The organism is Clavibacter sp. AC415 (assembly GCF_979252985.1).
Genome location: NZ_CEEDAR010000017.1, coordinates 167439 through 280865, shown reverse-complemented (window position 1 = coordinate 280865; position 113427 = coordinate 167439). Strand labels below are relative to the sequence as shown.

The window sequence follows — 113427 nt, the reverse complement described above, 5'->3', positions numbered from 1 at the left end:
CAACTGTTACACGGCGGTAACAAGCGGCCTATCTCAGGGCGAATACCCGGGGTATGTTGAGGATTCGTGCGCGTCTTCGGGGCGCGTGCGGGCCACTCATCCCCACTGAAGGACGTGTTCGTGATCCCACGCTTCTCCAGGCTCCGCACGGAGCCGAACCGCAGCATCCCTGCGCAGGGCGACGGCCTCCGCCGCCATCACCGCCCTCGTGGCAGCCGGCCTCGTGACCGTCGGAGCGGGAGGCGCCATGGCCGCCCCCGCCCCGACCGTCGCGAAGCAGGCCGTCGACCTGAAGGACGGCCGCTACATCGTGACCCTCGCCGACGAGGCCGCCGCGACCTACCAGGGCGGGGTCTCCGGGCTCGCCGCCACGCAGACCCGATCGGGCACGCAGCTCGACGCCGACGCCGCATCCGTCGTCGAGTACACCGACTACCTCGAGGGACAGCAGGAGGAGGTCGCCGCCAGCGTCGGCGCCGACATCGACTACTCCTACCTCCCTCACGGTCAACGGCTTCTCGGCCGACCTCACCGCCGAGCAGGCTGCGCGTCTCTCGTCCGACCGCAAGGTCGCGAGCGTCGAGCCCGACCGCATCTACCACCCCACCTCCACCCCGGCCGCCGACTTCCTGGGCCTCACGGGCCCGGACGGCGTGTGGGCGAAGACGGGCGGGCAGGACTCCGCGGGCGAGGGCGCCGTCATCGGCGTCATCGACACCGGCATCGCCCCCGAGAACCCCTCCTTCGCGGGCGAGGCGCTCGGCACGACGGCCGGCGACGCGCCCTACCTCGACGGGTCGACGATCCGCTTCGACAAGGGCGACGGGACCCAGTTCACGGGCCTGTGCCAGACCGGCGAGCAGTTCACCGCCGCGGACTGCAGCACGAAGGTGATCGGCGCGCGCTACTACGTCGACGGCTTCGGCAAGGCGAACATCGGCACCGCGAAGACGGGCGAGTACGTCTCCCCGCGCGACGGCGACGGGCACGGCTCGCACACCGCGTCGACCGCGGCGGGCGAGTCGGGCGTCGAGGCGACCATCGCGGCGCGCCGAGCTCGGCGAGATCTCCGGCGTGGCACCCGCGTCCAAGATCTCGGCCTACAAGGTCTGCTGGTCGGGTCCCGACCCCGCCGTGACCACCGACGACGGCTGCGCGGGCGCTGACCTCGTCGCCGCCATCGAGCAGGCGACCGCGGACGGCGTCGACGTCATCAACTACTCCATCGGCGGCGGATCGGCCGAGACCACGGTCTCCGCGACCGACGTCGCGTTCCTCGGCGCGGCGGCGGCCGGCATCTTCGTGTCCGCCTCGGCCGGCAACTCCGGCCCGGACTCCTCGACCCTCGACAACGCCTCGCCGTGGATCGCCACGGTCGGCGCCAGCACGGTGGCGGGCAACTTCCAGGCCACGGCGCAGCTCGGCGACGGCCAGGCCTTCGCGGGTGCGTCGATCACCGTCACCGAGCCCGTCACGGGCGCCTTCGTCACCGCGGCGTCCGTCGCCGCGGCCGGCGCCACGACGCCCGCCCTCTGCGGTCCCGGCGTCCTCGACCCGGCGAAGACCGCGGGGAAGATCGTCCTGTGCGAGCGCGGGACGTTCGACCGCGTCGCCAAGTCGGCCGAGGTCGCCCGCGCGGGCGGGATCGGCATGGTGCTCGCGAACCCGACGCCGAACTCGACCGACTCCGACACCCACTCGGTGCCGACCGTCCACCTCGACGCGGACGTGTACGCGGCCGTCACGGCCTACGCGTCCACGCCCGGCGCGACCGTCACGCTCGTCCCGGACAACACGACCGGCATCGAGGAGCCGACCCCCCAGGTCGCCGGCTTCAGCTCGCGCGGCCCGGTCCTCGCGGACGGCAGCGACATCCTCAAGCCCGACGTCACGGCGCCCGGCGTCGCGATCATCGCGGCGACCAACAACGCCGAGGGCGGCGAGCCGACCTACGGCCTCCTCTCCGGCACGTCGGATGGCGGCCCCGCACGTGGCCGGCCTCGCGCTGCTCTACCTGGGCGAGCGCCCGAACGCGCCCGTCTCGGAGATCAAGTCGGCCCTCGATGACCACCGCATACGACACGGCGGACGGGGACGGCCAGCCCGTCACCGATCCCTTCGTGCAGGGCGCGGGTCACGTCGACCCGACGGAGTACCTGGACGCCGGGCTGCTCTACCTGAACGGCCTCGACGACTGGCTCGCCTACATCGCGGGCGTGGGGATCGAGACGGGCTCCGACCCGATCGACCCATCGGAGCTCAACCTGGCGAGCATCGCGATCGGCACCCTGACCGGCGCCGAGACCGTCACCCGCGAGGTCACCTCGACGAGCGCCGGCACCTACGCCGCCACCGTCCAGGGCCTCGAGGGCGTCGACGCGATCGTCACGCCGAGCACGCTCGAGTTCACCGCCGCCGGCCAGACGAAGTCGTTCGAGGTGGCCTTCACGCGCACCACGGCGCCCGTCGACGAGTACGCCACCCGGGTCGCTGACCTGGACGAGCGCCGACCACGTCGTGCGCAGCCCCGTCGCCGTCAACCCCGTCTCCATCGCGGCCCCGGCCGAGGTGCAGGGCACCGGCATCGACGGAGTACCGTCGACGTCACCGTCACCCCGGGCACCACGGGCGAGATCGCGCTGACCGCCGAGGGCCTCGCCCCCGGCGTCGTGATCCCGAACCCGAAGGACAAGCGCTCGCCCTTCACCGGCTCCGGCAAGGCGAAGTCCTCCTTCACCTACCCGGTCACCGTGCCGGAGGGCCTGCTGGCCACGCGGATCGACGTCGACTCGGCGGACGACGCCGCGGACCTCGACCTCACGGTCACGCGCCTCGAGGACGGGGAGGCCGTGGAGCAGTTCGTCTCGGCGACCGCGTCGGCCGACGAGTCGGTCACCATCGAGGACCCGACCGCGGGCTCGTACGTGGTGCAGGTCGACGTGTTCTCGATCCCCAAGGGGACGCGCACGCAGGACTTCACGGTCACCACGTTCGACCTGTCCACGACGACGGACGAGGGCGCCTTCCAGGTGTCCCCGAACCCGCTCGACGCGGTGCAGAGCGCCCCGACCACGTACACGGCGTCCTCGACGGGCCTCGAGCCCGAGACCGCGTACCTCGGTCGCGTGGCCTACTCGGGCACCGGCGCCACCACCTACGTCCGCGTGGAGTCGGGCCCGATCCCGGCACCGGTCGCCACGGCGCCTCCCGTCATCTCGGGCACGCCCGTCGTCGGGCAGACGCTCACCGCGTCGACCGGCGAGTGGGAGGCCGAGGGCCTCGCGTTCTCGTACCAGTGGTACGCGGACGGGAAGCCGCTCGCCGGCCAGACGCGCGCGACCTACCGGGTCTCGCCCTCGGTGGCGGGCAAGTCGATCACCGTCGTCGTGACGGCGAAGCCGGCCGCAGGGGCTCTCGGGCGCCGCGACCAGCGAGGCCGTCGTGGTCAAGCTGGCCAGCACGGTCACGGTGGGACTCGAGCCGTCCGTGGTCACGAGCACGCAGAAGGCCGTCGTCACCGTGAAGGTCGACAGCGCCGCCAAGGCGGCGCCGACCGGCACGGTGGTCGTGGAGGTGGGCTCGGACTCGTACGAGGTCACGCTCGACGCGAACGGCACCGGCCGCGTGGAGCTGCCGGCGTACGCGAAGGGCCGCTACACGGTCACCGCCACGTACGCGGGCGACGCCGCCAACGCGGCGAGGACCAGCTCGCCGAAGTACCTCTCCGTCAGCCGCTGACCGGCTGATCCGAGGACGTCCCCGAGGGGCGGGTGCCGACCGGCACCCGCCCCTCGCGGCGTCCAGGATCCATTGCGCGGGGAAATCACCGGCGCTACCATGCGCCATGGCCGTCATCGAAGCCGAGGGGCTCGTCGAGACCTCACCGCCCCCGCGGTGCGCCGCCGGTGCACGCGCTCGCCGGCCTCGACCTGCAGGTCCCGGAGGGGACGGTCCTCGGCCTGCTCGGACCGAACGGCGCCGGCAAGACCACCGCCGTCAAGGTCCTCACCACGCTCATCCGGCCGGATGCGGGCACCGCGCGCGTGTCGACGGGGTCGACGTGCTCACGCGAGGGGCGGACGTCCGGGCGATGATCGGCGTGTCCGGCCAGTACGCCGCCGTCGACGAGAACCTCGCCGGCGTTCGAGAACCTGGACATGGTCGGGCGGCTGTACCACATGGGCCGACGCGCGTCGCGGGCGCGGGCCGACGAGCTCATCGCCACCTTCGGGCTCACGGAGGCGCGCGACCGCGCGGTGAAGGGCTTCTCGGGCGGCATGCGGCGTCGCATCGACCTCGCCGGCGCCCTCGTCGCCCCGGCCCCGCGTGCTGTTCCTCGACGAGCCGACCACCGGCCTCGACCCGCGCAGCCGGCTCGGGGCTCTGGGGCGTCATCACGCAGCTGGTGACGGAGGGCACCACGGTGCTGCTGACCACGCAGTACCTCGAGGAGGCGGACCGGCTCGCGGACGACATCGCCGTGATCGACGGCGGGACGGTCATCGCGCGGGGCACCGCCGACGAGCTGAAGAGCTCCATCGGCGGGCACCCGGGTGGAGGTCGCGCTCGTCCGCGACGCGGACGCGCCCGCGGTGCGGGGGATCCTCGAGCGGGTCGGCACGACGTCGCCCGCGGTCTCCTCGGACGGCCGGACCCTCTCCGTGCAGGTCGACGACGGACCGCGGGCGCTCGCCGCGGTCGTCGGCGAGCTGACCGCCGCCGAGGGCGTCGAGCTGCACGACGCCGGCATGCGCCGCCCGACCCTCGACCACGTCTTCCTGCGCCTCACCGGGCACGGGACGGACGACGGGGACCGGGACGAGGGGGAGCTGGCCGGCGGAGCCGGCGTCGGAGGCCGGGACGGATCACGCCCGCGCCGCGACCGCGGATCCGCCGCCGTCCGCGGATCCGCGGCCGTCCGACCACCCGCGCCGCGACGCCCGACGGGCCGCGTCATGACCGCCGTCGACGGCCGCCGCGCGGAGGCCGGGGGATGCCGGGCGCCCGCCCCCGCCCGGAGCAGCGCGCCACCCTCGCGACGTGGCTCACCGACGGCTGGATCGCCACGCGCCGCAACCTCATCAAGATCAAGCGGCTGCCGGACATCCTCGTGTTCACGCTGATCCAGCCGATCATGTTCGTGCTGCTGTTCAGCTTCGTCTACGCCGGTGCGATCGACATCCCGGGCAGCGACTACAAGGAGTTCATCATGGCGGGCATCTTCGCCCAGACCGTGGTGTTCGGCTCCACCTACTCGGGCTCCGCCATGGCGAACGACCTGAAGGACGGGATCATCGACCGGTTCCGCACCCTGCCGATGAGCCCGTCGGCGGTGCTCGTCGGGCGCACCAACGGCGACCTCCTCATCAACGTCTTCTCGATGGTCGTGATGCTCGCGACGGGCTTCGTCGTCGGCTGGCGCGTGCGGTCGAGCCTGCTGGAGGCGCTCGCGGGGGTCGCCCTCCTGCTGCTGTTCGCCTACGCGCTCTCCTGGGTGATGGCGTTCCTCGGCATGAGCGTGCGGAGCCCCGAGGTGATCAACAACGCATCGTTCCTCGTGCTGTTCCCGCTCACCTTCATCAGCAACGCGTTCGTGCCGAGCGACACGCTGCCCACGCCGCTGCGCGTGTTCGCCGAGTACAACCCGGTGTCCTCCGTGGTGCTGGCCGCGCGGCAGCTGTTCGGGAACGTGCCGCCGGGCACGCCGGTGCCCGATGCGGTGACGCTGCAGCACCCCATCCAGACGACGCTGATCTGGGCCGTGGTGCTCCTCGTGGTCGCCGTGCCGCTGGCCGTGCGGAAGTACCGGACGATCAGCACCCGCTGAGCGGGGCGGGGCCGGGGCGGCCGGGCAGCGGCGGGCGGCCGCGTCGGCGTCAGCGGAAGATGATGGTGCGCGCGCCGTCGAGCAGCACCCGGTGCTCCGCGAACCAGCGCACGGCCTGCGTGAGGGTGCGGGACTCCTCGTCCTGCCCGATCGCCATGAGCTCCCGCGCGCTCCGCGAGTGGTCGACCCGCACCACGTTCTGCTCCACGATCGGGCCCTCGTCGAGGTCGCTCGTGACGAAGTGGGCGGTCGCGCCGATGAGCTTGACGCCCCGCGCGTGCGCCTGCTTGTAGGGGTTCGCGCCCTTGAAGCCGGGCAGGAACGAGTGGTGGATGTTGATGATCCGGCCGCTGAGCGCCGCGCAGAGCCCGGGGGAGAGGATCTGCATGTAGCGGGCCAGCACCACCAGCTCGATGTCGTGCTCCTCCACGGCACGCATCACGCGGGCCTCGAACGCCGCCTTCGACCCCTCGTCCGTCACGGGGACGTGCTCGAACGGCACCCCGTAGAAGCCCGCGAGGTCGGCGAGCCGCCCGTGGTTGCTGAGGACGAGCGGGATCTCGACGGGCAGCTGCCCCGCGCGCTGCCGGAACAGCAGGTCGTTCACGCAGTGCTCGGCGGTGGAGCCCAGCACGAGCGTGCGCAGCGGACGCCCCACCTCGTCGAGGTGCCACGTGGCGTCGTACCGCTCGACCACCGCGGAGAGGGCGTCGGCCAGCCGGTCGTCGTCGTCCGCCGCCTGCACCTGCAGCCGCATGAAGAACCGGCCCGTGTCGGCGGAGGAGAACTGCTGCGACTCGGTGATGTCGCCGCCCGCCGCGACGATGGCACCGGCGATGGCGTGCACGATGCCCGGCCGGTCGTCGCAGGAGAAGCTGAGGACGCGGTGGGGCGCGCGGGCGCGGGTGGCCTGGTCGGTCATCCGTCTAGGCTATTGCCTGGCTGCGCGGATCCCGCCGGCCCCGGGAGCCCTCCCGCCGTGACGTCCCCGGGGTCCACATGACGAACACCTCCCCCATCTTCCTGCCCGATCCCGACCGGGCCGGTGGCCGCACCCGCCGCTCGCCGGCGCCGCACGACGCGTCGGATCCGGCGTTCCGCTTCCCCTGGGTCGGCATCCTCACGCTCGCGGCGTGCGTGTTCCTCAGCGTCACGAGCGAGATGCTGCCGACCGGCCTCCTCAGCGAGATGAGCGGCGACCTCGGGGTCGAGGAGTCGCGCGTCGGCCTCCTCGTCTCGGTCTTCGCGATCGCGGTGGTCGTGTCCAGCGTGCCGCTCGCGGCCCTCACCCGCCGCGTCCCGCGGCACGCGCTCCTCCTCGCGGTGCTCGCGGTCTTCGCGACGAGCAACCTCCTCACGGCGCTCGCGCCCACGTTCGAGCTCGTCACCGCGACCCGCGTGCTCGGCGGCCTCGCCCACGGCCTGTTCTGGGCCATCGTCGGCGCGTACTCGGCGCACCTCGTGCCGCCCGCGCTCATCGGCCGCGCGGTCGCGCTCACGGTCGGCGGCGGGAGCCTCGCGTTCGTGCTGGGCGTGCCCCTCGGGACGGCGGCCGGGCAGGCGTTCGGCTGGCGGGCGGCGTTCGCCGGCATCGGCGTGCTGACGCTGCTCGGGATGGTGCTCGTCTGGCGCTTCCTGCCCGCGGTCGGCCGGCCCGCACGCGACGCCCCGCCCGTCGTCGCCGAGGGGCGGCCGGGGATCCGGGAGCGCATGTCGGGGCAGGGCGTCGGCGGGGTGCTGTTCGTCTGCCTCACCGCGATGGTGATCATGATCGGCCAGTACGGCTTCTACACGTACGTCGACCCGTTCGTCACGCGCGTCATGGGCATCCCCGAGCAGCAGCTGAGCGCCATGCTCTTCGGCTACGGCATCGCGGGGGCGCTGGGGCTGCTCCTCGCGGGCACCCTGTTCCCGACCCGGCCGCAGCTGGGCGTGCTGCTGGGGCTCGCGGCGGCGGGGATCGGCGTCGGCTCCCTCGCGCTGGTGCCGGGCATGTGGGCGCTCGCGATCCCCGGCTTCCTCCTGTGGGGCCTGGCGTTCGGGGCGATCCCGACGCTGCTGCAGACCCGGATGCTGCACGCCGCGCATCCCGCGTTCCGCGACACGGCCAGCTCCTTCTACACGACGGCGTTCAACGTGGGCATCGGCGGCGGCGCGCTCGTGGGCGGGGCGCTGCTCGACGGGCTCGGCATCGCGTCGCTGCCGGGGGCGTACCTCCTGGTGCTCGCGGTCTCGGTCGTGCTCGTCGTCGGATCCGCGGGCCGTGCCGTCCGCGTCCGCGCGGCCGCCGCCCGCCCGACGCCCTAGCGCCGGCCGCGCCGCGCGCGTGCGGGAGGATGGGTGCCGTGACCACGACCCCCGCGCCCCTCGGCCTCCTCCTCGACGTCGACGGCCCCATCGCCAGCCCGATCACCCGCACGCTCGCCATCCCGAGCATCGCGGCCGACCTGGTGGAGCTCGCGGCCGCGGGCGTGCCGATCGTGTTCAACACCGGCCGGTCCGACGCCTTCATCCGCGCGCAGGTCGTCGGCCCGCTCGTCGACGCGGGGCTCCCCGCCGGCGCGCGCGTGCACGCCGTGTGCGAGAAGGGCGCGTCGTGGTTCTCGATCACGCCCGAGGGTGCCGGCCAGGTGCACGTCGACGGCTCGCTCGCGCTGCCGGAGGCGTTCATGCGCGACATGGAGCGCCTCGTCGCGGAGCGCTTCGCCGACTGGATGTTCTTCGACCGCACCAAGCTCGCGATGGTCTCCCTCGAGCAGCTCACGAGCGTCGCCTCCGCCGACTACCTCGCCGTCCAGCCCGACCTCGACGCGCGCGCGGTCGAGATGCTCACCGCGCACGGGCTCGGGTCCGTCCTCGAGGGCCGGGAGACGCCCGACGCGGACGGCCGGGTGCAGGTGCGCGTGGACCCGACCATCATCTCCACCGACGTGGAGTCGATCCGGCTCGGCAAGGACCTCGGCGCCGCGCGCGCCCTGGAGCTCCTCGCCGACAGCGGCCCGCTGCCGCTGCGGTGGCGCACGGTCGGCGACTCGCGCACCGACTACGCGATGGCCGACTGGCTGCACGCGAACGGGCACGAGGTCGCGCACGTCGACGTGCGGCCGGCGGACGGGATCCCGGCGACGCCGTACCCGGTGCTCACGGCCGGCGACCTGATCCACGACCACGCCGGCGCCGCGCTCCTCGCGCACTGGGTGCGCGTGGTCCGCGGCGAGGAGGCGGACGACTCCGCCTTCCTCGCGCCGGGTCGCGCGGCGAGCTGAGCGACGGGATCCGGATCCGCCCCTGTCCACCGCCCGCGACGGATGTTAGCCTCGGCTAACACTTCTTCGGAGAGGCTGTCATGACCCGCACCGCCCCCACCCGCCGGCGCGCGGGTCGGCCCGTCACCGGCCCGCGCCTGGTGCTCCTGCTGGGCCCCGCCTTCGTCGCCGCCATCGCGTACGTCGACCCCGGCAACGTCGCCGCCAACCTCACCGCGGGCGCCCGGTACGGCTACCTGCTGGTGTGGGTGCTCGTGGCGGCGAACCTCATCGCGGTGCTCGTGCAGTACCAGTCCGCGAAGCTCGGGCTCGTCACCGGTCGCAGCCTCCCCGAGCTCCTCGGGCAGCGCCTGCCCACCACGCGGCGCCGCGCCTTCTGGGTGCAGGCCGAGCTCATCGCCGCGGCGACCGACCTCGCCGAGGTCATCGGCGGGGCGATCGCCCTGCACCTGCTGTTCGGGATCCCGCTGCTGGCCGGCGGCGTGATCGTCGGCCTCGTCTCCATCGGCCTGCTCGCGGTGCAGTCGCGGCACGGGCAGCGGCCGTTCGAGCTCGTGATCGGCGCCCTGCTCCTCGTCATCACGGTCGGCTTCCTCACGGGGCTCGTCGTGAGCCCACTCTCCGCGTCCGGCATCGCGGGCGGCCTCGTGCCCCGGTTCGACGGGCCGGACAGCGTGCTGCTCGCCGCGAGCATGCTCGGCGCGACCGTCATGCCGCACGCGGTCTACCTGCACTCCTCCCTCAGCCGCGACCGGCACGGCGTGCAGCGGGACCCGGGCGTGCTGCGGCGGCTCCTGAAGGCGACGCGCTGGGACGTGATCGCGGCGCTCGCCGTGGCCGGCGCCGTCAACATCTCCATGCTCCTCATCGCGGCGGCGAGCCTCGGGGGCGTCCCCGGCACCGACTCCATCGAGGGCGCGCACGCGGCGATCACGGCGTCGCTCGGTCCCGTCGTGGGCGTCGTGTTCGCGGTCGGCCTGCTCGCGTCCGGGCTCGCGTCGACCTCGGTCGGGGCCTACGCCGGCGCCGCGATCATGGGCGGGCTGCTGCACGTGAAGGTGCCGCTCCTCGCCCGCCGCGTGGTGACGCTCATCCCCGCGCTCGCGATCCTCGCGGTGGGCGTCGACCCGACCACGGCGCTCGTCATCAGCCAGGTGGTGCTGAGCCTCGGGATCCCGTTCGCGCTCATCCCGCTCATCCGCCTCACGGGCGACCGCCGCGTGATGGGCGAGCACGTCGACCGGCCGCTGACGCGCATCGCGGCCTGGGTCGCGGTCGCGCTCGTGGTGGTGCTGAACGTGGCGCTGGTCGCGCTCACCTTCGGCGGGTGAGGGGCGGCGGCCGTTCGCGGACGGGGTCAGCCGACGTCGGACACCCACACCGCGGAAGGGGTCAGCCGACGTCGGACACCCACACCGCGGAAGGGGTCAGCCGACGTCGGACACCCACACCGCGGACGCCGCGGCGGGCGTGAGCGGCCGCCCCGCGGATCCGTCGACCGTGACGATCACGGCTCCCGGGTCGGCGTCGAGCGCGGCGGTGCGCACGAGCGTCGCGTCGAGCCCGATGCCGTGCTCGGCGAGCTCGCGCAGCAGCCGCGGGTCCTCGTCGGAGATGCGGCGCACGCGCAGGGGACGGTCGGCATGCGCCCGCGAGGCGCGTGGCGTCGGGCAGGTGCGGCTCGCCGTCGGCCGACGATGGGGTCGCCGTGCGGGTCCCGGGACGGGTGCCCCAGGTGGGCGTCGATGCGCGCCACGAAGTCGTCGGAGACCGCGTGCTCGAGCACCTCGGCCTCGTCGTGCACCTCGTCCCAGCCGTAGCCGAGCACCTCCACGAGGAACGTCTCGAGCAGCCGGTGGCGCCGCACCATCTGGATCGCGTGCCGCCGCCCGTCGTCGGTGAGCTCGATGCTCCCGTAGGGGCGGTGCTCCACGAGGCCGCGCGCGGCGAGGCGGCGGAGCCCGTCGGAGGCGGTGGCCGGCCGGACCCCGAGGCGCTCCGCGAGGCGGGTGACGGTGACGGGCTCGTCGGACCACTCGGTCGCGGTCCAGATGAGCTTGAGGTAGTCCTGGGCGGCGCTGGTGAGCTCGTCGACGGACATGCCGCCATGGTACCGAGCGTCCCGGACGCCCCTCGGGCGACCCGCGACGCCGGCGCGGTGCATGCTGGAGGGTGACTGCGGGCAGGGACGCCCGCGGCGGATCCGATGGAGGAACCACATGCAGTACCGCACTCTCGGCAACAGCGGCGCGATCGTGTCGACCTACGCGCTCGGCACGATGACCTTCGGCGCGGAGGCGGACGAGGAGACCTCGGGCCGCATCCTCGAGGCCTACGTCGCGGGCGGCGGCACGTTCATCGACACCGCGGACGTGTACAGCGCAGGCGTCTCGGAGGAGATCGTCGGCCGGTGGCTCGCGGCGCACCCCACCGAGGCGGACCAGCTGGTCATCGCGACCAAGGGCCGCTTCCCGATGGGGGAGGGGAACAACGACGTCGGCACCTCGCGCCGCCACCTCGTGCGCGCCCTCGACGACTCGCTCCGCCGCCTCGGCGTCGAGACCATCGACCTGTACCAGATGCACGCGTGGGACGCGGTGACCCCGCTCGAGGAGACCCTGCGCTTCCTCGACGATGCCGTGCGTGCCGGCAAGATCTCCTACTACGGCTTCTCGAACTACCTCGGCTGGCAGCTCACGAAGGCCGTGGGGCTCGCGAAGGCGCTCGGGTACACGCCGCCCGTCACCCTCCAGCCGCAGTACAGCCTGCTGGTGCGCGAGATCGAGTCGGAGATCGTGCCCGCCTCCCTGGACGCCGGCATCGGGCTCCTGCCCTGGTCGCCGCTCGCGGGCGGCTGGCTCACCGGGAAGTACCGCCGCGACGAGGCGCCGACGGGCGCGACGCGGCTCGGCGAGGACCCGGAGCGCGGCATGGAGGCGTTCGCGCCCCGGAACGGCCAGGAGCGCACGTGGGCGATCCTCGACGAGGTGCGCCGCATCGCCGACGCCCACGGGTCGAGCTCCGCGCGCGTCTCGCTCGCATGGCTCGAGGCGCAGCCCGCGGTCACCAGCGTGATCCTCGGCGCCCGCACCGTGGAGCAGCTCGAGGACAACATGGCGAGCGCCGACCTCGACCTCACCGAGGAGGACATCGCGTCGCTCAGCGCGGTGAGCGCGCCCGTGGTGTCCGACTACCCGTACGGCCCGGCCGGCGTGCAGCAGCGCCACCGCGCGATCGACGTGCGCGGCTGAGCCGGCCGCCGGCCGCCCCCTCGTCCGCTCCGGCGACGCGGGGGCGCCCAGGCGCCCGCCGTGCGCGGCGTGATCCGCACCCGCGGGACGTGCCGACGCACCACGACCTCGAGGGTCAGCTGGCCGCGGCGGGCGAGGATCACGGCCACGACGGCGGCGGCCAGCGCGGGCACGCCGCCCGAGACGACCATGCCGACGTGCACGCCGAAGGCCTCGACGATCCCGCCCATGAGCGGTCCGCCCACGGCCTGACCGCCGAGGAGCACGAGCACGTAGACGCTCATGACCCGCCCGCGGATGGCGATGTTGCTCGACAGCTGCACGAGCGAGTTCGCCGCGGTCTGGAACAGCAGCGCCGACATGCCGACCGTGACCAGCACGACGGCGAACGGCGCGATGCCGGGCATGAGGCCCGCCGTCGCCTGCAGGAGGCCGGTGATCCCGACGCCGATCACGATGGTGCGCAGCCGGACGCTCGCCCGCCGGGTCGAGAGCAGCGCGCCCGTGAGCGCGCCGACGGCGACCATGGAGTTGAAGAAGCCGTAGCCGCCCGCGCCCACGTCGTAGACGTCGCTCGCGAACGCCGCCAGCAGGACGGGCATCGTCAGCCCGAAGACGCTGAAGACCGCCACGAGGACGACGGGCCACAGGATGGTCGGCTTCGACCGGGCGTAGCGAAGCCCTCCGCGAGCTGGCCGCGACGCCTCGGCGCGGGCGGGATGCGGATGAGCTGCCGCGCGTCGAGGCTCCACAGGGTGAGCACCACGACGACGCAGGCGAGCGCGTTGATCGCGAACGACCAGCCGGCGCCGACGGCGAGCAGCAGGATGCCGCTCAGCGCCGGGCCCACCATGCCGCCGAGCTGGAACACGGAGGAGTTGACGCTGATCGCGTTGCGGAGGTGCTGCTGCCCGACGATCTCGGTGACGAACACCTGGCGCGCCGGGTTGTCGATCACCGTCGCGAGGCCCGTCGCGAAGGCGATGGCGAAGATGTGCCACGCCTCGACCCGGCCGGTGAGCGTGAGGACGGCCAGGAGCGCGCTCAGCACGGCGTAGGTGCCCTGCGTGATCATCATGAGCATGCGCTTCGAGCAGCGGTCGACGATGACGCCGCCGAGGAGGCCGAAGAGGAGCATGGGCGCGAACTGCATGGCCACCGTGACGCCGACCGCGGTGACGCTGCCGGTGAGCTCGAGGACGAGCCAGTCCTGGGCGATGCGCTGCATCCACCCGGAGGTCATGGCGATGACGTTGGAGGCGGTGAAACGCCGGAAGTTCGGCACGCTGAGGGCGATGAGGGTGTGGCGCCACGGCGGGCGGCGGGTCTGGATCGGGAGCGGGGCGGTCGGGGGGAAGGCGTTCGGCGGCGGGGTCACTTCATCCTGCGGTGTGCGTTGCGTATGGGCGGATCGGTTCCGTATGGGTCGGCCCTCGTGGAGCCGGGATCGACGCTACCGGCGGCGCTTCCCATTCGGATCCCGTCTCGACATGATGAGTGTCATCACCAGATCGAATGGAGCCCGAGTGCTGGATCCGACCCTGCTCGCCACGTTCCTCGCCGTGGCCGACACCCGCAGCTTCACGCAGGCGGCCGCGCGGCTCGGCGTCAGCCAGCCGACGGTGAGCCAGCAGGTGCGGCGGCTCGAGCGCTCCGTCGACCGCACCCTCATCGCCCGGGACACCCGGCGGATGAGCCTCACCGACGCGGGCGACGCCATGGCCGGGTTCGCCCGCACGATCATCGCGGCGCACCAGGCGGCGGAGAGCTACTTCGGCGGATCGGAGGTGAGCGGCCGCCTGCGCTTCGGCACCGCGGACGACCTGGCCATCACGCAGCTGCCGCGCATCCTCCGGCACTTCCGGCAGCTGCACCCGCAGATCGAGCTGGAGCTCACGGTCACGCAGAGCGGGCCGCTGCACCGTCGGCTCCTCGCGGGGCAGCTCGACCTCATCCTCACGAAGACCACCGTCGACGAGCACCCGTCCGCGCGGCTCGTCGGCCGCGACCGGATGGTGTGGGTCGGCCTCGACCGCACCCTGGTGGAGCCGGGCGCCACGGTGCCGCTCATCGCGTACCGGGCGCCGAGCATCAGCCGGCAGATGGCGATGGACGCGCTCGAGCGGGCCGGCCGCACCTGGCGGATCACCTGCAGCACCCGCGACGTGAACGGCGTGCTCGCGGCCGTGCGCGCCGGCATGGGCGTGGCGGTGCTGCCGCAGGCGCTCATCCCGACCGACCTGGTGAAGGTCACCTCGCGGCTCGGCCTGCCGGAGCTCGACGAGGTCGACTACGTGCTGATGGACAACCCGGCGGGGCCGCGCGCGTCGATCGAGGCGCTGACCTCCGCGATCATGTCGCGCGGGGTGACGCGCGCCAGCTGACCGCGGTGGCGGAGCGCGGCGGCTACCAGCGGGCGACGGGCGGCAGGCCGTCGTCGGCGAGGCCGGCGTCGCGCGCCCGGCCGCGGCGGCCGCGGGTGCGTCCGCCCGGGGCGTGCGGGGGCTCGGGGAGGTCGGGATCGGCGCCCGGGGTGCCGGGCTGCTCCAGCTGCATGGCGAGCGCCCGGAGCCGCGCGTCCCATCTCCGCGTGCGCGGCGGCCGCCTCGGCGATGCGCGCCCGGTCCTCGTCGACGTCCGCGGGCACGCGCGTGGCCTCCTCGAGCGGCAGCGCGTCGGCCTCCGCCTCGGCGAGCCGACGGGCCCGGCGGCGCGAGGCGAGGATGCCGAAGGCGCCCACCCCGATCTGGAACGCGCCGAGCCACCCCGACGCGTCGTTCACGGGCGCGAGCATGTGCCACGCGCCGAGCGCGATCCAGCCGATGTTGACCCACATGGGCCATGCCAACCCGGATGCGCCGCGCGCCCCCGAGCCCTCCCGCGGCTGATCCCCGCCGCGTCCCTCGTCGCTCATGCCGTTCCTCCGTGCCGTCCCGCCTGTGGATGCGAGTGTGTCACGCGAGGTCGTGAGCGGCCTGGAGCCAGACGAACGTGCGCGGGCTCAGCACGATGCCCTTCGTCAGGCGGAGCCGCTCGTCGCGCACCAGGTCGACGGCCTCCTCGGCGAAGCCGCCGAGCGTCTCCGCGGAGACCGTGGCGGCCTCGTCGCCCAGGTTGGCGAGCACGAGCACGGTGCCGTCCTCGTGCGGGCGCTGGTACCCGAGCACGTGCGGGTCGTTCGCGTCGAAGCCGACGATCCGCGTGCCGCCGAGCGCGGGGGTCGCCCGCCGGACGGCGACCAGGCGCCGGATCCCGGCGTGGATGACGCCCGTGCTGGTCGTGCGGTCGTCGCGCTGGTCGTAGCGCTCGAACGGGTAGAGCGGGCGGTTCACCCACCGGCTGTCGTCGGCGTGCGCGGGGACGTCGTCGTAGCCGTAGTCGTTGCAGCTGCCCGACCTCGTCGCCGAGCACGAGCAGCGGCAGGCCGCCGGTGCTGAGGGCGATGGAGTGGGCGAGGAGGATGCGCTCCGACGCGCGCCCGGGTCATCCTGCTCCAGGCCCGCGAGGGACGCCGTGGTGCCGGCGACCGCGCCGCCCGGGTGCTCGATCCCGCGCGCGTGGCTGCCGGGGAATCGGCCGACGTGGTACTCGGCGAGGAAGCGGCGGTGCTCCTCGGGGTCGATGCCGAGGGCGCGCGCGTCCTGGTCGTCGAAGGACCAGCGGAGGGCGTCGTGGCTCCGGACCCGCGCGATCCACGCGGATCCGGCCGGCGCGTCGGCTCGGCGGTCGAGGGCGCGGGAGAGCAGGGACGCGGACCGGGTGGCGAGCGCCTCCCACACGAGCGCGGTCAGGGCCGGGTCGTCGGCGAGGCGCACGGCGTCCCCGTCGAGGAGTCCGGCGGTCGCACGCGGGTCGGAGTCCGCGGCGACGGCCAGCGCGAGGGCGGGGGCCGTGCGGCGGGCGAGGCGGGCGATGAGGGCCAGGAGCGCGGCCCGGTCGGCGTCGGGGCGGTCGCCGAGGACGTCGGCGGGATCGACCCGGACGACGTCGGCCCCCGCGGCGGCGAGGGCGACGGCCTCGCGCACGGCTCCGCGGATCCGCCCGGGGAGGTCGGCGTCCGGGTCGGCCGGGGAGAGGTCGACGGCCAGCGTGAGGCCGGCGTCGTGCAGGGCCTCGGCGAGGCCGGACAGGTCGGCGGCGGATCCGAGGCCGGCGCGCACGCGGATGCCCGGTGCCAGTCGCGCGTCGTCGTCATCGTCGAGGTCGTCGGCGCGCTCGGCGACGGGCGTCACCTGGAGGTGGGTGAGGCCGAGGTCGCGGAGCGCGGGGATGCGGGCGGCGAGGCCGGCCAGGTCGTCGGCGTACCGGTCGACGTAGCAGACGCCGCCGGGGCGCCGGTCCAGGTCGAGGCCGGGCGCGTCGTCGGGGAGCGCGGCCGCGTCGGTGGCGGCGGGGCGGGACTCCGGCGTTCCGCCGAGGTCGTCGGCCAGCGCGGCGGCGAGGCCGTCGGCGGCGTCGCCCACGAGCGGGCGGAGGTCGGCGGCGAGGGCGTCGCGGGCGCCCACCGGGGCGCGGCGTCCGCGCCGTCGGGGACGCGGCCCTCGGCCGAGAGGAGGTCCGGGTGCGCCGGGTCGTGGTCGTGTCCGCCCGCCGCGGGATCGGTCGCTGAGCGCTGCGCTCCCCATGCTCGGTCCTCTCCCTTCCGCATCCGGCGGGCACCGATCCTGCCCGCCCGACCCCCTGCCATCCTACGGGCGGGCGGTCCTCTGTGACCGGCTGGATCGTTCGTGCCCATGGGATTCCTCGCTGTCCGGCCAGACGACCGTCGCGTCCGCGGTCGAGGGCTCCTGCCGCCGGCGCTCTGCCGGGGAGCGTCCGGGCCTGCGCGCCGCCCGTCCCCGCCTCGCGTCCGCGCCCCCGCCCGGGTAGGCTCGACGACGTCGCCGACCGGCGTTCGGATGGGTCACCATCGGGGAGCCACTCCACACGGTTGGTGGCCGTACGCCTGGGCCACGACGCATCCGCTCGTCCACCGTGCACAAGCAGTCCCATGCCCGTCGACCAGTCCTTCAACGCCCCCCTCTCCGAGGTCGACCCGGAGATCGCGGCCGTCCTCGAGCAGGAGCTCGGCCGCCAGCGCGGCACCCTCGAGATGATCGCCAGCGAGAACTTCGTCCCGCGCGCGGTGCTGCAGTCGCAGGGGTCCGTCCTCACCAACAAGTACGCGGAGGGCTACCCGGGCCGTCGCTACTACGGCGGCTGCGAGTTCGTCGACGTCGCCGAGCAGCTCGCCATCGACCGCGCCAAGAGCCTCTTCGGCGCCGAGTTCGCGAACGTCCAGCCGCACTCCGGCGCGACCGCCAACGCCGCCGTCCTCGCCGCCATCGCGCAGCCGGGCGACACGATCCTCGGCCTGGAGCTCGCGCACGGCGGCCACCTCACGCACGGCATGAAGCTCAACTTCTCGGGCAAGCTCTACGACGCCGCGGCCTACGGCGTCGATCCCGACACCTTCCTCATCGACATGGACGTCGTGCGCGAGAAGGCGCTCGAGCACCGCCCGCAGGTCATCATCGCCGGATGGTCGGCCTACCCCCGCCACCTCGACTTCGCCGCGTTCCGCGCCATCGCGGACGAGGTCGGCGCGAAGCTCTGGGTCGACATGGCGCACTTCGCCGGACTCGTCGCCGCGGGCGTGCACCCCTCTCCCGTCCCGTGCAGACGGTGGACGTCGTCTCCTCCACCGTGCACAAGACGCTCGCCGGCTCCCCGGTCCGGCGTGATCCTCAGCCGCGACACCGCGCTCGCCAAGAAGCTCAACTCGGCCGTGTTCCCGGGCCAGCAGGGCGGGCCGCTCATGCACATCGATCGCGGCCAAGGCCACCGCGTTCAAGATCGCCGCCACCGAGGAGTTCGCCGACCGCCAGCGCCGCACCATCCAGGGCGCGCAGATCCTCGCCGAGCGCCTCGTCGCCGCCGACTCCACCGAGGCCGGCGTCTCCGTGCTCACGGGCGGCACCGACGTCCACCTCGTCCTCGCCGACCTGCGGGACTCTCCGATCGACGGCAAGCAGGCCGAGGACGCGCTGCACGAGGTGGGCATCACGGTCAACCGCAACTCGGTGCCGTTCACCGCGCCGCCCATGGTCACCTCGGGCGTCCGCATCGGCACGTCCGCGCTCGCGACCCGCGGCTTCGGCGAGACCGAGTTCACCGAGGTGGCGGACATCATCGCCGAGACCCTGAAGCCCGGCAGCGACCTCGCCGCCCTCCGCGCGCGGGTGCTGACGCTCACCGACGGATTCCCGCTCTACGAGGGCCTCGAGCAGTAGGGCGCCGGACGATGACCGCAGTGAAGCTCGACGGCGTCGCCACCGCGTCGGCCGTCAAGTCCGAGCTCGCCGTGCGCATCCGCGCGCTCCTGCTGAGCAGGGCCTCGTCCCCGGCCTCGGCACGCTCCTCGTGGGCGACGACCCGGGATCCCGCTCCTACGTCGCCGGCAAGCACCGCGACTGCGCCGAGGTGGGCATCGAGTCCATCCGCGTCGACCTACCCGGCCGACGCCACCGAGGCGGACGTGCGGCAGGCCATCGAGCGCCTCAACTCCGACCCGGCCGTCACGGGCTACATCGTGCAGCTGCCGCTCCCCGCGGGGATCGACGAGAACGCGATGCGCTCGAGCTCATCGACCCGTCGAAGGACGCCGACGGGCTCCACCCGACGAACCTCGGGCGCCTGGTGCTCGGGTGCAGGGCGAGCTCACCTCGCCGCTGCCGTGCACGCCCGCGGGCATCGTGGAGATGCTCGAGCGCTACGCCGCGCCGATCGCCGGCCAGCACGTGGTCGTCGTCGGCCGCGGCCTTCACGGTCGGGCGCCCGCTCGGCCTGCTGCTGACGCGCAAGGGGCTCGACGCCACCGTCACGCTCACGCACTCGCGCACGCGCGACCTCGAGCAGGAGGTCCGCCGGGCGCACATCGTGGTCGCGGCCGTGGGGGTCGCGGGCCTCATCCAGCCGGACTGGGTGAAGCCGGGGGCCGCGGTGCTCGACGTCGGCATCACGCGCGTCGTGGATCCGGAGACCGGGGAAGGCGCGCCTCACCGGCGACGTCGACCCCGCCGTCGAGGAGGTCGCCGGCCACCTGTCGCCGAACCCGCGGGGCATCGGCCCGATGACCCGCGCGATGCTGCTCGTCAACGTGGTGCTGGCCGCCGAGCGCGACGCGCGCCTGGCCGAGGAGCTCCGCGGCTGACGGCGCTCGCCGCGACAGCGCTCGACTCGACCGTGCGGCGGCTGATGCGGGAGGGGACGGCCGGGTCGGGCCGTCCCCTCCTCGCGTCCCGGGTGTGCGGCGTCGGCCCGCTCGGCGCCCAGGAGCATCGCCGGCGTCGGGATCGCCCCCGCGTGGAGCCGCGCGTTCTCGACGTAGTGCCGGGCGTTCGCGCGGAGCCCCGCGACCTCGTCGTCCGTGAGCTCGCGCCGCACCTTGCCGGGCACGCCCGCGACGAGCGAGCGCGGCGGGATGCTCTGCCCTTCCAACACGACGGTGCCGCCGGCGAGGAGCGACTCGCGGCCGACGACCGCGCCGTTCATCACGGTGGCGGACATGCCGACGATGCAGTCGTCCTCGATCGTGCAGCCGTGCAGCACCGCGTTGTGCCCGACGCTCACGCCCTCGCCTATCGTGAGCGGGAAGCCCGCGTCGACGTGGCAGCTCACGTTGTCCTGCAGGTTGGAGCCCGCGCCGACCACGATGTCGGCGGCCTCCGCACGCAGCACGGCGTTGAACCACACGCTGGATCCGGCGCTCGAGCGCCACCCGCCCCACGATGCGGGCGCCCGCGGCCACGAGGGCGGCGGCGGCGACGTCTGGGGCGCGCGCGAGCCGGGGAGCGGGCGGACGGTGGCCTGGGGATCGACGGTCATGCGGCCAGGCTAGGCGCCGGGCGCATGCGCGTGCCGCGGTCCATGGGTGCGAAGCCCGCGGAGACGTACGCGTCCCAGGGCGCCCGGTAGTAGGGGAGCGGGGAGCTGTTGATGAGCACGTCCCTGACCGCCGAGCTCGCCGACGCGGCGGCAGACGTCGAGCGCGAGGACCTGCGCCAGGCCGAGCCGGCGATGCGCGGGCACGATGCCGAGCGGTTCGAGCTCCGCCCATGCGCTCGCCGGGTCGAGCCAGGCCGTGCACGTGCCGGCCAGCGAGCCGTCGGGCGCCTCGACCACGAGGTCGAGATCGGGGCGGTAGGGCGCCGAGGCCCGGACGGCCGCGTACGCCCGGGCGTCGAAGCGGCTCTCCGCGGCGGGGTCGATCCCGTCGCCGGACCCCGTCGGTGAAGGGCAGGTCGACGGGTCGCCATGCGCGGCGGTGCGCGTCGACGCGCAGCCGCTTCCCTCCCCGTCCGCGACCGGGTCGGATCGCGTATCCCGCGGGCAGGCCTCGCGCCGGCGTCCCGGGCAGGGTGGCGCGAGCCCGGCGAGCGGGACCTCCTCGTCGACGAACCCGCGGTCGGCGAGGATCCTGCGCAGGTGGTCCTGGCCGCGGTGGACGGCGACGCTGACGGGTCCGGTCTCCCGCCGCGTCGAGGACCCACGCGGCGAGCACGGCGGTGGTGGCGTCGTCACCGGCAGCGCACTCGACGCGCGCGTCGTCGGGGGCGCAGCCGAGCCCAGCCGACCACCGTGCCCCTTCGGCGTCGCGCACCACGGCGATCCGCGCGGGCAGCTGCCCCGTGGCGGCCTCCCACGCGAATCCGCCCGGGTGCGTGGACGCCGGGAACCACGCCGGGAGCGCGCCGCCGATGTCGCGGACGGCGTCGTCCCGGTCGTCGACGATCTCGGTGAGGCCGCGCGGGTGGTCGCATGCCGCCGAGCCTAGGGCGGCCCGACGCCGGGGCCTACCGCTCCGCCTTCGTCCCCTCGGAGGGGCGTCACCGTGAAGACGGTCGGCCCCGTGTAGCCGTGCTCCGCGAACGCGCCGTCGATGGCGACCTGGAGGCGGGAGAGGGAGTCGACGTCGATCAGCGCGATGGCCGAGCCGCCGAAGCCGCCGCCCGTCATGCGCGCGCCGACCGCGCCCTCGTCTCTGCGCCACCTCGACCGCGAGGTCGAGCTCCGGCACGCTGATCTCGAAGTCGTCCCGCATGGAGCGACGGCTCGGCGTCGAGCAGCTCGCCGATGGCGCGCGGGCCCTCCTCGCGGAGCGCGCGCACGGTGTCGAGCACCCGCTGGTTCTCCGTGACGATGTGCCGCACGCGGCGGAACGTCTCGTCGTCGAGCACCTCGCGGGCCCGGGCCAGGTCGTCGACGGACAGGTCGCGCAGGGACTCGACGCCCATCAGGCGGGCCCCCGTCTCGCACGACTCGCGCCGGGCGCGGTATCCCGCCGTCGGCGTGCGCGTGGGCGACGTGGGTGTCGATCACGGCGATGGTGAGGCCGGCGGCCTCCAGCCCGAGGGGGATGACCTCGGAGACGAGCGTGCGGCAGTCGAGGAAGACGCCCGGCGTCGGGCTCGCCGAGGAGGCTCGCGGACTGGTCCATGATGCCCGTGGGCGCTCCCACGATCTCGTTCTCGGCGAGCTGGCCGACGGCGGCGAGCGTCTGCCGGTCGAGGCCCAGGCGCCAGATGTCGTCGAGCGCGAGGGCGACGGCCCCCTCGAGCGCGGCCGAGGAGGACAGGCCCGCGCCGACCGGCACGTCGCTGTCGATGAACACGTCGAAGCCGGGGACGGCCGCGGAGGTCGGCGCCGCGCTGCCCGAGGGCCCAGGCGACACCCAGCGGGTAGGCCTGCCAGCCCTCAGACGCGGTCCCCCTGAGGTCGGCGAGGCGCGCCTCCACGACCTCCTGGGAGAACGAGCTGGCCAGGCGGACGCGGTCGTCGTCCCGCGGCGCGAGCGCGATGACCGTGCGGCGGTCGATCGCGAACGGGAACACGAAGCCCTCGTTGTAGTCGGTGTGCTCGCCGATGAGGTTCACGCGCCCGGGCGAGGACCACACGCCGTGCGGCTCGCGGTCGAAGCGGGCACGGAATCCCTCGCGCACGTCGTCTCGGATGTCGGTCATGCGTCCTCCACTGCCTTCCGGATCATCTCGGCCGCCCTCTCCGGCGGCACGTCGCCGATCCAGGCGCCCATGGCCGCCTCGGATCCGGCCAGGAACTTGAGCTTGTCGGCCGCGCGACGCGGCGAGGTGATCTGCAGCATCAGGCGGATCTCGTCCCGGTGCACGTCCACCGGCGCCTGGTGCCAGGCGGAGATGTACGGCGTCGGGGCGTCGTCGAGCCGGGTCGATGCCCTGCAGGAGCCGCAGGTACATCGTCGCGAGCTCGGCGCGCTCCTCCTCGGTGGTCTCCGCGAGGTCGGGCACGTGCCGGTGGGGGAGCATGTGCACCTCCACGGGCCAGCGTGCGGCGAACGGCACGAACGCCGTGAAGTGCTCGCCGCGGAGGACGACCCGGTCGGACGCCTGCTCGCTCTCGAGGATCCGCTGGAAGAGGCCCGGGCCGAAGCGCTCGATGGACTCCACGAGCCGGCGCGTGCGCGGGGTCACGTAGGGGTACGAGTAGATCTGGCCGTGCGGGTGGTGCAGCGTGACGCCGATGGCCTCGCCGCGGTTCTCGAACGGGAACACCTGGCGGACGACCGGGCATGGCGGAGAGGGCGCGGGTGCGCTCCGCCCAGGCCTCGACGACCGTGCCGGCACGCGAGGGCGCGAGGCCGCTGAACGAGCCGGCGCGCTCGGGGCTGAAGCAGACGACCTCGCAGCGGCCGACCGAGGTGCGGGTGCGCTCCAGCCCGATGGAGGTGAGGTCGTCGTCGTCGACGGGCGCGTCCACGCCCTCCGCGTCGGCGAGCGAGGGCCCGAAGGACGGCGACTTGTTCTCGAAGAACCGCGACGTCGTACATGCTCGGGATCTCGGACGGGGTTCTCGACGGGCTCGCGGGGGCGAGGGGATCCACAGCTCGCCGAGGAGGCAGGTGCGCGCGGTTCTGCCGCGCGGCCGCGATGGAAGACCCATTCGCCCGTGAGGACGTCCTGCCGCATCGTCGCGGTCGGGGGGCGGGGAGCGGCGGGGCGGGCGTCGGCGGCGCGCTCCGGCGGCAGCGCGGTGTCGGCGTCGTCGAAGTAGACGAGCTCGCGGCCGTCGGAGAGCAGCGTGCGGCGCTGTGTGATCCCGGACGGCGACGTCGCGACGGTCTGGTCGGCATGCATGATGCCCCCGATCCTACGGGCTCCGGGCAGTCGGATCTGCGTCCGCCGCGAAAGCGCCGCTTGCGCTTTGACAAGCGCGAGCGGGTGGATCAGGCTCGCCGCATGGCCGACGACACCGCCTCCGTCCCCGCGGCGCTCCGCCGCTCCCGCCTCCTCGAGCGGCTCGCCGACCGCGGGTTCGCCACGGTCGCGGAGCTCGCCGCCGACGCGGGCGTCTCCGCCGTCACGATCCGCGCCGACCTCGACGCGCTCGCCGACTCCGCCGCCGTGCAGCGCGTGCACGGCGGCGCGGTGCTGCGGTCGGGCCTCGCCGCGCGCGAGCAGAGCCTGGAGGTGTCGCTCGAGTCCGCCGCCGACGCCAAGCGGGCCATCGGCCGGGCCGCCGCCGACCTCGTCGAGAGCGGGCAGAGCGTGCTGCTCGACGTGGGCAGCACGACGCTCCAGGTGGCCCGCGCGCTCGTCGCCCGCGAGGACCTCGTCGACGTCACCGTCATCACGAACGGGCTCACCCTCGCGCTGGAGCTCGAGCGGGCGATGCCGCGCTTCACCGTGATCGTGACGGGCGGCACCCTCCGGTCGCTGCAGCACAGCCTGGTGGACCCGCTCGCCACCGTCGTGCTCGACCTGGCTGCACCCGGAGATCGCGTTCATCAGGCTGGCCAACGGGGTCGACGTCGATCGCGGCGTGACCAACGTGAACCTCCCCGAGGCGGAGGTGAAGCGGCGGATGGTCGCCGCGAGCGGCCGCACGGTCGTCGTGGCGGACGGGGCCAAGCTCGGCCGCACCCACCTCGGATCCGTCGCGCCGCTCGACCTCGTCGACACCCTGCTGACCGACGTCGGCGCCGATCCGGGCGAGGTCCGTCGGCTTCGCGACGCGGGCCTGCGCGTCGTCGAGGCCGGCGCGGCGTCCGGGGCCGGTCGGCCTGAAACGTGGATCCCATGGAGCACCCGTCACCGGAGAGCAGCACCACCTCGTCCACGCCGGCCCGTCGGGGGAGCTCCGCGCCACCGTCGTGCAGCTCGCCGCGGCTCTCCGCGGCCTGACCCTCGACGGCGTCGACCTGGTCGAGCCGTACGGGGAGGACGTCGTCGCCCCCATGGGCGCCGGCATGGTGCTCGTGCCGTGGCCGAACCGGATCCGCGGAGCCCGCTACGACCTCGACGGGAGGACGCAGGCCCTCGACGTGTCCGAGCCGTCGCTCGGCAACGCGTCCCACGGCCTCCTCCGGAACACCGGGTACACCGCGTCCGACCGGCAGGACGACCGCGTCACCCTCTCCCGCGAGGTTCCGTGTTCCCGCAGCACGGGTACCCGCTACCCTCCTCGACACGTCCGTCACCTACCGCCTCGGCGCCGACGGCCTCGTGGTCACGCACCGCATCCGCAACGACTCGGCGGCGCCCGCGCCGGTCGCGGTCGGCGCGCACCCGTACCTGGCGCTCGGCGGCGCCCCGTCCTCGGAGCTGACGCTGACCGTGCGGGCCGACACGTGGTCGGAGGTCGACGACGCCCTCATCCCCGTCGCCGACCATCCCGTCGAGGGCGCCGGCGAGGACCTCCGCGGGGGCCGCGTCGTGGGCGACCTCGACCTCAACACGGGCTACGGCGACGTGCACCTCGTCGACGGCACGAGCCGCCACGGCCTCACCGCGCCCGACGGACGCGGGGTCGAGCTCTGGGCGGACGCGTCCTTCCGGTTCCTGCAGGTCTACACGCCGCGCGAGTTCCCGACGCACGGGCGCCAGGCCGTCGCCGTCGAGCCGATGACCGCCCCGGCCGACGCGTTCAACTCCGGCGTCGGCCTCCGCCGCCTGGAGCCCGGCGAGGAGTGGACGCTCAGCTGGGGGATCCGCGCGACCGGCTCCTAGCGCATCCGGGCCCTACCGCGTCGGGCGCGTGCGGCCGGCACCCCCGAAGGGGGAGGCCCCGGGAGGCGGAGGGCACCCTACGGTGAGGGTAATTACCCAACCGAAGGAAATGATGCGTCGACTTCCCCTCGTGACGGCGGCCCTGCTCGCCGCCGCGCTGTTCCTCCCGGCCCAGGCGGCGACCGCCTCCGTGGATCCCGTTCCCGTTCCCGAGCCCGCCCCCACCTCCGAGCCGGCGCCGACGCCCGCTCCCGAGCTGCCCCGCGACCAGGGCCCGTACGAGATCTACCTCACGACGTTCGATCGCGTCATCTACGAGCTCGTCGACGGGGTCACCCCGCGGGCGCTCACGTTCGACCGCTACCGCGACGTGTATGACGAGCGCATCCCGTTCCTCGCACCCACGAGCTACGTCAAGTACCCGTGGTCACCCACCGTCTACGCAGCGGTGTTCTGGCCCGGCGGGGAGAACGCCTGGCAATGGGCGCGTCTCACGTACGCGCAGTACGAGCGGGCTGGCTTCCCTGCGGTGCGCAACGCCGGATACATCGTCAACAGCTACGTCTACAAGTGGGGCACCTCGGCGGAGATCCTCGTCGAGGGCGAGGACGGCGTGAACCACCGGCTCACCGGAGCCGAGTGGCGGGACATGGGCTATCGCCCCTTCGTCGACCGCGCCAACGAGGGCTTCATGAAGCTCTCCTGGACCGACGACATCGTGCGCATGTCAGATGTCCGCAACGGGCAGGGTCGAGCGATCGGCTACGGCGAGTGGCGAGATGAGGCGTTCCCGACCCCGCAGGTGGTCCAGCGCATCAACGGCGACCAGTTCTACCGCTACTCCAACAGCAATCAGGTCTGGTACGCCGGTCCCGGGATGAACCGCGTCGTGTCCCTCGCGGAGTTCCGCGCGGCCGGCTCGCCGTCCCCCCGCGTCATCCAGGTCGCCGGCCAGCCCACGCCGCCGCCGTCCAGCGGTGGAGGAGGCAGCGCTTACTACCCGAACTGCGCGGCGGTCCGCCGCGCCGGCAAGGCCCCGCTGTACGCGGGCCAGCCCGGCTACAGCTTCGATCTCGACAGGGATCGGGACGGCGTCGCCTGCGAGTGACGTCCTCCTAGGAATCGATGATGCCCCGTGACACCGAGAGGTGGCGCAGGGGCATCGCCCTCCCATCGACGGGAACCGGCTCCTCGCCCTCGTCCTCCTGCGCCCACTGCAGGGCCACGCGGCGCGTCCACCTGCTCCAGCGCGACCGCGGTTCTCCTCGGGCTCGCGCAGCCCGTCGATGTAGAGCGAGCGACGACGCCCGACGACGCCGGCGACCAGGTGCTGCACGCCCCGGTCGTCGTGCTCCTCGAGGGCGGACTTCAGCAGGTCGTACCGCTCGGAGGTCCCCTCGGCGGTCAGCATCGCGATCACCAGCTCGCTCGGCGTGCATGCTCATCGGTCCAGCATCGCACCGCGCATGGTCCGCGGTCCGAGTCCTCTGGGTCGATCGAGGCGATGGCGGGCCGTCCGCCGGCGTCCGTCCGCACCGGTGCGGCAACCGTGTGCCGCCCGCCCCCGATCTGGGCATTGCGCGAAGGCCCGCTGGACGCCACCCTTGCCCTGACAGCGTGGCAGGGCCGAGTCAGTGGGAGCGGACCGGCGCGAACCTCGTGCACCCGACAGCGCGTCCACCCGGAAGGCCCCCATGTCCTACCCCCGTGCCCAGTACCACCCCGCCCACCATCCCGACGGAGCCCGACGCCGCGCACGCCGCCGACGCCGGCGCGGTCGACGCCCCGGCGCCGCGGTCCTCGGCCTTCCTCCACCGCCGCGCCGTGATCCTCGCGGCCGTCGGCGCCGCCCGCCAGGTGCCGCGGCCGCCGCCGCACCGCTCGCCGCGACCCCGGCCTCGGCTGCCGTCGTCGGCGACCAGTCGCGCGTCTACTACCCCGAGCAGTTCGGCTTCGTGCCGTCCGCCGCGGAGGCCGGCGCGAAGGCCATGAACGCCTTCTTCGCCGCGCTGCCGAAGACCGGCGGCCGGGGGATCCTCCCGCCCGGCGAGATCCGCGTCACGTCCACCGGCATCGACTACTCCAGCGCCGTCTGGCCGACGCAGCCCCTCTCGGGTGCTCCCTACGGCTACCCGGCCATCTCCATCGAGGGCTACGGGCGCCGGGTCACGACCATCCGCCAGATCGCGGGGTCCACCGGCGACGTGTTCAAGGTGCAGGGCAAGATCGGCGCGGACTCCGGTCCGGCGGCGAACAACAAGGCCACGGTCACGCTGAGCGGCTTCAGCATCTCGGGCACGCGCACGGGTGCGCCACGGGCTGTACCTGCGCTCGCTGCTGCACTGCCGCATCACCGACATCGAGCTGAACGCGACCGGCGGCGCCGGCGTCTACTTCGCGCGCACGAACTTCACCGCGGCGAACGACGAGTACTCGTACGCCAACGTCATCGAGGGGTTGCGGGTCATCACCGCGGGCACCTGGGGCATCGACTGCGACGGCGTGAACGCCATCGACATCGTGATGCGCGACACCGAGATCGTGAACTGCGTGGCGGGCGGCATCCGCATCGCCCCCACGAACGCGCGCTTCGAGAACACCCGCATCATCGGCTGCGGCGCGGGCAACAAGGCCGCGCGCGGCTTCCTCGCGATCCCCACGAGCAACACCTCATCGATGGTCTCCGAGCTGGGCGTCAACGGGATCCGCCTCGAGGGCAACTCGGGCCCCGGCGGCTACCAGATGGAGATCGGCGCGGGCGTCGGGGCCACGGTCGTCGGCTACAACATCGTCACGGGCGGCGACCTCGGGGCCCACGGCATCGGCGTCGGGCTGGTCGACCAGGGCACGCGCCGGGCCGTCGACACGCTGATCGGCCGGGGCACGATGTTCATGACCCCCACGAAGTACCCGACGCAGAAGGTCGTGGTGGTGGGCGCCTACGCCAACGACACCCGCGTCGAACGCCCCTCCCTGCCGAACAACCCCGACACGCCCTTCGAGAAGGTCGTCTCCGACGCGGGCGTCCGCACCATCGACGCCTTCGGCCGCCTGCTGACCCCGCCGGTGGTGCCCACGCCGACCCCGACGCCCACTCCGACGCCGACGCCCACTCCGGCTCAGGCCGCGGAGGCAGCCCCGGTCGCCTGACCCGATCCGCCGGTGAAACGGCTTCCTCGGTCGAGATGGCAGTGCCACGCGGAGGATGTGGTGGGCCCCGTCGGGCTCGAACCGACGACCCAGGGATTAAAGCCCCTTGCTCTACCAACTGAGCTAGAGGCCCGTGGTCTCCGATGCTACGGGATGGGCGGGTGCCTCCTCAGAGCCGGTCGACGTCGCGGGACGAGCCGCGGCGCACCACGGCGCCCGCGACGATCGTGACCACCACCAGGAAGACGCCGACCCCCACGAGCCAGGCGAGCGCCTTCACGACGAAGCCGAGGATCACGAGGACGAGCCACAGGGCCACGAGGCCGTACACGAATCTCATGCCCCGAGCCTACGTCTGCGACCCGGGCGGGAGCCGGGGCGCGGTGGCCCGGGGCGGCGTACGCTTGCCGGGATGTCCGGCAACTACCACAAGCCCACCGAGTTCTCCGGGTCCAAGTTCGAGAGCATGCTCGGCGGCGAGGACCCGGCCACGATCAGCCGCGTGGCCCACGAGACCGCGTCGGCGCTGTTGGCGCGCGTCCGGGCGGATCCGGACCCCGCGGTGGTCGAGCGCCTCATCGCCTACACCGACGAGCACGGCATCGACGCGGTCGCGGAGCTGTGGTCGCGCGCGAGCCCCCGCAGCCTGCCGGGCGCGCTCTGGCGCCTCTACCTGATGCGCGCCCTCATCCGGCAGGATCCCGACGGCATCAGCCTGCTCTACCAGCGCGGCACCGAGGTCGCCGCCACGATCGACCCCGTGGTCGCGGGCGCCACCGCGCCGACCGGGCCCGCGGAGATCGTGGAGCTCGCCGACAGCATCCTCCGCGGCCTCTTCACGGGCGACTTCGCCGTGGCCCTCGACCGCGCGGGCGCGTTCAGCCGCCTCGCCGCGCTCGGCGCCACGAGCGTCGCGGACGACCTCGACGCCACGGCCTCCCCGGAGCGCGCCGGCGAGCTCACCACGCGCGCCCTGCGCCTCTCGCAGATGGCCGCCGACCTCGTCCAGTGCGCGCGCCTCTGGAGGAGCGAGCGGCTCGACTGAGGCCGACGCCGGACGGCGGCGTCCGGCCGTTCGCTGTGAGCGGGATCCCCGGGCTGACACTGCGCCCGCACTCCGTTACAGTGGACGAGGTCGGGCCGCAGTAACCCCGGGCTCCAATATTCGCCGCTCCGAGCGGCCTCGCGCCGAGAGGCGTTCTGCGGCCCGGCTCCTCACCCCCTTCCCCTCCACTCGGAGGGACGGCCCCCACGCGAGAGGCCGAGCATCCGATGGTCGCCGCGATCCCCGCGGCCTGTGACCAAACCGTGACGCGGTCCGCCCCGAAGAGTCATCGTGAGGCGTTCACCCGCCTCGCATGCGTCACCCGCGAGGGTGCGACCCGCATCGGTCGGGTCCTGCCCGCGTGGCAGGCCACCCGGCCATCCCAGATGTCCCGCAGCGCGGGATCCGGCCGATGCGGTGTCCTGCACCGCCCGCGCACCCGACTTGGCACCACCCGAACCCCGACCGGAAGAAGCACATGTCCTCCCCGCAGCACCACCTCAGCTCGCCGGGCCCCGCCCTGCCTGCATGCGGAACGCACGCGGGTCTGGGATGCTGGGGCTCGTGCCTTCATCGATCGAGCGTCCCGACCTGTCAGGGCCGGCGGACCCCGAGTCGAAGGAGTCCCTCCTCGGCCGCGTCGCCCTCGGCGACCGACGTGCCTTCTCGGAGCTCTACGACCAGCTCGCCCCCCGCGTCCTCGGACTCGTCCGACGCCTGCTCGTCCACCGCGCGCAGTCGGAGGAGGTCACGCAGGAGATCTTCCTCGAGATCTGGCAGTCCGCTTCCCAGCTTCGACCCGTCCAAGGGCGCAGCGACCACGTGGGTCCTCGACCATGGCCCACCGCCGCGCGGTCGACCGCGTGCGCGCCTCCCAGTCCAGCCGCGACCGTGATGTCCGCATCGGCATCCGCGACCACGAGAACGGCTGCGGCCAGGTGCTCCGAGACCGTCGAGATCAGCATCGAGCACGAGAGGGTGAAGAAGGCGATGACGAAGCTCACAGAGATCCAGCGCCAGGCCGTCTCCCTCGCGTACTACGGCGGCTACAGCCACAGCGAGGTCGCGTCCATGCTCGACGTGCCCATCGGCACCGTGAAGACCCGGCTGCGCGACGGCATGATCCGCCTGCGCGACGAGATGGGGGTGGCGTCATGACCGACGACGACCTCCGCACCCTGACGGCGGCGTACGCGCTCGGCGCGGTGGACGCCGACGAGGCGGTCCGGTTCGAGGCGCTCCTGGAGCGCGATCCCGCGCTGCGTGCCGAGGTGGACGAGCTGCGGGAGACCGCGGCCGACCACCTCGCCTGGACCGCCGAGCCGGTGGAGCCCTCCCCGCGTCTCAAGGCCGATCTGATGGCGATGCTCGATGCGACGCCGCAGCTGCCGCCCCTCGGGGCACCGGCCGCAGCGCCGCGCGAGGAGCGGGCTCCCGCGCCCGTCACCGGTCTCCGGCCGGTCGCGGTGCCGGCCTCGGCTCCGTCCGCACCGACGTCCTCCGTGCCCCGCGAGCGGCTCGGCTCCGCGTCGTCCCGCGCGTCCCAGCCGCCGGATCCGCAAGCCCGGCGCTGCTCATCGGCCGTCGCCGCGGCTGCCCGTGGTCCTCGTGGTCGGCGGCGTGGTCGTGGGCACGGGCATCGGCGGTCCCGGTTCGTCGCAGTCGCCCGTCGCGTCCGGCGTTCGACCGGGTGACCACGGCATCCGACGTCGTGGTCGACACGCGCGACGTCATGGGAGGCGGGCACCGCCACCGTCTACTTCTCGGCTGCCGAGGGGCGGACCGCGATCGAGCTCGACGACGCCGCGCGCCGCTGCCCGAGGGCCGCGTCCACCAGCTCTGGTACGTCGGCGCGTCGGGCCCCGTCTCGGCGGGAGTGCTGCCCGAGGAGGGCGGCGCCGGTCAGGCGGTCCTCGAGGGCCGGTACACCCCGGGCGACACGGTCGCCATCACGGTCGAGCCCGAGGGTGGCTCCGAGCTGCCCACGACCGAGCCCATCGTGGCGCTCGACCAGCACCTGACGCCGCACCCCGCGAGCACGACGTCGGCCCCGCATCCTCCAGGAGGATGCGGGGCCGTCGTCATGCGGTCGTCGGATCAGCCGAAGCCGGCCGGACACGTAGTCCTCGGTCGCCTGCACGCTGGGCTTGGAGAAGATCGTGTTGGTGTCGTCGTACTCGATGAGCTTGCCCGGCTTGCCGGTGCCCGCGATGTTGAAGAACGCCGTGCGGTCCGAGACGCGGCTGGCCTGCTGCATGTTGTGGGTCACGATGACGATCGTGTACTGCGCCTTGAGCTCCTCGATGAGGTCCTCGATGGCGAGGGTCGAGATGGGGTCGAGCGCCGAGCAGGGCTCGTCCATCAGCACCACGTCGGGCTGCACGGCGATGGCGCGCGCGATGCAGAGACGCTGCTGCTGGCCGCCGGAGAGGCCGGAGCCCGGGAGCGCCAGGCGGTCCTTCACCTCGTTCCACAGGTTCGCGCCCATGAGCGACTGCTCCACGAGGGCGTCGGCGTCCGACTTCGAGATCTTGCGGTTGTTGAGCTTCACGCCCGCCAGCACGTTGTCGCGGATCGACATGGTGGGGAACGGGTTCGGCCGCTGGAACACCATGCCGACCTGGCGGCGCACGAGCACGGGGTCGACGCCGGGACCGTAGAGGTCGTTGCCGTCGACGAGCACCTCGCCCTCCACGTACGCGCCCGGGATGACCTCGTGCATGCGGTTCAGCGTGCGGAGGAAGGTGGACTTGCCGCAGCCGGACGGGCCGATGAAGGCGGTGACGGTGCGGGGCTCGATGCGCAGGTTGACGTCCTCGACGGCCTTGAACTTCCCGTAGTAGACGTTCAGGTCGTTGACTTCGATGCTCTTGGACAAGGGGTTCCTCTATTCGGGTTCGTGGCCGGGGGAGCGGGCGCTAGCGGCCGAGCTTGGGGGCGAAGATGCGGGCGATCAAGCGCGCGACGATGTTGAGCGCCATCACGATGAGGATGAGCACCAGGGCACCCGTCCATGCCCGCTCGACGTAGGCGGCCGCGTCGGCGCCCTGGTCGGCGTACTGCCGGAAGACGAAGACCGGCAGGGTCATCATCTGGTCCTTGAAGGGGTTGTAGTTCATTCCCTGCGTGAAGCCGGCGACGATGAGCAGCGGCGCGGTCTCGCCGATGACGCGGGCGATGGCGAGCATGACGCCCGTGACGATGCCGGCCAGCGACGTGGGCAGCACGATCTTGACGACCGTCAGCCACTTCGGCACGCCGAGCGCGTAGGACGCCTCGCGGAGCTCGTTGGGCACCAGCTTCAGCATCTCCTCGGCGCTGCGGACGACCACCGGGATCATCAGCACGGACAGCGCCAGCGCGCCGCCGAAGCCCATGCGCACGCCCGGCCCGAGGAAGAGCACGAGCAGGGCGTAGGCGAAGAGGCCGGCGACGATGGACGGGATGCCCGTCATGACGTCGACGAAGAACGTGATCGCGCGGGCGAGGCGTCCGCGGCCGTACTCGACCAGGTAGATGGCCGTCATGAGCCCCACGGGGATGGAGATGACCGCGGCGATGGCCGTGATGATCAGGGTGCCCATGATGGCGTGCAGGCCGCCGCCGCCCGCGCCCACGACGTTGCGGAGGCTCGAGTTGAAGAACATCGGGTCGAAAGCGGCCCGAGCCGTTGGTGACGGCGGTGACGACGAGCGAGACCAGCGGGATGAGCGCGAGCACGAAGGCGACGGTCACGAGGATCGTGATGACCCGGTCCTTGGCCTTCCGCTCGCCCTCCACCGCCAGCGAGATGCAGAACAGCGCGACGCCGAACAGGAGCGTGCCGAACACGGCGGTCCCGACGAGGTTGAACTCCTCGGCGGCGCCCGAGATGACGAGCACCAGGAAGACGGCGGCGACCACGACCCAGGACACGAGGAAGATCGCCGGGGCGGTGAAGCGGTGCAGCTTGCCCGCGGTGAGCGAGTTGGGGAGCGCGCTCGCGACGGGGCGCGTACGGGAGGGGGCTGTCGTCGCCATTAGTTCGCTCCGGAGAAGGCCTTGCGGCGGCTGATGATGTAGCGGGCCAGCATGTTCACGGCCAGCGTGATGATGAAGAGCATGAGGCCGGACGCGATCAGCTCGTTGATCTTGAGGCCGTACGCCTCGGGGAAGCTCAGCGCGATGTTCGCGGCGACGGTGTTGGAGTTCGTCGACTGGAACCACGCGAAGTTCACGACGGCGGCGGGGGAGAGCACGATGGCGACGGCCATCGTCTCGCCGAGCGCGCGGCCGAGGCCGAGCATGGAGGCCGAGATGATGCCGGGGCGGCCGAACGGGAGCACGGCGGTCTGGATCATCTCCCAGCGCGTCGCGCCGAGGGCGAGCGCGGCCTCCTCGTGCAGCTTCGGGGTCTGCAGGAAGACCTCGCGGCAGAGCGCGGTGACGATGGGCAGGATCATGACGGCGAGCACGACGGCGACCGTGAAGATGGTCCGGCCGGTGCCGGAGACCGGCCCGGCGAAGAGCGGGAACCAGCCGAAGGCGTCCGTGAGGAACGCGTAGAACGGCTGCAGGAACCTGGCGAGGACCGTGATGCCCCAGAGGCCGAACACGACGGAGGGCACGGCGGCCAGCAGGTCGATGACGTAGCCGAGGCCCTGCGCGAGCCGGCGGGGCGCGTAGTGGGAGATGAAGAGCGCGATGCCCACGGCGACGGGCACGGCCATGATCATCGCGAGCGCGGCGGCGTAGACGGTGCCGAAGAGCAGCGGGCCGACGTAGCCCCAGAAGCCGGCGCCGCCGGAGACCTCGGCCGGCGGTGCGGTGAGGGCCGGGAGACTCTGGACGATGAGGAACAGCGCGACGGCCGCCAGGATCACCAGGATGAGCGTGCCGGATCCCGAGGCGAGCCCCGAGAACACGCGGTCGGCGAGTCGGGCCTTGGCTTTCACGCCCTGGCTGCTGCGGGGGGCGGCGTCGTCGCGCGGCCGATCGGACTCGGGAGCCTGGGGAGGCTGCGGGGCGGCGGTCGTCATGGGTCGGGTTCCCTACGGTCGAGATGGCGGGGCAGGGGGCGGCGGGCCGCCCGTGGGAGCGCCCCTGACCCGGGTGAGCGGGTCAGGGGGCGGACGGCGGGTCCTACTTGATGGACTCGACGGCGGTCTTGACCTGCGCGGCGACGGTCTCGGACAGCGGTGCGGCACCGGCCTTCTCCGCGGCGACCGACTGGCCGTCCGTGCCGGTCACGTAGCCGAGGTACGCCTTGACGAGCTCGCCGACGGCCGGGTCCTTGTACTCCTGGCAGGCGATGAGGTAGCTCACGAGGACGATCGGGTAGACGCCCGCCTCGGTGGTGCTGTAGTCGAGGTCGAAGACGACGTCGTTCTCCTCGCGGCCCTCGGCCTCGGGGGAGGCCTCGACGACGGCCGCGGCGGCCTCCGGCGAGAACCCGACGAACTCGTCGCCGACCTTGATCTTGGCGGTGCCGAGCGTGCCGGCACGCGACGCGTCCGCGTAGCCGATGATGTTGGTGCCGCCGGTGACGGCGTCGACGACGCCGGACGCGCCCTGGGCCGCCTCGCCGCCCTCGTAGGGCCAGACGCCCGCGGGCTCGGCGTCCCAGACGCTCTCGGCGGTGGTGTTGAGGTACTTCGCGAAGTTCTCGGTGGTGCCCGAGTCGTCCGAGCGGTGCACGGCCGTGATGGCCGCGTCGGGCATCGTGGCGTCGGGGTTGAGCGCGACGATGGCCGGGTCGTTCCACTTCGTGATGGTGCCCTTGAAGATGCCCGCGGCGGTGGCCGGGTCGAGGTTCAGCTCGTCGACGCCGTCGATCTGGAAGATCATCGCGATGGGGGAGATGTAGGCGGGGAGGTCGATCGGCTTGGTGCCGTCGGCGCACTGGCCGAAGGTGCCCTCGAGCTCCTCGGACTTCAGCGCGCGGTCCGAGCCGGCGAAGTTGGCGTTCTGGCCGCCGGCCATGAAGGCCTCGCGTCCGGCGCCCGAGCCGTCGGGGGAGTAGTTGATGCTGACGCCCGTGTTGTCGGTCTGGAAGCCGGCGATCCATGCCTCCTGCGCGGAGCCCTGCGACGAGGCGCCGATGCCGTTGATCGTTCCCTCGAGGGTGGACGCCGACGCGTCGCCTCCCTCGGCGGGCGCCTCGTTGGCGGCGCAGGAGGAGAGGGCGAGGGCGGTGACGGCGGCGAGCGCTGCTGCGCTGCCGAGACGCGAGATCTTCACGTGATGGAGCCTTCCGGGTATTTCGTGCTGTGAGGGGGCCGGTGCGTGCCCCTCGAAGAAGCTATGTCGGGCTCTTGACCGGATCGGCCGATATCGGTGAACGGGAGGTGAACAGAGCGCGCCGATCGACGCGCTCCCCCGGCACCCGGGTGCACGGTGGTGGGTCGGGGTCGCGCCGACGGCCCACGGGCCCCGCGAATCCGGGGGCCCCGCGAATCCGGGCTCGGGCCCTCAGGCCGACGCGCCGTACGTCTCCACGGCGAGGATGCCCGCCTCCGGGTCGGACGCCGACAGGTGCACGACCGAGAACTCGGCGGGCGACAGCACCCCCGCCCGGGGCATGCGGCTCGCGCGGGGCGTCTCGGTGGCGAGTGCGATCTCGTGCAGGATCTCGGGCAGCACCGGGCTGTGGCTGCAGAGCACGGCGCTCCGGGCCTTGCGCACGCGCTTCGCGACCGTCTCCCGCACGGAGCCGCCGTCCGTCTCGTAGGCGTCCTGGCTGATGCCGACGTCCTCCTTCACGCGTCGGCCGAGGGCCTCCGCGAGCGGCGCCACCGTCTGCAGGCAGCGCTCCGCCGTGCTGCTCGTGATGACGCGAGGGCCGAAGGCGAGGAGCGTCGGCACGATGGCCTCGGCCTCGTCCCGGCCGCGTGCGCTGAGCGGGCGGCCGCAGTCGGCCCCGTCCCACTCGTAGGGCTGCACCGCGTGGCCGTGCCGCAGGGCGATGAGCGCGAACGAGCGATGCGACCCGGTCTCCACGAGCCCCGCGAACAGGTCCAGGATGTCGATCTCGCCGGGGTAGTCGAGGCGCTTGCGGGCGTTCGGGATGGAGACCCACTCGATGCTCTCGACCTCGTGGTCCGGCTCGAAGCGGCCCGCGTCCACCATGGCGTCCGTCGCCTCCGCGGCCCAGTAGCTCACGGACTTCCGGCGCCCGCCGGAGATGCCGTACTCGATGGCGCCGAGCGGGACGCCGAGCGCGACCCGGAGCCCCGTCTCCTCGTGCACCTCGCGGACGGCGGTCTGCGGGAGCGTCTCGCCGGGATCCACCTTGCCCTTGGGGAGCGAGGTGTCCCGGCGGCGGGTCCGGTGGATGATCAGCACCCGGATCCGGTCGTCGACGACCCGCCAGACGACGGCGCCGGCGGCGAACACGGAAGGGGCAGGAGGCACGTCCCCCACGCTAGCCGGGTCCGTGCCCCGCAGAGCGGTGCTCAGCGGAGCGGTGCTCAGCGGAGCGGTGCTCAGCGGAGCACGCGCCGCTTGCGCTTGGCCACGATGCCCATCACCGCGGTCTGCAGGTCCTCGAGCGTCGTGCCGTCGGCGCCCTTGTTGCGCCTCGTCCACTTCGCCGTCGGCGTCCAGCACCCACGCCGAGGTCGTGTCGGCCATGGCGCGGTCGAAGAGGTCCTCGATCTCCTGCAGGTGCGCGGGATCCACCAGGCGGACGAGCGCCTCCACGCGGCGGTCGAGGTTGCGGTGCATCATGTCGGCGCTGCCGATGTAGGTGGTCTGGTCGCCGCCGTTCACGAACGAGAAGACCCGGCTGTGCTCCAGGTAGCGGCCGAGGATGGACCGCACCTCGATGTTCTCGCTGAGCCCCAGGCTGCCCCGGCGTGAGCGAGCAGATGCCGGCGCACCGAGACCTGCACGGGCACGCCCGCATTGCTGGCCCGGTACAGGGCGTCGATGATCTTCTCGTCGACGATGGAGTTGACCTTGATGCGGATGCCGCTCGGCTTGCCGTCCAGCGCGTTCTGCGTCTCCACGGCGATCCGCTTCAGCAGGCCCTTCCGGAGGTGCAGCGGCGCCACGAGGAGCCGCTTGAACTTCTTCTCGATGCCGTATCCGGAGAGCTCGTTGAACAGGCGGGTGAGGTCCTTGCCGACCACGTCGTCCGCGGTGAGGAGCCCGAGGTCCTCGTAGATGCGGCTCGTCTTGGGGTTGTAGTTGCCCGTGCCGATGTGGCTGTAGTGCCGGAGCACGCCGCCCTTCTCCTGGCGGATCACCAGCGCGAGCTTGCAGTGCGTCTTCAGCCCCGCGACGCCGTAGACGACGTGCACGCCGGCCTTCTCGAGCTTGCGCGCCCACGTGATGTTCGCCTGCTCGTCGAAGCGGGCCTTGATCTCCACCAGTGCGAGGACCTGCTTGCCCGCCTCCGCCGCGTCGATGAGCGCCTCGACGATGGGGCTGTCGCCGCTCGTGCGGTAGAGGGTCTGCTTGATGGCGAGCACGTGCGGATCCGCCGCGGCCTGCTCGAGGAAGGCCTGCACGCTCGTGGTGAACGACTCGTATGGGTGGTGCAGGAGGATGTCCTGCTGGGCGATGGAGCGGAAGATGTCGGCGCGCGAGTTGTCCTCGGCGGGCTTCAGCGCGACCGCGGTCGTGGGCACGTTGTTCGGGTAGTGCAGCGCCGGACGGTCGAGCTTGGCGAGGTCGAACAGGCCGCCCAGGTCGAGCGGGGAGGGCAGCGTGAACACCTCCTGCTCGGTGATGTCGAGCTCGCGCATGAGGAGGTCGAGCGTGACCGCGTCCATGTCGTCCGAGATCTCGAGGCGGATGGGCGGGCCGAAGCGGCGGCGCAGGAGCTCCTTCTCGAGGGCCTGGATGAGGTTCTCGGTCTCGTCCTCCTCGATCTGCACGTCCTCGTTGCGGGTGACGCGGAAGACGTGGTGCTCGACGATCTCCATGCCCGGGAACAGCGTCTCGAGCTGGTTCGCGATGAGGTCCTCGAGCGCGATGAAGTCGACGGGACCCGAGCGGGTGTCCGGCGTGAGCGGCATGAAGCGCGGCAGCATCTGCGGCACCTTGATGCGCGCGAACTCCTGGCGGTTGGTCTTGGGGTTCCGGATCCGCACGGACAGGTTGAGCGAGAGGCCGGAGATGTAGGGGAACGGGTGCGCGGGATCCACCGCGAGCGGCATGAGCACCGGGAAGACCTGCTCGGAGAACAGCTCGTGCAGGCGGTCCTGGTGGGCCTCGTCGAGCGAGTCCCAGCGGACGATGCGGATGCCCTCCGCCTCGAGCGCCGGCCGGACGCTGTCGTTGAACGCGGCCGCATGGCGGACCTGCAGGCGGTACGCGGTCTCGTTGATGGCGGAGAGCACCTCGGACGGTGTGCGGCCGATGTTCGTCGGCACGGCGAGCCCGGTGGCGATGCGGCGCTTGAGGCCGGCGACGCGCACCATGAAGAACTCGTCGAGGTTGCTCGCGAAGATGGCGAGGAAGTTGGCGCGCTCGAGGACCGGCAGCTCCGGGTCCTCGGCGAGCTCCAGCACGCGGCGGTTGAAGGCCAGCCAGCTCAGCTCCCGGTCGAGGAAGCGCCCCTCCGGGAGGGTCCCGTCGTCCTCGAGGATCTCGTCCTCGTCGAAGTCGTCCAGGGATTCGGCGACCGCCTTCGCATCGCCGATGTACGTCTCGCTGTCCATCCGCCCATCATGGCATCGCGGTGTGCGCTCCGCCCTCCGGCAGGTGAACGCACGGTGAACCGCCACGGGCCCGCGGTGGCGGGAGCGCGGGGATCAGGCGCGACGGTACTGGACGTCGACCGCGGCGTCGCGGAAGGCGGCCCGGCGGTAGAGCGCGAGGGCCGGCGCGTTGTCCGCCTCCACGTACAGGTCGACCTCCGCATGGCCGCGCGCGGCGAGCAGGTCGAGGCCGGCGGCGAGGAGCGCGGAACCGAGCCCGCGGGCGGCGCGGTCGGGATCCACGCCGAGCACGTAGACCTCCGCCTGGCCGTCCTCCGCCTTGAGCCAGTGGAACCCGGCGAGGCGGCCGTCCGCGTCCCGCGCGAGCAGAAGCAGCGCCGGGTCGAACCAGGGCTCGGCGACGCGGTCGTCCAGGTCGCCGCGGGTCATGCGGCCCTGCTCGGGGTGGCTGGCGAAGGCGCGCGCGTTGAGGGCGACCCAGTCGTCGGCGTCGTCCGGGGTGAAGGAGGAGAGCGAGAGGCCCGCGGGCAGGGGCGCTCGCCGAGGCCCGCGCGGGCCTCGCCCACTTCGGCGCGCAGCTGCAGGAGCTCGCGCGCCCGGTCGAGCCCGGCGCCCTCCGCGAGCGCGCGGGCGCCCGGGTGGTCGCCGTGCGCCCAGACGGAGAGGGGGAGGGCCCCGCCTCGGCGAGCACCGCGTCGAGGAGCGCTCGGCCGAGGCCCCGGCGGCGGTGCGCGGGGTCGACGACGAGCTCCGCCTCGGCTGCGGCGTCCGCGCGTGCGAGCACGGCGGCGGCGATCGTCGACCCGTCCGGCCCGTGGGCGACCAGGAGCGCGGGGCCCCCGTCCGCGCCGAGCGTCAGGCGCGTCTGCTCGTTGAAGGGGGCGGGGCCGTCGGCCTCGCGGGCGCGGTCGGCGAGCGCGAGGGCGCCGCGCACCGCGTCGGGGGAGGGGTCGACGCGCGCGACCGCCACGGCGTCAGGCTCCGGCGGGGGCGGGAACGCGCTCACTGTCCCTCGTACACGTTGAAGCGGTAGCCGACGTTGCGCACGGTGCCGATGAGCGACTCGAGGTCGCCGAGCTTGGCCCGCAGCCGCCGGACGTGCACGTCGACCGTGCGCGTGCCGCCGAAGTAGTCGTAGCCCCACACCTCGCTGAGCAGCTGCTCGCGCGTGAAGACGCGCGACGGGTGGCTCGCGAAGAAGCGGAGCAGCTCGAACTCCTTGAAGGTGAGGTCGAGCGGCTTGCCGTGGACCTTGGCGGAGTAGCTCGCCTCGTCGATCACGACGCCGGAGGCCTGGATCTTGCCGCCGGTGTGCTCCTGCGCGGCGCGGCCGATGACGAGCCGCACGCGCGCGTCGACCTCGGCGGGGCCCGCGGAGTCGAGGATCACGTCGTTCGCGCCCCAGTCGGCGCTGACCGCGGTCAGCCCGCCCTCGGTGAGCACGAGGATGAGCGGCGTGCCGCCGCCCGTGGTGGTGAGGATCTTGCACAGGGACTTGGCGCTGGCGAGGTCGCGCCGCGCGTCCACCAGCACGAGGTCGGCCGCGGGGGCGTTCACGAGGCTCGCGGCGTCGGCCTGGATGTGCCGCGTCCGGTGGCTGAGGAGCCCGAGCGCCGGGAGCACGTCGGTGTCCGCGGACGAGGTCAGGATCAACAGCTGGGCCACAGGGATCCTCCATGGATGAATTGCCCCCATGATACGTGGGGCAGGATTGCAGGGTGACCTCCCCCCTGCGCAGCCTCGTGCCCGTCTGGCTGGCCGCCGCCGTCGGCGCGGTCGTGGTGGCGGTCGCGGTCGGTCCGGACGCGGCTCCCCGGCGGCTCCCTCTCGTGCTCGCCGTCTGCGTCGTCGCGACCTTCGTGATCCAGCTGGCGCTGCCCCGGAAGACGGGCTTCGTCGACCGGGCGGTCGGGAGCGTGGTCGGCGCCGTGCTCGTGCTGGCGGCCGCCACCCTCGTCGTGCTCGCGCTGCCCTAGCCGCCTCGCCCGCACCGGCCCGTGGCGGCCGGCCGTGGGGTAGATTGAGCCCATGTCGTCGCTGCTTGCTCTGGAACTCTTCTTCACCGGACTGCTGGTCCTGGCGAGCCTCTCCATCGGCTGGGTGTCGCTCGTCGTGGTGTACAACCTCTTCCGCGGCCAGCGCTGACCGCGCCCCGCATGATCGAGATCCCCACCGGCCTGCCCGCCGAGCTCGTCCCCCTCTCGTGGCTGCTCGGCGTCTGGGAGGGGACCGGCGTCGTGGAGTACGCCGTGGGCGACGAGGTCGTCCGCCGCGGGTTCGGCCAGCGCATCAGCTTCAGCCACGACGGACTGCCGCACCTCAACTACTCCTCCTACGCGTGGGTCGAGGGCGACGACGGTCCCGTGCCCTTCGTCACGGAGACGGGTACTGGCGACTCCGCCGCCGCCTCACCGACGGCGACCCGGGTCCCGCGATGCTCCCGCCCGTCGGCGAGCGCCCCTTCACGAACGCCGAGGAGGTCGAGACGCTCCGCAACGCGGACGGCGGCTTCGACGTCGAGGTCGCGCTCGTGCACCCCGGGGCGTGAGCGAGCTCTACGTGGGCCAGGTCGGGCAGCGCCCGGACCTCAGACCTCGCCACCGACGCGGTCATGCGCACCGAGGGCGCCAAGGCCTACACGGGCGCCACGCGGCTCTACGGCCTCGTGGAGCGCGACCTGCTGTGGGCGTGGGACATCGCCGCGCTCGGCCAGCCGCTGCGCACGCACGCCTCGGGGCGGGTCGCGCGTGTCGACTGACCCGGGAACCGCGACCCGCTCGCCGTTCCTCGACCTGCCCGGCGCCGTCGCGGCCGAGGGGCCGGACGCCGGCGTCCCCGCGCACCTCGGGTCCCTCGTGGCCGAGCAGCGTGCCCTCGCCGCGGGCAACGCGGTGGTCGACCTCTCCCACCGCGCCGTCCTGTCGGTGACGGGCGAGGACCGCCTCACCTGGCTCGACTCGATCACGAGCCAGTCCCTCCGCGGCCTCGCACCCGGGGACTCGGCCGAGACCCTCTTCCTCGACCAGAACGGCCGCCTCGAGCACGCAGTGGGCGTCCTCGACGACGGCGTGGCGACGTGGCTGCTCCTCGGCGCGGGCGACGCGGAGGCGCTCCTCGCGTACCTGCAGCGCATGCGCTTCATGCTCCGGGTGGAGCCGGCCGACCGCACCGCCGAGCTCGCCGTCATCGGCGCCATGGGCGAGCCCGACCTCCCGGTCGCGGCGCCTGCCGGCGTGCCGCTCGTCTGGCGCGACCCGTGGACGCACGTCGCGCCCGGCGGGCACCAGTACGCCGCGGCGTCGCCGCATCCGGCCGAGGGCTGGACCTGGAGCGAGCGCCTCGTGCCCCGCGCCGAGCTGCCGGCACTGGTCGCGCGCGCCGCCGCCGGCGACCTGCCCGTCGCGGGCGCGCTCGCCGCCGAGGCCCTGCGGATCGCCGCGTGGCGCCCGCGCTTCGCCACCGAGGTCGACGACCGCACCATCCCGCACGAGCTCGACTGGCTGCGCAGCGCCGTCCATCTCTCGAAGGGCTGCTACCGCGGGCAGGAGACGGTGGCCAAGGTGCACAACCTGGGGCGGCCCCCACGGCGCCTCGTGCTGCTGCAGCTCGACGGGTCCGACGCGGTCCTGCCGGGTCCCGGATCCGACGTGCGGCTCCCCGCCGCCCCGGACGGGACGCCCGGTGAGATCGTCGGCGCCGTCACCTCGAGCGCGCTGCACCATGAGCTCGGACCCATCGCCCTCGCGGTCGTCCGACGTGCCGTGGATCCCGCCGTGCAGCTCGAGGTGGTCGCCGACGACGTCAGGGTGCAGGCCGCGCAGGACGTCATCGTGCCCACCGACGCCGGACGCTCGGCCGACGTCCCCCGCCTGCCCCGGCTCGGTGCGGTCCGCCGCTGAGCGCGCGCGGGAGCGGTCGGCCCGTGCCGCCCGCACCCTGAGGCACCGGGCGGACCCCCGCGCCGCCGTCGCGCGCCTCTGGGGGTCCGCGCCCGCCGCCCTCCAGATCGCCATCGCGGCGACGGGTGGCTGGGCCTTCGCGCACCACGTCCTCGGCCACGACACCCCGCTGCTCGCGACGACCGTCACCATCACCAGCCTGGGCTTCGTCCGCGACGCGCGTCCGGTCCGCGTCCTGGAGACGGCGATCGGCATGACCGTCGGCATCACGCTCAGCGAGGTCCTGCTGCTCGGCATCGGCCGCGGCGCCTGGCAGCTGTTCGTCATCATCCTGGCCACGCTGCTGGTGGCGCGCCTGCTGTCGTCGAACGCCGCGTTCGCGGTCGCGGCGGGGGTGCAGGCCGTGCTCGTGGCGCTGCTCCCCGCGCCGCCCGGCGGCGTCTTCGTGCGGAGCGTGGACGGACTCGTGGGCGGTGCGGTGGCGCTCCTGGCGACGGCGCTCATCCCCGGGATCCGCGGCGGCAGGCCGTCCGTGAGGCGCGGCGGGTCTTCTCCGAGTGCTCGTACGCCCTCACCTCGCTGGTCTCCGCGCTGCGGCTCGGCGACGCGACGGCCGCCGACCGCGCCCTGGAGCGGCTGCGTCGGACGCAGCCGCTCGTCGACGCCTGGAGCGCGGCGGCCGACTCGGCGCTGTCCATCGCCCGCATCTCGCCGTTCCTGCGCCGCCACCTGCCGGAGCTGCGGGCCCAGCGGCGTGTGCTCGACGGCATGGACCTCGCGGTGCGGAACCTCCGCGTCATCTCCCGGCGCGTCGACTTCCTGGTGGTCGACCGCGTGCGGCGGCCGGTCCTCGCCGAGCTGCTCGCCACCGTGTCGAACGGGGTGAACCTCCTCGGGCAGAGCCTGACGGACCCGTCCGCCACGCCGCTGGCGCAGCAGAACCTCGTGCTGGTGGCGGTCCGGCTGGATCCCCGCGAGCTCATCCCGGGCGCCCCGGTCGGCGAGGTGATGCTCGTCATGCTGCTGCGGCCCCTGCTCGTGGACCTGCAGGTCGCCGCGGGCGTGGATCCCGACACGGCGCGCTCCGCGCTCCCGGAGGTCTAGGCAGCGGACCTGCCGGGCTCGCGGTCCGACGAGGGGCCGGGCGGCGGTGGGCTGGGGAGCGACGCCCCCTGCCGGGCCCGTCCCCTGACAGCATCCTCGCGTCCGTGGCGCCGTGCCCGGCGCCACCCCGCGCCGCGGGAGTCAGGAGCACCATGAGGACACGAGGCCCACTGCTCACCACGACGCTCGCCGTCCTGCTGGTCGTCGGGGCGGCGCTGCCGTCCGCCCGCGCCGTCGAGCGCCCCGCCGCCGTCCCGGCCGCCGCGAGCTCGGCCACCGGCACGTCGACCACCCACGACGTCACCGTCGTGATGCTCGCGCCGGAGGGCACGGCGCCGGACTACACCCGGGACGAGGCCCTGCACAGCCTCGCGGTCGTCGACGCCTTCTACGCGAACGAGACGGACGGGGCCGTCCGGCTGCGCGTGGTCGCCGCGACCGACTGGCTGACCATGCCGACGAGCGTCGACTGCACGGACTTCGATCCGCTGGTCGAGTACGGGCGGAAGCGGGCGGGGTTCGTGGGTGGCTCGGACCGGCACCTCCTGGTGATGACGCCCGAGGGATCCGACTGCGAGTACGCGCTGGGGCAGCAGGCGTCGACGCTCGACGCGGGAGGCGTGGCGACCGTGGCGACGACGGATCCCACCACCATCGCCCACGAGCTCGGGCACACCATGTCCCTCCAGCACACCTCGTCCGTCCGCTGCGCGTCGCGCTGGGACCTCGGCAGCGCGACCGGGCTCCCGTCGTCGTGCACGCGGGACGAGTACGGGAACGTGAGCGACATCATGGGCGGCGGGTCCACGTTCTACCCCTTCACCGCGGTGTCGCTCGCGCACCTGGGCGCGCTGCGCCACCCGGTCGTCCTGACCTGCGGCGCTCCTCGGCGCATCACGGTCAGCACCATGAGCGCCCCCTCGTCGGCCCAGCGCGTCGTCACCTGGAGGAACCCGGCGCACCCGGGCGTCGCCTACTACCTGCAGTTCCGCGACGTCGTCGACAACCTGCTCTACGCCCAGCTGTACCCCTCGCCCCGAGCCGCGCAGGACGACGCTCCGACCGGGATCGAGGTGACGCGCACGGATCCGCGCGAGCGCGAGGGCGGCAGCGTGCTCACCCGTCCCGGCGACTCCTCGAACGGGAGCAGGCGGATCCGGGCCGGCGAACGGGCGCCCCTGGACGACGGGATGTCCGTCCAGGCGGTGTCCTTCGACGGCGCCGCGCACACGGCGACCGTGGACGTCGCCGTCCCGTGCGCCCGGCCGGCGACCGGGGCTCCCGACGAGGCCCCCCGCGCCGTGCCCGCTCCCGCCCCGGCGCCCGCCGTGGTGCGGGACCGCATCCGGGCCTGACCCCGCGACCCCGCCGTGGTCGGAGGTGCCGCCGTCATGCGCTCCCCGGCTGCACCTCCGACCACGGCACGGTCAGCTCGCCCAGCCGCCACCTGGCAGGTCCGGCCTCGACGGGCACCCCCGCGTCGCGCATGCGGCGGACGGCGCCCAGCCACTGCTGCCGCGGGCCGTACACGCCGAGCGGCGCGCTGAGGATCCAGCTCCGGTCGAGGAGCGCCAGCAGCCCGTGGACGCGTTCGCCGGGCACGTTGCGGTGGATGAGGGCCTTCGGCAGCCGCTCGGCCACGATCGACGGCAGCTCGAGCCTCGCCAGCCGCAGCGAGATCGTGAGGCTCCGCGGTCCGTCCTCGCGCACGTCCACCCAGCTGGCGACGCGGCCGATCTCGTCGCACGTGCCCTCGACCACGGATCCGCCCGAGGCGAGCCGCGCCGCCATCCGCTCCCACGCCGCCGGCACCTCGGACTCGTCGTACTGCCGGAGGACGTTGAACGCGCGGATCACCGTGGCCCGCTCGCCGCCCGGCAGCGGCACCTCGAACCCGCCGCGCACGAACGACACGCGTTCCCGCGCGGCGGCGTCGGGCCACTCGGCGAGCTGCGCGCGGGCGCGGGCCACGCGTCCCGGCTCGATCTCGATGCCCACGACCCGCACGTCGGGCCGCGCGTCCCGCAGCCGCCGGTGCATCTCGAGGGCCGCGACGCCGCTCGCGCCGTACCCGAGGTCGACCACCAGCGGGTCGGCGGCGGTGCGCAGGGAGTCGAGGGTCGCTATCCACCGGTCCACGCGTCGGAGGCGGTTCGTGTCGGTCGTCCCGCGCGTCACGGAGCCGACGGGGGAGGCGGCGCCCGGCATGGGTCCAGTCTCCCATCGCTCGGTAGGCTGGCGGCATGGCTGACTCCCGCACCCTCGTCCTGCTGCGTCACGGCAACAGCGACTGGAACCAGAAGAACCTGTTCACCGGATGGGTGGACGTCGAGCTGAGCGAGCAGGGCGTCGCGGAGGGGCAGCGCGCCGGCGAGCTCCTCGCCGAGTCCGGCATCCTCCCCGACGTGCTGCACACCTCCGTCCTCATCCGCGCCATCGACACCGCCAACATCGCGCTCAAGCGCGCCGGCCGCTCCTGGATCCCCGTCCAGCGCACCTGGCGCCTCAACGAGCGTCACTACGGGGCGCTCCAGGGCAAGGACAAGGCGCAGACCCTCGCCGAGTACGGCCCCGAGCAGTTCGCCACCTGGCGCCGCTCGTTCGACGTGCCGCCGCCCCCCATCGCCGACGACGACGAGTTCTCGCAGTCGGGCGACGCCCGCTATGCCGACCTCGGCGAGGCGCTGCCCCGCACGGAGTGCCTGAAGGACGTCATCGAGCGGATGCTGCCCTACTGGGAGTCCGACATCCAGCCCGACCTCGCGTCCGGTCGCACCGTCCTGGTGACCGCGCACGGCAACTCGCTGCGTGCCCTCGTGAAGCACCCCTCGACGGCATCTCCGACGCCGACATCGCCGAGCTCAACATCCCGACCGGCATCCCGCTCGTCTACCGCCTCGACGAGGACTTCCGCCCGATCGTCCCCGGCGGCGAGTACCTCGACCCGGAGGCCGCCGCCGCCGGTGCCGCGGCCGTGGCCGCGCAGGGCAGCAAGAAGTAGGAGCCCGGCGACAGCGCCCGCACGGACGACGAGAGCCCGACCGGAAGATCCGGTCGGGCTCTCGTCGTGCGGGCCGTCAAGCGGCCGTCGGGGTCAGGCGTCGGCCTGCACCCAGTCGCCCGTGGCGAGGTACTGCACGGTCTTCGCGATCGACACGGCGTGGTCGGCGAAGCGCTCGTGGTACCGGCTGGCGAGGGTCGAGTCGACCGTGTCGACGGCCGCGCCCTTCCACGTCTCGCCGAGCACCTTGTCGAAGACGCTGAGGTGCAGCTCGTCGATGCGGTCGTCGTCGTTGCGGATCTCCTCGGCGAGCTTCGGGTCCTCGGTGGTGAGGAGGTCCGTGAGCTTGCGGGCGATGGCCACGTCGAGCTGGCCGAGCTCCAGGAACGTGGGGCGGAGCGACTTCGGCACCACCTTGTCCGGGAAGCGGTAGCGGGACAGCTGGGCGATGTGCTCGGCGAGGTCGCCCATGCGCTCGAGCGACGCGCTGATCCGCAGCGCGCTCACCACGATGCGGAGGTCGCGGGCGACCGGCTGCTGGCGGGCGAGGATGTTGATCGCGAGCTCGTCGAGGCTCGTGGCGAGCTCGTCGATGCGACGGTCCTGCTCGATCACGGTCTCGGCGAGGCTGACGTTCGACTCGTTGAACGCCCGGGTGGCGTTCTCGATGGAGATGGCGACGAGCGCGGAGATCTCGATGAGACGCTCCTGGACCTCGTGGAGCTCCTGCTGGAACACTTCGCGCATGGGGGACGTCCTCTCAGTCCGCCCCGCTGCAGGAGGGACGGGGTGGTTCTCGGGCAGAGCGGACCCCGGGTGCCGGGTCCACGTCATCCGACTCTGGTCAAGCGAGGTTAAACGCACGGTGCCGTCGAGCTGAATTCGCGCCCTCGCTCCGCGGATGACGGGACCCCGGCACCCGGACGGCCCCGTGCCGTCTCCTAGTCTGGGCCCATGGACACCGGTGCGTTGGTGCTCGTCTGCCTCGTCATCGGACTGGCGGTGGGCGCGGGATTCGGTGCTGGCTGCTGCACCACGCGGCGGACCGCGGCGACCGTGCCGTCGAGATCACCAACCCGGTCGTCCCGGACGGCGTCGACCAGGTCCTGGAGGCCCTCGAGTCCGCCGGCATCGTGCTGGACCCGTCGAACAACGTGATGAAGGCCTCACCCGGCGCGATCTCCTCGGGCCTCGTCTTCCACCAGGCGCTGGTGCACCCCGAGCTCGTCGCCATGGTCGACCGGGTGCGCCGCTCCGGCGAGCCGATGGCCGAGGAGGTGTCGCTCGCCCGCGGCCCGTTCGGCGCGGCCGAGTTCCAGATGCACGTCCGGGTAGCCCGCCTCGGGGCGCGATACGTGCTGCTGCTCGCGCAGGACCGCACCGAGTCGTACCGGCTGGACCAGGTGCGCCGCGACTTCGTGGCGAACATCAGCCACGAGCTGAAGACCCCCATCGGCGCGGTCGGGCTCCTCGCCGAGGCGCTCGACTCGTGCGCCGACGACGCGGTGCAGGTGCGCCGGTTCGCGGCCCGGCTGACCACGGAGTCGTCCCGGCTCGCGCGCATCACGCAGGAGATCATCGAGCTGTCGCGCCTGGAGGCGGCGAACGCGCTGGAGAAGGCGGAGCCCGTCGACGTCGACCACGTGATCAGCGTGGCGCTCGACCAGGTGCGGCTCGGCGCGGAGCTCCGCGGGATCGAGCTCGCCCGCGGCAAGCGCTCGCGCTCCACCGTCTACGGCGACGAGGCGCTCCTCGTGGTCGCCGTGCACAACCTGCTGAGCAACGCGGTGAACTACTCGCCCGACGGCTCCCGCGTGGGCATCGGCGTCATGGTCGACGACGGCGCCGTGGAGGTCGTCGTCACCGACCAGGGCATCGGCATCCCCGAGGACGAGCAGGGCCGCATCTTCGAGCGCTTCTTCCGCGTCGACCAGGCCCGCGCCCGCGACACCGGCGGCACCGGGCTCGGCCTCAGCATCGTCAAGCACGTGGTCCAGAACCACGGCGGCGACGTCCGCGTCTGGTCCCGCCCGGGACGCGGCTCGACCTTCACCATCCGCCTCCCCGAGGCATCGCAGACGCCGGCTCTCGCCGGTACGGACATCGGAGAACCCACGTGACACGCATCATGCTCGTCGAGGACGAGGCATCGCTGAGCGAGCCGCTCGCCTTCCTGCTCCAGCGCGAGGGGTACGAGATCGACGTCGTCGAGGACGGCCCGTCCGCCGTGGCGGCCTTCGACCGGGACGGCGCGGACCTCATCCTGCTCGACCTCATGCTGCCCGGCCTGCCCGGCACCGAGGTGTGCCGGGAGATCCGCACGCGCTCGGCCGTGCCGATCATCATGCTCACCGCCAAGGACTCCGAGGTGGACATCGTGGTCGGCCTCGAGCTGGGGGCCGACGACTACGTGACCAAGCCGTACTCCACGCGCGAGCTCCTCGCGCGGATCCGGGCGGTGCTGCGACGCCGGGTCGAGGTCGACGACGAGCCGCTGAACGTGCTCGAGGTCGGCGCCGTCCGCATGGACGTCGAGCGCCACACCGTGGAGGTGGACGGCCGCGAGATCGCCATGCCGCTGAAGGAGTTCGAGCTGCTCGAGCTGCTGCTCCGCAACGCGGGGCGCGTGCTCACGCGCGGTCAGCTCATCGACCGCGTGTGGGGATCCGACTACTTCGGCGACACGAAGACGCTCGACGTGCACATCAAGCGCATCCGCTCCAAGATCGAGCGCGAGCCGTCCGATCCCGTCCTCCTCGTCACCGTCCGCGGGCTCGGCTACCGCTTCGAGGCGTAGGGGTCGGCTTCGCGCATGACGGAGGCCCCGTCCCTGAGGGACGGGGCCTCCGTCATGCCGCGCGACGGGCGGCTAGTTCGTCTCGTCCTCGAGGCCCTCGTCGCCCTCGTCGGTGCCGGGCGTCGTGGTGACGGTGGTGTCGGGCGTGGAGCCCGAGCCGCCGGGGACCAGGCTCGTGTAGGTCTCCTGGTCGCCGTTCAGGACCGGCACGTCCATCTCGACGCCCTCGGCGTCGCCGTACTGGATGTAGATCTTGGTGAGCGACCCCGGGGTCGGCTCGACGGAGTCGAACACGATGCGCTGCGAGTCCTCGGCGCCGTACGCCGTGAGGCCGGGCGCCGCCGTGACGGTGCGGGTCTCGCGCTCCGCGCTGCCCTCGGTGAGCTCGTGCTGGAACGCGACGCGCTGGCTGTCGCCCGAGTTGTTGACGAGCGTGACCACGAGGCTCGCGCCGGCCGGGGAGTCGCCCTCGGTCAGGAGGATGGCGTTGCGCACCTCGATGTCGCCCACCGTGGCGTCGAAGCCGTCGCTCGGGAAGTAGGAGATCTGCGTGGCCTGGGCGTGATGAAGGTGCAGGACGACGTGCCGACCGCGATCAGGGCCGCGAGGACGATGGACGATGCGGTACGCGCTCTGTCACGGGACCCTCCGGTTGTCGCACGGAGCCGGCGCCGGGGCGTCCGGGGGCGTCCGCGCGTGTATCAGCTGACCCGCCCAGCCTACGGGATCAGGTGCAGGACGGCCGCCCGCGGGCAGCCGCGACCCGGCTGGTATCCTGATGGGCAGTCCAGGGAACGGGGAACCCATGCTCTTCGAGGTCGGCGAGACCGTCGTGTACCCCCATCACGGGGCCGCGACCATCATCGAGGTGAAGAAGCGCGTCATCCGCGGTGAGGAGAAGCTGGACCTCAAGCTCGACGTCAACCAGGGCGGCCTGCAGATCGAGGTGCCCGCGGAGAACGTCGACATGGTCGGCGTCCGTGACGTCATCGGCCGCGAGGGCGTGGAGCGGGTGTTCGAGGTGCTGCGCGCCGAGTTCACCGAGGAGCCCACCAACTGGTCGCGGCGCTACAAGGCGAACCTCGAGAAGCTCGCCTCCGGCGACGTGCTGAAGGTCGCCGAGGTCGTCCGCGACCTCTGGCGGCGCAACCAGGACCGCGGCCTGTCCGCGGGGGAGAAGAGCATGCTGCAGAAGGCGCGCGGCGTCCTCGTGGGCGAGCTGGCGCTCGCCGAGAAGACGGACGAGGAGCACGCCTCCACGATGCTCGACGAGGTCCTCGCCTCCTGACCTCCCGCGTCGCCCGCCCCGGGCCGCCGGTAGCCTGACCGCATGAGCCACGACCCCGTCGTCCCGTCCGTCCGCGCGACCGCCGACGGGGAGACGGAGAGGTCCCCGCCTCGGCGTCGTCGTCGTCGCGGCGGGCAGCGGGACGCGCCTCGGCGCTGGCATCCCGAAGGCGCTCGTCGAAGTCGGCGGCGCGACGCTGCTGGCCCGGTCGCTCGCACGCGTCCTCTACCTCGCGGAGGAGGCGCACGTCGTCGTGGTCGCACCCGGCACGCATCTCGTGGAGGCCTCGGCCGTGGCGGACGCCGCCGCGGGGGCCGCCCGCGGATCCGTCGCGGTGGTCGCCGGAGGGGAGACCCGGCAGGGATCCGTCCGCGCGGGGCTGGCGGCGCTCGCCGGATCCGTCGACACCGTCCTCGTGCACGACGCCGCGCGCGCGCTCACGCCGACCGCCCTCTTCGCCGCCGTCGCGGCGGAGGTCCGTGCCCGGGGCGCCGGCGTCGTCCCGGGGCTCCCGGTCACCGACACGGTCAAGCGCGTGGATCCCGCGGGGGAGTGCCTCGGCACCGTGGACCGGAGCGACCTCGTGGGGGTGCAGACGCCGCAGGGGTTCCCGCGCGCCGAGCTCGACGCCGCCTATCGGGCCGCGGTCGCGGAGCACACCGACGACGCGGCCCTCTTCCAGGCCGCCGGCGGCGCCGTCCACGTGGTCCCCGGGGACGCCCTCGCCTTCAAGGTTACCACGGCGTGGGACCTGCGGCGGGCGGAGGAGCTCGTCGCGCGTGCCGAGGGCCTCGGATCGGCGGCCTCGCGCCTGCGGTCGGGGATCGGCACCGACGTGCACGCGGTCGACGGCACCCAGCCGCTCTGGCTCGCGGGCCTGCACTGGCCGGGCGAGGCGGGCCTCGCGGGGCACAGCGACGGGGACGCGGTGAGCCACGCCGTGTGCGACGCCCTCCTCTCGGCAGCCGGCCTCGGCGACATCGGCGGGATCTTCGGCACCGACGACCCGGAGCTCGACGGCGCGCACGGCGACGTCTTCCTCCGCCGCACCGCCGAGCTCGTCCGCGGAGCGGGCTACGGGATCGTCAACGTCGCCGTGCAGGTCATGGCCGTCCGCCCGAAGCTCTCGCCGCGGCGGGCCGAAGCCGAGCGGGTCCTCTCGGCCGCCGTGGGCGCGCCTGTCTCGCTCGCCGGCACCACCACCGACGGCCTCGGCTTCACGGGGCGCGGCGACGGGGTCGCCGCGGTCGCGACGGCGCTCGTGGAGAGGCTCTGACGCGGGCGTCCCGGGGGAGCGGCCCCCGGCTCCTCGCCCGTCATCCGGCGGGGGCCCGCACGCGCGCTGACTAGAATCTGTCTGTGACCCTGCGCCTCCATGACTCCCGGACGCAGTCCCTGCGGGACTTCGTGCCGCTAGTCGACGGCCGGGTCGGCATCTACGTCTGCGGTCCGACGGTGCAGTCGGCGCCTCACATCGGTCATCTCCGTTCCGCGCTCGCGTACGACCAGCTCCGACGCTGGCTCGCGCATCGCGGCCTCGACGTCACGCTCGTGCGCAACGTCACGGACATCGACGACAAGGTCATCGACAACGCCCGGCGCGGCCAGGAGGCCGGCGGCACGGAGGAGTGGTGGGCGCTCGCCTACCGCGTGGAGCTCGAGTTCTCCCGCGCCTACGCCGCCCTCGGGATCCTCCCGCCCAGCTACGAGCCCCGCGCCACCGCGAGCATCGGGGAGATGCAGGCGATCATCGCCCGCCTCGTGGAGCGCGGCCACGCCTACGCCGCCGACGACGGATCCGGCGACGTCTACTTCGACACCGCCTCCTGGCCCGAGTACGGCGAGCTCACCCGCCAGCGCGCGGCCGACATGGAGGCCGCCGCGGACGCCGATCCCCGGGCCAAGCGCGACGTGCGGGACTTCGCCCTCTGGAAGGGCGCCAAGCCGGACGAGCCCGCGAGCGCGTCGTGGCCCTCCCCGTGGGGCGCCGGACGGCCCGGATGGCACATCGAGTGCTCCGCGATGTCGACGCGCTACCTCGGCGCGGAGTTCGACATCCACGGCGGCGGCCTCGACCTCCGCTTCCCGCACCACGAGAACGAGCTCGCGCAGTCGCGGGCGGCGGGCGACCCCTTCGCGCGCTACTGGCTGCACAACGGACTCGTCGCCGTGGCCGGGCAGAAGATGAGCAAGTCCCTCGGGAACTCGCTCTTCGCCGCCGACCTCCTCGCCGCCGCCCGCCCCGTGGTGGTGCGCTACTTCCTGGGATCCGCGCACTACCGCTCCACCCTGGAGTTCCACGACGGCGCGCTCGCCGAGGCCGAGGCGGCGTTCGACCGCATCGAGACGTTCCTCGACCGGAGCGCGCGTCGGCTCGCCGGCACCCGCTTCCAGGCGGCTCCCGCAGCGGAGGGCGCCGCGCCCGCCGCCGTGCCCGCCGAGTTCGCCGAGGCGATGGACGACGACCTGAGCGTCCCGCAGGCGCTCGCCGTGCTGCACGACGCCGTCCGCGCGGGCAACGCCGCCCTCGACGCGGGCGACCTCCAGGAGGCGGCGTCGCTGCGCGCCGACGTCTCCGCGATGGTGGCGGTGCTCGGGATCGACCCGCTCTCCGACGAGTGGCGCACCGCCTCCGACCAGCCCGCGCGCCGTGCGCTGCAGGCGCTCGTCGAGCAGCGGATCGCCGAACGGCAGACCGCGCGGGAGGTCAGGGACTTCGCCCTCGCCGACCGCATCAGACAGGAGCTGGCCGAGGCCGGCATCACGATAGAGGACTCGCCAGGCGGGTCGCATTGGAGCATCGATGGCGAATAAGCCCAGCCGCTCAGGCGCGGTACGGAAGACCAAGAAGGGCCCGCTCAAGGGGTCGGGCGGACAGGGCCGGCAGGCGCTGGAGGGCAAGAAGCCCACGCCGAAGGCCGAGGACCGGCCGTACCACCCCGCCGGCAAGCGCAAGCTGGCCAAGGACCGGTACGAGGCCGCGTCCGCGGGCGCCAACCGCGGACGGGACGAGCGGGCCGAGCGCTCGGCCCCGCCGCGCGCTCGGGCGACCGACCGGCCCGCCGGTGCGGACGCCCCGCGCGCCCGCCGTGCGAAGCAGCAGGACGAGTCCGAGGTCGTCACCGGCCGCAACTCGGTGGTCGAGGCGCTCCGCGCGAAGATCCCCGCCACGGCGCTCTACATCGCCTCGCGCATCGAGTACGACGACCGGGTGAAGGAGGTCCTGTCGCTCGCCACCGGGCGGGGCATCCCCGTCCTCGAGGTGATGCGGCCGGAGCTCGACCGCATCGCCGGCCACGACGCCGTCCACCAGGGCCTCGCGCTCAAGGTGCCGCCGTACGAGTACGCGGACGCGATCGAGCTGCTCGACAAGACCATCTCCCGCGGCCAGGTCCCGCTCATGGTGGCCCTCGACGGGATCACCGACCCGCGGAACCTGGGTGCCATCATCCGCTCGGTCGCCGCGTTCGGCGGGCACGGCGTGATCGTGCCGCAGCGCCGCTCGGTCGGCCTCACCGCCTCCGCGTGGAAGACCTCCGCGGGCGCCGCGGCGCGCACGCCCGTCGCCATGGCGTCGAACCTCACGCAGACGCTCAAGGCGCTCAAGCAGCGCGGCGTCTTCGTAGTCGGCCTCGACGGCGGTGGCGACATGTCTCTGCACGAGTTCACGCTCGCCGACCGCCCGATCGTGGTCGTCGTCGGATCCGAGGGCAAGGGCCTCTCGCGCCTCGTCACCGAGACGTGCGACACCATCGTCTCGATCCCGATCGGCGCCTCCACGGAGTCCCTGAACGCGGGCATCGCGGCGAGCGTCACGCTCTACGAGATCGGCAAGCTGCGCGCGGCGGCCCGCCGCAAGTAGGGCCCGCACGACGACGAGCCGGGACCTCAGGGTCCCGACTCGTCGTCGTCCTGCAGCTCCCGCCCGTCGGTCAGACCTTCGTGCGCCAGTCCTCCGCGGCCTCGGCCTCGGTGATCGGCACGTCGGACTCGTCCTCGATGACGCCGATCGACTCGGTCGGCGGGTCGATCACGGTCGCCTCGTCGCGGCGGTGGCGGAGGATGTCCTGGACGTAGGCGGTCACCGCCTCGGCGAGCGGGATGTCCCGGTTGAGCTTCTGCGACATGTACCAGCGGTGCTCGAGGAGCTGGTGGAAGACCTCGGCGGGCTCGAGCTTCCCGCGCAGGTCCCGGGGGATCGCCCGCACGACGGGCTCGAACACGCGAGCGAGCCACTCGTGGGCGACCATCTCCTCGTCGAGGTCCTGCTTGTCGAAGGTCGCCGTGTAGGAGTCGAGGTCGTTGAGCAGACGCCGCGCCTGGTTCTCCTGCGCGTCGACGCCCGTGAGGCGGAGCAGCCGGCGCTGGTGGTGCCCGGCGTCCACGACCTTCGGCTGGATGCGCACCTGCGACCCCTCGGCGGTCGTGCGGATCGCGAGCTCCTCGATGTCGAAGCCGAGGTCGTTGAGCCGGTCGACGCGCTCGTTGATGCGCCAGCGCTCGGAGGTGGGGAACTCCTCGCGTCCGGTGAGCTCCTTCCAGAGCGTGCGGTACTGGGCGACGATGCGCGTGCTGGTCTCGACCGGGTCGAGCCCCTCCTCGATGCGTCCGCCCGCCTCGAGGTCCATGAGCTCGCCGGCGATGTTCACTCGGGCGATCTCGAGGTCGTTCTCGCGCTGCCCGTTGGAGAGGCCGCCGTTGAAGAGCTTGCCCGTCTCCGCGTCCACGAGATAGGCCGCGAAGGCGCCCGCGTCGCGGCGGAAGAGCGTGTTCGAGAGCGAGACGTCGCCCCAGAAGAACCCGATCATGTGCAGCCGCACCAGGAGCACGGCGAGGGCGTCGACGAGGCGCGTGGCGGTGTCGGGCCGGAGCTGCTGGGAGAAGAGCGCCCGGTAGGGGAGCGAGAACTTCAGGTGCCGGGTGACGAGCACCGACTTGAGGGCGTCGCCGTCCTCGTCCGTGCGGTTCATGATCACGGCGACGGGCTCGACGCACGGGATCTCGAGGCGCTGCAGCGTCCGCAGCATGTCGTACTCCCCGCGCGCCATCTCGTCCGTCGTCTCCTTGATGGCGATGACGTAGCCCGAGAGGTTGGCGAAGCGCACGAGGTGCCGGGAGATGCCCTTCGGCAGGGTCGCGATCGCGGAGGAGGGCCACTCGTCGAGCGGCAGCTGCCAGGGGAGGTCGAGGAGCGCCGGATCGACCGTCGCCGAGGTGATGTTCAGTGATCCGGACATGGTGCGACCCTACCCGACCGGGGAAACGCAGCTGCCGCGGCCCCCGGTGCTCCCGGGGGAGCGTGGGGACCGCGGCAGCGGACGTCAGGTGCGGTGGATCAGCTCGCGGCGACCGGCGCGTTGAGGCGGAGACCGCTCTCGGCGTCGAAGGCGTGGAGGTGGCCCTGCTGCGGGGTGATGAAGACGGTGTCGCCGGCGTTGGGGTGCAGGCGGCCGTCGACGCGCGCGACCAGGTCGGTGCGCTTGCCCTCGATGTCGGTGTGGCCGTAGAGGTAGCCGTCCGCGCCGAGCTCCTCGACGAGGTCGACCGTGACCGAGAGGCCCTGGCCCTGCGACGTGGAGACGACGACGTCCTCGGGACGGACGCCGATGGTGACCGAGCCGCCGGTCGCGTTCGTGAGCACGTCGCGCTCGACGGGCACCACGGCGGAGCCGAACTGAACGCCGCCGTCGACGACGTTGGCGGTGAAGAGGTTCATCGCGGGCGAGCCGATGAAGCCGGCCACGAAGACGTTCTGCGGCTTCTCGTACAGGTCGCGGGGCGTCCCGACCTGCTGGAGGACGCCGTCCTTGAGGACCGCGATGCGGTCGCCCATGGTGAGCGCCTCGGTCTGGTCGTGGGTCACGTAGACCGTGGTGACGCCGAGGCGGCGCTGGAGCGACGCGATCTGCGTGCGGGTCTGGACGCGGAGCTTGGCGTCGAGGTTCGACAGCGGCTCGTCCATGAGGAACACCTGCGGCTGGCGCACGATGGCGCGGCCCATGGCGACGCGCTGGCGCTGGCCGCCGGAGAGGGCCTTGGGCTTGCGGCTGAGGTAGGGCTCGAGGTCGAGGAGCTTGGCCGCCTCGAGGACGCGGGTGGCGCGCTCGTCCTTGCCGACGCCCGCGATCTTGAGCGCGAAGCCCATGTTCTCGGCGACGGTCATGTGGGGGTACAGCGCGTAGTTCTGGAACACCATCGCGATGTCGCGGTCCTTCGGCGGCACGTCGGTGACGTTGCGGTCGCCGATGAAGATGTTGCCGTCGTTGACCTCCTCGAGGCCCGCGAGCATGCGGAGGGTGGTCGACTTGCCGCAGCCGGACGGGCCGACGAGGACGAGGAACTCGCCGTCGGCGACCTCGAGGTCGATGCCGTCCACCGCCGGGCGCGTGGAGCCCGGGTAGAGGCGCGTGGCCTTGTCGAAAGTTACAGATGCCATTTCGGTGTTCTCCTTCACGGGCAGGTACGTGCCCGACGATCCGTGGTGATGGATGTGATGCTCATGGCTCATCGCTGTGGGCGACGGCGGCCACCCGATGAGTATTGCGCGGGGAAGAGGAGTCGGGAAGCGCACGCTGATGCGGATCGGCGGCTATTCCCCACCTGGGGACGGCCTGGTCGGGACCTGTATCGTCGGCTGCGGCGCCGTACCCGCGCCCGCCGCGTTGGCGCTTTCCCAGAATGGCCGCCTAGAGTCCTGAGGTCGTCCGGGAGCCCGCCCGCGGCCGACTCCCCCCATCCCCGGAGCGAGGACCCATGACCAGCACGCCGCCCGCGCACGAACCGCACGGCGGTCACCGACGACGCCGCGAGGCGGCGCGCGAGAAGGCGCGCCTCAACCGCATGAAGCAGCGGCGTCGCGACGTGGCGGCCCGCGGGCTGGTCCGCGGCGGCATCGCCGTGGCGCTCGTCGCCGTGGTCGTGGTCGTCGGCCTCATCGTCGTGCAGGGCGCGCGGCCCGCGGGCCCGGGGCCGCAGAACATGGCCAGCGACGGGATCGTCATCGGGAAGGACCTCGCCGCGGCGTCGACGCAGGCGCTCGACCCCGAGCAGGATCCCGTGCCCACCGAGTCCGACGCCGCCGGCGCCGCCCACATCCGCGTCTACGTCGACTACCTCTGCACCGCGTGCAAGGAGTTCCAGGACACGAACGGCGCGCAGATGGAGGGCTGGCTGCAGTCCGGCGCCGCGACCGTCGAGATCCACCCGGTGGCGATCCTCACGAGCAAGTCGCAGGCCTACTCCATGCGCGCGGCGAACGCCGCGGCGTGCGTGGCCGACACCGCGCCGGACGACTTCTGGGCCTTCAACTCCGCGCTCTTCGCGGAGCAGCCGGCCGAGCAGAGCACGGGCCTCAGCGACGAGCGGATCGTGCAGCTCGCCGCCGACGCCGGCGCCGACTCGTCGGGCGTCGCCGACTGCATCTCCGACCAGCGCTTCCAGTCGTGGGTCAACGCCGCGACGGACCGCGTCCTCGACGGCGAGATCCCGGACTCCAACGTCGACGAGGTCGTCGGCGCCCCGGTCATCGTCGTCGGCGACCGCCAGTACACGGGCCAGCCGGACGACGCGAAGGCGTTCGCCGCCTTCGTGCTCCAGGCCGCCGGGCAGGACGCCACGCCCACCCCGACCGCCACGCCGGAGCCCAGCGCGACCCCGACCACGGCGCCGTAGCCCGGCTCGTACTGATGGATCGACGGCCCGCGAGGGCGGTCGGCCGGCCTGGCGCAATTGGTAGCGCACCGCACTTGTAATGCGGCGGTTACGGGTTCGAGTCCCGTGGCCGGCTCCGTGGATGTGCGCGGCCTGGGCACCGCGCACGCGGCCTCAGTCGAGGAGCGTGATCATGCGCTCGCCGTCGACGGTGGAGCGCGGCCCCTTGGCGTCGGGCTCCACGTCGCCGACGTAGAGCCAGCCGAGGAGCTCCTCCCCGAGGGCGAGTCCGTGCATGCGTCGGACTGCATCGCTGCGCGTCAGGGAGCCCGTCCTCCAGAACACGCCCCAGCCCTGCTCCTCGAGCAGCAGCGTGAGGGCGTGCGCGACCCCGGCGGCGACCGCCTCCTGCTCCCAGTCCGGCACCTTGCGGCTCGGTGTCCGGCAGGCGACGACCGCGATGAGGAGGCTCGCGCGGTGGGTCTTCTTGCGGTGCTTCCCCGATCCGGGGTCGCCGGACGCCTCGTCCATGGCCGCGCCGAGGCGCTCACGTGCACCGCACGCGGATCTCGACTATGCGCCAGGGGCGCATCCCGCCGTGGTCCGCGAGGCGGGACGCCGCCTCGACCAGCGGCACCAGCGCCTCGTGGGTGGGGGATCCGGCGCCGACGGAGGACCGGGACCGTCGCCCGCGGAGGGCCGCGAGGACGGGGCCGCCCGACGACGCGGTGCCGGGATCGGGCGCGGCGACGTCGCCGCCCGCCCGATGCCGCGGCACCTCGCTCACTCCGCCGTGCGGAACGACATGGAGACCGAGTTCATGCAGAACCGGTCGCCGGTGGGGGTCTGCGGAGCGTCGTCGAAGACGTGCCCGAGGTGGGATCCGCAGCGTGCGCAGACGACCTCGACGCGCTTCATGCCGAGGCTCGTGTCGGTGTACAGCTTCACCGCGTCGCTCTCCTTGGGCGCGTAGAAGCTGGGCCAGCCGCAGTGCGAGTCGAACTTCGTGTCGCTCGTGAAGAGCTCGGCTCCGCAGGCCTTGCACCCGTAGACGCCGGTGCGCTCCTCGTCCAGCAGCTCGCCGGTCCAGGGCCGCTCGGTGGCCTGCTGGCGCAGCACCGCGTACTCCTCCGGGGAGAGCTCCTGACGCCACTCGTCGTCGGTCTTCTCGATCTCGTAGGCCATGTGCGGGTCCTTTCTCGCGGGTCGATCCTAAGGGCGGCGTCCCAGCTCGCCTCCGGGGTCAACCGTCCGCGGACCCCGTGGATTCCTTCATACGGGGAACGCACGGCCCGGCGGAGCCGGCGGCCGGGCCCGGCGGCGCGTGCCCCGGGGCGGGCCTCGGACACCCCGTGGAGCTGCGCGGGACGCCCAGGGGCGCGCACCTACGTACTGTGGGGGATGTCGGGGAAGGAGCACGCCGTGGACCAGCGTGAGGACCGCCCCGCGAGCGCCCCCGCGTCCGACCATCGAGCCGTCCCGGAGCTCGACGAGCGGGGTCGCGCGGTGCTCGACTTCGAGCGGGACTGGACGCGTCACGCCGGCGCGAAGGAGGAGGCGATCCGCCAGGCCTTCGGCCTCTCGGCCACGCGCTACTACCAGCTGCTCGGCTCCCTGCTGGAGACCCGCCAGGCGCTCGCCTACGATCCCCTGCTCGTCGGGCGCCTCCTGCGCCTCCGCCAGTCCCGCGCCGCCGTGCGCGCGGCCCGCGCCCTGCCCACCGGTCTCCCGCCCCGTCCGTCCGCGCACTGACCCCGCGCCCCACCGAGGAGACACGAGACCCGCCATGCCCTCCCACGCTCCCGACCGCTTCGACGAGGTCCCCGGCGACCTGAGCCGCGTCGGCGCGCACCGCGCGCCGCGCCCCCGCCGCCATCGACTGCGGGCCTTCGGCTGGGCCGCCCTGGCGACCGGGGTGCTGGTGGGTGCCGGCGTCGTGGGCCTCTTCGTCATCGACGACCGCGTGTCGTTCACCGACATCATCCCGAGCGGGGGCTCCTCCGAGGAGGCGACGCCGACCGAGGCGCCGACCGCGGCGGCCACCGCCGTCCCCGGCATGGTCGTGACCGTGCTCAACGGCACGCGGACGTCGGGCCTCTCCGCCCGAGCCGCGACGGCGCTCGAGGCGGCCGGCTGGGCCATCGGATCGCGCGTGAACGCGAGCACCAGCGACATCACGACGACGACGGTCTACTACTACGACGCAGCCGACGAGGGCGCCGCCCGCGGTCTCGTCGCGGAGCTCGGCGTGGGCGACGTCCAGCAGTCCGACCAGTTCCGGCCGCCGGAGGGCACCGCCGCCGCGCAGGCCGCCCGGCTCACCGCGGTGCTCGGGTCGGACTACGCGGCCCTCGGCTGACCCGGGCTCGAGCCTCGTCCGGTCCGGTCCGGCTCGCCGCGCCTAGGCTCGCCGGGCATCCGGCAGGGAGATCGTCCGCGGTCGCGCGCGGTACCCGTGGATGGATCGGGCGGGCGCCGCCGCTCCGTGGCTATGGTGCTGCCTGGTCGCACGCCCGTCGCGTACCAGGTGCTGCGCGCCGTCCGTCCCGAGGGCGTGGCGCGGGGTCGATGCAGGGCCCCGCGGTCGACCCGGGGGTGGCGGCGCCGCGCCCGACACCGCGCAGTCGCACATGGAGAAGCACATGGCCGAGGGCACCGTGAAGTGGTTCAACGGGGAGAAGGGGTTCGGGTTCATCACCGTGGACGCCGTCGAGGGCGGCCCGGCCGCGCAGGACGTGTTCGTCCACTACTCGGCGATCGAGATGTCGGGCTACAAGGTCCTGGAGGAGGGGCAGCGCGTCGCGTTCGAGATCGGCCAGGGGTCCAAGGGGCTGCAGGCCGAGAACGTCACGACCGCCTAGCGGCATCCCCGCAGCGACGCCGCCGCCCGACCGGGCGGCGGCGTCGCGCCGTTCCCGGGGACCGCCTCCGCCTGTGAGCGGCTCGCTTGCACTCCCGTAGGACGAGTGCCAGAATCGTCCCTGGCACTCCCTCACGGGGAGTGCCAGACGACTGCCTTTTTCCTGACGTCCGGGAGGGACGAGAGATACACATGGCTAAGATCATCGCTTTTGACGAAGAAGCCCGCCGCGGCCTCGAGCGCGGCCTGAACATCCTGGCCGACGCGGTCCGCGTGACCCTCGGCCCGCGTGGCCGCAACGTCGTCCTGGAGAAGAAGTGGGGCGCCCCCACCATCACGAACGACGGCGTCTCCATCGCCAAGGAGATCGAGCTCGACGACCCGTTCGAGAAGATCGGCGCGGAGCTCGTCAAGGAGGTCGCCAAGAAGACCGACGACGTCGCCGGCGACGGCACCACCACCGCGACCGTCCTCGCGCAGGCCCTGGTCCGCGAGGGCCTCCGCAACGTCGCCGCGGGCGCCGACCCCATCAGCCTCAAGCGCGGCATCGAGAAGGCCGTCGCGGCCGTCACGGAGGAGCTGAAGCTCGCCGCGAAGGAGATCGAGACCAAGGAGGAGATCGCCGCCACCGCGTCCATCTCCGCCGGCGACTCCACGATCGGCGCCATCATCGCCGAGGCGATCGACAAGGTCGGCAAGGAGGGCGTCGTCACCGTCGAGGAGTCGAACACCTTCGGCACCGAGCTCGAGCTCACCGAGGGCATGCGCTTCGACAAGGGCTACCTGTCGCAGTACTTCGTGACCGACCCCGAGCGCCAGGAGGCCGTGTTCGAGGACGCGTACATCCTGATCGTCAACTCGAAGATCTCGAACATCAAGGACCTGCTGCCGATCGTCGACAAGGTCATCCAGTCGGGCAAGCAGCTCCTCATCATCGCCGAGGACGTCGACGGCGAGGCCCTGGCCACGCTCGTCGTGAACAAGATCCGCGGCATCTTCAAGTCGGTCGCCGTCAAGGCCCCCGGCTTCGGCGACCGCCGCAAGGCGCAGCTGCAGGACATCGCCATCCTCTCCGGCGGCCAGGTCATCGCGGAGGAGGTCGGCCTCAAGCTCGAGAACGTCACCCTCGACCTGCTCGGCACGGCCCGCAAGGTCGTCATCACGAAGGACGAGACCACGATCGTCGACGGCGGCGGCGACGCCACCGAGATCGCGGCCCGCGTTCAGCAGATCCGCAACGAGATCTCGAACACCGACAGCGACTACGACCGCGAGAAGCTCCAGGAGCGCCTCGCGAAGCTCGCGGGCGGCGTGGCGGTCATCAAGGCCGGCGCGGCGACCGAGGTCGAGCTCAAGGAGCGCAAGCACCGCATCGAGGACGCCGTCCGCAACGCGAAGGCCGCCGTCGAGGAGGGCATCGTCGCCGGTGGTGGCGTGGCGCTCATCCAGGCCGGCAAGCTCGCGTTCGAGAAGCTCCAGCTCGAGGGCGACGAGGCGACGGGCGCGAACATCGTCCGCGTCGCGGTCGACGCTCCGCTCAAGCAGATCGCCCTCAACGCGGGTCTCGAGCCCGGCGTCGTGGCCGAGCGCGTCCGCAACCTGCCCTCGGGTCACGGCCTCAACGCCGCCACGGGCGAGTACGTCGACATGCTCGCCGCGGGCATCAACGACCCGGTGAAGGTCACCCGCTCGGCGCTGCTGAACGCCGCGTCCATCGCGGGCCTGTTCCTCACGACCGAGGCCGTCGTCGCCGACAAGCCCGAGAAGAACCCGGCTCCGGCCGGCGACCCCACGGGTGGCATGGACTTCTAGTCCGTCCGGGCGGGGTGCCAGCACCCCGCCCACCTGCACGACCGGAATCACCAGCTCGACCATCATCATCAGCACGACGAAGCGGGCGGTCCCTCACCGGGGCCGCCCGCTTCGTCGTGCGTCGCCCGCGTCCCGTCATCGGCGCTGCCGGCGGGAGCGCGGGAGCCGTCAATGCGCGAACATGCGCGCGTTGCCCTCCTCCACCTCCGCGTACTGGCGGGCGGCGGCGCTCAGCGCCTGGTTGATGCTCGCCAGGGCCTCCTCCACGCGCTGCTGCGTGCCCTTCCACTCGGCCACCACGCCTTGGAACGCGGTCGCGGCGCTGCCGGACCACGACCCCTGCAGATCGGCCAGCTGACCGTGCAGCGTCGCCACCTCCGCCTGGATGCGTCCGATGCTGCCCTGCACGGCCGCTGTGGCCGACAGGACGGCCTCGCTGTCCACCTGGTACCTCGTCATGGGTCTCCTCCTCTTCGTCGACGGACGGGCGGAGGCTACGGCGGGGTCAGGACGAGGGCGTCGCCGGAGCCGGCTGCGTGGACGCCGCGGGCGCCTCGGGGCTGGGGAGGAGCGGCAGGATGACCCGGAACGTCGCACCTCCGCCCTCGGTCTCGACGACGTCCACCCGGCCGCGGTGCGCGGCGACGATGGCGGAGACGATGGCGAGACCCAGACCGCTGCCGCCGGTCTCGCGGGTGCGCGAGGTGTCGGCGCGCCAGAAGCGCTGGAAGATCTTCTCGCGGATCTGCGGGGGCACGCCGTCGCCGTGGTCGCGCACCTCGATGCGGGCCTCGCGGGCGGCCTCGTCGACGACCGTGGCGAGCTCGATCGGGCTGCCGGCGGGCGTGAAGCGCACCGCGTTGCCGATGAGGTTGGTCACGACCTGGCGGATCTTGTTCTCCTCCGCCGAGACCATCGCGAAGCCCTCGGTAGGTGCGGGGCCGTCGCCATCCCCGGCGCGGGTCGGGGCCAGGGCGTCTGTCGCCGTCTCGCCGGGACGGCGGAGGCGGCGCGCCCGCAGTCGGGAGAGCGTGGCCCCGGCGAAGGCGATGGGTCCCGTCACGTCGCTGCTCGTCACGGGACCGGTGCCGCGGAGCGACTCCTGCGTCATCTCCTGGGTGAGCTCCAGGCCGTCGGCGTCGAGGATCGGGCCGACGGGGTTCACGAGGACGGGCGGCAGGGCCGTGACGGTGCGCGTCTGCGAGGAGGCCATGGCGTCGAGTGCCGCGTCGCGGGCGATGGGGTAGAGGTCGACGGGGGCCAGCTGCAGCGGCTTGGTCTCGTCGAGGCGGGCGAGCTCGAGGAGGTCCTCCACCAGGCCGCCCATGCGGATGGCCTCCTTCTCGATGCGCTCCATCGCCTGGGTGACGTCCTCGGGCGTCTGCAGGGCCCCCATCCGGTAGAGCTCGGCGTAGCCGCGGACGGAGACGAGCGGGGTGCGGAGCTCGTGGCTGGCGTCGCCGACGAAGCGCCGCATCTGGTCGATGGTCTTGGCGCGGTCGGCGAACGCGCGGTCGATGCGGCTGAGCATCATGTTGAGGGAGCGGTTCAGGCGGCCCACCTCGGTGTTCGGGGTCGCGCCGCCGAGGCGCTGGCTGAAGTCGCCGCCGGCGATGGCCGCCGCCGTGCGCTCCACCTCGCGGAGCGGGCCGAACGTGCTGGTCACCAGCATGCGCGTGACCGCCGCGCCGAGGACCACCACCGCGAGGCCGAAGCTCGCGAAGATCACGATGTAGGTGGCGACGAGGTCGTCGACCTCCTCGAGCGGGCGCGCGACGACCAGCGTCGAGTACTCCGTGGCGTCGGGGGATGCGTTCTGGGAGACGCGGACGATGCCGTGCCAGGACTTCTGCCCGGAGTTGTCCGAGAAGACGACGATCTCGTTGTTGACCTGCGAGGCCTGCGCGAGGTCCAGCCCGAAGACGCGGGGGTGCTCGGCGGAGTCGCCGTTCCAGTTGTCCGCGATGACGTCGCCCTGCGCGTCGAGGAGGACCACGAACAGCGTCGGGTCGGCCGTCTTCACGTCGTCCTGGGTGAAGGTGTCGGGGGAGGTGGGCTCGGTGCCGAGCACCTTGGGGAGCTGCGTGATGGAGACCCGGAGGGACGCGTCCATCTGGTTGACCATCTGCTGCCGGAGCAGGTACATGGTGCCGGCGCCGGAGACGAGGAGGCCCAGCAGGAGGAGGAGGACCGTGACGCTCGTGATCTTCGTGCGGAGGGAGACGTTGTTCCACTTCTCCGAGACGTAGTCGTGCACTGGCCGCACCTCGTGTTCCCGTCATCGTGACCGTGTCGTCATGAGGATATGCGACGCCGGATGTGCGATCGGCCGGGTGCCCGTGGGGCATCCGGCCGATCCGCGGTGCGGGTCCGCTCACGCGGTCCCGGGGTCAGGACTTGGCGGCCTTCAGCATGTAGCCGAACCCGCGCTTGGTCTGGATCACCGGCTCCGAGGAGTGCTGGTCGAGCTTCCGGCGGAGGTAGGAGATGTAGGACTCCACGATGCCGGCGTCGCCGTTGAAGTCGTACTCCCACACGTGGTCGAGGATCTGGGCCTTGGAGAGCACGCGGTTCGGGTTGAGCATGAGGTAGCGCAGGAGCTTGAACTCGGTGGGGCTCAGCTCGATGGGCTCCTCGCCGACGAGGACCTCGTGCGTGTCCTGGTCCATGGTCAGCTCGCCGGCGCGGATGATCGCGTCCTCGTCGGCGTGCATGGTGCGGCGGAGGATCGCCTTGATGCGGGCGACGATCTCGTCGAGGCTGAACGGCTTGGTGACGTAGTCGTCGCCGCCCACCGTGAGGCCCGTGATCTTGTCCTCGGTGTCGTCCTTCGCCGTGAGGAAGAGGATGGGCGCCGTGTAGCCCGCCGCGCGGAGGCGCTTGGTGACGCCGAAGCCGTTCATGTCGGGGAGCATCACGTCGAGGATGATGAGGTCGGGCTCCTCCTCGAGCACAGCGGAGATGGCCTGGGCGCCGTTGCCGACGGCGCGGACCGCGAAGCCGGCGAACCGCAGGCTCGTGGTCAGCAGGTCGCGGATGTTGGGCTCGTCATCGACGATAAGGATCTTCGGGCCATCGCTCATGGGAAGAAGTATCTGCGCACTCGCTGGGAGCGGGCTGGACAATGGTGGCGTGGTGACCGTGCCGGCGTGCGCCGAGCCCGGCGGCTAGTCCGCCGCGACGCCCGCGATGCCGGCGGCGTCGAGGATCGTGTAGGCGTACCCCTGCTCCGCGAGGAACCGCTGCCGGTTCTGCGCGAAGTCCTGGTCGACCGTGTCGCGGGAGACGAGCGTGTAGAAGCTCGCGGACCGGCCCGAGGCCTCCGGACGCAGGAGCCGTCCGAGCCGCTGCGCCTCCTCCTGCCGCGAGCCGTACGACCCCGACACCTGGATCGCGACGGTCGCGTCGGGCAGGTCCACGGAGAAGTTGGCGACCTTGCTGACGACGAGGACCCGGTCCGTGCCGTCGCGGAACGACTGGTAGAGCCGCTCCCGCTCGGCGACGGGAGTCGCGCCCGTGAGCTTGGGGGCGCCGAGGGCCTCCGCCAGCTCGTCGATCTGCTCGAGGTACTGGCCGATCACGAGGATGCTCTCCCCCGGTGGCGCTCGACCAGCGCGCGCGTCACCTCGAGCTTCGCGGGAGCCGTCGCGGCCAGGCGGTAGCGCTCGTCGTCGGCCGCGGCCGCGTAGACGAGCCGTTGGTCGTCGGGCAGGTCGATGCGCACCTCGAAGCACTCGGCGGGGGAGATGAAGCCCTGGGCCTCGATCTCCTTCCAGGGCGCGTCGAACCGCTTCGGGCCGATGAGGCTGAAGACGTCGCCCTCGCGGCCGTCCTCCCGCACGAGCGTGGCCGTGAGCCCGAGGCGCCGCCGCGCCTGCAGGTCCGCGGTGAGCTTGAACACGGGGGCGGGCAGCAGGTGCACCTCGTCGTAGACCACGAGGCCCCAGTCGAGCGCGTCGAGCAGCGCGAGGTGGGCGTACTCGCCCTTCCGCTTCGCGGTGAGGATCTGGTAGGTCGCGATGGTGACGGGCTTCACCTCCCGGGACTGCCCCGAGTACTCGCCGATCTCGTCCTCGGTGAGCGTGGTGCGCTTCAGCAGCTCCGAGCGCCACTGCCGGGCCGACACCGTGTTCGTGACGAGGATCAGCGTCGTGGTCTTCGCCCTCGCCATGGCCGCGGCGCCGACGAGCGTCTTGCCGGCGCCGCAGGGGAGCACGACGACGCCGGATCCGCCGTCGAGGAAGTGGTCGACCGCGTCCGTCTGGTAGTCGCGCAGCGTCCAGCCGTCCTCGACGAGCGACATGTCGTGGGGCGTGCCCGGCGTGTAGCCGGCCAGGTCCTCCGCGGGCCAGCCGATCTTCACGAGCTCCTGCTTGAGCTGGCCCCGCGCCCACGCCTGCACGCGGTACGTGGACGCGTCGATGCGCTCGATGAGCAGGGGGGCGATGCGACGGGCGCTCGCGATCTCCGACAGCACCGCCGACTCGGTGCTGGAGATCTGGAGCTCCCCCTCCGCGTCACGGCCGATGACGAGCCGGCCGTAGCGGCCCACCGTGTCGGTGACGTCCACCGTGACCGACTGGGGCACGGGGAAGCGGGAGTAGCGCTCGAGGGTGGCGAGCATGTCCTCGGCAGTGTGGCCGGCCGCGCGCGCGTTCCAGAGGCCGAGGCGGGTGATCCGGTACGTGTGGATGTGCTCCGGCGCCCGCTCCAGCTCCGCGAACACCGCGAGGTCGTGACGCGCGTCCTCGGCGTCCGCATGGGCGACCTCCAGGAGGACGGTGCGGTCGCTCTGGACGATCAGGGGGCCGTCGGACACGCCCGCCAGCTTAGGCGTGCTCACGGGGCCGTCGGCCCGGGAGCGATCGAGACGATGCTCGAGAGGGGGAGGGTGCGCTCGACGTCCGCCACGCGGTCGCGGGCGCGGAGGCGCCCGCCGGCCACGCTGGCGGGCTCGAGCACGTGGTCCACCTCGCGGCCGTCCGGCATGCGGACCCGGACGCGGAGCACGGCCTTGGCGCGGATCGCCGCCTCGAGCTGGCGGGCCGTCCAGGCGGCGCCGTCCTCGGGCCCGGCCGCGGCGCGGACGCGGGCGACCAGGACGTCGGCGGCGTCCGGCTCGGGGTCGGCCGCGGCGGCCATCGGCGCGGTGCGCGTCTCGGGCGCGATGCGGCGGCCGTCGACGTCCTCCCGGACGGGAGCGAGGCGGGCTCCCGCGAGCGCGCGCTCGACGGCCTCCGGCGGCGCCGTCGACGTGAGCACGTCGTTCCCGGCGCGCACGAGCCGCAGCGGCGCGAGGTCCCGGTCGACGAGGAGGGTGGCGAGGAGCGCGGCGTCCTCCGAGACGACGGCGGTGCGGGCATCCGCTGACGCGGCGTGCGACGGCGCGGCGGGCCGGACGCGGAGGCGCCCGAAGCGCCCGGCGGTCTCATCGAGGAGGTAGTCGAGCGGCTGCGGGATCCCGGTCAGCGAGACGCCCGTGAGGAACGCGCGTATGCCGTCCGCCGTGCCGCCCGCGGCGAGGGCGCGCGTGACGGACTCGGCGGAGATGCGGTAGCTCGCCGCGAGGCCCCGGCCCTCCGCGTCGGCGACGGCGAGGAGGCGCGACTCCACGGTGGGATCCAGCGGTCCGGGCGAGATCACGGTGAGGTCGTGCTGCAGGTACACCCGGTCGACCTCGGCGGGCAGGTGCGGACCGAGGGCGGCGGCTGCCTCCTCCGCTCCCGAGGTGAGCAGCGCCCGGCCGGCGGAGCTCGGGACGTCTCCCGTCGTGATGCCGAGGAGGCCCGCGTCGCGGGTGAAGGCGGTGATGCGCTCGCCGATCCAGGCGGATCCTCCGGGGAACCGCCAGAGCACGCCGTCGACGAGGCCCGCCCCCCACGAGGTGTCCGCGCGCTCGGACAGGATGCCGCGCGTCGCCGGCGTCAGGGCGTCGAGCCACGACGCGGCCAGCGCCTCCCAGCGCTCGGCCGTCGGCCGTCCGGACCACGACGCGGACTCCGCCGTCGCGTTCCACGTGTTGCCCGTGCGGGCCACCAGGCCGGCGCGGTCGGCGATGGAGAGGAGGACGGGCACGTCGTCGAGGTCGGCGCCGACGGCGGCGGCAAGCCGACGCGCGTCGGGCAGGGACATGCCGCCGCGGCTGAGCTCGCGGGCCGGTCCCCGCACGAGCTCGTCCACGAGGGCCGCGACGGCGACCACGGAGCCGAACGCGCTCTCGCCGGCGTGGCGGTCGACCTCGTCGGCGTCGACGCGGGGCACGGCCGCGAGGGGGGCGGGCGGGGCGAGGTGAGCGAGCTCGTCGACCCCCGGGAGGCCGGCCCCGGGCCAGGAGGCGAGCGCGGCGGCGACCTCCGGATGCACCGCGATGCCGTCGTCGTCGAGGTCGGCGAGGAGCGTCGCGGCGGCCCGGGCCGCCGCATCCGTGATCTCCTGCGCGTCGACGGGGTCCTCCCCGGAGCGCCGGGCGAGTGATGCGCGGACCGCGGGGAGGGGGACCGGGCGGGTGGCGGCGCCGTCGGCGCACGCCACCGCGAGGACGGCCAGGGCGGTGCGGTCGAGCTGCTCGAGCGCGGAGGCCACGGCGTCGGGCCCGAGCAGCGCGTCGGCGAGGTCGAAGACGTCCGCGACGCGCGTCGACTCGACGCCGCGGTCGCGCACGAGTGCGGCGAGCGCCGCGTCGTCGAGGGCGCGCAGCCGCGACGCGAGCACCAGGGCGTCGGTCATGGTCGTCCCGCTAGCGGGACGTGCCGTCCATGCGGCGACGACGGCGGACGCTGATGATGAGGATCGCGATGAAGAGGAGCGCGGCGAGCGGGATGCCCACCGCCGGGAGCAGGAGGATGACCTGCCACACGGGCGTGCTGTACTGCGACGCGTCGACGGCGATGAGGGGTGCCAGCAGGATCGCGACGATGCTGAGCACGGCGATGAGGAGGATGCCGGCCAGCATGTAGGCGAGGATGCGCTCGGCCCGTCCCTCGCTCGGTGCGGTGTCGGATGCCATCCGTCCAGACTACGCCGTGGGCTGCGCCCGGGCGCGTCGCGCGCGCAGGGCGGCCGGACGCGCGGAGGCGGCTCCGGACGCCCGGGTCGTCGCAGCACCTGCCGAATAGACTGATGCGTCCACCCGCACATCGAGCCCCGCCCGGGGCGGAGGAAGAGGATCGCATGCCCACCGGCAAGGTCAAGTTCTACGACGAGGACAAGGGGTTCGGGTTCATCAGCTCGGACGACGGCCAGGAGGTATTCCTGCACGCGTCCGCCCTCCCCTCGGGCGTCGCCGGGGTCAAGGCCGGTACGCGGCTCGAGTTCGGCATCGCGGACGGGAAGCGCGGCGCTCAGGCCCTGTCCGCCCGGATCCTCGACGCCCCGCCCTCGCTCGCGCGCATGTCCCGCAAGCCCGCCGACGACATGGCCGTCATCGTCGAGGACCTCGTCAAGGTGCTCGACGGGATCGGCGCCAACCTCAAGCGCGGCCGGTACCCGGACGAGGCGCACGGCCGCAAGATCGCGGCGATGCTGCGCCGGGTCGCGGAGGAGCTCGATGCCTGACCGCGGGGACGACGACGCGACGATCGAGGGCGCGGCAGATGAGGGTGCGACGATCGACGGTGCGACGGTCGACGAACTGTCCGTGGATGATACGACGGCCGGCGACGCTGCCGTCGACGGCGCGGCCGGCCCTGCTGCGCTGACGGTCGAGCACGAGGACTCCACGTCGGCGGCGCCCGCCCCGGCGGCGGAGGCAGAGTCCGCGCACGCCGAGCCGCCCGTGGCGGACCCGGAGCTGCTCGCCGCCGTCGACCTCGCCCGGGCGGCGCTGCGGGAGATCACGCCCGACGACACCGTCGGCGAGCCCGCCGGCTCGATCGTCGAGGGCGATCGCGTGCTCTCGCTCCTCTTCGCGAACACCATGCCCGGCTACCCCGGGTGGTACTGGACGGTGACCCTCGCGCGCGTCGAGGACGCCGCTCCCACCGTGCTCGAGGCCGAGCTCATGCCCGGCGAGGGCGCGCTGCTGTCGCCCGAGTGGCTGCCGTGGTCCGCACGGCTCGCGGGCGTCGAGGCCGAGCAGGAGGCCGAGCGCTTGGCGGCGGAGTCCGACGAGGACCAGGACGAGGACGACGACGAGGACGACGAGGACGACGACGCTGCCGAGGACGCCGAGGACGCGGACGACGTGCTGGACGGCGTCGACTTCGAGGCCGTCCCCGCGGAGCACGACGACGACGACGGCGACGATGACGACGACGACGATGATGATGACGACGACGACGACGACGACGACGACACGAGCTTCGACGGCGCCGATCGCTGATCCGCACCCCGCACGACGACGGCGGCGGCCCCGAAGGGGACCGCCGCCGTCGTCGTCTCCCGGGTGGGGATCAGCCCGCGCCGTGCTCCACGACGAACTCGATGCAGCGCACGAGCGCGCGCACGTCGTCCGGCTCGATGGCCGTGAAGGTGGCGACGCGCAGCTGGTTGCGTCCGAGCTTCCGGTAGGGCTCGGTGTCGACGATGCCGTTGGCGCGCAGCGTCTTCGCGACGCCCGCCGCATCGATCGCGTCGTCCAGGTCGATGGTCACCACGACCTGCGAGCGGTGCGCCGGGTTGGACACGAACGGGCGGGCGTAGTCCACCCGCTCGGCCCACTCGTAGAGGACGGACGACGACTCCCGCGTGCGGGCGTCGGCCCAGCCCAGGCCGCCGGCCTTCTCGATCCAGTCGAGCTGGTCCTCCAGCATGAGGAGCGTCGCGAGCGCCGGGGTGTTGAGCGTCTGGTCCAGGCGCGAGTTGTCGACGGCGTTCTTGAGGCTCAGGAACTCCGGGATCCACCGACCCGACGCCGCGATGCGGTCCACGCGCTCGAGGGCCGCCGGGGAGAAGAGGGCGAGCCAGACCCCTCCGTCGCTCGCGAGGTTCTTCTGCGGGGCGAAGTAGTAGACGTCGGCCTGGGCGGCGTCGAAGTCGATTCCGCCGGCCGCGCTCGTCGCGTCGACGACCGTCAGCGCGCCCGCATCGCCGTGCACCCGGGTCACGGGGGCCATGACGCCGGTGGAGGTCTCGTTGTGCGGCCATGCGTAGACGTCGACGCCCTCCACGGGCACCGCCTCAGCGCGGCTGCCGGGCTCGGCGCGGATCACGTCGGGGGACTCGAGGAACGGCGCGGACGCGGCGGTGGCGAACTTGCCGCCGAACTCGCCGAAGACGAGGTTCTGGCTGCGGCGCTCGATGAGGGAGAAGGCCGCGGCGTCCCAGAAGGCGGTGGACCCGCCGTTGCCGAGCACGACCTCGTAGCCGTCGGGCAGGCGGAAGAGGCGGGAGAGGCCGGCGCGGACCCGCCCCACCATGTCCTTGACGGGGGCCTGGCGGTGGGAGGTGCCGAGGATCTGCGCGCCCGCGAGCGCGAGGTGGTCGAGCTGCGCCTGCCGGACCTTGGACGGGCCGCAGCCGAATCGTCCGTCGAGGGGCAGCAGTTCGGTGGGGATCTTCGTGGTCGGCATGCGGCAATGCTAGGGGACCGCCCCGCCGTGCCCGCGGGCATACCGGGGCGCGGGGCCGGTCATCGCGCAGCCGGGGAAGTAGGCTGTTCCCTGGCGCAAGGGAGGCCCGATGACTGATCTCGTGGACACGACGGAGATGTACCTCCGCACCATCCTCGACCTCGAGGAGGAGGCCATCGTCCCCCTGCGGGCGCGCATCTCCGAGCGCCTCGGGCACTCGGGCCCCACGGTCTCGCAGACCGTCGCCCGCATGGAGCGCGACGGGCTCGTCGTCGTGAGCGGCGACCGGCACCTCGAGCTCACGCCCGAGGGACGCAGCAAGGCCGTGCACGTGATGCGCAAGCACCGTCTCGCGGAGCGCCTGCTGAGCGACGTGATCGGCCTCGAGTGGGAGTTCGTCCACGACGAGGCCTGCCGCTGGGAGCACGTGATGAGCGAGCAGGTGGAGCGGAAGATCCTCGACCTGCTCGGCCACCCCACCGAGTCCCCGTACGGCAACCCCATCCCCGGGCTCGACGAGCTGGGCGACTCACCCGCGGTGGCCTTCATGGCCGGTGTCGTGAGCATCGTGGAGGCGTCGCTCGGGACGACGGAGGACGCCCCGGCCCGCGGCGTGATCCGCCGCCTCGGCGAGCCGGTGCAGTTCGACCCGGAGCTCCTCTCCCAGCTGAAGCAGGCCGGCGTTCTGCCGGGTGCGACCGGGTCGTTCTCCCGCGAGGGCGCCTACGTGCTCGTGCGGGTGGACGGCGCGGGTCCCGGACTCGAGCTGCCGCTCGAGGTCGCCGGGCACATCTTCATGGAGCGCTGACCAGGTCCTCCGGGGCCGCCGCCGGTGGCCCGCGAGGGGGAGGATCGACCGGACCACCCCCGGACTGGGCACACGCGGCCGCCACGCCGGTGCCACCGGGGGTTATGTAGCGCATCCACCCCGAGGATGACGCCCGCCGTTACGGATTCGTTAGCAATATGGTCCCTCAGGATGACAAACGGGGGCCCGTCGCTTACTCTCGAACAGGCCCGACCGACCACCACAGAGGTTCCGGGCCCGGTGCAGGGCGTCTCGACACCCGTCCCCTGCATGTGTACCCCTCGACGACCTTGGAGGGACGGGGCGCCAGCATGCCCGGCGTCGAGACGCAGGAGGTTGACAACTTGGCCCATGGTGACATCAGCGGTTCCGTCGGGAACCCGTCCGACCCGACTCGACCGCCCGCACCCGGGATGGATCGTCTGCCCACTCGCCGCGAGCTCCGCGCCGCCGAGAACGCGAAGGCCGTCCGGCCCCGTCGCGACTCCGCGACCCGTACCCTCCAGACCCCGGCTCCCCGCCTGAGCCCGGCCCCCACCGGCCGGTCGCGCCGCACCAAGGCCGCCAACGCGGTCGTCATGACCTTCGTCACCGGCCTGGTCGGCGTCATGGCCATCCCCGCCTACGCCGCGGGATCCTCCCTCGAGACCCCCACCAGCGCCGAGGGCACCTCGCTGCAGGACTACACGGCGGCGAACGCTCAGGTCGTCACCGCCGACAGCGCCTCGTCGGCGCCGGTCGAGGAGGAGGGCTTCACCGCCACCTCCGTCGCCGAGCTCAACGAGCAGAAGGCGGCCGCCGCGCGCGCCGCCCTCGCCGAGCAGCGTCGCACGCAGCTCGCGTCCACGGCTACGAGCTACACGGGGGCATCCGCCACCCAGCTCGCGTCGAACCCGATCTACCAGGGCACGTCGGCCTCCGGCGTCTCCGCCGTGGCCCGCCAGTACCTCGGCGTCCCCTACGTCTTCGGCGGCGAGACCCCCGCCGGCTTCGACTGCTCCGGCCTCGTGAAGTACGTGTTCGCGCAGTTCGGCCTGAACCTGCCGCACTCGGTGCGCGCCCAGCACAACGCCGGCCGCGTCGTGTCCCGCGCGGAGGCGCTGCCCGGCGACATCGTGGTCTGGAACGACTTCAGCCACGACGGCATCTACACCGGCAACGGCATCTTCATCGACGCGCCGAAGCCCGGCGACCACGTCAAGGAGCGCCCGATCTGGAGCCAGAACGTGCACTTCGTCCGCCTCCTCGGCTGACGACCCGCACCAGCTCGACCCGAGACGGGCCGGCGGCACGCATCCTCCGCGATGCGCCGCCGGCCTTCGTCGTTCCCCGGGACAATCGGGGGGCCCTGGGCTACCCTGTGCGATGAGACGTCCCTCGACCCGCCCGGGAGCCCCGATGACCACCGCACGCGACATCCGCACCATGGATGCGCGCGTGCGCCACGGACACCGGCACCATCCCCGGGTGGGCATCCACCTGGTCCACCCGAGCGGTCACCCGCTCTCCTAGGAGGCATCGCCGAGCATTCGGCGGTGCCTTCGCGTGTCCCCGGGGGCGGGGCGCCTCATTCGGATTCCTGGAAGCCGTCCAGGCCGGTCTGAGAGGGATGTCGTGCGCACCTTGGTACTCAACGCGGGCTTCGAGCCGCTCGCCGTCGTGTCGTTCAAGCGGGCACTCGTGCTCGTGCTGAGCGGCAAGGCCACCATGCTCGCCCAGGACGAGGAGCACCCCATCCTCGGGAACGGCGGCGTCTGGGGCCGCCCGTCGGTCATCCTCCTCACGCGCTACGTGCGGATCCCGCACGCGCGCCGCGTGCCCGTCTCGCGCCGGGGGGTCCTCCGGAGGGACGGCGGCCGGTGCGCGTACTGCGCACGGAACGCCACCACCATCGACCACGTGATGCCCCGGTCCCGCGGCGGGGCGGACACCTGGGAGAACCTCGTGGCCTGCTGCCTGTCGTGCAACAACCGCAAGAGCGATCGCACGCCCGAGGAGATGGGCTGGGCGCTGCGCACGCCGCCGCGCGCTCCGCAGGGCAGCGGCTGGGTCGTCAGCGGCATGGAGCGCCCCGCTCCCGGCTGGGACGAGTTCCTGGCGCCGGCGGCCTGATCCGGCGGGACGAAAGCCCGCCATGAGCGCGGGCACCGGACGCCGTCGGCCGGTGCTCCAGCCGGGGATCGCCCTGACGCCGTCCGTAGGCTGAGGGGATGACCGCCGATGCCTGTGACACCGTGACCCCCGACGACCCGTTCCTCTGGCTGGAGGAGATCCACGGCGACCGGGCGCTCGCCTGGGTCCGCGCCGAGAACGAGCGGACGCTGGCCCGGTCCCCCGAGGAGTCCCGGGCCGGCCTCACGAGCGAGCTGCTCGAGGTGCTGGAGTCCGACGAGCGCATCCCGTACGTCACGCGGCATGGCGAGCACCTCTACAACCTCTGGCGCGACGCCGAGCACGTCCAGGGCCTCTGGCGGCGCACGACGCTCGACGAGTTCGAGGCCCCCGCTCCCGAGTGGGAGGTGCTCCTCGACCTCGACGCGCTCGGCGAGGCGGAGGGCATCCCCTGGCAGTTCGCGCGCGCGCAGCTGCTGACGCCCGCCCGCGACCGCGCGCTCGTGTCCCTCTCGCCCGACGGCGGCGATGCCGTCGCGGTCCGCGAGCTCGACCTGGCATCCGGCCGGTTCGTCGAGGACGGGTTCTTCGTGCCGGTGGCCAAGACGATGGTGTCGTGGATCGACCGGGACACCGTCTTCGTCGGCACCGACTTCGGCCCCGGGAGCCTCACGGAGAGCTCCTACGCGCGCACCGCGCGGCGCTGGAGCCGCGGACAGGCGCTGGCCGATGCGCCGGAGGTGCACGCGGTCGCCGCCACGGACATGCTCGTGCACGTCACGCACGACCCGACGCCCGGCTTCGAGCGCGACGTGGTGCGCGAGGTGCCCGACTTCTTCACGTCCCGCACCCTCCTGCTGACGGACGCGGGCACGGTGCGCATCGACGTGGCGGAGGACGTCGACGTCGACCTGCATCGCGAGTGGCTCGTGCTGCGGCCTCGCACCGACACCGAGATCGGCGGCGTCGTGCACCCCGCCGGGTCGCTCCTGGCGGCGCGCCTCGACGACTTCCTCGCGGGGGCGCGCGAGGTGGCGGTGCTGTTCGCCCCGACGTCGTCGCGGAGCCTCGAGGACTGGGCGTGGACGGCGGGGCACCTCGTGCTCACGCTGCTCGAGGACGTGGCGAGCCGGATCCGCGTCCTCACGCCGCCGACGGCCGCGGGCTCGGGCGGATGGCGGGTGGAGGACGTGCGCGTCGGGACGCCGCTGGCATCCGTCTCGGTCGTCGCGACCGACCGGGAGACCGACGAGTACTGGCTGGCCGTCACCGGCTTCCTCACGCCGCCCACGCTCCTGCACGGCGTGGTGGGCGGAGGGGCCCCGCGACCCGTCAAGGAGCAGCCGGCGTCCTTCGACGCGCGGGACCTCGAGGTGGCCCAGCACTTCGCCGTCTCGGACGACGGCACCCGCGTGCCCTACTTCCAGGTGGGGCCGCGGGACCTGCCGCTCGACGGATCCGCCGCCGCGCTCCTGTCGGGCTACGGCGGCTTCGAGAATAGCCGGCTGCCCTCCTACAGCGGCGTCATCGGGCGCGGCTGGCTGGCACGGGGCGGCGTGTACGTGCTCGCCAACATCCGCGGCGGCGGCGAGTACGGGCCGGCCTGGCACCGGGCGGCGCTCCGCCACAACCGCCACCGCGCCTACGAGGACTTCGCGGCCGTCGCCCGCGACCTCGTGGCGCGCGGCATCACGGTCCCCGCGCGCCTCGGCTGCGAGGGCCGGAGCAACGGCGGACTGCTGGTCGGCAATATGCTCACGACCTACCCGGAGCTCTTCGGCGCCGTGGTCTGCGGGGTCCCGCTGCTCGACATGCGGCGCTACACGCGGCTGTCGGCGGGGGCGTCGTGGATCGCCGAGTACGGGGACCCGGACGTGCCGTCCGACTGGGAGTCCATCCGCACCTTCTCGCCCTACCACAACGTCCGTGCCGGGGTCGCGTACCCGCCCACCCTGGTCTACGCGGCGACGAGCGACGACCGGGTCGGGCCGGTGCAGGCGCGGAAGATGGTGGCGCTGCTGGAGGAGACGGGCGTCGAGGACGTGCGGTACTTCGAGAACACGGCCGGCGGGCACGGCGGATCGGCCGACAACCCGGCGACCGCGCGGCTGCAGTCGCTCATCCACGCGTTCCTCTGGGAGCGGCTCGCGGGGGACTGACCGGGTCCGGTCGGTCGTCAGCCGATGCGGCGGACGGCGACGGGTCCGGTGCGCTGACGCAGGCCGGACACGAGCTCCGTGAGCATGGCCGTCGGCTGCAGGCCCACCTCGCGGTCGAGGCGGGCGCGGTAGTCCGCGTAGGCGCGCAGGGCGTCGGACTGGTTGCCCGCGGCCACGTGGACGGCGATGAGGCAGCGCTGGGCCGTCTCCCGCAGGGGGTCCACGTCGATCGCCCGGCGGGCTGCCCGCGCCGCCTCGTGCAGGCGGGCGCGCAAGCGCAGCGCGTCGGACTGGGCCTCGAGCGCATTGACCCGCAGGTGGCGCCACTCCTCGGCTGCCGGCTCCAGCCAGCCGTCGAACCAGTCGGGCAGGAGCTCGGCGCTGAAGAGGTGCATGGCCGCGGGGGAGAGGTCGTCGTCGTCCGGCGCGTCGTGCTGAGGTTCGAGCAGGCGGCCCGCGATCGCCCGGGCCGTGCGGAGATCGACCGCGACCGCGTCGTGCAGCTCCAGTCCGCCGGAGGAGGAGTCCACTATCTCCCGCCCGCCGGAGCCGAGACGGGCGATGGCGGAACGCAGGCTCGACGCGGCGCGCCCATCGCGTGCCTCGGGCCAGAGCTGAGCGGCGAGGGTGCCGCGGTCGGCGGGACGCGTGCGGATGGCGAGGGCGGCGATCAGCCGCCGGGTGCCGTCGGAGAGGGCGGCGCCGGTCGGGTCGAGGACGGCGGACCCGGCATCGTCGGCGCCGAGTCCGGCGACGCGGAAGCCGCCGAGCACCTCGATGCCGATCATCGGATCGTCCCCGGCAGGGTGACCTGCGGGAGTCCGGGCGAGGCGCCAGCGGGAGCGGAGGCGGTGCAGCGGCTCGCCGAGCGGACCCTGCCGCCCCACGCCCCCTGATGCATCCCGCACCTCCGTGGGGGTCACATTATCCGTTCGCTCCCTAATCCCCACCAATGGAGTGCTTTTCGGGCTACCCGCGACGGAGCGCCCATCGACCGGCGATGGGCGCTGCGTCATGGTCTCCGCGGTGCGGCTAGCGCTGGGCGGAACGTCGGCGTGCGGTGAACCCGAGCCCGAGCGCACCCAGGACGAGGGCCGCCAGGCCCCAGCCGATGGTGGGCGTCGGGTCGTAGCCGGTCACCGGCAGGGACCCACCGGGCGTCGTGCCGCCGGGCACGACCGGAGCGACCGGCGTGCGGGTGGCGGACGGGGTGGCCGACGGGGCAGGCGTGCCGGTCGTCGCGGTCGGCGTCGGGGCGGAGGCCGTCGGCGTCGGGGCGGACGCCGTCGGGGTGGGGACCCCGGGGGTCGGGACGGGGACGGTCGCGGTGGGCGTCGGCGCGGTCGCCGTGGGGGTGGGTGCGGTGGCGGTCGGGGTCGGCGCCGTGGGCGTCGGCACCGGGGCGGTGGCCGTGGGCACCGGGACGGTCGGCGTGGGAGCCGGGACGGTCGCGGTGGGGGTCGGTGCCGTCGGCGTGGGGACCGGGACGGTCGCGGTGGGGATCGGCGCCGTGGGCGTCGGGATCGGCGCCGTGGGCGTCGGGACCGGCGCGGTGGCCGTCGGGGTCGGAGCGGGCGGCGTTGGCTCGACGGTCGGGGCCACGGTGGGCTCGTCGGTCGGGGCGATCGTGGGCTCGTCGGTGGGTGCGACGGTGGGCTCGTCCGTCGGGGCGACGGTGGGCTCGTCCGTGGGGGCGATCGTGGGCTCGTCGGTCGGGACGACCGTGGGCTCGTCGGTCGGTTCGACCGCGGGCGTCACGAAGTTCCGGATGACGGTGGTGCAGCGGACGATGCTGCCGGCGGCCGCGGAGCCGATGCACTGGTCCACCGGGACCCGGAGCGCCGACGACGTCGTGGAGGACGAGACGACCGTGCACTCCACGGTGCTCCCGCCGCCGTTGCCGGAGCCGTTGCACTGGGTGACGTCCGCGTTCGTGGTCGAGGACTCCGGGTTGCAGGCGGATGTGCCCCCGCCCTCGCCGGAGCCGACGCACTGGTTGACCGTGGCGGCGGTGGTGGTGCTCTCGCCGACGATGTTGTTCGTGATGTCGACCGAGCAGATCACGTTGCTGCCGCCGGCGGCGACGCCGTTGCACTGCTCCACCGCGTTGATGATGATCCCGTCGCGCTGCGACACCGACGTGGTGCAGAGGGGCGCTCCCGCGGCCCCCTGGCAGACGGTGGTCGTGACGGTGGACGAACCGACCTGGGTGGCGACGTCGATGTCGTTGACGACGGTGACGTCGCACCTGAGCCTCGACGCCGGCGCCGGTGGGCGTCGAGTTGCACTGCGACGCGGTCTCGAGGGAGACGGCGGCGGATGCGGTCTGCACCTGCCCGGTCATGCCGACGACGGCGACGAGCGCGATGAGCGCGGCGCCCGCGGAGGCGAGGACGCGCGCGCGGATGCGGCGGCGGGGGCGGGGGGTGGTGATGGCGTTCCCGGGTGTTGCGAGGTGTCTCGGCACGGTGCTCCTTCTTCCCCGTCAGACTGCCCGCGGCTCCGCGACGGCATCGCGACGCGGGCGTGACGCGGGCGTGACACGCGGCGCGGCGCGGCCGTCGATCCGCGGGGCGATGGGGATGCGCGTTTCATTACGGCGCCCCCTCGGAGACGACGAAGAGGGCCGGTCCTCGGCGGATCGGCCCTCTTCGTCGTGCGGCGCACGTGGTGCGCGTCGTGTCGCCTACTTGCTGGCGCGGTACTCCTCGAGCAGGTCGGCGGAGATGCGCCCGCGCTCGGAGACCTTGTGGCCGTGCTCGCGCAGCCACTCGCGCGCGGCGCCCAGGTCCTCCTTGGGAGCGCTGGAGGGGGAGCGGCGCGCGCCACCGGCCGCGCGGCCCGACGAGGCGCGACCGACGCGCCGGGCGCGGTCGACGTACGTGTCGAGCGATTCACGGAGCTTGGCGGCGTTGGCGTCGCTCAGATCGATCTCGTAGTTCACGCCGTCGAGCGCGAAGGGGACGGTCTCGCCCTTTCCCTCTTCGATGACGACGCCGTCGATGTCGTCGACGAGCGTGGTGACAACCTTGCGAGCCACGTCTCTCCCTCTCATTTGCAGTTGATGCACCGGATGATGCGACGTGCGTCACGATACCGCTTTCCCCGGTGAATTCCGTGCGACCACGCGAATGGGATGTGGAAATGCGTGGGGATACCGGGATCCATGCGCTGCGCATGCATTCCCATGTCGGCCGCGTCGTGTCGTGCACTGATCGACGATGCGAGTCACGCGGGGAAATGGATTCCCCGCCCGCCGGGCAGGAATCTCCTCATGTGTGGAATAGTGCGACGTCGACCGGATGCCGTGCTCTGCGCAGACGCTGGGGATCGCCGGGGAGACCGGGCCATTGCCGGACCGGTTCGACGGGATGCGCTCCGAGTGGAGGACCAGGACCCACGGGACCTTCGCTTCGGCCCGGAGGAGATCCGCTGTCGTGCCGACGAGAAGACCATGCGGACGGACTGCGATGCCGGCGAGTGGAAGCGCCGGGACGCCGGAACCGGTGGCAGGTGAGGCCGGCGGAACAGTCCTACGTCATGCGGGGATGTAGCGACGCAGATGTCGGCGGAGTGCGGGATCGACCACGTGGACGAATGTCCCGCGGATGCCGCGCGTCATGAGCACCGCGTAGATGTTGCTGATGAGCAGCCGGAGATCGTCATCGGAGAAGTCGATGCCGAGCGTCGGATTGTTCTCCTGGCCCTTCTTGTCGAAGTAGGAGCCCCTGTCCATGACCAGTCGGCCGCCCACCCGGTCGTATCCGAGGTCCGAGCCGATGATGACTCCCGCGTAGTTGAGGTCGTATCCCTGGACGGTGTGGATCGAGCCCACCTCCTCCAGCGCGTTCGACGACGCGATCCAGTCGCGCTGGGTGCTGTTCCAGCGCGCGCGGTAGTCGCCGATCTCGATGTCGAACGCGCCGGGCTCCTTCTTCGACACCCACTCCCAGGCGTAGCCCGCCACCATGCGCGCGAGCCCGTGCTCCCGGTCGCGGTCGCGGATGGCCGCGTGCATGTCTCCCACGTCGTCGAACATGCGGAACTCGTAGTCGCCGAGAGCGTCCGGCGTCAGCGGCGACTCCGGATGCGGGCTCGGCGTCGCGCCGATGATGCGCCGGACGTGCCCGACGTAGTCCGTCCCCGCCCTCACGCGCATCTGCGACATGAGCGGCTGCCATCGGCGGTCTCGTCGGGCCTCGGCGATGACGCCGTCGATGGTGTCCGCACCGAGGTCGGCGGGTCGTATGCTCTGCGCGGCGTCGAGCATGAGGATCCGATGCGTGCTCTTCGCGCGGATCCAGTCCAGCTGCGTCCTCTGCTTGTCGTCGTCCCCGAAGAGAGCGACGGTGATGTCCCGGAACTTGCGGTTCAGCGGCCCCGAGGCCTGGTTCGCCCGGCGGTTCAGGCGATGCGCCTCATCGACGACGAGGAGGTCGAAGGGGGTCGCGCTCTCGCCGACCTGGAAGGGCGTCAGCACCTCCACCCCCTGCAGGCCCGGCGTCCGCCGGAACACCTTCCTGGCGCTCTCGCGCAGGGACTGCTGCGGGATGACGAACCCCGTGCGCATTCCCTGGAGCGCTTCGCGATTCTCCCCGAGGAAGAAGTCGGCGAAGACGGAGTCGGCGTCGAGCGCGTCGTCGACCGGGAGCCGCCCGATGTCGGCGATCAGCTTGAGGAGGTAGATGCCCATCACGGTCTTGCCGGTGCCGGGCTCGCCCTGGATCACCGTCGTGCTCTCCATCCCCGTCTGCCGGTCCGACACCAGCCCCTCGAGCACCTGCTCCAGCGCGAGCTCCTGGTCCGGCGACAGCGCCTTGAACGGAGACAGCTTGAACAGGTCATCGTTCTCGATCTCCGCGATGGAGCGGTGGAAGAGCCCCTCTCTGCGGAGCTCCTCGAAGACGCGCTCGAACTCCGCGGTGTAGGAGACGCGGTCGTAGTAGTCCGCGTTCGTGATTCCGATGTTGCGATTCAGGACGGTGTAGACGCCGTCACCGGAGAAGAGGTCGATGAGCCGCGACTCGAAGTCCAGGCACGCGGACTTGTTGGCGTTCTCGCCGACGATGATGCGGGCTGTCGCCAGATGCCCGCGTTGCTCGGACTTGAGGTGCTGGGCGAGTCGTGCGGCAGCCCGCAGCGACTCCCCGACGTATATCTCGTCGGGCGCGCGACCCCCGGCCCGCTTCCCCGCGGGTGGGCCGTCGAGGACGTACACCACAGGCCAGTTCGAGTTGCGCGGATGCTCCGCTCCCCATCGAGCGACCGTGTCGCTGGAGAGCTCGACCCGACGGACGTCAAAGCGCGTCATACCGGGTGCTGCGTCCGCGGGCCTTGCCGACGGGGTACTTGGCCCGAGTGACGGCCAGCTTCTCCCGCACGATCTCGTCGGGGTCGAGGCCCAACCGCTCCGCGAGCAGCAGGCAGTAGGTGAGCACGTCGGCCAGCTCCCCCTCCACCTGCGCGGGATCCCCGTGGGCGTCCCACTGGTAGCACTCGAGCAGCTCGCCGGCCTCGATCGCGATGCTCTTGGCCAGGTTCTCCGGCGTGTGGAACTGCGCCCATTCGCGTTCGGCGACGAAGGCCGCGAGCTCGTCGCGCACGTCCCGGCTGGCCATGCGGTCACGGTATCAGGGCGGCGGGCGCAGGCCAGGGCGCCGGACTCCCCGCCCACGGCCCCCAAGACTGGGGGCGATCAGGTCTCCATGACAGCGCATGGACCTCCGTATGGTCGGGAACACCGAGACGAGGGAGTCCCCATGGAATTCGCCGAACGCCTGGCCGCACTGGCGCTGAAGGTGCGCAACCAGCGCGACGCCATCCAGACGGAGGAGGCGACGAAGAACGCGTTCATCATGCCGTTCATCTCCACGATCCTCGGATACGACGTGTTCAACCCGCTCGAGGTGGTCCCCGAGTTCACGGCGGACCTCGGCCTCAAGAAGGGCGAGAAGATCGATTACGCGATCATGCGCGACGGCGAGGTCCAGATCCTCATCGAGTGCAAGAAGTCCACGGAGTCGCTGAAGATCGAGCACGCCTCGCAGCTCTTCCGCTACTTCGCCGTCACGAACGCCCGCATCGCGGTGCTCACCAACGGCGAGGTCTACCACTTCTACACGGACCTCGACGCGCCGAACCGCATGGACGAGAAGCCGTTCCTCGTGCTCGACCTCGCGGACATCGACGAGACCCTGCTGCCCGAGCTGATGAAGCTCACCAAGGACGTGTTCGACCTGGACTCGATCATCAGCGCCGCGGGCGAGCTCAAGTACGTCGGTGCGCTGAAGCGGGCCATCGCCGCCGAGTTCCGCGAGCCGACCCCGGAATGGGTGAAGCTCCTCACCCGCCGCGTCTACGACGGCATGTTCACGGAGAAGGTGCGCGACCAGTTCACGACGCTCGTCGGCAAGGCCTCGAAGCAGTACCTGAACGAGCAGGTGAACGACCGGCTGAAGACGGCCCTCGGCGCGCCCGCGTTCCCGTCGCCGCCGACCGCGGTGTCGGCCGACGCGATCACCAGCGAGGAGGCTGTCGTGGCGGACCTCGACCGCGACACGGAGATCGAGACGACGCTCGAGGAGCTCGAGGGCTACCAGATCGTCAAGGCCATCGCCTGCAGCGAGGTGAAGCCGCAGCGCGTGGTGCACCGCGACGCGAAGTCGTACCTCGCGATCCTCCTCGACGACAACAACCGCAAGCCCATCGCGCGCCTCCACTTCAACGGCAAGAAGCAGAAGTACCTCGGCCTCTTCGATGCGCACAAGGTCGAGACGCGGCACCCCCTCGGGTCGCTCGACGAGATCTACGCGCACGCGGACGCCATCCGCGAGGCGATCCGGCTGCACGCGGGAGAGGCGATCGGCGCGTAGGTCCGCGTCGGCGGACCGGAGGTGCCCCTGGAGGGACTCGAACCCCCAACCCTTTCCTTAGGACGGAACTGCTCTTCCATTGAGCTACAGAGGCTGACCGGCCCATGGTAGCGGAGCGGGGCCCGGGTGTCGGGGCCCGCGGTCCCGGCACGACGGCCGCCGGGAGCGCGACGTCACGACCGACCCCGCCTCGCGGTGCCGGTGGTCGACGCGCCTCCCGGATCCGCTCCCGCGCCGCCCCGCCTGCCGGTTTCCCCACCCGGCGCGTCGTACTGTTGCCGGGTGTGGCGTGCCAATGAACGATCCGACGACGACGACGACCTGCTCTCCGGGTTCGCCGCCGAGCCTCTTGAGGACCTCCACGTGAATGCTTCCCACAACAGCACCAGCCCCCACGACCTCCGCGTCGGCGACGTGCACCTGGGGAGCGGCAACGTGGCCGAGCCCCGCTGGCGCGAATGGCGCGAGCAGCTCGCCGGCGTCGGCGGCCCCTCGCCGTTGCTCCACTTCGTGGACGCGGCCGGCTCCCGCATCGAGCTGAGCACCACCCACCCGGGGACTCGCGCAGTTCATCACGGGCAAGACGACGCTGCTGTCGTCCCTCATCCGCGACGAGCTCGCGCTCCGCAGCGCCCGCAAGGCGGCCAACCGCATCACCCAGAAGGGGATCGAGCTGGTCTCCGCGCGGGGCATCGAGTCGATCCACCTGGCCATCGGCCTCGCCGAGTGGCGCTTCGCCGACGAGCAGTTCCGCGCCCCGGTGCTCCTGCGCCCGCTCGCGATCCGCCGCCACGGCAGCGACTACGAGGTGCGCCTCAAGGGCCAGCCGTTCCTCAACCCGGCACTCGCGCGGGCGCTCGAGGAGCAGTTCCAGATCACGCTCGACGCCGACTCGTTCGTCGCCCTCGCCGTGCAGAACGGCGCATTCAAGCCGCAGCCCGTCATCGACCGCCTGCGCGGCCTGACCTCGCACCTGCCGGCCTTCGCCGTGCAGCCGCGCCTCGTCGTCTCGTCCTTCGCGGAGGTCGGCCGGGCGCTCGCCGAGGACGCCGCCGACCTCGAGCACCTCGTCATCGACGCCATCGCCGGCAACCCCACCGCCAAGTGGGGCGTGGGCGAGTCCTACGCGCCCGTCGACCCGATCCCGCAGGACCAGCGCCCGCCCGTCACCGACACGCTGCTGCTCGACGCGGATCCGGAGCAGGAGTACGTCATCGCGCAGATCAACGCGGGCAACTCCCTCGTGGTGACCACGCTGCCCGGCACCGGCGGCACGCAGACCATCGTCAACTCCATCGGCTGCCTCGTCGCGCAGAACAAGCGCGTGCTCGTCGTGAGCCCGCGCGCGTCCTCCCTGAAGGGGATCGGCCAGCGTCTCGCCGACGTCGGGCTCCCGGGCATCGCCGTTTCGCCGAGGTCGCTCAAGCGCGATGTCGTCCAGTCCATCGTGCGCAACGAGAAGGCGGCCCCCGCGCAGACCGCCGAGGTCGACGACGCGCTCGTCCGCCTCCGCCACGTGCTGCTCGACTACCGCTTCGCGCTCGGCCGACCCGACCGGGACCTCGGCGTCTCCGTGCTCGACGCCCTCGGCGAGCTGTCCCGCCTCGCGCTCCTCCCCGCCCCGCCGGCGACGACGGCCCGCCTCACCCGCGATGCCGTGACGGCCATCGCGCACGACCGCGCGAGCGCCGCCGCCTCCCTCGTGAAGGCCGCGAGCCTCGGCGAGTTCCGCTACGGACCGGGCGACTCGCCCTGGTACGGCGCCACGTTCACCACGAGCGCCGCCGCGACGCATGCGCACGACCTCGCCAAGCAGCTGTCCGCCGAGGGCCTGCCGCGCCTCGTGGAGCGCGCGGACGATCTCATCGGCCAGACGCGCATGCGCGCGTACCGCTCGATCGACGAGCTCGGCGTGTACCTCCGCCTCCTGCTCGACGTCCGCGAGACGCTGGACAAGTTCCTGCCGGTCGTGTTCGACCGCTCGCTGAGCGAGATCATCGCGGCCACCGGATCCCGCCGCGACGCCCCCGAGATGACGAGCATCACCCGTCGTCGCCTCCGCAAGCTCGCCCGCGAGTACGTGCGACCCGGCGTCCACATCTCCGACATGCACGAGAGCCTGAAGGCGATCCAGAAGCAGCGGATCCTCTGGCAGCGCTACGTCGCGGTCGGGTCGACCCCCGAGGTCCCGCGCGGCATCTCCGACGTGCACGCGCGCTACCAGGAGGTCGCCGCCGACCTGAAGGTGCTCGATGAGCCGCTGAGCATGGTCACGCGTCCGACGCCGCTCGCCGAGCTGCCCGTCGACGAGCTGCGGGAGAAGGTCGCCCAGCTCGCCGAGGACAGCGAGGTGCTGCAGAACCTGCAGGAGCGCACGTCGCTCCTCGCGGACCTCCGCCGCCTCGACCTCGACCCGTTGCTGCACGACCTCTCCGACCGGCACGTGCCGCAGGAGTCCGTCGCCGCGGAGCTGGAGCTCGCCTGGTGGCAGTCCGTGCTCGAGCAGATGCTCGCGGGCGACAAGGCCCTCCTCAACGCCAACACGAGCGTGCTCGACCGGCTCGAGTCGGACTTCCGGCTCGTGGACGAGGCGCACGCCACCGCCAGCGCGGGCCTCCTCGCGTGGCAGCTCGCGGAGACGTGGAAGATCGGCGTCGTCGACTGGCCCGAGGAGGCGCACCACCTGCGCCAGCTGCTCGGCGGATCCGCCCCGGTCGACGCCGCGGCCCTCCACCACTCCGCGCCGCACCTCTCGCGTGCCATCGCGCCCGTCTGGCTCGCGTCGCCCTACGAGGTGCCGACCATCACGGACGAGATGCCGTTCGACGCCGTGTTCCTCGTGGACGCGGGGGCGATGACGCTCGCGGAGGCCCTCGGCGGCATCCGTCGCGGCAAGCAGACGGTGGTGTTCGGGGACCCCGTCACGCAGACGCCGTCGCCCTTCACCATCGCGGTCGTCCCGCAGCCCGAGCGGTCGACGCCGCAGCTCGCGGACGACGACTCGACGCTGGAGGAGCGCCACGCCGACTCCGCGCTCGCGCGCCTCGGCGAGCTCCTGCCCACGCTCTCCCTCACGCGCAGCTACCGCGCGGGCGGCGAGGACCTGGCCGAGCTCGTCAACCGCCGGTTCTACGGCGGCCGCATCCAGTCCCTCCCCTGGGCGGGCACCTTCCTCGGGCACGGCAGCCTCTCGCTCGACTTCGTCGCGGACGGCCACGGCATGCCCGACGAGGACACCGGGGCCGTCGAGAGCGTCGACGCCGAGGTGATCCGCGTGGTGGAACTCGTCCTCGACCACGCGAGCCACCGCCCGCGCGAGTCCCTCATGGTCATCACCGCCAGCGCCCGTCACGCCGTGCGCGTCCAGCAGGCCGTCCTCCACGCCGCCGCCAAGCGCAGCGACGTCACCGAGTTCTTCATCGGCGACCGCGCGGAGCCGTTCATGGTCGCGACGCTCGAGCAGTGCGTCGCCCAGAGTCGTGACCGGGTCATCTTCTCGGTCGGCTACGGCCGCACCCCGCACGGTCGCGTGCTGTCGAACTTCGGCTCCCTCGCGGCGCCCGGCGGGGAGCGCCTGCTCGCCGTGGCGATGACCCGCGCCCGCCGCTCGATGGTGGTCGTGTCCTGCTTCCAGCCCGGCGACATCGACCAGGACCGGATGAAGCACGGCATCGTCGCGCTCGCCCAGATCCTGTCGGAGGCGGAGGCCCGCTTCACGGAGGACCCGATCCCGGACGACGGCGACGCCATGCTCGTCGACCTCGCGCGCCGGCTGGAGGGGCTCGGGCTCGCGCCCGCCCTCGGTCACCGCGACAAGCTCGGGCTCGTCGCGTCCTACGGCGGTCGGGCCATCGCGATCGAGACGGATCCCGTCGTCAACCAGACGAGCCTCCGCGAGTCGCTGCGCCTGCGTCCCGAGATGCTGAAGCGCCTGGGCTGGCACTACCTCCGCGTGCACTCCTTCGAGCTGTTCGCGGATCCGGACGCCGTCGCCCGCCGCATCGCCACCGCCCTCGGCGCGATCTCGGACGCCCACCCGATCACGGCGCCCGTCGAGGTCCAGCCGGACGCGCACCGGGCGGAGTGATGCGCGAGCGCGACGCGTCGGACGGCTCGGAGGAGGCGTCGGCCCCTGGGTCGGCGGACCGCGGGGCGACGCAGGCGGGCGCGGAGGAGCGCCGACCTGTCCGCCGATCGCGTCGTGCCTCGACCGCGCCGGTCCCCGGATCCGACCCCACGCCGCAGGCCGACGCCCAGGGGACCGCGGTGCGCGCCGCCGAGGATGCACCGCAGGGCTGGGGCGACGCGCCCGCCGCCTCGGATGCGAATGACGACCGCCTCCGGCTCGACCGCCCGCCCCACTGGGGCTGACGGTCGACGCCGGAGGCGGTCGGGTGGTGCGGATCGCGCGCTAGGCGGGCTTCCCGGGCTCGGCCACGTGCTGACCGGTGGACGACGGGATGGTGTGCGCGCCCTCGGGCGACGGCTTGCCGGCGAGCAGGTCGCGGATCTCGATGAGCAGCTCGGCCTCGGTCGGCGGCACGTCCTTCGGCGTCGCCTCCTCGGCGGCCTTCTGCTTCGCGAAGGCGGCCTTCTTGAGGTGGTTCACGGGCAGCACGAGCGCGAAGTAGACGACGGCCGCGACGATGAGGAAGTTGATCAGCGCCGCGAGCACCGCGCCGAACAGCAGGGTCGCCGGCTCGCCGGACGCGGTCGGGATGTCGACCTTGAACGCGTCGTTGAGCGTCGACGCGTTGAACAGCGCCCCGATCAGCGGGTTGAAGACGGACGTGACGATCGCGGTGACGATGGCGGTGAACGCCGCGCCGATGACGACCGCGACCGCGAGGTCGATGACGTTCCCACGGAGGATGAACTCCTTGAAGCCCTTCACGGGTGCTCCTGTCAGGCGGGCCGTCCGATCAGGTGGACGGCGACGACGATCCCGACCCGGATGAGCTGGGACCCGAGGGGTTCCTCGGGGTCACCGTACCGGAGCCCTGGCCCGTGGACCCGGAGCCGGAGGAACCGGATCCCGATCCGGACGAGTCCGACGAGCCGCCGCCGGAGGAGGACGGCTCCTTCTTCGCCGCGGATCCGGCGTCGCCCGACCCCGAGGACGATCCGGCGTCGCTCGACGAGGACGAGGACGAGGACGATGCGGACGACGACCGCGACCGCTTGGCCGCGTCCTCGGTGCGCGAGTCGTTGCGGTAGAAGCCGCTTCCGGTGAAGCTCACGCCGACGGCGGCGAAGAGCTTCCGGAGCTTGCCGCCGCACACGGGGCACTCGGTGAGGGAGTCGTCGGTGAACGCCTGGACGATGTCGAAGGCGTTGCCGCACACCGTGCAGCGGTAGGAGTACGTGGGCATGGGTCCCTAGAAGGAGTGGATGAGGGTGGGGGTCACGATGCCGTCGACCGGCATGTCGTGCTTCTCCCGCGGGAGCTCGTCGACGAACTCGGCGTCGAACACCACAGCGTAGACCGGGGGGCAGGCCTCCATCGAGCCGAGGGTCTTGTCGAAGTACCCGCGGCCCCAGCCCATCCGCATGCCGCCCTGGTCGACCGCGGCGGCGGGGACGACGATGAGGTCGACGTCGTTGATGGCGATCGGGCCGAGCAGCTCGCCCACCGGCTCGGGCAGCCCGAACAGCCCCTCGGTCTCGGTGCCGTCGCTCACGACCCAGTCGAGCAGGCCGTCGTTGCGGGACACCGGGAGGAGCACCTGACGCCCGTCGGCGTGCAGCCACTGGAGGAAGGGACGCGTCGTCGGCTCGTCGACGGTGGAGAGGTAGCAGGCCACCCGCCGGGCGTCGTGGTTCGCCACGAGCTCCGTCAACCTGCTGGTCAGGCCGTGGGCGGCCTCATCGCGCTCGGTCGAGGTCATCTGCCGACGACGCTCCCGCAGCTGGGCGCGCAGGGCCCTCTTCTCGTTCCCGACATCGCTCGGCATGGTTCGAGTCTAGGTATGTTCGCCCGCTACGCTCGATCGCATGGTCACCCACATCACGAAGGCCGTCATCCCCGCAGCGGGACTCGGAACGCGATTCCTGCCCGCGACGAAGGCGATGCCGAAGGAGATGCTGCCGGTCGTCGACCGACCGGCCATCCAGTACGTGGTGGAGGAGGCCGTGGGAGCGGGACTCCACGACGTCCTCATGATCACGGGGCGCAACAAGACCGCCCTCGAGAACCACTTCGACCGCAACGCCGAGCTCGAGGCGACCCTCCAGCTCAAGGGCGACGACGCGAAGCTCCGCAAGGTCAACGAGTCCACGGACCTGGCGGACATGCACTACGTGCGCCAGGGCGACCCGAAGGGCCTCGGCCACGCGGTGCTGCGCGCCGAGATGCACGTGGGCCGCGAGCCGTTCGCCGTGCTCCTCGGCGACGACATCATCGACAAGCGCGACGTGCTCCTCTCCCGCATGATCGAGGTGCAGCTCGAGCGCGGCTGCTCCGTGGTCGCGCTCCTCGAGGTCGACCCCTCGCAGACGCACCTCTACGGCGTCGCCACGGTGGAGCAGACCGACGACGACGACGTCGTGCGCATCACCGGCATGGTCGAGAAGCCCGCCGCCGGCACCGCGCCCTCCAACCTCGCGATCATCGGCCGCTACGTCCTGCGCCCCGAGGTCTTCGACGTGCTCCACAAGACCGAGCCCGGCAAGGGCGGCGAGATCCAGCTGACCGACGCTCTCGAGAAGATGGCCGCCGCGCCCGAGTGGACCGGCGGCGTCTACGGGGTCGTCTTCCGCGGCCGCCGCTACGACACCGGCGACCGGCTCGACTACCTGAAGGCCATCGTCCAGCTGGGCGTCGACCACGAGGACCTCGGCGAGGGCCTCCGCGAGTGGCTGCCCGAGTTCGTCAAGACGCTCGAGCGCTGATCCGCGCGGCGGGCGCTCGGGCGCGGCACGACCACCAGCCGGGGAACGCGATCCCGGGAGTCGGCCGTCCCGGCGCCCGCGGCGAGGCCTAGGGTGGGGGACGTGCCGCAGACCGTACCCACCATGCGGGACGGGCGCATCTCCGTCCGGCCCATCCGGCTCCGCGACTCGCGGAGCCTGGAGCGCTCGCTGCTCGACAACCGGTCGTGGCTGCGCAAGTGGGAGGCGACCAGCCCCTACGCGCCCATGGCGTTCGACACGCGCGCCAGCATCCGGTCGCTGCAGGCCAACGCCCGCGCCGGGCTCGGCGTGCCGCTCGTCATCGACTACGACGACGAGTTCGCGGGCCAGCTGAACGTGTCGTCCATCGCCTACGGGTCGCTCTCCAGCGCGACCATCGGCTACTGGGTGGGCCAGGAGTTCGCGGGGAGGAACGTCACGCCGACGGCGGTCGCCCTGGCCACCGACTACTGCTTCACGACGCTCGGCCTCCACCGGATGGAGATCTGCATCCGCCCGGAGAACGCGCCGAGCCTCCGCGTCGTCCAGAAGCTCGGCTTCCGGTACGAGGGCCTCCGCCGCCGCTACATCCACATCAACGGCGACTGGCGCGACCACTTCTGCTTCGGCCTGGTCGTCGAGGAGCTCTCCACCAGCGTGCTCGCGCGCTGGAAGGAGGGCGGCGTCGACCCCGAGTGGTCCCGCGTGCCGGACGCCGACGTCGAGGCGGCCGCGTCGCCGCTCGCGGTGCAGCGCCGCATCTGACCGGCCAGCATCGGGCCGCACCGCGTCCGGCCCCGTACCTGCGGATGCGCCGGTCCGGCGGTGGACACGCGGCGCGCTTCCCACGCCGCGCGCACCGGACCTCCTAGCCTCGTGATCATGCAATCCGGCGGCATCATCATCGCGCTCTCCGCGGTGCTCTGGCTCGCCTACCTCCTGCCCACGTGGCTGCACCGGCGCCAGTACATGGCGACCGAGCGCAACGCCGTGCGCCTCCAGCAGACCCTGCGGATCCTGGCCGAGACGGCCGAGGTCCCCGACGCGGTGCGTGCCGAGACCCGTGCCCGCAACGTCGTCGAGCATCAGCGCGCCCTCCGCCGCGCCGCCGAAGAAGCCGAAGCCGCCGCGCGTGCGCGAGACGCCGCCGCCCAGCGCGCCCTACCGAAAGTGGCCCCCGTGACCGCATCGTCGCCCTCCGCCGCCACGCGCCTCCGCCGCAGCCGCCTCGCCGCGACCGTGGTGCTCGCCCTCGCCCTCGTCGGCGTGGTCGTCGGCCTCACGCAGGTCGCCGCGGCCGGCGCGTGGACGCTCCTCGTGATCTCCTCGCTCGCCACCTTCGGCTCGCTCGCCTTCCTGCAGCGCATGTCGCAGGTCGCCGCGGCGCGCCGGCTCCAGGCGCCCGAGGCGCGGCCCCTCCCGCGCACGGGCTTCACGGACTTCCACGAGGCGACCCCGCAGGCGACCGCGCCCGTCGTCGAACGCGAGGAGGGGGAGTCCTGGACCCCCGTCCCCGTGCCGAAGCCGCTCTACCTGTCGCGGTCGCAGGCGCCGGGCCCGCGCCCCGGCGCGGGTCGGGCGCCCGCCACCCCGCTCTCGCCCGCCGAGGAGATGCGCCGCGCCGCCGCCGCCTCCGAGGAGACGCTGCGGCGCGCGCACCTCGAGCCGGAGGTCGCGCGCCTCGCCGCCGAGGAGGAGGCCGTCGCGGCTGCTCCCGCCGCCCCCGCGGCCCGCACGCCGTCGGCGCCCGACAGCCGCTTCTCCCGCATGGGCATCGTCGACGACGCGCAGCCGGGCATGGGCGACCTCGACGAGGTCCTGCGCCGCCGCCGCGCGGTCGGCTGACGCCACCGCCTTCGATCCCCACGGCCGCGTCGCGCGGTCCGAGGGCCCCGCGTGACGTGGTAGTCTCGTGGAGTTGTCAGGGCCTATGGCGCAGTTGGTAGCGCGCCTCGTTCGCATCGAGGAGGTCAGGAGTTCGAATCTCCTTAGGTCCACAAGAACCCCGCTCCGGCGGGGTTTTTGCTTTCCCGCACGCTGCGACCTCTCGAACCCGAACCGCACTGCCCGTCGCGCGCGATCCTCGCGTCAGCCGGCGGGAGGGAAGCGCGTGACCTTGTACGGGGCGCCGGACCGGTCGTAGGTCGTCCACTCGCCGACCTGCCGGCCGTGGTCGAAGGATCCCGAGCGCAGCATCGTGCCGTCGAGCCGGTACCAGGCCCACATGCCGTGCTGCTGGTCGCCGAGCATCCCGCCGCGGGCCCGGAGCGAGCCGTCGCGGTGGAGGACGGTCCGCTCCAGCGGCGGTCCGGAGGCGTCGTCGGGGGTCGCGTCGGGGCTCATGGCCCCACGGTAGGGGCACCGCCCGTGGCGGGCGAGCCGTCGGTGCGCCCCGGTTAAGATCGACCGGTGCCCCGATCCGCGATCCCGACCGTGACCATCGCGACCCCGGAGGTCCGGGCGCTCCGCGCCGACCTCGCGGCCGCTCCCTTCACCCTCGCGTCCGCCCTGGGCGTGTGGGGCGACGCAGCCGGCCAGGCGCTGCACCGCGGGAACCGGATCCCGGCCCGTCGTGCCGTCGCCGCCGCGCGCACCGGCGGCCGCCTCCCGGCACCGGCCGCCCTGGCGGCCCTGTTCGTGCTCGGCGATCCCGTCGACGCGGACGACCTGCGGGCCGCCCTCCCGACGCTCGGCATCGAGGGTGCCGCGCGCCTCGGGCTCGTCGAGGAGGACGGCGACCGGGTGCGACCGGCCGTCGACCTCCGCCCGTACGGCTTCATCGACGCCCACGGCGTGGGCGAGTGGTGGATCGCGTCCGACCTGGGCGAGCTGGCGACCGGCGGGGCGCTCGACGAGGACCACGTGCTCGGGGTCGGCGGCGCCTCCGCGACGCTCAGCGGCCTGATGGTCTCGGCCCCCGTGGCCTCGGCCCTCGACCTCGGCACGGGCTGCGGGATCCAGGCGCTGCACGCCTCGCGGCACGCGGACCGGGTGGTCGCGACCGACATCTCGGCGCGGGCGCTGGCGTTCGCGGCGCTGAACGCGGCCCTCAACGGCGTCACCACCATCGAGCTCCGGCTCGGCAGCCTCTTCGAGCCCGTGGCGGGGGAGCGGTTCGACCACATCGTCTCGAACCCGCCGTTCGTCATCACCCCGCGGGCGGAGGGCGTGCCGGCCTACGAGTACCGCGACGCCGGCCTCGTGGGTGACGCGCTCGTGGAGGGCGTCGTCACGCAGCTCGCCCAGCACCTGACGCCGGGCGGGATCGCGCAGCTCCTCGGCAACTGGGAGCACCGCGCCGGCGAGCCCGGCCTCGAGCGCGTCGGCGGATGGCTCGAGGCGGCCGCCCACCGCACGGGCACCGGGCTCGACGCGTGGATCGTCGAGCGGGAGGTGCAGGACGCGGCGCTCTACGCCGAGACGTGGATCCGCGACGGCGGCACCCGCGCGGGCACGCCGGAGTCCGAGGCGCTCCTCGACGCGTGGCTCGACGACTTCGCGGCGCGCGCGGTGGACGCGGTCGGCTTCGGCTACCTCACCCTCCGTCGGCCCGCGACGGGCGCGCCGACGCTCCGCCGGCTCGAACGGCTCCCCGGCGGCCTCGGCCACAACCCGACCGGGCTCGGCGACCACCTGCGGGCCTCCCTCGCCGCGCACGACGCCCTCGCCCGCCTCGACGACCGGGCGCTCGGCGGACTCGCGCTGGTCGTGGCCGGCGACGTCACCGAGGAACGGCACTACTGGCCGGGCGCCGAGGACCCGACGGTCATGACGCTCCGCCAGGGCGCCGGCTTCGGTCGGGAGGTGCCGCTCGACACCGGGCTCGCCGCGCTCGTGGGCGCGTGCGACGGGGAGCTGGCGGTCGGCGCGATCGTCGACGCCGTCGCGCAGCTCACCGCCGTGGACGCGGAGGCCCTCCGCGCGGAGCTGCTCCCGCGGATCCGCGCGCTCGTCGCCGACGGGTTCCTGCTGCTCCCGGGAGCCGTCGCCGCGGAGGACGATCCCGCCGACCGTCCAGGACGCGACGCCTAGGATCGCCGGGTGACCCGCCGAACCCGTCCCGCCGCCCGTCCCGAGATCGTCCGCGCCGTCGTCCTCGACGCCGCGCTCATCGTCGTCTTCGTCCTCGTCGGGCGGGGCGAGCCACGGCGAGGACCTCGCGCCCTCGGCCGTGCTCGCCACCGCGTGGCCGTTCCTCGCGGGCGGACTGGTCGGCTGGATCGTCGCCCGCGCCTGGCGGGGCCCGTCCCGCGTCGTGCCCACCGGGCTCCTGGTGTGGGGCGTGACGCTCGTGGTCGGCGTGGTGCTGCGGGCGCTCAGCGGCGAGGGCGTGGTGGTGCCCTTCGTCATCACGACGGCGATCATCCTGGCCGTCCTGCTGCTCGGGTGGCGCGCGGTCTCCGCGCTCGTCGTGCGCCGCCGCGCCCGGGCCTGAGGCCAGGACGCCGCGCCCGCCTCAGGCGGCGGGCGGGGTCGGCGCGACGGCCTCCATCACGGCGATGAGCGCCTTCGCGTAGGCCTCCTCGGCCTCGAGGTCGCGGTGCTCGACCTCCCGGCCGTCGAGGACGACGAGCACCACGTGGGCGCCGTCCTCCGCCCCGCCGATCTCGCGCCGCAGGGAGCGGAACGCCCCGCCGAGGAGCTGCCGGAGCTGGTCCTCGCGCGGCAGCCACAGGCTGTCCTCGAGCGCGACCGAGTCGAGCGCCCACTCCGTGGTGCCGTTGAAGCCGAGGACCGTGCCCGTGGCGTGCTCGTGCGCCTCGATGGTGAGCTCGCTGATGGTGAAGACGTCGGACTCGAAGCCCTGGCCGCGGATCCGGAACCGGTCGCCGGGCTCGGGGCTCCACTCGAGGCCGAGCTCCAGGAGGGTCGTGGCGTGCGCGGTGGAGATCATCCCCGCAGTATGCCCGGCGCTCCCGGGCATCGCCTCCGCGGCCCAGGGAGAGCGCGTGCATTAGATTCGGGGGCACCGCCTGCGGCAGACGTCCGCCGCCGGTCGTCCGGGGAGGACCATGCGCGCGACAGTGAAGGACGTCGCCGCGCGCGCCGGGGTGTCGCCCAAGACCGTCTCGAACGTGATCACGGGCCGCGTGCAGGTGAGTCCCGGCACGCGGGAGCGCGTCGAGCTGGCCGTCGCGGAGCTCGACTACGTGCCGAACCTCTCCGCGCGGGGCCTGCGCAACGGGCGCACCGGCGTCATCGCGGTCGCCCTGCCCGACCTCGGCACCGCGTACTCGGCCGAGCTCGCCCACCATCTGGTGGAGGTGGCGCACGAGGCCGGCTACAGCATCCAGATGGAGGAGACGGGCTCCCGGCCCGATCGCGAGCGCGACCTCATGTCCCGGGCACGCGAGCACCTCGTGGACGGGCTGATCCTCAACCCCGTCCTGCTCTCCCAGAGCGCGATCGGGCGGGCCGAGTCGCTGCCGCCCGTGGTCGTCATCGGCGAGGTCGAGCAGGAGGTCGCCGACCGGGTCGGGGTCGACAGCGTCGGCGCCGCGTACGACATGACCCGGCACCTCCTCGCGACGGGAGCGCGGCGCATCGCCGCGGTGGGCACGGCGACGCGCGAGGAGTCGGCCGCGGGGGACCTGCGGCGCATCGGCTACCGCCGCGCGATGGAGGAGGCCGGCGAGGCGCCCGTCGAGATCGACCGCACCGGCTGGAACAGCGCGTCCGGCGCGGAGGCCGTGGACTCCTGGCTGGCCGGCGGCAACCCGGCGCCCGACGCCCTGTTCTGCTTCACCGACGGCCTCGCCTTCGGCGCGCTGCGCGCCCTCGCCGACCACGGGCTGCGCGTGCCGGAGGACATCCAGGTGGCCGGCTTCGACGACGTCGACCAGTCGCGGTTCTCGATCCCCACCCTCACCACCGTGCACTTCGACATCCGCGCCTACGCCGAGGCGGCGGTCGGCCAGCTCGTCCGGCGCATCGAGGAGCGCGAGGGCCCTCCCGTGCAGGTCGTCATCCCGCACCGCATCGTCGTCCGCGGCAGCACGCGCGCACTCCTCTGACCCGGATCCGCCGTCCGCTGCGGATCCTCCGGCAGATCGTCGAGCCGAAACGTTGCGCTTCGCATTACAACGATGTAATGATGTGGCCATCACGAAGGAGTGGTCAATGGATCCTGTTACGGGAAAGGCCGGGGGACGTCCCTCGGCATGGTCGAGGCGTCAGATCCTCATGGGCGGCGCTGCGGCCCTGGGCGGCGCGTTCCTCGTCGGCGGACTGTCCGGCTGCGCGCCTCAGGTCGCAGCGGCCGGCGGCATCGTCGACCTGAAGTACTGGCACCTGCTGTCCGGCGGCGACGGCATCCGCATGACGGAGATGGTCACCGAGGCGAACGAGTCGGGCGAGGGGTTCGACGTCACCGCCACGGTCCTCGCCTGGGGCCAGCCGTACTACACGAAGCTCGCCATGGCATCGGTGGGCGGTCGCGCGCCCGACGTCGCGGTCATGCACGCGGCGCGCGTCCCCGGGTTCGCGCCCGGGGGTCTCCTCGACCCGTGGGACACCGACAAGCTCGCGGAGCTCGGCGTCACGCAGGCCGACTTCGAGCCGCGCGTGTGGGACAAGGGCGTGGTCGACGGCGAGCTGTACTCCATCGCCCTCGACAGCCACCCGTTCATCCTCATGTACAACACGGACGTCGCCGGCCAGGCGGGCGTGCTGGGGGACGACGGCCAGCTGGCCGAGATCACCTCGCCCGAGCAGTTCGTCGACGTCATGCGGAAGATGCAGGAGGTCACCGGGGTGCACGGCCTCAGCTACGGCTACCTCGGCGACGGCGCCCAGATGTGGCGCTTCTTCTACACGTTCTACAAGCAGATGGGCGGCGAGATGGAGCTGCCCACGGGCGGCGAGGTCGTCTACGACCGCGACAAGGCCGTCGCCTCGCTCGAGTTCATCCAGAGCCTCCTCGACGGCACCATCGCCACCCCGAGCGGCGACGGCGGCACCGCCATCGCCGAGTTCGCCGGCGGCAAGAGCGGCGCCGTCGTCACCGGAGTGTGGGAGCTGCCCACGTTCCAGGCCGCGGAGCTCCCGTTCGACGCCATGCCCATCCCGAACCTGTTCGGCACGCCGGCCACCTACGCCGACTCGCACGCGTTCGTGCTCCCGCACCAGAGCTCACCGGACCCGGTCAAGCGCGACAAGACGTACGCCTTCGTCGCGGACCTCCTGAAGAACTCGCTGCAGTGGGCGGGCGCCGGCCACATCCCGGCGTACAAGCCCGTGATCGACAGCCCCGAGTACGCCGAGCTCCTCCCGCAGGCGCACTACGCGAACGCGGCCGAGCAGATCAACTACGACCCGGTGGCCTACTTCACCGGCTCCGGATCCGACTTCCAGTCCTTCTTCGCCGAGAACGTGCAGAACGTGTTCCTCGGCCGCCAGGACGCGGGTGCCGGCCTCGACGCCTTCATCCGGCAGATCAACGCGCTCCTCGCCAAGCCCAACCCCCTGTAGCGCCCGACCCCGGGGCCCCGCGACCTCCGCCGGCGGCCCCGCACCCCTCTTCCTGCGATACGACGAAGGAGTCCACTCGTGACGACAGCAGCACCACCCACCCCGGTCGCCCCCGCGACCGGGTCCGCCCCCGCGGCACACCGCGGGGCAGCCCAAGGTCCGGGCCAAGGAGCAGACGCAGGGGATGCTCTTCATCGCCCCCTTCCTCATCACCTTCCTGCTGTTCCTGGTGTGGCCGGTCCTCTACGGCTTCTACCAGAGCCTCACCGGGCAGAGCCTCACGGGCGCGAACAGCGAGCTCATCGGCTTCGCCAACTACTTCGAGGCGTTCGGCGACAGCCAGATGTGGCGCTCGCTCGGCAACACCGTGGTGTTCACGATCGCGAGCACCATCCCGCTGCTGGTCGTCGGCCTCGTGCTCGCGCTCCTGGTGAACCTCGGCCTCCCCGGCCAGTGGCTCTGGCGGCTCGCGTTCTTCCTGCCGTTCCTCCTCGCCTCCACCGTCGTGTCGCTGTTCTGGCTCTGGATGTACAACCCGCAGCTCGGCGTCGTGAACGCCATCGCCGGAGGCCTCGGCCTCCCGCAGCCCGCGTGGCTGCAGGACTCGAACCTCGCCATGACGAGCGTCGTCATCACCACCGTGTGGTGGACGGTCGGCTTCAACTTCCTCATCTACCTCGCGGCGCTGCAGAACATCCCCGACCAGCAGTACGAGGCGGCCGCGCTCGACGGCGCCGGCAAGTGGCGGCAGCTGTTCTCCATCACGATCCCGCAGCTGGCCCCGACCACCGCGCTCCTCGCGATCCTGCAGGTGCTCGCCAGCCTGAAGGTCTTCGACCAGATCTACCAGATGACCGCGGGCGGCCCCGGCGGTGCGACCCGGCCCATCGTGCAGTACGTCTTCGAGACCGGGTTCACCGGCTTCCGATTCGGCTACTCGGCCGCCATCTCCTACATCTTCTTCGCCCTGATCGTGGTCATCTCGGTCATCCAGTTCACCGCGACCCGGAGGAAGTCATGACCACCACCACCCGACCCGCCTTCTCCTCCGGCACGCTGGCGCGGAAGCCCGCCACCAGCGCCACCGCCCGCCAGGGGCGCACCGGAACGCCCCGGTTCGCGCCGTCGCGCGTCGCGGCGCTGCTGATCCTCATCGTCCTCGCCGCCGCATGGCTGCTGCCGTTCCTCTGGGCGGTGCTGACCTCGTTCAAGTCCGAGACCGACGCGGCCGCGTTCCCCGTGACGCTGTTCCCCGCGGGCGGGTTCACGCTCGACGCCTACGCCTCCGTGCTGAACGGCGGCACGATCCCGCTCTGGACCTGGAACAGCCTGCTCACCAGCACCGTGATCACGGTCGTCGCGGTCGTGTTCTCGGCGCTCGCCGGCTACGCGCTCAGCCGCATCGACTTCCGCGGCCGCAAGGTGCTGATGGGGGCGATCGTCGCGTCGATCATCATCCCGCCGCAGATCCTCATCGTCCCGCTCTTCTACCAGATGCTGTCCTTCGACCTGGTGGACACCCTCTGGGCCGTGATCCTGCCCCAGATCGTGCAGCCGGCCATGGTCTTCATCCTGAAGGCCTTCTTCGACCAGATCCCGATCGAGCTGGAGGACGCCGCGCGCGTCGACGGCGCCGGGCGCGTGCGCGTGTTCCTGCAGATCGTCATGCCGCTGTCGCGCCCCATCCTCTCGGCGGTCGCGATCTTCGTCTTCATCGGCGCGTGGAACAACTTCCTCTGGCCGTTCATCGCCACGAACGACGCCACGCTCATGACCCTGCCCGTGGGGCTGCAGACCGTGAAGAACGCCTACGGGATCCAGTACGCGCAGAACATGGCCTCGGCCGTGCTCGCCGCGCTGCCGCTGATCCTCGTGTTCCTCTTCTTCCAGCGCCAGATCATCAAGGGCATCTCGACCACCGGGTTCGGCGGGCAGTGATCCGCCGCCCCGCGCCCACCACCGGTCCACCCATCCCGTCCGGGACGCACGCTCCCGGGCCCGACGTCCAGGAGGACGCCACATGACCCGCGCCCGCATCACCATCGACCGCGACTTCACCATCGGCGACGTGCCCCGCCGGCTCTTCGGCTCGTTCGTCGAGCACATGGGACGCTGCGTCTACACCGGCATCTACGAGCCGGGCCACCCCACGGCCACGCCCGAGGGCTACCGGCAGGACGTGCTCGACCTCACCAAGGAGCTCGGCGCGACCGTCGTCCGGTACCCCGGCGGCAACTTCGTCTCCGGCTACGACTGGGAGGACGGCGTCGGCCCCGTGGAGGACCGGCCCCGCCGCCTCGACGGCGCCTGGCACACCGTCGAGACCAACGCGTTCGGCCTGCACGAGTTCATGGGCTGGTCGAAGGCCGCGGGCGTCGAGGTGATGGAGGCCATCAACCTCGGCACGCGGGGCGTCGACGCCGCCCGCTCGCTCGTCGAGTACGCCAACCACCCGGGCGGATCCAAGTACTCCGACATGCGGCGGCGGAACGGCGCCGAGGAGCCCTTCGACATCAAGCTCTGGTGCCTCGGCAACGAGCTCGACGGCCCGTGGCAGATCGGGCACAAGACGCCCGACGAGTACGGCCGCCTCGCGCAGGAGGCCGGCAAGGCCATGCGCCTGGTGGACCCGAGCATCGAGCTGGTCGCGTGCGGCAGCTCCAACTCGGGCATGCCGACCTTCGGGCAGTGGGAGCAGACCGTGCTCGGCCACACGTACGACGTCGTCGACTACATCTCGCTGCACGCCTACTACCAGGAGCACGAGGGCGACGTGCGGAGCTTCCTCGCGAGCAGCGTCGACATGGACTTCTTCATCGAGTCGGTCGTGGCCACGGCGGACGCCACCGGTGCGCGCCTCAAGAACCGCAAGCGCATCGACCTCTCGTTCGACGAGTGGAACGTCTGGTACCAGCGCGGCCTCGACACCGAGGACCAGCCGCATCGCATCGAGAAGTCCGGCTGGCGCGAGCACCCCCGCGTCATCGAGGACGAGTACAACGTGACCGACGCGGTCGTCGTCGGCACGCTCCTCAACTCGCTGCTGCGCCACGGCGACCGCGTGAAGATCGCCAACCAGGCCCAGCTCGTCAACGTGATCGCGCCGATCCGCAGCGAGGAGGCGGGACCCGCCTGGCGCCAGTCGATCTTCTGGCCGTTCGCGCGGATGGCGCAGCTCGCGACGGGCCGCATCCTCCAGGTCGAGGTCGACAGCGACCGCTACGACAACGACCGCTTCGGCACCGCCGACCTGGTGGACGTGAGCGCGACCTGGGACGACGAGGCGGGGACCGTGTCCCTCTTCCTCGCGAACCGCGACCTGGAGGAGGAGGCGTGGACGGAGGTCGCGCTCCGCGGGCTCGACGCCGGCCGGATCCTCCGCGCCGAGGTGCTGCGCGTCCCCGAGGGCGGGGACCGCTTCACGAGCAACACCGAGGAGTCCGGCGAACAGGTCGGCCTCGTGCCGCTCGAGGGCGTGCACGCCGAGGGCGGGCGCCTGACGCTGACGCTGCCGGCGCTCTCCTGGGCGGTCGTGGTGCTGGACGTGACCCGGAGCTGATCCCGGACCGGCGACGTCGACGGCCCGCCCTGCATCGCGCAGGGCGGGCCGTCGTCATGGGGAGGCGCGTCAGCTGGCGGGGCCCTCGGTCAGGGTCACGGTGCCGGTCTGCGCGGCGCCGGCCGCGGTGGTCCAGCCGAGCGCCACCTGGTCGCCGGGCTCGTGCGCGGCGATGGCGGCGCTGAGCTCGGCGGCCGACGCGACGGCCTTCCCGTCGACCGACGTCACCACGTCGCCCTGGGCGAGGCCCGCCTGGGCGGCTCCCGACCCGTCGACCACGCCCTGGACGGGGGCGCCCGCGACCGTGCCCGCGCCGTTCGCGAGCAGCACGCCGAGGAACGCCGGGTAGCCGATCTGCACGGTGCCGGACTCGACGCCGCTCTCGATCTGCTTCGCGATGCTCAGGGCCCTGTCGATCGGGATGGCGAAGCCGGCGATCTGCGCGGAGCCGGAGGAGGCGGCCGTGTCGATGCCGACGACTTCGTTCTCCGCGTCCACCAGGGGGCCGCCGGAGTCGCCGGAGACGATGGGCGCGTCCGTCTGGATGAGGTCGGTCAGCGTCTCGCCGGCCGCCGTGCCCTCGGACTGCGTGGTGATGGTCTGGCCGAGCGCCGTGACCTGGCCGGCCGCCGCCGTGAGCGTGCCCGTGCCGCCCGCGTTGCCGACGCCCGTGACGGCCTCGCCGACCGTGACGCCGTCGGTGTCGATCACCGCCGGGGTGAGGCCCGACGCGCCCTCGAGCTGCAGCACAGCCACGTCGTTCGTGGCGTCGGTGCCCACGACCTTCGCGACGTAGGCCTTGCCGGTCGACTCGACCGTGACGCGGATGCTGGTGGCGCCGCTGACGACGTGGTTGTTGGTGAGGATCGTGCCGTCGGATGACAGGATGATGCCGGTGCCGGCACCCGCCGCGTTCTCGTACGTGAGCGCCGAGTCGATGGTGACGACGCCCGCCGTCTGCGCCGCGTCGGCGGCGGGGGAGGTGGCCGAGGCCCCGGTGCCGGACTGCTGGCCGGACCCGGTGCCCGACCCGGACCCGGTGCCCGACCCCTGCCCCGGCAGCGTCGTCGTGCCACGGCCGAAGCCCTGGCCGGGCGTGAAGGCGCCGGGATCCTGGATGCGCGTGTCGCCCGCGGTGGCGGCCGAGCGGCCGAGGTCGGCCATGTAGCCGAACGCGGTGCCGCCGCCGAAGGAGAGCAGGAGCGCGAGCGCGGACGCTCCGGCGATCAGGCCGGTGCGGAGGCCCTTGCCCATGCGCTTCGCGGCCACGGGGTTCCCGGCCGCGTCGAACGGCAGGGGGCGGCCGAAGGCGTCGGTGGCGGGGGCGGGCCACGGCGATCCGGCGACGGGACGGCCGTCCGCGGGCATCGCGGTCGCGGTCGCGTACGCGGCCGTCGGCTGCGGCGCGGTGGCCGCGGAAGGGGCGGGGGCGCCGGCGCCGGCGGGGACCGCCGGGCCGTCGACCGCGGGGCCGGCCGGGGCGGGCCAGGCGGCGGCCTCGGGTGCGGGTGCGGGTGCGGCGGGGGCCGGTGCGTCGGCCGCGGGCGCGGTGGGCGCGTCGGCGGCGGCCTCGCGAGGTGCGTCAGCGGCGGCGGGCGAGCGGGTGGCGTCGACGGGGGCCTCGTCCGGACGTCCGGTCGGCTCCTGGGGTGTCTCGTTCATGACGGGTCCTTCGTGTCTCGGGTGGCCTGGTGGGGAGGCCATGGGGAGATCACACCGCTCGACCCTATGAGCACCCCATGACGCGCACGAGCGTTGGCCATGGATCCTGGGCCACGCCCGGGCGTACCCTGAGCGGCATGACGCGGAGGTCGGACGACAATGGCCCGGCGCCCGTGGATCCGCGGTTCGACCCGGCGTTCCAGCGCGGTACCGCCCCCGCGCCGCGTCCGGCCGACGCGGGGCGGGATGCGGCCGAGCCCTCGGGCGCAGCCGACGCGGCACGCGGCGATGCGCCGGTGCGGGACGCCGCAGCGGCGGGGGAGCCCGTGCCCGTCCCTCCGTCCCGGCCGCTCGTGGCCGGCTGGCTGGCGCCCGCGCTCTGGGTCCTCGCGGTCGCCTTCCCGGCGGCGGGCCTCGGCCTCCGCGCGCTCGGGGCCTCGATCGCGAGCTCGATGCCGTACTCCAGCTTCGGGGATCCGCTCGGGCCGGCGTGGCTCCTCGATGCCGTGCCCCTGCTCGTCACCCTGGCGCCGGGGATCGTGGCGGGCGGCCCGATGGCCGTCATCGCGGCGCTCGCCGTCCACGCGGTCCGGCGCCGGCCGGCCTGACGCGCACCGGGCGGACACCGGGACGCCCGGAGCCCGGGTCGCCCGCCCCGCCCGCGTAGGCTCGACGCATGGAGCAGAGAAGCCTCGGCAGGACCCATCGGAACGTCTCGGTCATCGGACTCGGGACATGGCAGCTCGGCGGGGACTGGGGTGACGTCGCCGAGGACGACGCGCTCGCCGTGCTCGACGCCGCGGCCGACGCGGGCATCACCTTCTTCGACACCGCCGACGTCTACGGCGACGGGCGCAGCGAGACCATCATCGGCTCGTGGCTCCGCGCCCACCCGGACGCCGGCGTGACCGTCGCGACCAAGATGGGCCGCCGCGACGCGCAGGACCCCGCGAACTTCACGCTCGACCGCTTCCGCGAGTGGACCGACCGCTCGCGCCGGAACCTCGGGGTCGACATGCTCGACCTCGTGCAGCTGCACTGCCCGCCGACGCCCGTGTTCTCCAGCGACCGGGTCTACGACGCCCTCGACGAGCTCGTCGCCGACGGGGCCATCGCCTCCTACGGCGTGAGCGTGGAGACGACGGACGAGGCGCTCCTCGCCATCGCGCGCCCCGGCGTCGCGAGCGTGCAGATCATCCTCAACGCGTTCCGGCTGAAGCCGCTGGACCGCGTGCTGCCGGCCGCGCGGGAGGCCGGCGTCGGCGTCATCGCGCGCGTGCCCCTCGCATCGGGCCTGCTCAGCGGGCGCTACACGGCGGACACGACCTTCGCCGAGACCGACCACCGGAACTACAACCGGTCGGGCGAGGCGTTCGACGTGGGCGAGACGTTCTCGGGCGTCGACTACGAGAAGGGCGTGGCCGCCGCCCGCGAGTTCGCGGCCGCCGCGCACGAGGCCGCCCCCGACCTCACGCCCGCGCAGGTGGCGCTCGCGTGGATCGTGCAGCGCGACGGCGTCTCCACCGTGATCCCCGGTGCCCGGAACGCGGAGCAGGCGCAGGCGAACGCGCGGGCCGGCGACGCTCCTGCGCTCGGCGAGGTGTTCGAGCGGCAGGTGGCCGACATCTACGACCGCTCCTTCCGCGAGGCCGTGCACCCGCGCTGGTAGCCGCCCCGGACGGACGACGGCCCCGGTCAGCGATGCTGACCGGGGCCGTCCCGCGTGCGGATCCGCTACTGGAGCGAGTCGCAGGCGCTCGACATCTGCGTCTTCAGCTCGTCGCTGATGGGCTGGCCGACGCCGGGCGCGATCTGGTCGGCGAGGGCGGTGATCTGCTGGCCGGCGGCGGCCGCGCCGCTCTCGGTGGAGGCGGAGATCTCGGTGCCGAGGTCGCGGAACGCCTGCACGTCGGACTCCTCGAGGGTGGACTTGTCCTTGAGTCCGCACGCGATGTCCCGGGTCTTCGCGGCGATCGCCTCGCGCGATCCGGTGGCGGCGTCGCCGGAGCCGGCATCGCCCTCGGTGGTCGCCTCGGGCGTGGGGCTCGCGGCCTCGGCGGAGGCGGATGCGGACGGGGTGGGGGTCGCGGAGTCGTCGGCGGCGGGGGAGCTGCACCCGGCGAGCGTGAGGCCGAGGACGAGCCCCAGCCCGGCGATGCCGGCGCGGAGGCGGCGCGTGGGAAGCGGGCGGATCGGAGAGGTCATGCCCTCACACTATCCAGCCGGACGGCGTCGGTTTCCGCGGGGGCGGGAACTCGGGGGCGCGCTCGCCGGGTGACGCCCTCGGCGGTGGGGCGGGGCAGCGGGGCGGCCGATGCGGGTCCGCGCGCGGACCCGGCGGTCACGTCATGACGGGGACGGGCTCCGTGTCCGGGATGGGGCCGGCGTCACGGCCGCGGAGGTCCGGGCTGTGCCGGTGGAAGACGGCGGCGATGGCCGCGCCCACCGCGAGCAGCGCCGCCGCCACGACGAAGGCGCCCTGCGCGCCCTGCGCGTCGATGACGAAGCCGGCCGCGGCCGAGCCGAGCGCCGCGCCGATGAGCTGCCCGGTGCCGACCCAGCCGTACGCCTCGGCCGTGTCGCTGAAGCGCACCGACGAGGAGACGACGGCGAACAGCACCGCCAGCGCCGGCGCGATGCCGACGCCCGCCAGGAAGAGGAAGACGGAGAGCCAGGCGAACTGCATCCACACCGCGGCCAGCGCCGTGCCGACGAGGATGATGGTCATGCGGCGGGCCATGGCCCACGGGCTGATGGGGATGTGGCCGAGCGCGAGGCCGCCGATGAGCGAGCCGACCGCGAAGATCGCGAGGACGAAGCCGGCCTCCGGTCCGCCGTGGCCGTACACCGCGACGACGCCGGCCTCGATGGCGGCGCAGGCGGCGATGAGCAGGAAGCCGACCACGGTGCTGAGGAGCACGGGCGGGCGGCCGAGGACCACGCCGAAGCGGCGCTTGCTGCGCGGGATGCGGACGCGGCCGAGCTCGGGGGAGGAGATGAACCACGCGCCGCCGCCGACGAGGAACGCCGCCGCGACGAGGATGCCGGCGCTCGTGTCGACCTGGATGGCGAGGAACGTGGCGATGACGGGGCCGAGCACCCAGATGATCTCCTGCGCCGACGCGTCGAGGGAGAAGAGCGGGGTGAGCTGCTTGGAGTTGACCATCTTGGGGTAGATGGTGCGGACGGCCGGCTGCACGGGAGGGTTCGCGAGCCCCGCGAGGAGGCCGAGCCCCATGAAGGCGGGGACGGAGGTGCCCGCGTCGCCGAGCGCGACGGCGACGACGGCGACCGTGCAGACCGCGGAGGTGAGGATGAGGACGGGGCGCATGCCCCAGACGCCCATCCACCGGCTCGTGAGCGGGCCGGCGACGGCCTGGCCGATGCTCGTGGCGGCGAGCACGAGGCCCGCGGCGCCGTACGACTCGTGGATCCGCTCGACGTGCATGAGGAAGGCCAGCGAGAGCATGCCGCCGGGGAAGCGCGCGACCAGCTGGGCGGTGATGATCCGGCCCACGCCGCGGGTCTTGAGGAGGCTTCCGTACGTGCTCACGAGGGTCAGATCCTACCGGCCGTGCGGGGTCCGCCCGTAGCCCGGGAGCCGGCGGGAGGCGATGTCAGGAGGTCTCCGTAGCCTGTGGAACATGTGCATAAGTCCGCGGAGTTGTCCACACCTGTGGACGACACGCCCACTACATATGGGGTTGGGCATGGCCGGGCGCCCGCATATATAGTGATGGGGACGGTGACGGCCCCAGATGATCCCCACTCCACGGAGCGGGGGACGCGGGCCGGCCGAGCATTTCCCCTGGTGAGGACCAGTGCTGCTGCAGCACGGGGCGCGGCGGGTGCCACCTGCATCGCGTCCCCATCGACCGGAGGACCGTCCGCGCCCATCCGGGCGGACGACGAAGACGACAAGGAGCGAAGTGTCCATCACCGTAGTGAAGCGCGACGGCACGCGGGAGCCGTACGACGCGAACCGCATCAACCTGGCCATCGAGGACGCCACGCAGGGCCTCGACGAGAACATCGGCTGGGTCACGCAGATCGCGTCGGAGCTGGAGATCACCCTCTTCGACGGGATCACCACGCAGCAGCTGGATGAGGCCGTCATCCAGGTCGCGCTCCAGAACGTGAAGGACGACCCGGCGTTCGACACCGTCGCCGCCCGCCTGCTCCTCAAGACCATCTACAAGCGCGTCCTCGGCGACTACTCCTCGCCCGAGGAGCTCAAGCGCCTCCACGCGGAGCACTTCGCCCGCAACATCCAGCGCGGCGTCGACGAGATGCTCCTCGACTCCCGCCTCGTGCAGCTGTTCGACCTGGAGCGCCTCGCCCAGGCCCTCGAGCCCGCGCACGACGAGCTCCTGAAGTACATCGGCGTCGTGACGCTGAACAACCGCTACGGCATCAAGGGCCGCAACGGCGACGCCCTCGAGGTGCCCCAGTACTTCTGGATGCGCATCGCGATGGGCCTCACGCTCAACGAGCAGGACCCGACCTCCACCGCCATCGCCTTCTACGAGAAGATGTCGAAGCTCGAGTACCTCGCGGCCGGCTCCACCCTCGTCAACGCGGGCACCATCTACCCGCAGCTCGCGAACTGCTTCGTCATGGAGATGCAGGACGACATCGAGCACATCGCGAAGACCACGCGCGATGTCATGTGGCTCACCAAGGGCACGGGCGGCATCGGCCTCTCCGTCTCCAAGCTGCGCGCGCAGGGCTCGCCCATCCGCTCGAACAACACCACCTCCACGGGCCCGATCCCGTTCATGCACACCATCGACTCGGTGCTCCGCGCCGTCAGCCGCGGCGGCAAGAAGTTCGGCGCCCTGTGCTTCTACATGGAGAACTGGCACCTCGACTTCCCCGAGTTCCTCGACCTCCGCCAGAACTCGGGCGACCCGTACCGCCGCACCCGCACCGCCAACACGGCCGTGTGGATCAGCGACGAGTTCATGAAGCGCGTGCAGAACGACGAGGACTGGTTCCTCTTCGACCCGCTGGAGGTCTCCGACCTCAACGAGCTCTACGGCAAGGCCTTCTCGGAGCGCTACGCGTTCTACGTCGGCGAGGCCGAGGCCGGGCGCATCCGCATGTTCAAGCGCATCAAGGCGCGCGAGCAGTTCAAGTCGATCCTCATCTCGCTCCAGACCACCAGCCACCCGTGGCTGACCTGGAAGGACACGATCAACAACCGCGCCCTGAACAACAACACGGGCACCATCCACCTCTCGAACCTCTGCACCGAGATCACGCTGCCGCAGGACGAGGACAACGTCTCCGTCTGCAACCTGGCGTCGATCAACCTGTCGCAGCACCTGAAGGACGGCAAGGTCGACTTCGCCAAGATCGAGCAGAGCGCGCGCCTCGCGGTGCGCCAGCTCGACAACCTCATCGACATCACGCGCTCCAGCGTGAAGGAGGCGGACTTCTCCAACCAGCAGAACCGCGCGGTGGGCCTCGGCGTCATGGGCTTCACCGACATCGTGGAGAAGCTCGGCTTCTCGTACGAGTCGGAGGAGTCGTACGACCTCATCGACGAGATCATGGAGCACGTCTCCTACGCGGCCATCGACGAGTCGGCCGACCTCGCGCAGGTCCGCGGCGCGTACCCGAACTTCGCGGGCTCGCGCTGGTCGGAGGGCCTCGTGCCGCTCGACTCCATCGCGCTCATGGAGGCCGACCGCGGCGTCCCCGTCAAGGTCAACCGCACCACGCGCCTCGACTGGGACGCGCTGCGCGCCAAGGTCAAGGGCGGCATGCGCAACGCGACGCTCATGGCGATCGCGCCCACCGCGTCCATCGGCCTCGTCGCCGGCACCACGCCCGGCCTCGACCCGCAGTTCTCGCAGATCTTCAGCCGCTCCACCTCCTCGGGCAAGTTCCTCGAGGTCAACCGGAACCTGGTGAAGGACCTGCAGGAGCTCGGCCTCTGGGAGACGGTGCGCGAGAGCATCCTCCGCAGCCAGGGCGACATCCAGGGCATCGCGGCCATCCCGGACTCGGTCAAGGCCACGTACCGCACGAGCTTCCAGCTCTCGCCGTACGCGTTCCTCGAGGTCGCGGCCCGCGCGCAGAAGTGGATCGACCAGGCCATCAGCCGCAACATGTACCTCGAGACGCGCGACCTCGGCGACATGATGGACATCTACTTCGCCGGCTGGGAGCGCGGGGTCAAGACCACGTACTACCTGCACATGAAGCCGCGCCACAGCACGGCCGAGCAGTCCACCGTGAAGGTCGACAAGTCGCAGGACGCCGACGGCACCAAGCGCAAGGGTCTTCGGCGGATTCGGCGGCGGCGCCCCCGCCTGACCGCGCCCGCGTCGTCCCCCGCATCCACCGCGACCGCGGGAGGCTCCGGCCCCGCAGGCCGCTCCCGCGCCCCGCAAGGGCTTCGGCTTCGGCGGAGTGGGAGGTGCACGCTGATGAACGACGACACGTTCGGCGACTACGTCGTCCCCATGGACCCCATGGACGAGCTCCAGTGCGACTCCTGCCAGTAGGCAGGAGCACCTAGCAGCATCGTCGCGGCGCACTCGGCCGCTCCCACCCGCATCACCACGCACGTCACCCGGAGAGAAGAAGCACATGTCGAAGATCCTCGGCACGGGAATCCAGGAGGGCCTCCTCCTCAAGCCCGTCAACTACCAGTGGGCCATGGACCTGTACGACCAGGCCGTCGCGAACACGTGGTTCCCCAACGAGATCCAGCTCGGTGAGGACATCGCGGACTTCAAGAAGATGACGGACGAGGAGCGCCACGCGATCACGTCTCCTCGATGAGCTACTTCAACCCGAACGAGCTCCTCGTGAACAAGGCGCTCGCGTTCGGCGTGTACCCGTACATCAACGCGCCGGAGTGCCACCTCTCACCTGGCGAAGCAGATGTGGGAGGAGGCGAACCACTGCATGTCGTTCGAGTACGTCCTCGAGACGTTCCCGATCGACCGCGAGGCCGCCTACAACTCCCACGTCGACATCCCGTCGATGGCGCGCAAGGAGGAGTTCGAGGGTCAAGTTCATCAAGCGCATGACCGAGCAGACCCTCGACATCACCACCACCGAGGGCAAGAAGGACTTCGTCCGGAACCTCGTCGCGTACAACGTCATCCTCGAGGGCATCTGGTTCTACTCGGGCTTCATGGTGTCGCTGTCGTTCCGCCAGCGGAACCTGCTGCGCAACTTCGGCTCGCTCATGGACTGGATCGTCCGCGACGAGTCGCTGCACCTCAAGTTCGGGATCAACCTCATCCTCACGGTGCTGGAGGAGAACCCCGACCTGCAGACGGAGGAGTTCGCCGCCGAGATCAAGCAGATGATCCTCGACGCCGTCGAGATGGAGGAGCAGTACAACCGCGACCTCCTGCCCAACGGCATCCTCGGCCTCAACGCGAACTACATCAACCAGTACGTCAAGTACCTGGCCGACCGCCGCCTCGAGGAGCTCGGCTTCGAGGCCGAGTACAAGGTCTCCAACCCGGCGAAGTGGATGGCGACGGCGAACGACACGCTGCAGCTCGTCAACTTCTTCGAGTCGACCAACACGTCGTACGAGTCCAACGCGTCGGCCACCGTCGGCGCCAAGTAGGACCGACCGCCGCTGCGTCGCCGCAGCACCGCACGACCTGCCGCCGCCCGCGCCGCGCATCCACCCGGATGCCGGCGCGGGCGGCGTCGTGCCGCCCGCGCCGGCCGGAGCGCGCCGGACCGGGAGCGCAACCCGCGCGACCGCATCACGCACCACGTACCACCGCACCACCGCACCACGCACCGCTGCACCATCGAGAGGGCCCATGGACCAGCCGCACGACACCGCCAGCCGACACGTCGCCCGTGACGGACGCGCCTACGTCACCCGGGTCGTGGGGTGGGACGACGCGCGCGGCGCCCGCATCCGGCGCGCCATGGAGGACGAGATGGACGTCCGCGGCCAGGGCCGGCACGCCGACGACCCGGATTGGCCCGCGAAGGCCGCGGTGGCGTTCGCGCTCGATCCCGCGGACGTGGAGGCCGTCGTGCTGCTCGTGCCCGAGGGCGACGACCGGGAGGCGGCGGCCCACGGCGTCATCCGGCGGCTCGGCGGCGAGCTGGAGCTGAAGAAGGTCGTCGTGGATCCGGCGCACCGCGGCACGGGCCTCGCGCGTGCGCTCATGGCGGAGCTCGAGCGGGTCGCCCGCGAGCGCGGCGCGCGGCGGCTGATCCTGCAGACGGGCGACCGGCAGCCCGACGCCGTGCGGCTCTACGAGACGGCGGGCTGGCTGCCCATCGACGTGTACCCGCCGTACCTGCCGGTCACGAACTCGATCTGCTTCGAGAAGCCGCTGGCCTAGCGCGGTCGCGCCGCTGGGATCCGCCCCGACGACGTGGGCCGGCGTGCGGGGCTGGCGTGCGGCCGGGCTGGCGCCGGGACGGCGGCGCGCGCATGCTGGGGCAGGGCTCCCGGACAGCCCGGCCGGGAGGGCCGCATGACCGCCGAGTACACCTGGGACGTCTTCTCCACCGTGGACGGCTACGGGTCCTGACGCCGCCGGCGCGGATTGGGGCGCGTACTGGGGGAGGCAGGGTCCCGAGCTGCTGGCCCGACGGATCGACGTCCACGCTGGCGCGCAGCGCCTCGTGTTCGGGGCCACCACCTTCCGCGAGAACGCGCGGCTCCTCGCCGCCGCGCGGGACGCCGGCGAGCTCGACCGAGTGGAACGTCCTGTCGATGCGCATGCCCGCGACGGTCATCTCCTCCACCCTCCGCGACACGCT

Annotated in this window: 94 protein-coding genes, 3 tRNA genes and 21 pseudogenes (1 of these 118 cut by a window edge); 68 read left to right on the top strand and 50 right to left on the bottom strand. The window is 72.8% G+C overall.

Annotated elements, in window-relative coordinates:
* The first annotated feature begins 653 nt into the window (after nucleotides 1-653).
* From ACZ411_RS10775 to ACZ411_RS10755, 5 genes and pseudogenes are all read left to right on the top strand, one after another.
* Nucleotides 654-1166, top strand: coding sequence for a S8 family serine peptidase (locus ACZ411_RS10775; protein WP_464170514.1), 513 nt, complete (start codon nucleotides 654-656; stop codon nucleotides 1164-1166).
* On the top strand, nucleotides 1075-2067 hold the full coding sequence (locus ACZ411_RS10770) for a S8 family serine peptidase (protein ID WP_464170512.1): 993 nt from the start codon (nucleotides 1075-1077) through the stop codon (nucleotides 2065-2067). Before ACZ411_RS10775 ends, ACZ411_RS10770 begins: the two co-directional genes overlap by 92 nt.
* The gene (locus ACZ411_RS10765; protein ID WP_464170510.1) at nucleotides 2064-3746 is read left to right on the top strand and encodes a hypothetical protein; all 1683 of its coding nucleotides are present in this window, start codon (nucleotides 2064-2066) and stop codon (nucleotides 3744-3746) included. The genes ACZ411_RS10770 and ACZ411_RS10765 overlap by 4 nt, the downstream gene beginning before the upstream one ends.
* Nucleotides 3747-3770: 24 nt before the next feature.
* Nucleotides 3771-4409, top strand: a pseudogene (locus ACZ411_RS10760) (ATP-binding cassette domain-containing protein).
* Nucleotides 4410-4993: 584 nt separating this feature from the next.
* Nucleotides 4994-5827: an ABC transporter permease gene (locus tag ACZ411_RS10755; protein ID WP_464170554.1), complete on the top strand. Its 834-nt coding sequence runs from the start codon at nucleotides 4994-4996 to the stop codon at nucleotides 5825-5827.
* 49 nt (nucleotides 5828-5876) lie between these two features.
* On the opposite strand, the gene purU is transcribed toward ACZ411_RS10755, so the two are convergent.
* Nucleotides 5877-6749, bottom strand: a complete 873-nt coding sequence (gene purU, locus ACZ411_RS10750) for a formyltetrahydrofolate deformylase (protein ID WP_094116548.1) — start codon at nucleotides 6747-6749, stop codon at nucleotides 5877-5879.
* A 77-nt stretch (nucleotides 6750-6826) separates the two neighbouring features.
* Here purU and ACZ411_RS10745 point away from each other — a divergent pair, with 77 nt between their 5' ends.
* The 3 genes from ACZ411_RS10745 to ACZ411_RS10735 all read left to right on the top strand — a co-directional run bounded on the left by ACZ411_RS10745 (nucleotide 6827) and on the right by ACZ411_RS10735 (nucleotide 10424).
* Nucleotides 6827-8134, top strand: coding sequence for an MFS transporter (locus tag ACZ411_RS10745; RefSeq protein WP_464170507.1), 1308 nt, complete (start codon nucleotides 6827-6829; stop codon nucleotides 8132-8134).
* A gap of 29 nt (nucleotides 8135-8163) precedes the next feature.
* The gene (locus ACZ411_RS10740; RefSeq protein WP_464170505.1) at nucleotides 8164-9093 is read left to right on the top strand and encodes a hypothetical protein; all 930 of its coding nucleotides are present in this window, start codon (nucleotides 8164-8166) and stop codon (nucleotides 9091-9093) included.
* Between the two features lie 80 nt (nucleotides 9094-9173).
* A complete protein-coding gene (locus ACZ411_RS10735) occupies nucleotides 9174-10424 on the top strand; it encodes an Nramp family divalent metal transporter (protein ID WP_464170503.1) in 1251 nt (416 codons plus the stop codon).
* A 96-nt stretch (nucleotides 10425-10520) separates the two neighbouring features.
* On the opposite strand, the pseudogene ACZ411_RS10730 reads toward ACZ411_RS10735, so the two are convergent.
* A pseudogene (locus ACZ411_RS10730) lies at nucleotides 10521-11194 on the bottom strand (metal-dependent transcriptional regulator).
* 118 nt (nucleotides 11195-11312) lie between these two features.
* On the opposite strand from ACZ411_RS10730, the gene ACZ411_RS10725 reads away from it, so the two are divergent.
* The gene (locus ACZ411_RS10725) at nucleotides 11313-12344 is read left to right on the top strand and encodes an aldo/keto reductase (protein ID WP_464170501.1); all 1032 of its coding nucleotides are present in this window, start codon (nucleotides 11313-11315) and stop codon (nucleotides 12342-12344) included.
* Here ACZ411_RS10725 and ACZ411_RS10720 read toward each other — a convergent pair.
* Both ACZ411_RS10720 and ACZ411_RS10715 read right to left on the bottom strand, forming a co-directional pair.
* Entirely contained in the window at nucleotides 12284-12994 is a 711-nt protein-coding gene (locus ACZ411_RS10720; RefSeq protein ID WP_464170552.1) for an MFS transporter, read from the bottom strand. The two genes, ACZ411_RS10725 and ACZ411_RS10720, sit on opposite strands and share 61 nt — an antisense overlap.
* Entirely contained in the window at nucleotides 12949-13722 is a 774-nt protein-coding gene (locus ACZ411_RS10715) for an MFS transporter (protein WP_464170499.1), read from the bottom strand. The genes ACZ411_RS10720 and ACZ411_RS10715 overlap by 46 nt, the downstream gene beginning before the upstream one ends.
* Before the next feature lie 148 nt (nucleotides 13723-13870).
* Here ACZ411_RS10715 and ACZ411_RS10710 point away from each other — a divergent pair, with 148 nt between their 5' ends.
* Nucleotides 13871-14728: a LysR substrate-binding domain-containing protein gene (locus ACZ411_RS10710; protein WP_464170497.1), complete on the top strand. Its 858-nt coding sequence runs from the start codon at nucleotides 13871-13873 to the stop codon at nucleotides 14726-14728.
* Here the strand turns inward: ACZ411_RS10710 and ACZ411_RS10705 are convergent.
* Both ACZ411_RS10705 and ACZ411_RS10700 read right to left on the bottom strand, forming a co-directional pair.
* On the bottom strand, nucleotides 14635-15258 hold the full coding sequence (locus ACZ411_RS10705) for a hypothetical protein (protein ID WP_464170495.1): 624 nt from the start codon (nucleotides 15256-15258) through the stop codon (nucleotides 14635-14637). The genes ACZ411_RS10710 and ACZ411_RS10705 overlap by 94 nt on opposite strands.
* A gap of 40 nt (nucleotides 15259-15298) precedes the next feature.
* On the bottom strand, nucleotides 15299-16849 hold the full coding sequence (locus tag ACZ411_RS10700; protein WP_464170493.1) for a DUF3459 domain-containing protein: 1551 nt from the start codon (nucleotides 16847-16849) through the stop codon (nucleotides 15299-15301).
* A gap of 485 nt (nucleotides 16850-17334) precedes the next feature.
* On the opposite strand from ACZ411_RS10700, the pseudogene ACZ411_RS10695 reads away from it, so the two are divergent.
* From ACZ411_RS10695 to ACZ411_RS10685, 3 genes and pseudogenes are all read left to right on the top strand, one after another.
* Nucleotides 17335-18090, top strand: a pseudogene (locus ACZ411_RS10695) (serine hydroxymethyltransferase); the annotation flags it as partial.
* Nucleotides 18091-18151: 61 nt separating this feature from the next.
* On the top strand, nucleotides 18152-18616 hold the full coding sequence (locus ACZ411_RS10690) for a PLP-dependent aminotransferase family protein (protein ID WP_464170550.1): 465 nt from the start codon (nucleotides 18152-18154) through the stop codon (nucleotides 18614-18616).
* Nucleotides 18617-18627: 11 nt separating this feature from the next.
* Nucleotides 18628-19536: pseudogene (locus tag ACZ411_RS10685) on the top strand (bifunctional methylenetetrahydrofolate dehydrogenase/methenyltetrahydrofolate cyclohydrolase).
* Between the two features lie 68 nt (nucleotides 19537-19604).
* On the opposite strand, the pseudogene ACZ411_RS10680 reads toward ACZ411_RS10685, so the two are convergent.
* The 4 genes and pseudogenes from ACZ411_RS10680 to galT form a co-directional block, all read right to left on the bottom strand.
* Nucleotides 19605-20210 (bottom strand): annotated as a pseudogene (locus ACZ411_RS10680) (gamma carbonic anhydrase family protein); the annotation flags it as partial.
* Between the two features lie 9 nt (nucleotides 20211-20219).
* Nucleotides 20220-20906, bottom strand: a complete 687-nt coding sequence (locus ACZ411_RS10675) for a GNAT family N-acetyltransferase (protein WP_464170491.1) — start codon at nucleotides 20904-20906, stop codon at nucleotides 20220-20222.
* Nucleotides 20907-21155: 249 nt separating this feature from the next.
* Nucleotides 21156-22345 (bottom strand): annotated as a pseudogene (gene galK / locus ACZ411_RS10670) (galactokinase).
* Nucleotides 22342-23494, bottom strand: a pseudogene (gene galT, locus ACZ411_RS10665) (galactose-1-phosphate uridylyltransferase). The pseudogenes galK and galT overlap by 4 nt, the downstream one beginning before the upstream one ends.
* Here galT and ACZ411_RS10660 point away from each other — a divergent pair.
* The 6 genes and pseudogenes from ACZ411_RS10660 to ACZ411_RS10635 all read left to right on the top strand — a co-directional run.
* Nucleotides 23489-24055 (top strand): annotated as a pseudogene (locus ACZ411_RS10660) (DeoR/GlpR family DNA-binding transcription regulator); the annotation flags it as partial. The pseudogenes galT and ACZ411_RS10660 overlap by 6 nt on opposite strands.
* Nucleotides 24056-24179: 124 nt before the next feature.
* Nucleotides 24180-24272, top strand: a pseudogene (locus ACZ411_RS10655) (DeoR/GlpR family DNA-binding transcription regulator); the annotation flags it as partial.
* 238 nt (nucleotides 24273-24510) lie between these two features.
* A pseudogene (locus ACZ411_RS10650) lies at nucleotides 24511-24726 on the top strand (aldose epimerase family protein); the annotation flags it as partial.
* Between the two features lie 136 nt (nucleotides 24727-24862).
* Nucleotides 24863-25366 carry an aldose epimerase family protein gene (locus ACZ411_RS10645; RefSeq protein WP_464170489.1) on the top strand — a complete coding sequence of 168 codons (504 nt, stop codon included), beginning with the start codon at nucleotides 24863-24865 and terminating at the stop codon, nucleotides 25364-25366.
* 112 nt (nucleotides 25367-25478) lie between these two features.
* Nucleotides 25479-26474 carry an excalibur calcium-binding domain-containing protein gene (locus tag ACZ411_RS10640; protein ID WP_464170487.1) on the top strand — a complete coding sequence of 332 codons (996 nt, stop codon included), beginning with the start codon at nucleotides 25479-25481 and terminating at the stop codon, nucleotides 26472-26474.
* 599 nt (nucleotides 26475-27073) lie between these two features.
* Complete coding sequence (locus tag ACZ411_RS10635; RefSeq protein WP_464170485.1) at nucleotides 27074-27358, top strand: hypothetical protein; 285 nt, start codon at nucleotides 27074-27076, stop codon at nucleotides 27356-27358.
* Nucleotides 27359-27518: 160 nt separating this feature from the next.
* On the opposite strand, the gene ACZ411_RS10630 is transcribed toward ACZ411_RS10635, so the two are convergent.
* Nucleotides 27519-27671 carry a hypothetical protein gene (locus tag ACZ411_RS10630; RefSeq protein WP_464170483.1) on the bottom strand — a complete coding sequence of 51 codons (153 nt, stop codon included), beginning with the start codon at nucleotides 27669-27671 and terminating at the stop codon, nucleotides 27519-27521.
* A gap of 2 nt (nucleotides 27672-27673) precedes the next feature.
* Between ACZ411_RS10630 and ACZ411_RS10625 the strand changes: the two genes are divergently transcribed.
* A complete protein-coding gene (locus ACZ411_RS10625) occupies nucleotides 27674-28516 on the top strand; it encodes a hypothetical protein (RefSeq protein ID WP_464170481.1) in 843 nt (280 codons plus the stop codon).
* A 169-nt stretch (nucleotides 28517-28685) separates the two neighbouring features.
* Here ACZ411_RS10625 and ACZ411_RS10620 read toward each other — a convergent pair whose 3' ends face one another.
* On the bottom strand, nucleotides 28686-28856 hold the full coding sequence (locus tag ACZ411_RS10620) for a hypothetical protein (protein WP_172407218.1): 171 nt from the start codon (nucleotides 28854-28856) through the stop codon (nucleotides 28686-28688).
* 72 nt (nucleotides 28857-28928) lie between these two features.
* Between ACZ411_RS10620 and ACZ411_RS10615 the strand changes: the two genes are divergently transcribed.
* The 4 genes and pseudogenes from ACZ411_RS10615 to ACZ411_RS10600 form a co-directional block, all read left to right on the top strand.
* Nucleotides 28929-29561 (top strand): DNA-directed RNA polymerase subunit beta, encoded by a 633-nt coding sequence (locus ACZ411_RS10615; RefSeq protein ID WP_464170479.1) that lies wholly within the window; start codon nucleotides 28929-28931, stop codon nucleotides 29559-29561.
* Between the two features lie 552 nt (nucleotides 29562-30113).
* Nucleotides 30114-30719 carry a sigma-70 family RNA polymerase sigma factor gene (locus ACZ411_RS10610; RefSeq protein ID WP_464170477.1) on the top strand — a complete coding sequence of 202 codons (606 nt, stop codon included), beginning with the start codon at nucleotides 30114-30116 and terminating at the stop codon, nucleotides 30717-30719.
* Nucleotides 30716-31255 carry a hypothetical protein gene (locus tag ACZ411_RS10605; protein WP_464170475.1) on the top strand — a complete coding sequence of 180 codons (540 nt, stop codon included), beginning with the start codon at nucleotides 30716-30718 and terminating at the stop codon, nucleotides 31253-31255. Before ACZ411_RS10610 ends, ACZ411_RS10605 begins: the two co-directional genes overlap by 4 nt.
* A pseudogene (locus ACZ411_RS10600) lies at nucleotides 31252-31500 on the top strand (anti-sigma factor domain-containing protein); the annotation flags it as partial. The gene ACZ411_RS10605 and the pseudogene ACZ411_RS10600, both read left to right, overlap by 4 nt.
* A gap of 168 nt (nucleotides 31501-31668) precedes the next feature.
* On the opposite strand, the pseudogene pstB reads toward ACZ411_RS10600, so the two are convergent.
* The 9 genes and pseudogenes from pstB to ACZ411_RS10555 form a co-directional block, all read right to left on the bottom strand.
* A pseudogene (gene pstB, locus ACZ411_RS10595) lies at nucleotides 31669-32439 on the bottom strand (phosphate ABC transporter ATP-binding protein PstB); the annotation flags it as partial.
* A gap of 40 nt (nucleotides 32440-32479) precedes the next feature.
* A pseudogene (gene pstA, locus ACZ411_RS10590) lies at nucleotides 32480-33581 on the bottom strand (phosphate ABC transporter permease PstA).
* Entirely contained in the window at nucleotides 33581-34579 is a 999-nt protein-coding gene (gene pstC, locus ACZ411_RS10585; protein ID WP_094116526.1) for a phosphate ABC transporter permease subunit PstC, read from the bottom strand. Before pstC ends, pstA begins: the two are co-directional and overlap by 1 nt.
* 103 nt (nucleotides 34580-34682) lie before the next feature.
* Complete coding sequence (locus ACZ411_RS10580; RefSeq protein ID WP_464170472.1) at nucleotides 34683-35780, bottom strand: phosphate ABC transporter substrate-binding protein PstS; 1098 nt, start codon at nucleotides 35778-35780, stop codon at nucleotides 34683-34685.
* 231 nt (nucleotides 35781-36011) lie between these two features.
* On the bottom strand, nucleotides 36012-37361 hold the full coding sequence (locus ACZ411_RS10575; protein WP_464170470.1) for an NUDIX hydrolase: 1350 nt from the start codon (nucleotides 37359-37361) through the stop codon (nucleotides 36012-36014).
* Nucleotides 37307-39208: an RNA degradosome polyphosphate kinase gene (locus ACZ411_RS10570; RefSeq protein WP_464170468.1), complete on the bottom strand. Its 1902-nt coding sequence runs from the start codon at nucleotides 39206-39208 to the stop codon at nucleotides 37307-37309. Before ACZ411_RS10570 ends, ACZ411_RS10575 begins: the two co-directional genes overlap by 55 nt.
* A 93-nt stretch (nucleotides 39209-39301) precedes the next feature.
* Nucleotides 39302-39739 (bottom strand): GNAT family N-acetyltransferase, encoded by a 438-nt coding sequence (locus ACZ411_RS10565; protein ID WP_464170548.1) that lies wholly within the window; start codon nucleotides 39737-39739, stop codon nucleotides 39302-39304.
* Between the two features lie 205 nt (nucleotides 39740-39944).
* A pseudogene (locus tag ACZ411_RS10560) lies at nucleotides 39945-39992 on the bottom strand (hypothetical protein); the annotation flags it as partial.
* Between the two features lie 218 nt (nucleotides 39993-40210).
* Nucleotides 40211-40873, bottom strand: coding sequence for a winged helix-turn-helix domain-containing protein (locus ACZ411_RS10555; protein WP_464170466.1), 663 nt, complete (start codon nucleotides 40871-40873; stop codon nucleotides 40211-40213).
* A gap of 53 nt (nucleotides 40874-40926) precedes the next feature.
* Between ACZ411_RS10555 and ACZ411_RS10550 the strand changes: the two genes are divergently transcribed.
* From ACZ411_RS10550 to ACZ411_RS10525, 6 genes and pseudogenes are all read left to right on the top strand, one after another.
* On the top strand, nucleotides 40927-41184 hold the full coding sequence (locus ACZ411_RS10550; RefSeq protein WP_464170464.1) for a hypothetical protein: 258 nt from the start codon (nucleotides 40927-40929) through the stop codon (nucleotides 41182-41184).
* A gap of 180 nt (nucleotides 41185-41364) precedes the next feature.
* Nucleotides 41365-41966 (top strand): annotated as a pseudogene (locus tag ACZ411_RS10545) (heme-binding beta-barrel domain-containing protein).
* Nucleotides 41956-43107, top strand: a complete 1152-nt coding sequence (gene ygfZ / locus ACZ411_RS10540; protein WP_464170462.1) for a CAF17-like 4Fe-4S cluster assembly/insertion protein YgfZ — start codon at nucleotides 41956-41958, stop codon at nucleotides 43105-43107. The pseudogene ACZ411_RS10545 and the gene ygfZ overlap by 11 nt, the downstream one beginning before the upstream one ends.
* Nucleotides 43091-43993, top strand: a complete 903-nt coding sequence (locus tag ACZ411_RS10535) for an FUSC family protein (RefSeq protein WP_464170460.1) — start codon at nucleotides 43091-43093, stop codon at nucleotides 43991-43993. Before ygfZ ends, ACZ411_RS10535 begins: the two co-directional genes overlap by 17 nt.
* Entirely contained in the window at nucleotides 43978-44211 is a 234-nt protein-coding gene (locus ACZ411_RS10530; RefSeq protein WP_464170458.1) for a hypothetical protein, read from the top strand. Before ACZ411_RS10535 ends, ACZ411_RS10530 begins: the two co-directional genes overlap by 16 nt.
* 152 nt (nucleotides 44212-44363) lie before the next feature.
* A complete protein-coding gene (locus tag ACZ411_RS10525; RefSeq protein WP_464170456.1) occupies nucleotides 44364-45566 on the top strand; it encodes a hypothetical protein in 1203 nt (400 codons plus the stop codon).
* Between the two features lie 34 nt (nucleotides 45567-45600).
* Here ACZ411_RS10525 and ACZ411_RS10520 read toward each other — a convergent pair whose 3' ends face one another.
* The gene (locus tag ACZ411_RS10520; RefSeq protein WP_464170454.1) at nucleotides 45601-46419 is read right to left on the bottom strand and encodes a class I SAM-dependent methyltransferase; all 819 of its coding nucleotides are present in this window, start codon (nucleotides 46417-46419) and stop codon (nucleotides 45601-45603) included.
* A 35-nt stretch (nucleotides 46420-46454) separates the two neighbouring features.
* Here ACZ411_RS10520 and ACZ411_RS10515 point away from each other — a divergent pair.
* Nucleotides 46455-47212: pseudogene (locus tag ACZ411_RS10515) on the top strand (phosphoglyceromutase).
* Nucleotides 47213-47305: 93 nt separating this feature from the next.
* On the opposite strand, the gene phoU reads toward ACZ411_RS10515, so the two are convergent.
* The gene (gene phoU, locus ACZ411_RS10510; protein WP_012039182.1) at nucleotides 47306-47959 is read right to left on the bottom strand and encodes a phosphate signaling complex protein PhoU; all 654 of its coding nucleotides are present in this window, start codon (nucleotides 47957-47959) and stop codon (nucleotides 47306-47308) included.
* A 386-nt stretch (nucleotides 47960-48345) separates the two neighbouring features.
* On the opposite strand from phoU, the gene ACZ411_RS10505 reads away from it, so the two are divergent.
* Both ACZ411_RS10505 and ACZ411_RS10500 read left to right on the top strand, forming a co-directional pair.
* A complete protein-coding gene (locus tag ACZ411_RS10505; protein ID WP_464170451.1) occupies nucleotides 48346-49332 on the top strand; it encodes a sensor histidine kinase in 987 nt (328 codons plus the stop codon).
* Nucleotides 49329-50009 carry a response regulator transcription factor gene (locus ACZ411_RS10500; protein WP_094116512.1) on the top strand — a complete coding sequence of 227 codons (681 nt, stop codon included), beginning with the start codon at nucleotides 49329-49331 and terminating at the stop codon, nucleotides 50007-50009. Before ACZ411_RS10505 ends, ACZ411_RS10500 begins: the two co-directional genes overlap by 4 nt.
* A gap of 72 nt (nucleotides 50010-50081) precedes the next feature.
* On the opposite strand, the gene ACZ411_RS10495 is transcribed toward ACZ411_RS10500, so the two are convergent.
* Nucleotides 50082-50519, bottom strand: coding sequence for a hypothetical protein (locus ACZ411_RS10495; protein ID WP_464170449.1), 438 nt, complete (start codon nucleotides 50517-50519; stop codon nucleotides 50082-50084).
* Between the two features lie 295 nt (nucleotides 50520-50814).
* Here ACZ411_RS10495 and ACZ411_RS10490 point away from each other — a divergent pair, with 295 nt between their 5' ends.
* The 4 genes and pseudogenes from ACZ411_RS10490 (at nucleotide 50815) to rlmB (ending at nucleotide 55159) form a co-directional block, all read left to right on the top strand.
* On the top strand, nucleotides 50815-51297 hold the full coding sequence (locus ACZ411_RS10490) for a CarD family transcriptional regulator (RefSeq protein WP_464170447.1): 483 nt from the start codon (nucleotides 50815-50817) through the stop codon (nucleotides 51295-51297).
* A gap of 42 nt (nucleotides 51298-51339) precedes the next feature.
* Nucleotides 51340-52573 (top strand): annotated as a pseudogene (gene ispD / locus ACZ411_RS10485) (2-C-methyl-D-erythritol 4-phosphate cytidylyltransferase).
* An 83-nt stretch (nucleotides 52574-52656) separates the two neighbouring features.
* Nucleotides 52657-54111 carry a cysteine--tRNA ligase gene (cysS, locus tag ACZ411_RS10480; RefSeq protein ID WP_464170445.1) on the top strand — a complete coding sequence of 485 codons (1455 nt, stop codon included), beginning with the start codon at nucleotides 52657-52659 and terminating at the stop codon, nucleotides 54109-54111.
* The gene (gene rlmB / locus ACZ411_RS10475; protein ID WP_104290486.1) at nucleotides 54101-55159 is read left to right on the top strand and encodes a 23S rRNA (guanosine(2251)-2'-O)-methyltransferase RlmB; all 1059 of its coding nucleotides are present in this window, start codon (nucleotides 54101-54103) and stop codon (nucleotides 55157-55159) included. Before cysS ends, rlmB begins: the two co-directional genes overlap by 11 nt.
* A 70-nt stretch (nucleotides 55160-55229) precedes the next feature.
* On the opposite strand, the gene ACZ411_RS10470 is transcribed toward rlmB, so the two are convergent.
* Entirely contained in the window at nucleotides 55230-56534 is a 1305-nt protein-coding gene (locus ACZ411_RS10470) for a DUF4032 domain-containing protein (RefSeq protein WP_094116508.1), read from the bottom strand.
* Between the two features lie 98 nt (nucleotides 56535-56632).
* Nucleotides 56633-57733 carry an ABC transporter ATP-binding protein gene (locus ACZ411_RS10465; protein WP_094116507.1) on the bottom strand — a complete coding sequence of 367 codons (1101 nt, stop codon included), beginning with the start codon at nucleotides 57731-57733 and terminating at the stop codon, nucleotides 56633-56635.
* Between the two features lie 317 nt (nucleotides 57734-58050).
* Between ACZ411_RS10465 and ACZ411_RS10460 the strand changes: the two genes are divergently transcribed.
* Both ACZ411_RS10460 and ACZ411_RS10455 read left to right on the top strand, forming a co-directional pair.
* Nucleotides 58051-58968: a DsbA family protein gene (locus tag ACZ411_RS10460; protein ID WP_104290485.1), complete on the top strand. Its 918-nt coding sequence runs from the start codon at nucleotides 58051-58053 to the stop codon at nucleotides 58966-58968.
* A gap of 42 nt (nucleotides 58969-59010) precedes the next feature.
* A tRNA-Thr gene (locus tag ACZ411_RS10455) sits at nucleotides 59011-59083 on the top strand.
* A 38-nt stretch (nucleotides 59084-59121) separates the two neighbouring features.
* Here the strand turns inward: ACZ411_RS10455 and ACZ411_RS10450 are convergent.
* Genes ACZ411_RS10450 through msrB form a run of 3 tightly spaced genes read right to left on the bottom strand, consistent with a single transcriptional unit; the run spans nucleotide 59122 to nucleotide 60132 of the window.
* Nucleotides 59122-59478: a nitroreductase family protein gene (locus ACZ411_RS10450; RefSeq protein WP_464170441.1), complete on the bottom strand. Its 357-nt coding sequence runs from the start codon at nucleotides 59476-59478 to the stop codon at nucleotides 59122-59124.
* 16 nt (nucleotides 59479-59494) lie between these two features.
* Nucleotides 59495-59725, bottom strand: coding sequence for a hypothetical protein (locus ACZ411_RS10445; RefSeq protein ID WP_464170439.1), 231 nt, complete (start codon nucleotides 59723-59725; stop codon nucleotides 59495-59497).
* Nucleotides 59726-59730: 5 nt separating this feature from the next.
* On the bottom strand, nucleotides 59731-60132 hold the full coding sequence (gene msrB, locus ACZ411_RS10440) for a peptide-methionine (R)-S-oxide reductase MsrB (RefSeq protein WP_012039170.1): 402 nt from the start codon (nucleotides 60130-60132) through the stop codon (nucleotides 59731-59733).
* Between the two features lie 237 nt (nucleotides 60133-60369).
* Here msrB and ACZ411_RS10435 point away from each other — a divergent pair, with 237 nt between their 5' ends.
* The 4 genes from ACZ411_RS10435 (at nucleotide 60370) to groL (ending at nucleotide 63619) form a co-directional block, all read left to right on the top strand.
* Complete coding sequence (locus tag ACZ411_RS10435; protein WP_464170436.1) at nucleotides 60370-60699, top strand: DUF3263 domain-containing protein; 330 nt, start codon at nucleotides 60370-60372, stop codon at nucleotides 60697-60699.
* A 34-nt stretch (nucleotides 60700-60733) separates the two neighbouring features.
* Nucleotides 60734-61306 (top strand): LytR C-terminal domain-containing protein, encoded by a 573-nt coding sequence (locus ACZ411_RS10430; RefSeq protein ID WP_104290484.1) that lies wholly within the window; start codon nucleotides 60734-60736, stop codon nucleotides 61304-61306.
* Between the two features lie 283 nt (nucleotides 61307-61589).
* Nucleotides 61590-61808 carry a cold-shock protein gene (locus ACZ411_RS10425; protein ID WP_094117046.1) on the top strand — a complete coding sequence of 73 codons (219 nt, stop codon included), beginning with the start codon at nucleotides 61590-61592 and terminating at the stop codon, nucleotides 61806-61808.
* 191 nt (nucleotides 61809-61999) lie between these two features.
* Nucleotides 62000-63619 carry a chaperonin GroEL gene (groL, locus tag ACZ411_RS10420; RefSeq protein WP_094116505.1) on the top strand — a complete coding sequence of 540 codons (1620 nt, stop codon included), beginning with the start codon at nucleotides 62000-62002 and terminating at the stop codon, nucleotides 63617-63619.
* Between the two features lie 168 nt (nucleotides 63620-63787).
* On the opposite strand, the gene ACZ411_RS10415 is transcribed toward groL, so the two are convergent.
* The 6 genes and pseudogenes from ACZ411_RS10415 to ACZ411_RS10390 all read right to left on the bottom strand — a co-directional run bounded on the left by ACZ411_RS10415 (nucleotide 63788) and on the right by ACZ411_RS10390 (nucleotide 70625).
* Nucleotides 63788-64078, bottom strand: coding sequence for a WXG100 family type VII secretion target (locus ACZ411_RS10415; RefSeq protein WP_094116504.1), 291 nt, complete (start codon nucleotides 64076-64078; stop codon nucleotides 63788-63790).
* Nucleotides 64079-64124: 46 nt separating this feature from the next.
* Nucleotides 64125-65885: a sensor histidine kinase gene (locus ACZ411_RS10410; protein WP_464170432.1), complete on the bottom strand. Its 1761-nt coding sequence runs from the start codon at nucleotides 65883-65885 to the stop codon at nucleotides 64125-64127.
* A 124-nt stretch (nucleotides 65886-66009) separates the two neighbouring features.
* Nucleotides 66010-66702 carry a response regulator transcription factor gene (locus ACZ411_RS10405; RefSeq protein ID WP_012039163.1) on the bottom strand — a complete coding sequence of 231 codons (693 nt, stop codon included), beginning with the start codon at nucleotides 66700-66702 and terminating at the stop codon, nucleotides 66010-66012.
* 84 nt (nucleotides 66703-66786) lie between these two features.
* A pseudogene (locus ACZ411_RS10400) lies at nucleotides 66787-68438 on the bottom strand (DNA repair helicase XPB).
* Between the two features lie 20 nt (nucleotides 68439-68458).
* Nucleotides 68459-70345, bottom strand: coding sequence for a helicase-associated domain-containing protein (locus ACZ411_RS10395; RefSeq protein WP_464170421.1), 1887 nt, complete (start codon nucleotides 70343-70345; stop codon nucleotides 68459-68461).
* Nucleotides 70346-70355: 10 nt separating this feature from the next.
* Complete coding sequence (locus tag ACZ411_RS10390) at nucleotides 70356-70625, bottom strand: hypothetical protein (protein ID WP_094116502.1); 270 nt, start codon at nucleotides 70623-70625, stop codon at nucleotides 70356-70358.
* 164 nt (nucleotides 70626-70789) lie between these two features.
* Between ACZ411_RS10390 and ACZ411_RS10385 the strand changes: the two genes are divergently transcribed.
* Together ACZ411_RS10385 and ACZ411_RS10380 are read left to right on the top strand one after the other, a co-directional pair.
* Nucleotides 70790-71173, top strand: a complete 384-nt coding sequence (locus ACZ411_RS10385; protein ID WP_094116501.1) for a cold-shock protein — start codon at nucleotides 70790-70792, stop codon at nucleotides 71171-71173.
* An 82-nt stretch (nucleotides 71174-71255) separates the two neighbouring features.
* On the top strand, nucleotides 71256-71939 hold the full coding sequence (locus ACZ411_RS10380; protein ID WP_464170418.1) for a DUF3027 domain-containing protein: 684 nt from the start codon (nucleotides 71256-71258) through the stop codon (nucleotides 71937-71939).
* Nucleotides 71940-72009: 70 nt separating this feature from the next.
* Here ACZ411_RS10380 and serC read toward each other — a convergent pair whose 3' ends face one another.
* A complete protein-coding gene (gene serC / locus ACZ411_RS10375; RefSeq protein ID WP_464170416.1) occupies nucleotides 72010-73128 on the bottom strand; it encodes a phosphoserine transaminase in 1119 nt (372 codons plus the stop codon).
* A gap of 109 nt (nucleotides 73129-73237) precedes the next feature.
* Between serC and ACZ411_RS10370 the strand changes: the two genes are divergently transcribed.
* The 4 genes from ACZ411_RS10370 to ACZ411_RS10355 all read left to right on the top strand — a co-directional run bounded on the left by ACZ411_RS10370 (nucleotide 73238) and on the right by ACZ411_RS10355 (nucleotide 78207).
* Nucleotides 73238-73936, top strand: a complete 699-nt coding sequence (locus tag ACZ411_RS10370) for a metal-dependent transcriptional regulator (RefSeq protein ID WP_094116498.1) — start codon at nucleotides 73238-73240, stop codon at nucleotides 73934-73936.
* Between the two features lie 413 nt (nucleotides 73937-74349).
* Complete coding sequence (locus tag ACZ411_RS10365; RefSeq protein ID WP_262404248.1) at nucleotides 74350-75189, top strand: C40 family peptidase; 840 nt, start codon at nucleotides 74350-74352, stop codon at nucleotides 75187-75189.
* A gap of 361 nt (nucleotides 75190-75550) precedes the next feature.
* Nucleotides 75551-76048, top strand: a complete 498-nt coding sequence (locus ACZ411_RS10360) for an HNH endonuclease (protein WP_094116496.1) — start codon at nucleotides 75551-75553, stop codon at nucleotides 76046-76048.
* Nucleotides 76049-76146: 98 nt separating this feature from the next.
* The gene (locus tag ACZ411_RS10355) at nucleotides 76147-78207 is read left to right on the top strand and encodes a prolyl oligopeptidase family serine peptidase (protein WP_464170411.1); all 2061 of its coding nucleotides are present in this window, start codon (nucleotides 76147-76149) and stop codon (nucleotides 78205-78207) included.
* A gap of 17 nt (nucleotides 78208-78224) precedes the next feature.
* On the opposite strand, the gene ACZ411_RS10350 is transcribed toward ACZ411_RS10355, so the two are convergent.
* The 5 genes from ACZ411_RS10350 to ACZ411_RS10330 all read right to left on the bottom strand — a co-directional run bounded on the left by ACZ411_RS10350 (nucleotide 78225) and on the right by ACZ411_RS10330 (nucleotide 83825).
* On the bottom strand, nucleotides 78225-78995 hold the full coding sequence (locus tag ACZ411_RS10350; protein WP_104290476.1) for an AfsR/SARP family transcriptional regulator: 771 nt from the start codon (nucleotides 78993-78995) through the stop codon (nucleotides 78225-78227).
* A gap of 244 nt (nucleotides 78996-79239) precedes the next feature.
* Nucleotides 79240-80343 carry a PT domain-containing protein gene (locus ACZ411_RS10345; protein ID WP_464170408.1) on the bottom strand — a complete coding sequence of 368 codons (1104 nt, stop codon included), beginning with the start codon at nucleotides 80341-80343 and terminating at the stop codon, nucleotides 79240-79242.
* Nucleotides 80344-80893: 550 nt separating this feature from the next.
* A complete protein-coding gene (locus ACZ411_RS10340; protein ID WP_094116492.1) occupies nucleotides 80894-81247 on the bottom strand; it encodes a histone-like nucleoid-structuring protein Lsr2 in 354 nt (117 codons plus the stop codon).
* A gap of 498 nt (nucleotides 81248-81745) precedes the next feature.
* Entirely contained in the window at nucleotides 81746-83518 is a 1773-nt protein-coding gene (locus tag ACZ411_RS10335; RefSeq protein ID WP_464170405.1) for a DNA/RNA helicase domain-containing protein, read from the bottom strand.
* Nucleotides 83505-83825, bottom strand: a complete 321-nt coding sequence (locus ACZ411_RS10330; protein ID WP_464170403.1) for a nucleotide pyrophosphohydrolase — start codon at nucleotides 83823-83825, stop codon at nucleotides 83505-83507. The genes ACZ411_RS10335 and ACZ411_RS10330 overlap by 14 nt, the downstream gene beginning before the upstream one ends.
* Nucleotides 83826-83966: 141 nt before the next feature.
* On the opposite strand from ACZ411_RS10330, the gene ACZ411_RS10325 reads away from it, so the two are divergent.
* Complete coding sequence (locus tag ACZ411_RS10325; protein WP_464170401.1) at nucleotides 83967-85079, top strand: type I restriction endonuclease; 1113 nt, start codon at nucleotides 83967-83969, stop codon at nucleotides 85077-85079.
* A 22-nt stretch (nucleotides 85080-85101) separates the two neighbouring features.
* On the opposite strand, the gene ACZ411_RS10320 is transcribed toward ACZ411_RS10325, so the two are convergent.
* A tRNA-Arg gene (locus tag ACZ411_RS10320) sits at nucleotides 85102-85173 on the bottom strand.
* Nucleotides 85174-85442: 269 nt separating this feature from the next.
* On the opposite strand from ACZ411_RS10320, the pseudogene ACZ411_RS10315 reads away from it, so the two are divergent.
* Nucleotides 85443-89166, top strand: a pseudogene (locus ACZ411_RS10315) (DUF4011 domain-containing protein).
* A 324-nt stretch (nucleotides 89167-89490) separates the two neighbouring features.
* Here the strand turns inward: ACZ411_RS10315 and mscL are convergent.
* From mscL to ACZ411_RS10300, 3 genes are read right to left on the bottom strand one after another with little or no spacing between them, the layout of a single operon-like run.
* Nucleotides 89491-89973 carry a large conductance mechanosensitive channel protein MscL gene (gene mscL / locus ACZ411_RS10310; protein ID WP_104291330.1) on the bottom strand — a complete coding sequence of 161 codons (483 nt, stop codon included), beginning with the start codon at nucleotides 89971-89973 and terminating at the stop codon, nucleotides 89491-89493.
* Nucleotides 89974-90001: 28 nt separating this feature from the next.
* Nucleotides 90002-90451 carry an FmdB family zinc ribbon protein gene (locus ACZ411_RS10305; RefSeq protein WP_464170398.1) on the bottom strand — a complete coding sequence of 150 codons (450 nt, stop codon included), beginning with the start codon at nucleotides 90449-90451 and terminating at the stop codon, nucleotides 90002-90004.
* 6 nt (nucleotides 90452-90457) lie between these two features.
* The gene (locus tag ACZ411_RS10300; RefSeq protein WP_094116487.1) at nucleotides 90458-91033 is read right to left on the bottom strand and encodes a 5-formyltetrahydrofolate cyclo-ligase; all 576 of its coding nucleotides are present in this window, start codon (nucleotides 91031-91033) and stop codon (nucleotides 90458-90460) included.
* Nucleotides 91034-91073: 40 nt separating this feature from the next.
* Between ACZ411_RS10300 and galU the strand changes: the two genes are divergently transcribed.
* The 4 genes from galU (at nucleotide 91074) to ACZ411_RS10280 (ending at nucleotide 93967) form a co-directional block, all read left to right on the top strand.
* Entirely contained in the window at nucleotides 91074-91970 is an 897-nt protein-coding gene (gene galU, locus ACZ411_RS10295) for a UTP--glucose-1-phosphate uridylyltransferase GalU (RefSeq protein ID WP_094116486.1), read from the top strand.
* A gap of 123 nt (nucleotides 91971-92093) precedes the next feature.
* Nucleotides 92094-92735 (top strand): GNAT family N-acetyltransferase, encoded by a 642-nt coding sequence (locus ACZ411_RS10290; RefSeq protein ID WP_094117045.1) that lies wholly within the window; start codon nucleotides 92094-92096, stop codon nucleotides 92733-92735.
* Nucleotides 92736-92852: 117 nt separating this feature from the next.
* Nucleotides 92853-93815: a hypothetical protein gene (locus tag ACZ411_RS10285; protein WP_464170545.1), complete on the top strand. Its 963-nt coding sequence runs from the start codon at nucleotides 92853-92855 to the stop codon at nucleotides 93813-93815.
* A 79-nt stretch (nucleotides 93816-93894) separates the two neighbouring features.
* Nucleotides 93895-93967 (top strand) — tRNA-Ala (locus ACZ411_RS10280).
* 91 nt (nucleotides 93968-94058) lie between these two features.
* Here the strand turns inward: ACZ411_RS10280 and ACZ411_RS10275 are convergent.
* Nucleotides 94059-94313 (bottom strand): toxin-antitoxin system YwqK family antitoxin, encoded by a 255-nt coding sequence (locus ACZ411_RS10275; RefSeq protein WP_104343530.1) that lies wholly within the window; start codon nucleotides 94311-94313, stop codon nucleotides 94059-94061.
* A 66-nt stretch (nucleotides 94314-94379) separates the two neighbouring features.
* On the opposite strand from ACZ411_RS10275, the gene ACZ411_RS10270 reads away from it, so the two are divergent.
* Together ACZ411_RS10270 and ACZ411_RS10265 are read left to right on the top strand one after the other, a co-directional pair.
* A complete protein-coding gene (locus ACZ411_RS10270; protein ID WP_464170393.1) occupies nucleotides 94380-96002 on the top strand; it encodes a DUF7059 domain-containing protein in 1623 nt (540 codons plus the stop codon).
* Nucleotides 96003-96141: 139 nt separating this feature from the next.
* Nucleotides 96142-96405, top strand: coding sequence for a DUF3054 domain-containing protein (locus ACZ411_RS10265; protein WP_464170391.1), 264 nt, complete (start codon nucleotides 96142-96144; stop codon nucleotides 96403-96405).
* A gap of 21 nt (nucleotides 96406-96426) precedes the next feature.
* On the opposite strand, the gene ACZ411_RS10260 is transcribed toward ACZ411_RS10265, so the two are convergent.
* Nucleotides 96427-96864, bottom strand: coding sequence for a pilus assembly protein CpaE (locus tag ACZ411_RS10260; protein ID WP_104291326.1), 438 nt, complete (start codon nucleotides 96862-96864; stop codon nucleotides 96427-96429).
* Nucleotides 96865-96982: 118 nt separating this feature from the next.
* On the opposite strand from ACZ411_RS10260, the gene ACZ411_RS10255 reads away from it, so the two are divergent.
* From ACZ411_RS10255 to arfA, 5 genes are all read left to right on the top strand, one after another.
* Nucleotides 96983-97984: a LacI family DNA-binding transcriptional regulator gene (locus ACZ411_RS10255; protein WP_464170389.1), complete on the top strand. Its 1002-nt coding sequence runs from the start codon at nucleotides 96983-96985 to the stop codon at nucleotides 97982-97984.
* A 106-nt stretch (nucleotides 97985-98090) separates the two neighbouring features.
* Nucleotides 98091-99440, top strand: coding sequence for an extracellular solute-binding protein (locus ACZ411_RS10250; protein ID WP_094116482.1), 1350 nt, complete (start codon nucleotides 98091-98093; stop codon nucleotides 99438-99440).
* Nucleotides 99441-99624: 184 nt separating this feature from the next.
* Nucleotides 99625-100461 (top strand): carbohydrate ABC transporter permease, encoded by an 837-nt coding sequence (locus tag ACZ411_RS10245; protein ID WP_464170386.1) that lies wholly within the window; start codon nucleotides 99625-99627, stop codon nucleotides 100459-100461.
* Nucleotides 100458-101378 (top strand): carbohydrate ABC transporter permease, encoded by a 921-nt coding sequence (locus ACZ411_RS10240; protein ID WP_094116480.1) that lies wholly within the window; start codon nucleotides 100458-100460, stop codon nucleotides 101376-101378. Before ACZ411_RS10245 ends, ACZ411_RS10240 begins: the two co-directional genes overlap by 4 nt.
* Before the next feature lie 82 nt (nucleotides 101379-101460).
* Complete coding sequence (gene arfA, locus ACZ411_RS10235; protein ID WP_464170384.1) at nucleotides 101461-102999, top strand: arabinosylfuranosidase ArfA; 1539 nt, start codon at nucleotides 101461-101463, stop codon at nucleotides 102997-102999.
* Between the two features lie 69 nt (nucleotides 103000-103068).
* Here the strand turns inward: arfA and ACZ411_RS10230 are convergent, their stop codons facing one another.
* A complete protein-coding gene (locus tag ACZ411_RS10230) occupies nucleotides 103069-104661 on the bottom strand; it encodes a S1C family serine protease (RefSeq protein WP_464170382.1) in 1593 nt (530 codons plus the stop codon).
* A 77-nt stretch (nucleotides 104662-104738) separates the two neighbouring features.
* Between ACZ411_RS10230 and ACZ411_RS10225 the strand changes: the two genes are divergently transcribed.
* Both ACZ411_RS10225 and ACZ411_RS10220 read left to right on the top strand, forming a co-directional pair.
* Nucleotides 104739-105269, top strand: coding sequence for a hypothetical protein (locus ACZ411_RS10225; protein WP_464170380.1), 531 nt, complete (start codon nucleotides 104739-104741; stop codon nucleotides 105267-105269).
* A gap of 68 nt (nucleotides 105270-105337) precedes the next feature.
* Nucleotides 105338-106330, top strand: coding sequence for an aldo/keto reductase (locus ACZ411_RS10220; RefSeq protein ID WP_104291321.1), 993 nt, complete (start codon nucleotides 105338-105340; stop codon nucleotides 106328-106330).
* A gap of 65 nt (nucleotides 106331-106395) precedes the next feature.
* On the opposite strand, the gene ACZ411_RS10215 is transcribed toward ACZ411_RS10220, so the two are convergent.
* Together ACZ411_RS10215 and ACZ411_RS10210 are read right to left on the bottom strand one after the other, a co-directional pair.
* Nucleotides 106396-106866, bottom strand: coding sequence for a hypothetical protein (locus ACZ411_RS10215; RefSeq protein WP_104291320.1), 471 nt, complete (start codon nucleotides 106864-106866; stop codon nucleotides 106396-106398).
* A gap of 136 nt (nucleotides 106867-107002) precedes the next feature.
* Complete coding sequence (locus ACZ411_RS10210; protein ID WP_094116476.1) at nucleotides 107003-108214, bottom strand: MFS transporter; 1212 nt, start codon at nucleotides 108212-108214, stop codon at nucleotides 107003-107005.
* Between the two features lie 376 nt (nucleotides 108215-108590).
* Here ACZ411_RS10210 and ACZ411_RS10205 point away from each other — a divergent pair, with 376 nt between their 5' ends.
* From ACZ411_RS10205 to ACZ411_RS10190, 4 genes and pseudogenes are all read left to right on the top strand, one after another.
* A complete protein-coding gene (locus ACZ411_RS10205; protein ID WP_464170376.1) occupies nucleotides 108591-111176 on the top strand; it encodes a ribonucleoside-diphosphate reductase subunit alpha in 2586 nt (861 codons plus the stop codon).
* 85 nt (nucleotides 111177-111261) lie between these two features.
* Nucleotides 111262-112261 (top strand): annotated as a pseudogene (locus ACZ411_RS10200) (ribonucleotide-diphosphate reductase subunit beta).
* A 205-nt stretch (nucleotides 112262-112466) separates the two neighbouring features.
* On the top strand, nucleotides 112467-113003 hold the full coding sequence (locus ACZ411_RS10195; protein WP_464170375.1) for a GNAT family N-acetyltransferase: 537 nt from the start codon (nucleotides 112467-112469) through the stop codon (nucleotides 113001-113003).
* Between the two features lie 207 nt (nucleotides 113004-113210).
* Nucleotides 113211-113427, top strand: a pseudogene (locus ACZ411_RS10190) (hypothetical protein); its annotated part runs 131 nt beyond the window's last position; the annotation flags it as partial.

Bases quoted from the DNA above. Each gene is read 5' to 3' on its own strand.
- ACZ411_RS10620 (WP_172407218.1), bottom strand. From the start codon at position 28,856: ATGAGATTCGTGTACGGCCTCGTGGCCCTGTGGCTCGTCCTCGTGATC.
- ACZ411_RS10640 (WP_464170487.1), top strand. From the start codon at position 25,479: ATGCGTCGACTTCCCCTCGTGACGGCGGCCCTGCTCGCCGCCGCGCTG.
- groL (WP_094116505.1), top strand. From the start codon at position 62,000: ATGGCTAAGATCATCGCTTTTGACGAAGAAGCCCGCCGCGGCCTCGAG.
- ACZ411_RS10605 (WP_464170475.1), top strand. From the start codon at position 30,716: ATGACCGACGACGACCTCCGCACCCTGACGGCGGCGTACGCGCTCGGC.
- ACZ411_RS10225 (WP_464170380.1), top strand. From the start codon at position 104,739: ATGACGCGCACGAGCGTTGGCCATGGATCCTGGGCCACGCCCGGGCGT.
- ACZ411_RS10765 (WP_464170510.1), top strand. From the start codon at position 2,064: ATGACCACCGCATACGACACGGCGGACGGGGACGGCCAGCCCGTCACC.
- ACZ411_RS10385 (WP_094116501.1), top strand. From the start codon at position 70,790: ATGCCCACCGGCAAGGTCAAGTTCTACGACGAGGACAAGGGGTTCGGG.
- ACZ411_RS10395 (WP_464170421.1), bottom strand. From the start codon at position 70,345: ATGACCGACGCCCTGGTGCTCGCGTCGCGGCTGCGCGCCCTCGACGAC.
- ACZ411_RS10370 (WP_094116498.1), top strand. From the start codon at position 73,238: ATGACTGATCTCGTGGACACGACGGAGATGTACCTCCGCACCATCCTC.
- ACZ411_RS10405 (WP_012039163.1), bottom strand. From the start codon at position 66,702: ATGAGCGATGGCCCGAAGATCCTTATCGTCGATGACGAGCCCAACATC.
- phoU (WP_012039182.1), bottom strand. From the start codon at position 47,959: ATGCGCGAAGTGTTCCAGCAGGAGCTCCACGAGGTCCAGGAGCGTCTC.
- ACZ411_RS10460 (WP_104290485.1), top strand. From the start codon at position 58,051: ATGACCAGCACGCCGCCCGCGCACGAACCGCACGGCGGTCACCGACGA.
- ACZ411_RS10245 (WP_464170386.1), top strand. From the start codon at position 99,625: ATGCTCTTCATCGCCCCCTTCCTCATCACCTTCCTGCTGTTCCTGGTG.
- ACZ411_RS10490 (WP_464170447.1), top strand. From the start codon at position 50,815: ATGCTCTTCGAGGTCGGCGAGACCGTCGTGTACCCCCATCACGGGGCC.
- ACZ411_RS10365 (WP_262404248.1), top strand. From the start codon at position 74,350: ATGGATCGTCTGCCCACTCGCCGCGAGCTCCGCGCCGCCGAGAACGCG.
- ACZ411_RS10230 (WP_464170382.1), bottom strand. From the start codon at position 104,661: ATGAACGAGACACCCCAGGAGCCGACCGGACGTCCGGACGAGGCCCCC.
- ACZ411_RS10570 (WP_464170468.1), bottom strand. From the start codon at position 39,208: ATGGACAGCGAGACGTACATCGGCGATGCGAAGGCGGTCGCCGAATCC.
- serC (WP_464170416.1), bottom strand. From the start codon at position 73,128: ATGCCGACCACGAAGATCCCCACCGAACTGCTGCCCCTCGACGGACGA.
- ACZ411_RS10390 (WP_094116502.1), bottom strand. From the start codon at position 70,625: ATGGCATCCGACACCGCACCGAGCGAGGGACGGGCCGAGCGCATCCTC.
- ACZ411_RS10305 (WP_464170398.1), bottom strand. From the start codon at position 90,451: ATGCCCACGTACTCCTACCGCTGCACGGTGTGCGGCAACGCCTTCGAC.
- ACZ411_RS10615 (WP_464170479.1), top strand. From the start codon at position 28,929: ATGTCCGGCAACTACCACAAGCCCACCGAGTTCTCCGGGTCCAAGTTC.
- ACZ411_RS10450 (WP_464170441.1), bottom strand. From the start codon at position 59,478: ATGGACGAGGCGTCCGGCGACCCCGGATCGGGGAAGCACCGCAAGAAG.
- pstC (WP_094116526.1), bottom strand. From the start codon at position 34,579: ATGACGACCGCCGCCCCGCAGCCTCCCCAGGCTCCCGAGTCCGATCGG.
- msrB (WP_012039170.1), bottom strand. From the start codon at position 60,132: ATGGCCTACGAGATCGAGAAGACCGACGACGAGTGGCGTCAGGAGCTC.
- ACZ411_RS10415 (WP_094116504.1), bottom strand. From the start codon at position 64,078: ATGACGAGGTACCAGGTGGACAGCGAGGCCGTCCTGTCGGCCACAGCG.
- ACZ411_RS10430 (WP_104290484.1), top strand. From the start codon at position 60,734: ATGCCCTCCCACGCTCCCGACCGCTTCGACGAGGTCCCCGGCGACCTG.
- ACZ411_RS10610 (WP_464170477.1), top strand. From the start codon at position 30,114: ATGCTGGGGCTCGTGCCTTCATCGATCGAGCGTCCCGACCTGTCAGGG.
- ACZ411_RS10525 (WP_464170456.1), top strand. From the start codon at position 44,364: ATGAGGACACGAGGCCCACTGCTCACCACGACGCTCGCCGTCCTGCTG.
- ACZ411_RS10725 (WP_464170501.1), top strand. From the start codon at position 11,313: ATGCAGTACCGCACTCTCGGCAACAGCGGCGCGATCGTGTCGACCTAC.
- ACZ411_RS10330 (WP_464170403.1), bottom strand. From the start codon at position 83,825: ATGGCCAGCCGGGACGTGCGCGACGAGCTCGCGGCCTTCGTCGCCGAA.
- rlmB (WP_104290486.1), top strand. From the start codon at position 54,101: ATGGCGAATAAGCCCAGCCGCTCAGGCGCGGTACGGAAGACCAAGAAG.
- ACZ411_RS10240 (WP_094116480.1), top strand. From the start codon at position 100,458: ATGACCACCACCACCCGACCCGCCTTCTCCTCCGGCACGCTGGCGCGG.
- ACZ411_RS10300 (WP_094116487.1), bottom strand. From the start codon at position 91,033: ATGCCGAGCGATGTCGGGAACGAGAAGAGGGCCCTGCGCGCCCAGCTG.
- ACZ411_RS10325 (WP_464170401.1), top strand. From the start codon at position 83,967: ATGGAATTCGCCGAACGCCTGGCCGCACTGGCGCTGAAGGTGCGCAAC.
- ACZ411_RS10745 (WP_464170507.1), top strand. From the start codon at position 6,827: ATGACGAACACCTCCCCCATCTTCCTGCCCGATCCCGACCGGGCCGGT.
- ACZ411_RS10250 (WP_094116482.1), top strand. From the start codon at position 98,091: ATGGATCCTGTTACGGGAAAGGCCGGGGGACGTCCCTCGGCATGGTCG.
- ACZ411_RS10220 (WP_104291321.1), top strand. From the start codon at position 105,338: ATGGAGCAGAGAAGCCTCGGCAGGACCCATCGGAACGTCTCGGTCATC.
- ACZ411_RS10705 (WP_464170495.1), bottom strand. From the start codon at position 15,258: ATGAGCGACGAGGGACGCGGCGGGGATCAGCCGCGGGAGGGCTCGGGG.
- ACZ411_RS10755 (WP_464170554.1), top strand. From the start codon at position 4,994: ATGCCGGGCGCCCGCCCCCGCCCGGAGCAGCGCGCCACCCTCGCGACG.
- ACZ411_RS10740 (WP_464170505.1), top strand. From the start codon at position 8,164: ATGGGTGCCGTGACCACGACCCCCGCGCCCCTCGGCCTCCTCCTCGAC.
- ACZ411_RS10195 (WP_464170375.1), top strand. From the start codon at position 112,467: ATGGACCAGCCGCACGACACCGCCAGCCGACACGTCGCCCGTGACGGA.
- ACZ411_RS10350 (WP_104290476.1), bottom strand. From the start codon at position 78,995: ATGATCGGCATCGAGGTGCTCGGCGGCTTCCGCGTCGCCGGACTCGGC.
- ACZ411_RS10735 (WP_464170503.1), top strand. From the start codon at position 9,174: ATGACCCGCACCGCCCCCACCCGCCGGCGCGCGGGTCGGCCCGTCACC.
- ACZ411_RS10255 (WP_464170389.1), top strand. From the start codon at position 96,983: ATGCGCGCGACAGTGAAGGACGTCGCCGCGCGCGCCGGGGTGTCGCCC.
- purU (WP_094116548.1), bottom strand. From the start codon at position 6,749: ATGACCGACCAGGCCACCCGCGCCCGCGCGCCCCACCGCGTCCTCAGC.
- ACZ411_RS10520 (WP_464170454.1), bottom strand. From the start codon at position 46,419: ATGCCGGGCGCCGCCTCCCCCGTCGGCTCCGTGACGCGCGGGACGACC.
- ACZ411_RS10215 (WP_104291320.1), bottom strand. From the start codon at position 106,866: ATGACCTCTCCGATCCGCCCGCTTCCCACGCGCCGCCTCCGCGCCGGC.
- ACZ411_RS10355 (WP_464170411.1), top strand. From the start codon at position 76,147: ATGACCGCCGATGCCTGTGACACCGTGACCCCCGACGACCCGTTCCTC.
- ACZ411_RS10470 (WP_094116508.1), bottom strand. From the start codon at position 56,534: ATGTCCGGATCACTGAACATCACCTCGGCGACGGTCGATCCGGCGCTC.
- arfA (WP_464170384.1), top strand. From the start codon at position 101,461: ATGACCCGCGCCCGCATCACCATCGACCGCGACTTCACCATCGGCGAC.
- ACZ411_RS10290 (WP_094117045.1), top strand. From the start codon at position 92,094: ATGCGGGACGGGCGCATCTCCGTCCGGCCCATCCGGCTCCGCGACTCG.
- ACZ411_RS10260 (WP_104291326.1), bottom strand. From the start codon at position 96,864: ATGATCTCCACCGCGCACGCCACGACCCTCCTGGAGCTCGGCCTCGAG.
- ACZ411_RS10275 (WP_104343530.1), bottom strand. From the start codon at position 94,313: ATGAGCCCCGACGCGACCCCCGACGACGCCTCCGGACCGCCGCTGGAG.
- galU (WP_094116486.1), top strand. From the start codon at position 91,074: ATGGTCACCCACATCACGAAGGCCGTCATCCCCGCAGCGGGACTCGGA.
- ACZ411_RS10425 (WP_094117046.1), top strand. From the start codon at position 61,590: ATGGCCGAGGGCACCGTGAAGTGGTTCAACGGGGAGAAGGGGTTCGGG.
- ACZ411_RS10335 (WP_464170405.1), bottom strand. From the start codon at position 83,518: ATGACGCGCTTTGACGTCCGTCGGGTCGAGCTCTCCAGCGACACGGTC.
- ACZ411_RS10285 (WP_464170545.1), top strand. From the start codon at position 92,853: ATGCAATCCGGCGGCATCATCATCGCGCTCTCCGCGGTGCTCTGGCTC.
- ACZ411_RS10465 (WP_094116507.1), bottom strand. From the start codon at position 57,733: ATGGCATCTGTAACTTTCGACAAGGCCACGCGCCTCTACCCGGGCTCC.